General features: G+C 59.9%; 101 protein-coding genes and 1 pseudogene (2 of these 102 cut by a window edge). 47 read left to right on the top strand and 55 right to left on the bottom strand.

Annotated elements, in window-relative coordinates:
- On the top strand, positions 1–217 hold the end of the coding sequence (locus tag LVY75_30115; protein ID XAZ23018.1) for a DUF1345 domain-containing protein. Its footprint begins 452 nt before the window's first position; 217 of the gene's 669 nt are visible here — the last part of the coding sequence; its start codon lies beyond the left edge, outside the window; it ends in the stop codon at positions 215–217.
- On the opposite strand, the gene LVY75_30110 is transcribed toward LVY75_30115, so the two are convergent.
- Positions 214–1,014 carry an anti-sigma factor gene (locus tag LVY75_30110; GenBank protein ID XAZ23017.1) on the bottom strand — a complete coding sequence of 267 codons (801 nt, stop codon included), beginning with the start codon at positions 1,012–1,014 and terminating at the stop codon, positions 214–216. The two genes, LVY75_30115 and LVY75_30110, sit on opposite strands and share 4 nt — an antisense overlap.
- On the bottom strand, positions 1,011–1,766 hold the full coding sequence (locus tag LVY75_30105) for a sigma-70 family RNA polymerase sigma factor (GenBank protein XAZ23016.1): 756 nt from the start codon (positions 1,764–1,766) through the stop codon (positions 1,011–1,013). Before LVY75_30105 ends, LVY75_30110 begins: the two co-directional genes overlap by 4 nt.
- Before the next feature lie 298 nt (positions 1,767–2,064).
- Between LVY75_30105 and LVY75_30100 the strand changes: the two genes are divergently transcribed.
- From LVY75_30100 to LVY75_30090, 3 genes are all read left to right on the top strand, one after another.
- Positions 2,065–3,039, top strand: coding sequence for an MBL fold metallo-hydrolase (locus LVY75_30100; GenBank protein XAZ23015.1), 975 nt, complete (start codon positions 2,065–2,067; stop codon positions 3,037–3,039).
- Between the two features lie 20 nt (positions 3,040–3,059).
- Positions 3,060–3,533 carry a tetratricopeptide repeat protein gene (locus tag LVY75_30095; GenBank protein XAZ23014.1) on the top strand — a complete coding sequence of 158 codons (474 nt, stop codon included), beginning with the start codon at positions 3,060–3,062 and terminating at the stop codon, positions 3,531–3,533.
- Between the two features lie 62 nt (positions 3,534–3,595).
- On the top strand, positions 3,596–4,054 hold the full coding sequence (locus LVY75_30090; GenBank protein ID XAZ23013.1) for a DoxX family protein: 459 nt from the start codon (positions 3,596–3,598) through the stop codon (positions 4,052–4,054).
- A 25-nt stretch (positions 4,055–4,079) separates the two neighbouring features.
- On the opposite strand, the gene LVY75_30085 is transcribed toward LVY75_30090, so the two are convergent.
- On the bottom strand, positions 4,080–4,253 hold the full coding sequence (locus LVY75_30085; GenBank protein ID XAZ23012.1) for a DUF1328 domain-containing protein: 174 nt from the start codon (positions 4,251–4,253) through the stop codon (positions 4,080–4,082).
- A gap of 183 nt (positions 4,254–4,436) precedes the next feature.
- Here LVY75_30085 and LVY75_30080 point away from each other — a divergent pair, with 183 nt between their 5' ends.
- Complete coding sequence (locus LVY75_30080; protein XAZ23011.1) at positions 4,437–5,060, top strand: YjbE family putative metal transport protein; 624 nt, start codon at positions 4,437–4,439, stop codon at positions 5,058–5,060.
- Between the two features lie 6 nt (positions 5,061–5,066).
- Here the strand turns inward: LVY75_30080 and LVY75_30075 are convergent, their stop codons facing one another.
- The 7 genes from LVY75_30075 to LVY75_30045 all read right to left on the bottom strand — a co-directional run bounded on the left by LVY75_30075 (position 5,067) and on the right by LVY75_30045 (position 12,994).
- Complete coding sequence (locus LVY75_30075; protein ID XAZ23010.1) at positions 5,067–6,173, bottom strand: LuxR C-terminal-related transcriptional regulator; 1,107 nt, start codon at positions 6,171–6,173, stop codon at positions 5,067–5,069.
- A gap of 185 nt (positions 6,174–6,358) precedes the next feature.
- Complete coding sequence (locus LVY75_30070) at positions 6,359–7,786, bottom strand: gamma-aminobutyraldehyde dehydrogenase (protein ID XAZ23009.1); 1,428 nt, start codon at positions 7,784–7,786, stop codon at positions 6,359–6,361.
- A 59-nt stretch (positions 7,787–7,845) separates the two neighbouring features.
- Positions 7,846–8,661, bottom strand: coding sequence for an ABC transporter permease (locus LVY75_30065; GenBank protein ID XAZ23008.1), 816 nt, complete (start codon positions 8,659–8,661; stop codon positions 7,846–7,848).
- Positions 8,651–9,613, bottom strand: a complete 963-nt coding sequence (locus LVY75_30060) for an ABC transporter permease (protein XAZ23007.1) — start codon at positions 9,611–9,613, stop codon at positions 8,651–8,653. Before LVY75_30060 ends, LVY75_30065 begins: the two co-directional genes overlap by 11 nt.
- On the bottom strand, positions 9,610–10,596 hold the full coding sequence (locus LVY75_30055; GenBank protein XAZ23006.1) for an ABC transporter ATP-binding protein: 987 nt from the start codon (positions 10,594–10,596) through the stop codon (positions 9,610–9,612). Before LVY75_30055 ends, LVY75_30060 begins: the two co-directional genes overlap by 4 nt.
- A 208-nt stretch (positions 10,597–10,804) precedes the next feature.
- A complete protein-coding gene (locus tag LVY75_30050; GenBank protein XAZ23005.1) occupies positions 10,805–11,965 on the bottom strand; it encodes an ABC transporter substrate-binding protein in 1,161 nt (386 codons plus the stop codon).
- A 120-nt stretch (positions 11,966–12,085) separates the two neighbouring features.
- Positions 12,086–12,994, bottom strand: a complete 909-nt coding sequence (locus tag LVY75_30045; GenBank protein XAZ23004.1) for a LysR family transcriptional regulator — start codon at positions 12,992–12,994, stop codon at positions 12,086–12,088.
- 179 nt (positions 12,995–13,173) lie between these two features.
- On the opposite strand from LVY75_30045, the gene LVY75_30040 reads away from it, so the two are divergent.
- The gene (locus LVY75_30040; GenBank protein ID XAZ23003.1) at positions 13,174–13,896 is read left to right on the top strand and encodes a hypothetical protein; all 723 of its coding nucleotides are present in this window, start codon (positions 13,174–13,176) and stop codon (positions 13,894–13,896) included.
- A 12-nt stretch (positions 13,897–13,908) separates the two neighbouring features.
- Here LVY75_30040 and LVY75_30035 read toward each other — a convergent pair whose 3' ends face one another.
- Complete coding sequence (locus tag LVY75_30035) at positions 13,909–14,799, bottom strand: AraC family transcriptional regulator (protein ID XAZ23002.1); 891 nt, start codon at positions 14,797–14,799, stop codon at positions 13,909–13,911.
- A 132-nt stretch (positions 14,800–14,931) separates the two neighbouring features.
- Here LVY75_30035 and LVY75_30030 point away from each other — a divergent pair, with 132 nt between their 5' ends.
- Positions 14,932–15,684, top strand: a complete 753-nt coding sequence (locus LVY75_30030) for an SDR family oxidoreductase (protein XAZ23001.1) — start codon at positions 14,932–14,934, stop codon at positions 15,682–15,684.
- Positions 15,685–15,760: 76 nt separating this feature from the next.
- Here the strand turns inward: LVY75_30030 and lysS are convergent, their stop codons facing one another.
- On the bottom strand, positions 15,761–17,257 hold the full coding sequence (lysS, locus tag LVY75_30025; GenBank protein XAZ23000.1) for a lysine--tRNA ligase: 1,497 nt from the start codon (positions 17,255–17,257) through the stop codon (positions 15,761–15,763).
- A 22-nt stretch (positions 17,258–17,279) separates the two neighbouring features.
- Complete coding sequence (gltX, locus tag LVY75_30020) at positions 17,280–18,734, bottom strand: glutamate--tRNA ligase (protein XAZ22999.1); 1,455 nt, start codon at positions 18,732–18,734, stop codon at positions 17,280–17,282.
- Between the two features lie 288 nt (positions 18,735–19,022).
- Here gltX and LVY75_30015 point away from each other — a divergent pair, with 288 nt between their 5' ends.
- Positions 19,023–20,396: a pilus assembly protein TadG-related protein gene (locus tag LVY75_30015; GenBank protein ID XAZ22998.1), complete on the top strand. Its 1,374-nt coding sequence runs from the start codon at positions 19,023–19,025 to the stop codon at positions 20,394–20,396.
- Between the two features lie 39 nt (positions 20,397–20,435).
- Here the strand turns inward: LVY75_30015 and LVY75_30010 are convergent, their stop codons facing one another.
- The 3 genes from LVY75_30010 to LVY75_30000 form a co-directional block, all read right to left on the bottom strand.
- A complete protein-coding gene (locus LVY75_30010; GenBank protein XAZ22997.1) occupies positions 20,436–21,185 on the bottom strand; it encodes a TerC family protein in 750 nt (249 codons plus the stop codon).
- Positions 21,186–21,285: 100 nt separating this feature from the next.
- The gene (locus tag LVY75_30005) at positions 21,286–22,125 is read right to left on the bottom strand and encodes an AraC family transcriptional regulator (protein ID XAZ22996.1); all 840 of its coding nucleotides are present in this window, start codon (positions 22,123–22,125) and stop codon (positions 21,286–21,288) included.
- Between the two features lie 104 nt (positions 22,126–22,229).
- Complete coding sequence (locus LVY75_30000; GenBank protein ID XAZ22995.1) at positions 22,230–22,910, bottom strand: TetR/AcrR family transcriptional regulator; 681 nt, start codon at positions 22,908–22,910, stop codon at positions 22,230–22,232.
- A 152-nt stretch (positions 22,911–23,062) separates the two neighbouring features.
- On the opposite strand from LVY75_30000, the gene LVY75_29995 reads away from it, so the two are divergent.
- The 6 genes from LVY75_29995 (at position 23,063) to LVY75_29970 (ending at position 30,661) form a co-directional block, all read left to right on the top strand.
- Complete coding sequence (locus LVY75_29995; GenBank protein XAZ22994.1) at positions 23,063–24,265, top strand: HlyD family secretion protein; 1,203 nt, start codon at positions 23,063–23,065, stop codon at positions 24,263–24,265.
- Positions 24,266–24,287: 22 nt separating this feature from the next.
- Positions 24,288–25,889, top strand: a complete 1,602-nt coding sequence (locus LVY75_29990) for a DHA2 family efflux MFS transporter permease subunit (protein XAZ22993.1) — start codon at positions 24,288–24,290, stop codon at positions 25,887–25,889.
- A gap of 157 nt (positions 25,890–26,046) precedes the next feature.
- Positions 26,047–27,072 carry a LacI family DNA-binding transcriptional regulator gene (locus LVY75_29985; protein XAZ22992.1) on the top strand — a complete coding sequence of 342 codons (1,026 nt, stop codon included), beginning with the start codon at positions 26,047–26,049 and terminating at the stop codon, positions 27,070–27,072.
- Positions 27,073–27,093: 21 nt separating this feature from the next.
- The gene (xylB, locus tag LVY75_29980; protein ID XAZ22991.1) at positions 27,094–28,548 is read left to right on the top strand and encodes a xylulokinase; all 1,455 of its coding nucleotides are present in this window, start codon (positions 27,094–27,096) and stop codon (positions 28,546–28,548) included.
- A gap of 35 nt (positions 28,549–28,583) precedes the next feature.
- The gene (gene xylA, locus LVY75_29975) at positions 28,584–29,894 is read left to right on the top strand and encodes a xylose isomerase (protein ID XAZ22990.1); all 1,311 of its coding nucleotides are present in this window, start codon (positions 28,584–28,586) and stop codon (positions 29,892–29,894) included.
- A 146-nt stretch (positions 29,895–30,040) separates the two neighbouring features.
- The gene (locus LVY75_29970; protein ID XAZ22989.1) at positions 30,041–30,661 is read left to right on the top strand and encodes a class I SAM-dependent methyltransferase; all 621 of its coding nucleotides are present in this window, start codon (positions 30,041–30,043) and stop codon (positions 30,659–30,661) included.
- Between the two features lie 18 nt (positions 30,662–30,679).
- Here LVY75_29970 and LVY75_29965 read toward each other — a convergent pair whose 3' ends face one another.
- Together LVY75_29965 and LVY75_29960 are read right to left on the bottom strand one after the other, a co-directional pair.
- Positions 30,680–31,066 carry an ester cyclase gene (locus tag LVY75_29965; GenBank protein ID XAZ22988.1) on the bottom strand — a complete coding sequence of 129 codons (387 nt, stop codon included), beginning with the start codon at positions 31,064–31,066 and terminating at the stop codon, positions 30,680–30,682.
- A 95-nt stretch (positions 31,067–31,161) separates the two neighbouring features.
- Entirely contained in the window at positions 31,162–32,193 is a 1,032-nt protein-coding gene (locus tag LVY75_29960) for a LacI family transcriptional regulator (GenBank protein XAZ22987.1), read from the bottom strand.
- Positions 32,194–32,357: 164 nt separating this feature from the next.
- On the opposite strand from LVY75_29960, the gene LVY75_29955 reads away from it, so the two are divergent.
- From LVY75_29955 to LVY75_29935, 5 genes are all read left to right on the top strand, one after another.
- Positions 32,358–33,884, top strand: a complete 1,527-nt coding sequence (locus tag LVY75_29955; GenBank protein ID XAZ22986.1) for a sugar ABC transporter ATP-binding protein — start codon at positions 32,358–32,360, stop codon at positions 33,882–33,884.
- Between the two features lie 84 nt (positions 33,885–33,968).
- The gene (locus LVY75_29950; GenBank protein ID XAZ22985.1) at positions 33,969–34,973 is read left to right on the top strand and encodes an ABC transporter permease; all 1,005 of its coding nucleotides are present in this window, start codon (positions 33,969–33,971) and stop codon (positions 34,971–34,973) included.
- 87 nt (positions 34,974–35,060) lie between these two features.
- Positions 35,061–36,008: a substrate-binding domain-containing protein gene (locus LVY75_29945; GenBank protein ID XAZ22984.1), complete on the top strand. Its 948-nt coding sequence runs from the start codon at positions 35,061–35,063 to the stop codon at positions 36,006–36,008.
- Between the two features lie 249 nt (positions 36,009–36,257).
- Positions 36,258–37,313: a sugar phosphate isomerase/epimerase gene (locus LVY75_29940; GenBank protein ID XAZ22983.1), complete on the top strand. Its 1,056-nt coding sequence runs from the start codon at positions 36,258–36,260 to the stop codon at positions 37,311–37,313.
- 27 nt (positions 37,314–37,340) lie between these two features.
- A complete protein-coding gene (locus LVY75_29935) occupies positions 37,341–38,528 on the top strand; it encodes a Gfo/Idh/MocA family oxidoreductase (protein XAZ22982.1) in 1,188 nt (395 codons plus the stop codon).
- 80 nt (positions 38,529–38,608) lie between these two features.
- Here the strand turns inward: LVY75_29935 and LVY75_29930 are convergent, their stop codons facing one another.
- Positions 38,609–39,016 (bottom strand): DoxX family protein, encoded by a 408-nt coding sequence (locus tag LVY75_29930; protein ID XAZ22981.1) that lies wholly within the window; start codon positions 39,014–39,016, stop codon positions 38,609–38,611.
- Between the two features lie 243 nt (positions 39,017–39,259).
- Between LVY75_29930 and LVY75_29925 the strand changes: the two genes are divergently transcribed.
- On the top strand, positions 39,260–40,633 hold the full coding sequence (locus LVY75_29925; protein XAZ22980.1) for a GH1 family beta-glucosidase: 1,374 nt from the start codon (positions 39,260–39,262) through the stop codon (positions 40,631–40,633).
- A gap of 38 nt (positions 40,634–40,671) precedes the next feature.
- Here the strand turns inward: LVY75_29925 and LVY75_29920 are convergent, their stop codons facing one another.
- Complete coding sequence (locus tag LVY75_29920) at positions 40,672–41,136, bottom strand: hypothetical protein (protein ID XAZ22979.1); 465 nt, start codon at positions 41,134–41,136, stop codon at positions 40,672–40,674.
- On the bottom strand, positions 41,133–41,624 hold the full coding sequence (locus LVY75_29915; GenBank protein XAZ22978.1) for a MarR family transcriptional regulator: 492 nt from the start codon (positions 41,622–41,624) through the stop codon (positions 41,133–41,135). Before LVY75_29915 ends, LVY75_29920 begins: the two co-directional genes overlap by 4 nt.
- 172 nt (positions 41,625–41,796) lie before the next feature.
- Here LVY75_29915 and LVY75_29910 point away from each other — a divergent pair, with 172 nt between their 5' ends.
- Positions 41,797–43,986 (top strand): EAL domain-containing protein, encoded by a 2,190-nt coding sequence (locus LVY75_29910; protein XAZ22977.1) that lies wholly within the window; start codon positions 41,797–41,799, stop codon positions 43,984–43,986.
- An 8-nt stretch (positions 43,987–43,994) separates the two neighbouring features.
- On the opposite strand, the gene LVY75_29905 is transcribed toward LVY75_29910, so the two are convergent.
- The 4 genes from LVY75_29905 to LVY75_29890 all read right to left on the bottom strand — a co-directional run bounded on the left by LVY75_29905 (position 43,995) and on the right by LVY75_29890 (position 46,922).
- On the bottom strand, positions 43,995–44,924 hold the full coding sequence (locus LVY75_29905) for a rhodanese-related sulfurtransferase (GenBank protein ID XAZ22976.1): 930 nt from the start codon (positions 44,922–44,924) through the stop codon (positions 43,995–43,997).
- Between the two features lie 75 nt (positions 44,925–44,999).
- Positions 45,000–45,473: a VOC family protein gene (locus LVY75_29900; protein ID XAZ22975.1), complete on the bottom strand. Its 474-nt coding sequence runs from the start codon at positions 45,471–45,473 to the stop codon at positions 45,000–45,002.
- A 74-nt stretch (positions 45,474–45,547) separates the two neighbouring features.
- The gene (locus tag LVY75_29895; protein XAZ22974.1) at positions 45,548–46,456 is read right to left on the bottom strand and encodes a CHAD domain-containing protein; all 909 of its coding nucleotides are present in this window, start codon (positions 46,454–46,456) and stop codon (positions 45,548–45,550) included.
- Positions 46,434–46,922 (bottom strand): CYTH domain-containing protein, encoded by a 489-nt coding sequence (locus LVY75_29890; GenBank protein XAZ22973.1) that lies wholly within the window; start codon positions 46,920–46,922, stop codon positions 46,434–46,436. The genes LVY75_29895 and LVY75_29890 overlap by 23 nt, the downstream gene beginning before the upstream one ends.
- Before the next feature lie 151 nt (positions 46,923–47,073).
- Here LVY75_29890 and LVY75_29885 point away from each other — a divergent pair, with 151 nt between their 5' ends.
- The 3 genes from LVY75_29885 to LVY75_29875 all read left to right on the top strand — a co-directional run bounded on the left by LVY75_29885 (position 47,074) and on the right by LVY75_29875 (position 48,875).
- Positions 47,074–47,712, top strand: a complete 639-nt coding sequence (locus LVY75_29885; protein ID XAZ22972.1) for a 2-dehydro-3-deoxy-phosphogluconate aldolase — start codon at positions 47,074–47,076, stop codon at positions 47,710–47,712.
- A 131-nt stretch (positions 47,713–47,843) separates the two neighbouring features.
- A complete protein-coding gene (locus LVY75_29880; protein ID XAZ22971.1) occupies positions 47,844–48,563 on the top strand; it encodes a tellurite resistance TerB family protein in 720 nt (239 codons plus the stop codon).
- A 105-nt stretch (positions 48,564–48,668) separates the two neighbouring features.
- On the top strand, positions 48,669–48,875 hold the full coding sequence (locus tag LVY75_29875; GenBank protein XAZ25858.1) for a hypothetical protein: 207 nt from the start codon (positions 48,669–48,671) through the stop codon (positions 48,873–48,875).
- Between the two features lie 2 nt (positions 48,876–48,877).
- On the opposite strand, the gene LVY75_29870 is transcribed toward LVY75_29875, so the two are convergent.
- The 3 genes from LVY75_29870 to LVY75_29860 form a co-directional block, all read right to left on the bottom strand.
- The gene (locus tag LVY75_29870; GenBank protein ID XAZ22970.1) at positions 48,878–49,948 is read right to left on the bottom strand and encodes a nickel/cobalt transporter; all 1,071 of its coding nucleotides are present in this window, start codon (positions 49,946–49,948) and stop codon (positions 48,878–48,880) included.
- A complete protein-coding gene (locus LVY75_29865; protein ID XAZ22969.1) occupies positions 49,942–50,583 on the bottom strand; it encodes a DUF1007 family protein in 642 nt (213 codons plus the stop codon). The genes LVY75_29870 and LVY75_29865 overlap by 7 nt, the downstream gene beginning before the upstream one ends.
- 101 nt (positions 50,584–50,684) lie before the next feature.
- Positions 50,685–51,578, bottom strand: a complete 894-nt coding sequence (locus LVY75_29860) for a LysR family transcriptional regulator (protein ID XAZ22968.1) — start codon at positions 51,576–51,578, stop codon at positions 50,685–50,687.
- A 530-nt stretch (positions 51,579–52,108) separates the two neighbouring features.
- On the opposite strand from LVY75_29860, the gene odc2 reads away from it, so the two are divergent.
- Both odc2 and LVY75_29850 read left to right on the top strand, forming a co-directional pair.
- The gene (odc2, locus tag LVY75_29855; protein ID XAZ22967.1) at positions 52,109–53,242 is read left to right on the top strand and encodes an ornithine/lysine decarboxylase; all 1,134 of its coding nucleotides are present in this window, start codon (positions 52,109–52,111) and stop codon (positions 53,240–53,242) included.
- A 96-nt stretch (positions 53,243–53,338) separates the two neighbouring features.
- A complete protein-coding gene (locus LVY75_29850) occupies positions 53,339–53,929 on the top strand; it encodes an N-acetyltransferase (GenBank protein XAZ22966.1) in 591 nt (196 codons plus the stop codon).
- Between the two features lie 57 nt (positions 53,930–53,986).
- Here the strand turns inward: LVY75_29850 and LVY75_29845 are convergent, their stop codons facing one another.
- Positions 53,987–54,952 carry an NAD(P)-dependent oxidoreductase gene (locus LVY75_29845; GenBank protein ID XAZ22965.1) on the bottom strand — a complete coding sequence of 322 codons (966 nt, stop codon included), beginning with the start codon at positions 54,950–54,952 and terminating at the stop codon, positions 53,987–53,989.
- 288 nt (positions 54,953–55,240) lie between these two features.
- Between LVY75_29845 and LVY75_29840 the strand changes: the two genes are divergently transcribed.
- Positions 55,241–56,398: a GGDEF domain-containing protein gene (locus LVY75_29840; protein XAZ22964.1), complete on the top strand. Its 1,158-nt coding sequence runs from the start codon at positions 55,241–55,243 to the stop codon at positions 56,396–56,398.
- Positions 56,399–56,412: 14 nt separating this feature from the next.
- Here LVY75_29840 and cysE read toward each other — a convergent pair whose 3' ends face one another.
- The 5 genes from cysE to LVY75_29815 all read right to left on the bottom strand — a co-directional run bounded on the left by cysE (position 56,413) and on the right by LVY75_29815 (position 60,760).
- Positions 56,413–57,225: a serine O-acetyltransferase gene (gene cysE, locus LVY75_29835; GenBank protein ID XAZ22963.1), complete on the bottom strand. Its 813-nt coding sequence runs from the start codon at positions 57,223–57,225 to the stop codon at positions 56,413–56,415.
- 40 nt (positions 57,226–57,265) lie between these two features.
- Positions 57,266–57,697: a GNAT family N-acetyltransferase gene (locus LVY75_29830; GenBank protein XAZ25857.1), complete on the bottom strand. Its 432-nt coding sequence runs from the start codon at positions 57,695–57,697 to the stop codon at positions 57,266–57,268.
- Positions 57,698–57,753: 56 nt separating this feature from the next.
- Positions 57,754–58,746: a WD40 repeat domain-containing protein gene (locus LVY75_29825; GenBank protein ID XAZ22962.1), complete on the bottom strand. Its 993-nt coding sequence runs from the start codon at positions 58,744–58,746 to the stop codon at positions 57,754–57,756.
- The gene (locus LVY75_29820; protein ID XAZ22961.1) at positions 58,746–59,825 is read right to left on the bottom strand and encodes a GTP-binding protein; all 1,080 of its coding nucleotides are present in this window, start codon (positions 59,823–59,825) and stop codon (positions 58,746–58,748) included. The genes LVY75_29825 and LVY75_29820 overlap by 1 nt, the downstream gene beginning before the upstream one ends.
- Before the next feature lie 143 nt (positions 59,826–59,968).
- Entirely contained in the window at positions 59,969–60,760 is a 792-nt protein-coding gene (locus tag LVY75_29815; protein XAZ22960.1) for a creatininase family protein, read from the bottom strand.
- An 83-nt stretch (positions 60,761–60,843) separates the two neighbouring features.
- On the opposite strand from LVY75_29815, the gene LVY75_29810 reads away from it, so the two are divergent.
- The 4 genes from LVY75_29810 to LVY75_29795 all read left to right on the top strand — a co-directional run bounded on the left by LVY75_29810 (position 60,844) and on the right by LVY75_29795 (position 64,770).
- Positions 60,844–61,353: a MarR family transcriptional regulator gene (locus tag LVY75_29810; protein ID XAZ22959.1), complete on the top strand. Its 510-nt coding sequence runs from the start codon at positions 60,844–60,846 to the stop codon at positions 61,351–61,353.
- A 119-nt stretch (positions 61,354–61,472) separates the two neighbouring features.
- Positions 61,473–62,495 carry a LacI family transcriptional regulator gene (locus LVY75_29805; GenBank protein XAZ22958.1) on the top strand — a complete coding sequence of 341 codons (1,023 nt, stop codon included), beginning with the start codon at positions 61,473–61,475 and terminating at the stop codon, positions 62,493–62,495.
- 24 nt (positions 62,496–62,519) lie between these two features.
- Positions 62,520–63,476, top strand: a complete 957-nt coding sequence (locus LVY75_29800) for a 2-hydroxyacid dehydrogenase (GenBank protein ID XAZ22957.1) — start codon at positions 62,520–62,522, stop codon at positions 63,474–63,476.
- Positions 63,477–63,738: 262 nt separating this feature from the next.
- Positions 63,739–64,770, top strand: a complete 1,032-nt coding sequence (locus LVY75_29795) for an aldo/keto reductase (protein ID XAZ22956.1) — start codon at positions 63,739–63,741, stop codon at positions 64,768–64,770.
- Positions 64,771–64,824: 54 nt separating this feature from the next.
- On the opposite strand, the gene LVY75_29790 is transcribed toward LVY75_29795, so the two are convergent.
- On the bottom strand, positions 64,825–65,604 hold the full coding sequence (locus LVY75_29790; GenBank protein ID XAZ22955.1) for a gamma-glutamyl-gamma-aminobutyrate hydrolase family protein: 780 nt from the start codon (positions 65,602–65,604) through the stop codon (positions 64,825–64,827).
- Positions 65,605–65,937: 333 nt separating this feature from the next.
- Between LVY75_29790 and LVY75_29785 the strand changes: the two genes are divergently transcribed.
- From LVY75_29785 to LVY75_29765, 5 genes are all read left to right on the top strand, one after another.
- Positions 65,938–67,104: a toxic anion resistance protein gene (locus LVY75_29785; protein XAZ22954.1), complete on the top strand. Its 1,167-nt coding sequence runs from the start codon at positions 65,938–65,940 to the stop codon at positions 67,102–67,104.
- A 23-nt stretch (positions 67,105–67,127) separates the two neighbouring features.
- Positions 67,128–67,835 (top strand): TerD family protein, encoded by a 708-nt coding sequence (locus LVY75_29780; GenBank protein ID XAZ22953.1) that lies wholly within the window; start codon positions 67,128–67,130, stop codon positions 67,833–67,835.
- A gap of 13 nt (positions 67,836–67,848) precedes the next feature.
- Positions 67,849–68,886, top strand: a complete 1,038-nt coding sequence (locus LVY75_29775) for a hypothetical protein (protein ID XAZ22952.1) — start codon at positions 67,849–67,851, stop codon at positions 68,884–68,886.
- Positions 68,883–69,662 carry a VWA domain-containing protein gene (locus LVY75_29770; GenBank protein XAZ22951.1) on the top strand — a complete coding sequence of 260 codons (780 nt, stop codon included), beginning with the start codon at positions 68,883–68,885 and terminating at the stop codon, positions 69,660–69,662. The genes LVY75_29775 and LVY75_29770 overlap by 4 nt, the downstream gene beginning before the upstream one ends.
- Positions 69,663–69,890: 228 nt before the next feature.
- Positions 69,891–70,997: a TRAP transporter substrate-binding protein gene (locus tag LVY75_29765; protein ID XAZ22950.1), complete on the top strand. Its 1,107-nt coding sequence runs from the start codon at positions 69,891–69,893 to the stop codon at positions 70,995–70,997.
- A 67-nt stretch (positions 70,998–71,064) separates the two neighbouring features.
- Here LVY75_29765 and LVY75_29760 read toward each other — a convergent pair whose 3' ends face one another.
- Positions 71,065–72,555: a TRAP transporter large permease subunit gene (locus LVY75_29760; GenBank protein ID XAZ22949.1), complete on the bottom strand. Its 1,491-nt coding sequence runs from the start codon at positions 72,553–72,555 to the stop codon at positions 71,065–71,067.
- A gap of 21 nt (positions 72,556–72,576) precedes the next feature.
- Entirely contained in the window at positions 72,577–73,116 is a 540-nt protein-coding gene (locus LVY75_29755; GenBank protein XAZ22948.1) for a TRAP transporter small permease subunit, read from the bottom strand.
- Between the two features lie 317 nt (positions 73,117–73,433).
- On the opposite strand from LVY75_29755, the gene LVY75_29750 reads away from it, so the two are divergent.
- From LVY75_29750 to LVY75_29725, 6 genes are all read left to right on the top strand, one after another.
- Complete coding sequence (locus tag LVY75_29750; protein XAZ22947.1) at positions 73,434–75,737, top strand: EAL domain-containing protein; 2,304 nt, start codon at positions 73,434–73,436, stop codon at positions 75,735–75,737.
- 141 nt (positions 75,738–75,878) lie between these two features.
- Positions 75,879–76,631 carry a hypothetical protein gene (locus LVY75_29745; GenBank protein XAZ22946.1) on the top strand — a complete coding sequence of 251 codons (753 nt, stop codon included), beginning with the start codon at positions 75,879–75,881 and terminating at the stop codon, positions 76,629–76,631.
- 161 nt (positions 76,632–76,792) lie between these two features.
- Entirely contained in the window at positions 76,793–77,017 is a 225-nt protein-coding gene (locus LVY75_29740; GenBank protein XAZ22945.1) for an aa3-type cytochrome c oxidase subunit IV, read from the top strand.
- 106 nt (positions 77,018–77,123) lie between these two features.
- Positions 77,124–78,272 (top strand): Re/Si-specific NAD(P)(+) transhydrogenase subunit alpha, encoded by a 1,149-nt coding sequence (locus LVY75_29735; GenBank protein XAZ22944.1) that lies wholly within the window; start codon positions 77,124–77,126, stop codon positions 78,270–78,272.
- A complete protein-coding gene (locus LVY75_29730; protein ID XAZ22943.1) occupies positions 78,272–78,670 on the top strand; it encodes a proton-translocating transhydrogenase family protein in 399 nt (132 codons plus the stop codon). The genes LVY75_29735 and LVY75_29730 overlap by 1 nt, the downstream gene beginning before the upstream one ends.
- A gap of 10 nt (positions 78,671–78,680) precedes the next feature.
- Complete coding sequence (locus tag LVY75_29725) at positions 78,681–80,075, top strand: NAD(P)(+) transhydrogenase (Re/Si-specific) subunit beta (GenBank protein ID XAZ22942.1); 1,395 nt, start codon at positions 78,681–78,683, stop codon at positions 80,073–80,075.
- Between the two features lie 46 nt (positions 80,076–80,121).
- Here LVY75_29725 and LVY75_29720 read toward each other — a convergent pair whose 3' ends face one another.
- The 6 genes from LVY75_29720 to LVY75_29695 all read right to left on the bottom strand — a co-directional run bounded on the left by LVY75_29720 (position 80,122) and on the right by LVY75_29695 (position 86,647).
- Positions 80,122–80,604 (bottom strand): DUF992 domain-containing protein, encoded by a 483-nt coding sequence (locus tag LVY75_29720; protein ID XAZ22941.1) that lies wholly within the window; start codon positions 80,602–80,604, stop codon positions 80,122–80,124.
- Positions 80,605–80,666: 62 nt separating this feature from the next.
- Positions 80,667–82,310: a sensor histidine kinase gene (locus tag LVY75_29715; protein XAZ22940.1), complete on the bottom strand. Its 1,644-nt coding sequence runs from the start codon at positions 82,308–82,310 to the stop codon at positions 80,667–80,669.
- Between the two features lie 202 nt (positions 82,311–82,512).
- The gene (locus LVY75_29710; protein XAZ22939.1) at positions 82,513–83,595 is read right to left on the bottom strand and encodes an FAD-binding oxidoreductase; all 1,083 of its coding nucleotides are present in this window, start codon (positions 83,593–83,595) and stop codon (positions 82,513–82,515) included.
- Positions 83,596–83,619: 24 nt separating this feature from the next.
- On the bottom strand, positions 83,620–84,486 hold the full coding sequence (locus LVY75_29705; protein XAZ22938.1) for a tetratricopeptide repeat protein: 867 nt from the start codon (positions 84,484–84,486) through the stop codon (positions 83,620–83,622).
- 140 nt (positions 84,487–84,626) lie between these two features.
- A complete protein-coding gene (gene rpsU / locus LVY75_29700) occupies positions 84,627–84,839 on the bottom strand; it encodes a 30S ribosomal protein S21 (GenBank protein XAZ22937.1) in 213 nt (70 codons plus the stop codon).
- Between the two features lie 179 nt (positions 84,840–85,018).
- A complete protein-coding gene (locus LVY75_29695; GenBank protein ID XAZ22936.1) occupies positions 85,019–86,647 on the bottom strand; it encodes an adenylate/guanylate cyclase domain-containing protein in 1,629 nt (542 codons plus the stop codon).
- 255 nt (positions 86,648–86,902) lie between these two features.
- Here LVY75_29695 and LVY75_29690 point away from each other — a divergent pair, with 255 nt between their 5' ends.
- A complete protein-coding gene (locus LVY75_29690; GenBank protein ID XAZ22935.1) occupies positions 86,903–89,074 on the top strand; it encodes an adenylate/guanylate cyclase domain-containing protein in 2,172 nt (723 codons plus the stop codon).
- Between the two features lie 4 nt (positions 89,075–89,078).
- Here LVY75_29690 and LVY75_29685 read toward each other — a convergent pair whose 3' ends face one another.
- The gene (locus LVY75_29685; protein ID XAZ22934.1) at positions 89,079–90,275 is read right to left on the bottom strand and encodes a FecR domain-containing protein; all 1,197 of its coding nucleotides are present in this window, start codon (positions 90,273–90,275) and stop codon (positions 89,079–89,081) included.
- Between the two features lie 240 nt (positions 90,276–90,515).
- Between LVY75_29685 and LVY75_29680 the strand changes: the two genes are divergently transcribed.
- The 4 genes and pseudogenes from LVY75_29680 (at position 90,516) to LVY75_29665 (ending at position 95,656) form a co-directional block, all read left to right on the top strand.
- Positions 90,516–91,769: a sarcosine oxidase subunit beta family protein gene (locus tag LVY75_29680; GenBank protein XAZ22933.1), complete on the top strand. Its 1,254-nt coding sequence runs from the start codon at positions 90,516–90,518 to the stop codon at positions 91,767–91,769.
- Positions 91,770–91,782: 13 nt separating this feature from the next.
- The gene (locus LVY75_29675) at positions 91,783–92,124 is read left to right on the top strand and encodes a sarcosine oxidase subunit delta (protein XAZ22932.1); all 342 of its coding nucleotides are present in this window, start codon (positions 91,783–91,785) and stop codon (positions 92,122–92,124) included.
- Positions 92,121–95,115, top strand: a pseudogene (locus tag LVY75_29670) (sarcosine oxidase subunit alpha). The gene LVY75_29675 and the pseudogene LVY75_29670 overlap by 4 nt, the downstream one beginning before the upstream one ends.
- Positions 95,108–95,656, top strand: coding sequence for a sarcosine oxidase subunit gamma (locus tag LVY75_29665; protein ID XAZ22931.1), 549 nt, complete (start codon positions 95,108–95,110; stop codon positions 95,654–95,656). Before LVY75_29670 ends, LVY75_29665 begins: the two are co-directional and overlap by 8 nt.
- A gap of 14 nt (positions 95,657–95,670) precedes the next feature.
- Here the strand turns inward: LVY75_29665 and LVY75_29660 are convergent, their stop codons facing one another.
- The 11 genes from LVY75_29660 to LVY75_29610 form a co-directional block, all read right to left on the bottom strand.
- Entirely contained in the window at positions 95,671–96,159 is a 489-nt protein-coding gene (locus tag LVY75_29660; GenBank protein XAZ22930.1) for a MaoC family dehydratase, read from the bottom strand.
- Between the two features lie 88 nt (positions 96,160–96,247).
- The gene (gene glgX / locus LVY75_29655) at positions 96,248–98,218 is read right to left on the bottom strand and encodes a glycogen debranching protein GlgX (GenBank protein XAZ22929.1); all 1,971 of its coding nucleotides are present in this window, start codon (positions 98,216–98,218) and stop codon (positions 96,248–96,250) included.
- 13 nt (positions 98,219–98,231) lie between these two features.
- Positions 98,232–99,863 (bottom strand): alpha-D-glucose phosphate-specific phosphoglucomutase, encoded by a 1,632-nt coding sequence (locus LVY75_29650; protein ID XAZ22928.1) that lies wholly within the window; start codon positions 99,861–99,863, stop codon positions 98,232–98,234.
- 6 nt (positions 99,864–99,869) lie between these two features.
- Positions 99,870–101,312, bottom strand: coding sequence for a glycogen synthase GlgA (glgA, locus tag LVY75_29645; GenBank protein XAZ22927.1), 1,443 nt, complete (start codon positions 101,310–101,312; stop codon positions 99,870–99,872).
- 3 nt (positions 101,313–101,315) lie between these two features.
- Entirely contained in the window at positions 101,316–102,539 is a 1,224-nt protein-coding gene (gene glgC / locus LVY75_29640; GenBank protein XAZ22926.1) for a glucose-1-phosphate adenylyltransferase, read from the bottom strand.
- A gap of 59 nt (positions 102,540–102,598) precedes the next feature.
- Positions 102,599–104,806, bottom strand: a complete 2,208-nt coding sequence (glgB, locus tag LVY75_29635) for a 1,4-alpha-glucan branching protein GlgB (protein ID XAZ22925.1) — start codon at positions 104,804–104,806, stop codon at positions 102,599–102,601.
- On the bottom strand, positions 104,806–107,265 hold the full coding sequence (locus LVY75_29630) for a glycogen/starch/alpha-glucan phosphorylase (GenBank protein ID XAZ22924.1): 2,460 nt from the start codon (positions 107,263–107,265) through the stop codon (positions 104,806–104,808). Before LVY75_29630 ends, glgB begins: the two co-directional genes overlap by 1 nt.
- A gap of 275 nt (positions 107,266–107,540) precedes the next feature.
- A complete protein-coding gene (locus LVY75_29625) occupies positions 107,541–108,734 on the bottom strand; it encodes a pilus assembly protein (protein XAZ25856.1) in 1,194 nt (397 codons plus the stop codon).
- Positions 108,735–108,850: 116 nt separating this feature from the next.
- A complete protein-coding gene (locus LVY75_29620) occupies positions 108,851–109,738 on the bottom strand; it encodes a transglutaminase family protein (GenBank protein ID XAZ22923.1) in 888 nt (295 codons plus the stop codon).
- Positions 109,735–112,152, bottom strand: a complete 2,418-nt coding sequence (locus tag LVY75_29615; GenBank protein XAZ22922.1) for a circularly permuted type 2 ATP-grasp protein — start codon at positions 112,150–112,152, stop codon at positions 109,735–109,737. Before LVY75_29615 ends, LVY75_29620 begins: the two co-directional genes overlap by 4 nt.
- A gap of 14 nt (positions 112,153–112,166) precedes the next feature.
- Positions 112,167–115,343 carry the 3' portion of a transglutaminase family protein gene (locus LVY75_29610; protein ID XAZ22921.1) on the bottom strand. The gene runs 144 nt beyond the window's last position, so 3,177 of the gene's 3,321 nt are visible here — the last part of the coding sequence; the start codon falls outside the window, past its right edge — the gene reads right to left on this strand; its stop codon occupies positions 112,167–112,169.

The raw sequence follows: 115,343 nt of genomic DNA, 5'->3' as shown, positions 1-115,343 counted from the left end.
ATGCGAAGGGCTTAAATTCCCTGATGGAATCGAGGAGCCTGCCTATTGGGACTTCCTCTATTTCTCTTTCACGATCGGTGTCGCGGCACAGACGGCCGATGTGGCCGTAACCTCGACGACGATGCGCAAGTTCACCCTGCTGCATGCGCTGCTGTCATTCCTGTTCAACACCACCATTCTCGCACTTGCGATCAATGTCGGCGCAAGCCTGCTCTAGAGTCTCTCCGCGGATCGGAAAAATCTCTCAAATTCTGCAAGGTCAGCCGAAGCGACATCTGAAATCGCCCAGAACGTCAGCCCGCCATCCGACCATTGTACCATGTTGTAGCCGTCGCGCTCTGTCGTCGTCTGGGTGCCCGAAGCCGTGGGCCAGATGAACAGGTTGATGACGTGGCCGTGGCGCCTGTAAACAAGCGCGGCAACGGCACGGCCGCCGATATAGTCCACGCGGCCCCCGACCAACGGAAATCCATCCTTCGTGAGATCGCTGACTGGCGGCGAGAAATCGATCTTGCCATTGAACCAGGGCTTCACCGTATGCTGGTCCGAGGTCAGGACGTCGGTCAGATGGTCGGCCATCATCGACCTGACATGGCTTGCCATGATCTCATCCTGCAGGATGAGGGTCTGCGACGGAGTGTTGATGAACAGGAAACCGCTTGCCGCCAGGACCGCCAGCGAGGGAACGAAACTCCACTGCCGTACGAGGTCAAAGGCGCGGCGCCAGAAGGGCGGCCGGTATGCTTGAGGCAAGCTGGAGGCGGCCGCTGTCTGTTCGAAGGACAGCATGGACAGGACTTGTGAACGCAGGGCTTCGGGCGGCCTCCATCGGACGCCGTCCTGGTCGATGATCTTTCTCACCGCCGTAACCCTTTCCATCTCCGCCCGGCAGCTCTCGCAGGTCGCCAGATGACCCTCGAATTGCGCTGCATGGACGCCATCAAGTTCGCCGTCGACGAAGCCGTGGAGCATGATGCGCCATTCGGCGCAGGCATTTTGATGGGCTTCGCTCATCCTGCCGCCTCGCTCTTGTTGCATGCATCCCAGATGTCGGCGAACTCGCGCCGCGCCCTGGCAAGGCGCGACATGACGGTGCCGATCGGCGCATCGATGATTTCTGCGATCTGTCGGTAGGAGAGGTCTTCGAGTTCACGCAACACGATGATTTCCCGCATCGTTTCGGGAAGCTTGCTGATGACGTCGCGAACACGCTGCTGCTCCGTCTGCCGGATCATCGCTGTTTCCGGAGAATCCTCCTCCGATGCGACTTGATAGCCTTCGTCTTCATCGGGATCGGCACCGCCGGTCTCGTCCAGATGCCGTTCGAAACGGGCCTTGCGGCGATCCTGCTGGCGCCAGACGTGGCAGCAATTCCTGACGATCGCAAACAGCCAGGAGCGCGGATCGCCGCCGCGATATGTTTCGAAATTGCGGTAGGCGCGCAGAAAAGCTTCCTGGACGATATCCTGCGCGGCCTCGGCGTCGCGGCTAAGGAAGCGGGCGAAATTATAGGCCGCGTCGAGATGCGGGATAATCACGTCCTGAAAGCGATGCATGAATTCATGCTGGGTCGCCGCGTCGATCTTTGCGGCAATCCGTTCGCTGCCGGATTTCTCTGCGGCCATGAGATGGAAAAGTCGCGTCACGCCGGCGAACAGCACCTGTAACGGTGATGGTCGAACATGGGCGCGCGGCGTTTGGCCGCCGAGCAGGAAAGTCCAGTCGATCGATCCGACGGGATAGGTGATCTGAGCGTTTGTCATCATCCTCCCTGCCTCAACAGCAGCCGATTGGGACGTGAGAGCCGCAGGTATTGGATGCGGCCTCCTGCAGTCTAGACCGATCGGCGCGCAGTTTTATTCCAGAAAATCTCGATTTATTTGCGCTGGGATTGACGTCAGCTCTGGGTAGAAAAAATGGTGTCGTTTTTCCAATGGGTTGAAAGAAATTTCGGGGAAATCGGGAATAAGCATCCGGTGCCTTCGATCTAGTTCGTCAGCGGGGACGTCAGAGCATTCGCAGTCTTCGCCAGTCGAAATGCCATCAACAAGAGGAGGCATAATCATGTTGTCAATGTCACGTCGCGCCGTCCTGGGATCGGCTGCCGCTGCGGCCGCATTCGGTCTGTCTTCGAAGATCGAATTCGTCATGCCGGCATTTGCCGAGACGCCGTTGGAGCCGACAGTCGGCTACTACAAATACAAGGTCGGCGATATCGAGGTCACGGCGATCTATGACGGTATCTGGAAAAAGCCGCACGACCCAGCCTTCATCAAGAACGCCTCGATCGAAGACACCAAGGAGGCGCTTTCCAAGGCCGGTCTTACGACCGAATTCATGCCGATCCCGCTGACAGTGGTCGTGCTGAAGGTCGGTGGTCGCACGATCATGATGGATGCCGGTTCCGGCGTCGGTCAATGGCAGGAAAATGCCACGCATCTGCCGGCGAACATGGCGGCGGCCGGTATCGACTACAAGAAGATCGATACGATCATGATCTCGCATTTCCACCCCGATCATGTCTGGGGCCTGATGGAAAAGGGAACGAACAACCCGGTTTTCCCGAATGCCGAGCTCATCGTCAACGCGGTGGAATACAACTGGTGGACGGAGCCCGGTCGCGTCGAGAAGCTTGCCGAAGGCCGAAAGCCGGCCGGCAAGCGCATCGCCGCCGTCTTCCCGAAATGGAAGAACTGGAAGCTGGTGGATGACGGAGCCGAAGTCGCGCCCGGCGTCCGGCTGCTGTCGGCACCCGGCCATACGCCTGGTCATTCGACCTATCTGGTGAGCTCCGGAAACAAGCAGCTGCTCGTCTCCGCAGACATCATGTACGTGCCTGCGCTGCTCGCGCCGCATCCCGACTGGCAGGGCAGCTACGATCAGGACGGACCGACGGCGATAGCCACGCGCCGCCGTCTCATCGATCGCGTCATCGCAGACAATATCGCGATCTGCGGTTCGCACTTTCCGTTCCCCGGCTCAGGCACCTTCGTCAAGGACGGAAGCGCCTATGGCTTTACCCCGACAATCCAGGCCTGAAAGGCTCCAAGGAGACGATCATGATCAAGACCAGCAAATACGTGGTTCTAACCTTCATCGGCTTTTGCGCCGCTTCCGCCGGCTTTACGGCGATCAGTGCGCTACCGGCTTTTGCCGTCGACAACATGGAATCGACGGACGCACCGGACCTTACTTCGGTGCGTGCCAAGATCGACGCCAAGGACTATGCCGGCGCGCTCCAGGAACTCCGCGACCTCGCTGAAGATAACCAGCAGGCAGACGTGTATAATCTGATGGGCTTCACGCTGCGCAAGACCGGCGACTTCAAGACGTCGCTGACCTATTACACCAAGGCGCTGGAACTGCAGCCGGATCACAAAGCGGCACGCGAATATCTCGGCGAACTCTATATCGAGACCGGCGACATGGCGAAGGCCGAGGAGCAGGTGTCCGTGCTCAAGCAGCTCTGCCCTACGGGCTGCGAAGAGCTTGAGGACCTGCAAGATGCCATCGCAGCGAAAGGAGGCAACTAAACGGCATGTAGACTGCAAGGCAGGCGGGTCTACCGCCTGCTTTCTTCGAAGAGGAGGTTACAATGGAAAACGCTTTAGCGGAAAACGCTTCGGGCCGGGTTCGGCTGGCCGATCTCATTCTTCTACTTGGCAGGTTCCTGCTGGCCCTGATCTTCCTGCATGAAGGCGCGACGCTTGCGGCCGATATGACTGCTACGCTCGCTGCCTTTCAGAAGCTCGGATTGCCGGCGATCGTGACATTTGGTGTCGTCGCCCTGCAGCTCGGCGCCGGTCTCTCCGTTGCCGCCGGCCTGCTGAGCCGGCTCGGCTCGGCGGCGCTAGGGCTGTTCTGCCTCGCTACGGCCTTTCTGTTTCATACCAACTTTGCGAGCCAGAACGAGTTGCTGCATTTCGAGAAGGATCTTGCAATAGCAGGCGGCATGTTCGTCCTGGCGGTGAGGGGCGCTGGATCGATATCAATCGACAATCTCGTGAAGCGACAGGTGAAGGAGTTGCATCCCTGGCTCAAGGCGGTGCTCTAGCCAACGGAGGTCGCAAGCACCGCCGTCAGAAGATCGCCTGTCCTGCCATCAGGGCCAGGATAAGGAAGATCAGGAAGACAACGAGGAATATGCCGAAGAGCACGCGGGCGATCGTTGCGGTCGCCGCAGAGATGCCGGAGAAGCCGAAAAAGCCGGCGACGATCGAGATTGCCAGAAATATCAGAGCCCATTTTAACATGGATATCCTCCTTCCGTGATTGCCGGGAGAAGACGCGCCAAAGCCGATTTTGTTCCAAAATGCTAGAATGGAACGCCCTTCCCTGAAGGCGCATTACTTTGCCCCGCAAAGGCTTTTCAAAGAGGTCCCGATCTGTTTGAAGGGATCGTCATCGATTTGCCCCATCGACGAAAGCCATCGTCCATGAATGCCTTTCTGGACCCCCAGGTCATATCCGCCTATCTCGAAGTGATCATGATCAACATCATCCTGTCGGGGGATAATGTGATTGTCATCGGCATGGCCGCCGCCGGCCTCTCCGCCGATTTGCGCGGGAAAGCGATCGTCGCCGGCATTGCCGCAGCCGCCGTCGTCCGCATCGTTTTTGCCGTTATCGCCGCCCAGTTGCTCTTCATCAAGGGCATCACGCTCGTCGGCGGCCTGCTGCTTCTGTGGATCTGCTGGACGATGTTCGGCGAGTTGCGGGAGAGGGGCGAAGAGGGGGCTCAGGAGGAGGCCGGCCACCACGCTCACAGGCCGAAACTTTTCCGGAAGGCGATCGGCCAGATCATCTTTGCGGACCTTTCCATGTCGCTCGACAATGTCCTGGCCGTCGCCGGTGCCGCGAAGTCGAACATGCACGCCTTGATCTTCGGCCTTATCCTTTCCGTCATCCTGATGGGTGTCGCATCCAGCCTCGTGGCAAAACTGCTTAACCGCTTCCGTTGGATCGGCTGGATCGGCCTCGCCATCATCGTCTATGTGGCGCTCGACATGATATGGGAAGGCGGCATAGAGCTGTTCGCGCTTTATGGTCAGGCCCAATAGCCGGATCTAGATTTTCAGGCTTGAGAGCAGCGATATAAGCTGGGATTGGCGCTGTGTGCCCGTCTTGGCGAGAACCTTCTTCACATAGCCGCGAGTCGTCTCATAGGTCAGGCCGGATATTTCGGCGATCTGGCGTGGCGATGAACCATCCATCAGCAGGCGCGCTACCGTCGTTTCCTGAGGCGTGAGCGAAAAGAGCCGGCGCAGCAAGTCGCGGCTTGGGGCCACTCGCTCCGAGAGATCCGTGATGATGGCGACCGCGGCGGAATGCGAGAAGAGTTCGGCAGGTACACCGTTAAGCCGCTGGGCACGGATTATCAGCGGCGCCTTTCCGGGACGGGAAAACAGGACCGGCGTGGAAGCGGCCGGATTGGTGAGGGGCTCCTTCGAAAGCGTTGCCTGCAGGTGGCGTCGCAGGAGCCCCGTCTCTTCCTGGCGGAGAGTGACGAGTTCGCGATCGGCAATCCGGATGTTGTCGTCGAGCAGCATCTCTGCCCGCTGGTTCAGCCTGGTGATGCGCCCAAAACGGTCAAAGAAGACCACGGCGGTGCCGGCGAGCTCGAATGCCTCGCTCATGCTGTCGATCTTGGCGACATGCAGCGCGCGGATGATTTCGGCGGCGGCAGTCAGCCTCGACTGCATCTTTGCAAGCACGCGCTCATCATCGCGATCGAAGGGCTGGTCTTGAATCCGGCGCTGCAGGTTGAGGCTCAGCATCGTATCACCGGAGGTGAAGCCCACCATGGCGGAATAGCGGAAGCGGAAGCGGGCCAGGAACTCGGTGTAGAAGCTCTCGTGCTTGAATTCTTCCTCGCCGGCGATGTCGTGTTCGATGACGACGCTCTTGGCCATCGCAACCGCCAGGCCGCGTTCGCGGAAGTCACGCTGATACCATTCCTCGTCGAAATAAACCTTGAAGGCCTCCAGCAAGTTCGGGGTGGTCAGGAAGCCGGCGGGGAATTTCCCGCGCACCGGCATGATATGCGTGCCGATGGAACCGGTGGCGCGGCTGATCTGCTCCAGCGTGCGCTCCCAGCTTGCCGGCATAAGAGCGGATTCCAGCAACCCGTCTAAAGCCGTTTCAAGCTCGGAGATATCAATGCGCGTCGCCATGAGTAGGTAATGCCTGACCGATCTCTTTCATCCGACAAGGAAGCACACTTATCGCGAGCCGACAAATAGTGTGAAACGGCAATTCCACGTTTAGAAATAGTATTTGCAGTTGTATTACGACAAAGTGACAAAAGTCACTGATGGCGACAGTGACTTTTGAATCAGATCAAGATTTTGCCGTTCAACTATCCGTGATTGATCATGACGTGACGGACGGCGGTGTAGTCTTCCAGAGCGTAGACAGACATGTCCTTGCCGTAGCCTGATTGCTTGAGGCCACCGTGCGGCATCTCGTTGACCAGCATGAAATGCGTATTGATCCAGGTGCAGCCATATTGCAGGCGAGCAGCGGTCTTCATGCCGCGGCCGACATCCCTGGTCCAGACGGATGAGGCGAGGCCGTAATCGCTGTCGTTGGCCCAGTTCACCGCATCCTCTACCTCGGTGAAGCGGGTGACAGAGACGACGGGTCCGAAAACTTCACGGCGGACGATCTCGTCTTCCTGCGTTGCACCCGCGACGACCGTCGGCGCGAAGAAGAAGCCTTTGTCGCCAGAGACCCTGCCGCCGGTGGTGATTTCCATATGCCTATGTTCGGAGGCGCGGGTGACGAAGCTTTCAACACGGTCGCGCTGGCGCTTGGAAATCAACGGGCCAATTTCGTTCTCGGTGTCGTCAGCCTGGTTGAAGCGGATGCTGGAGACGGCCGATGTCAGGTCGGCGACGAAATTGTCGTAGACCTTCGCATCAGCGTAGATCCGGCAAGCGGCTGTACAGTCCTGGCCGGCATTATAGTAACCGAAGGTGCGGATGCCTGCGACGACGGCATCGATATCGGCATCGTCGAAGACGATGACCGGCGCTTTGCCGCCAAGTTCCAGATGGGTGCGCTTGACGGTCTTGGCAGCGGCCTGCAGCACTTTCTTACCGGTCGCAATGTCGCCGGTGATCGATACCATGTTGATCTTCGGATGGTTGATCAGGGCGTTGCCGACACTCTCGCCGCGGCCGAGAACGATGTTGACCACGCCTTCGGGGAGGATATCGGCAAGGAGCTTTGCCATCTTCAGCGCCGTCAGCGGCGTCTGTTCAGACGGTTTGAAGACCACGGTATTACCACCGGCGATGGCGGGTGCGAGCTTCCAGGCCATCATCATCAGCGGGTAGTTCCAGGGCGCAATCGATCCGACGATGCCGATCGGGTCACGTCGGATCATCGAAGTGTGCCCGGGAAGATATTCGCCGGAGACCGGTCCGTGCAGATTGCGCACGGCACCGGCGAAGAAGCGGTAGCAATCGACGATGGCCGGGATTTCATCATTCAGCACGGCATTGATCGGTTTGCCGCAGTTCAGCGCCTCGAGCGTGGCGAAGCCCTGCGCATCTTTTTCAATGGCGTCGGCAATTTTCAGGAGGTAGGCAGAACGTTCGGATGGTGTCGTCTGCGACCAGGCGACAAAGGCTTTCTCGGCCGCATCCACGGCGGCGTCGATCTGGCCGAGCGAGGCTTCCGCAAGGTTCAGCACCGTTTCGCCCGTCTTCGGGTTCAGAATGTGCTCTTCCGTTTCCGTGCCGCTTTCGAAGCGGGAACCGATCAGCATTTGCGTGTCCATGGGCGTTCTCCCTTGTGGTTGATCGAGTGGGGCGGAGGGGGTTCCGCATCCCGCTCCGGTTATTTGCCGGCGCCGGCGATCTGGTCGCCGTCGCGAGTGAGGTAATAGGCTGCCAGGATCGGCAGGAAGGTGACGAGCACGACGACCATGGCGACCACATTGGTGACCGGGCGCTGACGGGGGCGGATCAACTCTTCGAGCATCCAGATCGGCAGCGTGGATTGCTGGCCGCCGGTGAAGGTGGTGACGATCACCTCATCGAAGGACAGGGCGAAGGCGAGCATGCCGCCCGCGAGAAGCGCGGTGCCGATATTCGGCAGGATGACATGGCGGAAGGTCTGGAAGCCGTCGGCACCCAGATCCATCGAGGCTTCGATCAGCGAGGCCGATGTGCGGCGGAAGCGGGCAACGGCGTTGTTGTAGACGACGACGACGCAGAAGGTGGCGTGGCCGAGCACGATCGTCCAGACCGAGAAGGGGATGTCGAAGAGGCTGAAGGCGGAGCGAAGCGCAATGCCGGTGATGATGCCGGGAAGCGCGATCGGCAGAATGACGAGCAGCGAGATCGCTTCACGGCCAAAGAATTTCGTCTGGCTGACGGCGGCCGCACAGAGCGTGCCGAGGATCAGCGCAATCACGGTCGCGATGCAGGCAACCTGCAGCGAGAGGCCAAGAGCCGACCAGACATCCGGGCGATTCCAGGCGATGCCGAACCATTGCAGCGTCAGGCCTGGCGGCGGCCACTGGTAGCTCTTCTCTTCCGTCGTGAAGGCATAGACGAAGATCAGCAGGATCGGCAGATGCAGGAAGAGCAGGCCGCCGGCGGCTGCGATCTTCAGGACGAGGGGTGATTTCTGTCCGCGGTCAGAGCGCATCGAAGGCTCCCATGCGTTTGGCGAGCCACAGATAGATCGCCATGATGGCAATCGGCACGACGGAGAAGGCAGCGGCGAGCGGTACGTTGCCAGCCGTTCCCTGCTGCGTATAGACCGCCTGGCCGATGAACAGACGGGACGAGCCGATGATCTGCGGGATGATGTAATCGCCCAAAGTCAGCGAGAAGGTGAAAATCGAACCGGCGACGATGCCGGGCAGCGCCAGCGGGAAAAGCACGGTTCGGAACGTTTGGCGTGGCGTAGCGCCAAGATCGGCCGAGGCCTCGATCAGGTTGCCGGGTACGCGCTCGAGGGCTGCTTGCGTTGGCAGGATCATATAGGGCAGCCAGATGTAGACGAAGACGATGAAGGTGCCGAGATAGCTGACGGAGAGCGAATTGCCGCCTACGATGGGCAAAGCGAGTACGCCGTCGAGAAGCCAGGACAGATGGAACCTCTCGAAGAACCAGGTGAGGATACCTTCCTTCGCGAGGATCAATTTCCAGGCGTAGATCTTGACGAGATAGCTCGACCAGAGCGGCATCATGACGCCAAGATAGAAGAGGGCCTTCCATTTTCCTTGCGCATAGCGGGCCGCATAGTAGGCGATTGGAAAGGCAACGAGGGCCGAGGCGACCGTCACCAGCGCCGCCATCAGGATTGTTCTGATGATGATGTCGAAATTGCTGGGGTTTAGAAGCTGGGCATAGGTGTCGAGGGTGAACTCGTAATTCACCATCCCCGAGAAATCGTCGATCGAGAAGAAGCTCTGCAGCAGCAGCGCTATCAGCGAGCCGATATAGATGATGCCGAGCCAGAGCAGCGGTGGGGTCAGCATCAGGAAGAGCAGCAGTTTCGGGTGGCGCCACAAGCTGTCCGAAAGGCGGCCGAAGAAACCGCCACGTTGCGGCAGGATCGAAGTCTCGGGCTTGGTGATTGCCAGCGCCGTCATGCCGCATCATCCATATAGTGCACGTCGCCCTGCTGCCAGGAAAGGCGGATGGCGGTGCCGATATCGGGCACGTCGCTGCCGGCCGGCAGCATGACGTGAAGACGCGATCCCCTGGTCTCGACGGCAAGCCGGGTCGCCGCACCCAGGAAGCTGGCATTTTCGACCCTGGCTTCAATGCCGTCAGCTGCGATGTGGATTGCTTCCGGCCGCAGGCTCGCCCAGCGTTTCTCGCCGCCAAGGGCTGTCATGACATCGGGGGCGATGACATTCGACGAGCCGACGAAATCGGCAACGAAGCGTGTTTTCGGACGCCGATAAATGTCCTGGGGGGTGTCGTGCTGGACGATGCCGCCGTTGTTGAAGACCGCGACGCGGTCGGCCATGGAGAGCGCTTCGCCCTGGTCGTGGGTGACGAAGATGAAAGTGATGCCAAGCGCGCGCTGCAGGCTCTTCAACTCCTCCTGCATCTGCTCGCGCAGTTTCAGGTCCAGGGCGCCAAGCGGTTCGTCGAGCAGGAGTACCCGTGGCTTGTTGACGAGTGCACGGGCGAGCGCCACACGCTGGCGCTGGCCGCCGGAGAGTTGGCCGGGACGGCGGCTGCCATAGCCGGGCAGCTTCACCAGTTCCAGTGCCTTCTCGGCTTCCTTGATCCGCTCCGTCTTGCCGACGCCCTTGACCATCAGCCCGTAGGCGACGTTGTCGAGTATATCGAGATGCGGGAAGAGCGCGTAGTCCTGAAAGACGGTGTTGACGTTGCGGCGATAGGGCGGAACGCCTTCGGCGGTCTCGCCGAAGATTTCGATATGTCCCGATGTCGGCTGTTCGAAGCCTGCGATCAGGCGCAGGCAGGTTGTCTTGCCGGAACCGGACGGGCCGAGCATGGCGAAGAACTCGCCGGGCACGATTTCAAGTTCAACGCCATCGACGGCGCGCACCGCGCCGAAATGGCGAGACACCTTCTGGAAACGGACGGCTGACGTCATGGAAGCTCCGGACCTGTATCATTCGAGGGAGGCATTGGCCTTCGTTCTAAACGCGCTGCCCCAAACCCCTCCCCACAAGGGGGAGGGGCTTAACCTGCGGCGCCCACTCTCAAACCTTTCGGCGTTTCAGCAGGAATGCGGCGGTGCCACTCCGGCCCCTCGACTTTGCGAGGAGTTGGGAAAGGCACTTACGTTGATCGGCCTGGCGTCAACGCCCGCCGATCACGCCGATATAATCCGATACCCAGCGATGATAGGGCACGCATTCGCTCTCGGTCGTGCATTTGGCGACCGGGGTCTTCCAGAATTTGATCTTTTCGAAGTGATCGTAACCGTTGCCGTTGCAGCCGGTGTCGGTCAGCAGCTCGTTGCCCTTGCAGGCTGCCGGAACCGAGGGAACGGCGCCGAACCAGGCGGCGGCATCGCCCTGTACTTTCGCCTTCAGGGAGTGTTCCATCCACATATAGGCGCAGTTCGGATGCTCGCTGTCGGCGTGCAGCATGGTCGTGTCAGCCCAGCCAGTTACCCCTTCTTCAGGGAAGGTCGAAGCGATCTTCTGCTTGTCTGCCTGCATCAGATTGACCTGGAACGGCCAGGAGCCGGAGGCAACGACACCTTCGTTCTTGAAGTCGTCGACCTGGATCATCGCATCATGCCAGTAGCGCGAAACAAGCTTGCGCTGGCCACGCAGCAGGTCGAGGGCGGCCTTGTACTGATCCTCGTTGAGCTCGTAAGGATCCTTGATGCCGAGATCGGGCTTGTGCGCCATCAGATACATGGCCGCATCGGCGATATAGATCGGGCCGTCATAGGCCTGGACGCGGCCCTTGTTGGACTTACCATCAGGCAGGTTCTGCTCTTCGAAGACGACGTTCCAGCTCGTCGGCGCCTTATCCTTGAAAGTGTCCGTGTTGTACATCAGTACGTTCGGGCCCCAGAGATAAGGCACGCCGTAGTGGACGCCGTTCACCGTATGCCAGGGCGCATTCTGCAAGCGCTCGTCGATGGTCTTGAAGCTCGGAATCAGGTCGGTGTTGATCGGCTGGACGCGCTTGCCGGCCACAAGGCGCAGCGATGCGTCGCCCGAGGCTGTGACGAGGTCGAAGCCGCCTTCGTTCATCAGCGCCACCATTTCATCCGAGGTGGCGGCGGTCTTTACGGAAACCTTGCAGCCCGTTTCCTTCTCGAAGTCGGTGACCCAATCGTAATTCTTGTCGGTTTCACCGCGCTCGATATAGCCGGCCCAGGCGACGATGCTGACGGCGCCTTCTCCCTTGCCCAATTCCTTCAGCGGTTCGGCAGCGATAACCTGCGTCGCGAAACTCAGGCTCGCGAGGGCAGCAGTGCACGATTTCAGAAGATGCTTCATCGTCTGTCTCCCGGTTCGGTGCCGCTTTTGCGGCGTTTTGTTCCCGGAAGAAAAGGTGACGCGGAAAGGCCGGTTTCGCAAATTCATTTATCAGAAAGCCGATATCGGAAATTCCGATACCTAACGGGATCTTCCCGATCGCATGTTCTCGGCGATAGCCACAAAATCGCGCGCCGCCTGCGGCAGGCTGGAGCCCTTGCGCCAGACCATGCCGACCTGCACGACGGGCAGAGAACCGGAAACGTCGCGGCTCTCGATACGGTCGCCTTCCAGCGACCAGGGGCGATAGACAAGATCGGGCAGCAGCGCCACGCCCGCGCCCGTGGCAACCAGGCTGCGTACGGCTTCCACCGAGCGAGTGCGGAAGGCGACGTGTGGACGGGCGCCGAGTGCGGTCAATAGTTTGCCGGTATTCTCCTCGATTTCATCCACCGTCAACATGATCAGCGGTTCGCGGGCGATATCGGCAACCGAGATAATATCGGCCGAGACCAGCGGATGCCCCATTGGCAGCCAGAGGCGATAGGGGGAGGTTTCCAGAATTTCCGCTTGGAGAGCCATGCGATCACGCAGATTTGAAATCACCATGACAGCGACATCCAGCTCGCCGCCGACCAGCAGATGTTCGAGATAACTGCCATTGTCTTCGATGGCGCTGACTTCGACCCCGGGGCAGGCCCGGCGATAGCGGGCCAGCAGGTCCGAAAGTACATAGCCGGCAACGAGCGAAGTAACGCCGATATTGAGCGTGCCGGAAGGTGTGTTCTGCTGGGCGGAAAAGCTGGTGCGGGCATCGGACACCGTTGCCAGGATTTTCGTGGCGTGCCGCAGGAACTGGTGACCATTGTGGGTGATCGAGAGCCCCCGCGGGTGGCGTTCGAACAACACGACCCCGAGGTCGCTTTCGAGTTCTTTCAGCGCCTCCGTTATTGATGATTGGGAGATCGACAGGTTCTGCGCGGCGCGTGTGACCGAGCCCTGTTCTGCAACGGCGACGAAATATTGAATCTGGCGAAGCGTGAAAGCCATGGCGTTTTAGAGCATGTGCGTGAGCGCTCTGGCAAGCGCAGGAGCAGCTGGACCTTTTTTGGTATTTTGCCACTTCGAGACAAAGTCAGAAGGCCCACTTAAACATTCGGAAACGTCATTTCCCTAGCTTAACAGTCACTTGTATTGCGTTGGAGTTTTCAGATGGCGGAGCAGTTGGCGTGAAGGCCTTACTGCGCATATTCCGGCCTTCCCGGAAATTGGCTTTGATCATCGGTGGTAGCGCCCTGTTAGCGGGCGTTTCCGGCGGTGCTGCGGTCTATGTCGGCAAAGACAGGCTGCTGGGTGACGAGGAAGCCGCTGATGGCGTGGCCTGCACCGACGTTAATCTCGTGACGATCAAGAAGCAGGATCATGTCTGGGTCCGCAAATACATCAAGACCGAACCTGTCGACGGCATGACGCGCGTCAAGACGGCGTTGCGCGTCGCCCAGGCCGTCTATGAAGCGCAAAAGCCCGATCTGGTGCAGGTCGTCGTCCTCGACGAGAACGGTCCGACCCTGCGCTCGGACATTCGCGGACGGGCGATCGGCGCCGACGTGGTCTATATTGCGCATCCCGACAAGATGGTCGAAGGTCTCGACGACAAGCCCTATACGGCCCGTTATTACGACGGCAAGGCGAGTGAACAGGGCCTCTTCTACGGCGAACGCATCGAGTTGCCGGACGATCGGATCGCAACGCTGAATGCGAGCCTCAAGGACCCGGCCGATTGCATCGATCCAGTGGCCGTCGCCTCCACCAAGAAAGAGAGCAAGCCGGAAAAGGGCGCTGCGCCCAAGGAGGCTGAGGAACCGTCTGCCCAAGAGCAGGCTGCCAAGGATGCAGCCACTCCGGCGGGAGACGCTCCCGCAGAGGAGCCGCCCGTCAAGAGCGGCCACTAGTTCCGAAAACGATCAGGCAGCAGGCTTGATATTTTCCCTTATCAGTGAGGCATCGCGCGCCGGCGGCTGGCCGAAGAAGCGTGCGTATTCCCTGCTGAATTGCGAGGCGCTTTCATAGCCCACGGTGTAGGCGACCGAGGATGCATTTCCGGATTGGCCAATCAGAAGCTGGCGAGCCTGCAGCAATCGGATGCGTTTCTGGAACTGGATCGGGCTCATCGCCGTCACTGCCTTGAAATGGCGATGAAAGGCGGACACGCTCATCGAGGCGAGGCCGGCAAGCTTTTCGACCTCGACCGCCTCTGCGTAGTGATCGCGTACCCAGCGGATGGCGAGTCTTATCCGCGACAGTGCGCTGTCGGGTGCCGCAATATCACGTAATATCCAGCCTTGTGGCCCCTGCAGCACGCGATAGAGGATTTCGCGTTCATAGGCAGGCGCAAGGGCCGGGATATCCTGCGGCCGCTCCATGAGCTGCAGCATTCTCAGCCAGGCACTGAGAAGTTCCGGCGTCATGCGGCAGACGGAATAACCGCCGCCTTGCCCCTCCTGATAGGTCTGTGGCGGGAGGTCGATGAGAAGGGCGGCCACCCTTGCCGGATCAAGCGACAGACTGACACCGACATAGGGCCTGTCGAGACCGGCTTGCTGCACTTTGCCAGTTGCGGGCATATCCACCGAGATGACAAAATAGGTGGTGGGGTCGTAATAATAGTCCTGGCCGGCGATGGTGAGCGTCTTGCTGCCATCCACGATCAGGTTGACCATCGGCTCATAGATCGCCCCGAGCCTGTGCTCAGGGATCTCTCCCTTGACCATCAATATGCCAGGTATGCCGGTTTCCGTCGGGCGGTTTTCGGCGCGAGCCGTCAGGCGGCGCATCTCTTCGAGCATTGTCTGCATGGGGGAATCCTGACCTAGCTCGTCATTGCGCGCAAGACAAAAGCAGGAATAGGCAAGAACGAGGCAGTTTCCGGCGGAGTAACATCCTACTGTTTCACCTAGCTTCCGGCCATCGAAAGCAAGGAGACATAGATGAAAATCGCAATCATTACCGGTGGCAGCCGGGGCATCGGTCAATCGGCGGCTCAGGAATGCGCGCGGCGCGGCATGGGGGTCATCCTGACCTACAACAGCCACAAGCCCGGCGCCGATGAGGCTGTGGCCGAGATCAAGGCGGCGGGCGGCCAGGCAGTCGCGCTGGCTTTGGATGTCGGCGATGCCGCAAGCTTTCCGTCCTTCGTGGAGGAGGTCAAGCGACTGCTTTCCACCTATTGGGGGCGCAGTGATTTCGATTGCCTCGTCAACAATGCCGGGTTCGGCATGTTCAATCTGATAGAGACGGTGACGGCCGAGCAGTTCGACGCGCTGATGAACGTGCACCTGAAGGGCCCGTTTTTCCTGACGCAGGCGCTGTTGCCGCTGATGGTGGATGGTGGTGTGATCCTCAATGTGACGAGCGCCTCGGTGCGTGTCGCAACGGCCGGTGTGGCGCCGTATGCCGCTCTCAAATCTGGGCTTGAGACCTTGACGCGGTATCAGGCGAAGGAGTTCGGCAACCGCAGGATCCGCGCCAATGCGGTCTCGCCGGGCGCTATTCGCACCAATCTGGCTGATGCCGCGCTGGACAAAAACCCGGAATTTGCGGCGCTGCTTGCCTCGCAGACGGCACTCGGCCGTGTCGGAGAATCCGACGATGTCGGCCGGGTGATCGCCATGCTCGCATCCGAGGATGGCGCCTGGATCAATGCGCAGACGATCGAGGTCGCCGGCGGCTACATGATCTGAGGCGGAATGTTTCAGGAAAAAGCAAAACGGAGCGCCCGAAAGGACGCTCCGTTTTGACGTTCAGGCAATTCGTTTCTCAGTCAGCCTTGGCGCGGCGGGCCGGGAACAGGATGACGTCGCGGATAGACGGCGCGTTGGTGAGGAGCATGATCAGGCGATCGACGCCGATGCCGAGACCGCCGGCGGGCGGCATGCCCTGGTCAATCGCATCGAGGAATTCCTCGTCGAGCTGCTTTTCCTTCTCGCCACGGGCATGGGCCTGCTCGAGCTGTTCCACCATGCGGCGGCGCTGCTCTTCCGGATCGTTGAGCTCGGAGAAGGCGTTGCCGAGTTCCCAGGCGTTGCAATAGGTCTCGAAGCGCTCGACGAGGCGCGGCTCGCCCGGCACTTCCTTGGCGAAGGGCGAAATGTCCTTCGGGAAGTGGGTGACGTGCGAGGGCTGGATCAGCGTCTGCTCAACCTTTTCTTCGAAGATGAAGGCAAGGCATTCGCCCCAGGTCCAGTCCTTCTCGACCGCGAAGCCGGCTGCCTTGGCGGCGGCGCGGGCTTCTTCGTCGGTCTTCATCGCCAGGAAATCGATACCGGTCACTTCCTTGACGGCGTCGGGCATCGGAACGCGCTTGAACGGGCCCTTGAAGGACATGGTCTTGTCGCCGAAGGGGAATTCCGTCGTGCCGTGGATGGAGAGCGCCAGGCTCTCGAACAGCCGCTCGACGAGGTCCATGATGTCCTCGTAGTCGGCATAGGCCCAGTAGCACTCCATCATGGTGAATTCCGGATTGTGCCGGGTGGAGACGCCTTCGTTGCGGAAATTGCGGTTGATCTCGAAGACCTTGTCGGTGAGGCCGGAGACCAGCGTGCGCTTCAGGAACAGTTCCGGCGCGATGCGCAGGTACATGTCGAGCTTCAGCGTGTTGTGATGCGTCTTGAACGGCTCGGCGGTGGCGCCGCCGTAGACCGAATGCAGCATCGGCGTTTCGACTTCCATGAAACCGTCGTCTTCCATGAAACGACGAATTCCCGAAAGTATCTTCGAACGCTGCTGGAAACGCAGCTTCGATTCCTCGTTGGTCATGATGTCGAGATGGCGCTTGCGGTAGCGCAGCTCGATGTCGGAGAGGCCGTGCCACTTCTCGGGCATGGGCAGCAGCGACTTGGTGAGCATCTCGATCTTCTGCGCGTTGATCGTCAGCTCGCCGCGCTTGGTGCGACGCACGATGCCGGTGACGCCGATAATATCGCCGATGTCGATCATCGGCAGCAGCGCACGGGCTTCTTCCGGGGTCGTGTCCTTGTGACTGAAAATCTGGATCTTGCCGCCGGCATCGTGGATGTCCATGAACATGCCGGAGTTGCGCGACGAGTAGACGCGGCCGGCGACCGTCACGACATCCTGTGTCTCGACGTCGGGTTCCAGGTTCTCGTATTTCGCGGCCAGCTCGGCATTGGTCAGCGTGCGGTGGAAATGCGCCGGATAGACGTCGCCGATCTGCTCGCGCAGCAGCTTCAGCTTCTGGGCGCGCACTTCCGTTGCGTCGGAGGAAAGGGTGTTTTCGGTCTTGTTGTCAGCCATTGTCTGGATCCTCTGACTGTTCTTACTTCGAGCCGACGAGGGCGGCGACTGCCTGCGAGGCAAGCTTCAGGCGCTGACGCACGACGGAGCGACCGAGGATCGCCATGGAATCGAAAAGCGGCAGCGAGCGCGACGAGCCGGAAACGGCAACGAAGAGCGGAGCGACGACGACTTTCAGCTTCTTGCCCATGCGGTCGGCGATGGCGCGCAGTTCAGCTTCGATCGTCTCGACGTTCCATTCCAGGATCTTTTCGAGATCCGGCTGAACGGTGTTGAGGATTTCCAGGATCTCTTCCGGCGGCGACTTGATCCTGGCGAAATCCGACGGCTGCAGGCCGAGGTCGGACTTCAGCAGGAAGCCTGCGAGATCGGGCAGTTCGCCGAGCTTGGAAATGCGCGTCTGCGACAGGCGCAGGCCAGCCATCAGACGATCGTTTTCCATCGCCCAGGTGAGGACACGGGCGCGGAAGTCCTCTTCCGAGAGCTTTTCGCGGATCCAGCGGCCATTCAGCCAGTCGAGCTTCTGGATGTCGAAGATCGCGCCGGCCTTGGACAGGTTCTCCGGGTCGAACTTTTCGGAGAGCTCGTCCATGGTCAGCAATTCTTCGCCTTCGGAGATCTGGATGAAGAACAGGCCGAGGAAGTTCATCAGCGCTTCGGGGATATAGCCGAGCGCGGAATAATAGGAGATCGAGGTCGGGTTCTTGCGCTTGGATAGCTTCGACTTGTCGGCGTTGCGCATCAACGACAGATGCATGAACACCGGCTGGTCCCAGCCGAAGTAGCGATAGAGCAGGATGTGCTTCGGCACGGAGGCCAGCCACTCTTCGCCGCGCGCGACATGGGTGATCTTCATCAGATGATCGTCGATGACGTTTGCCATATGATAGGTCGGCATGCCGTCGGCCTTGATGAGGACCTGCATGTCGACGGAATCCCATGGGATCGACACGTCGCCATAGACGCCGTCGGTGAAGTCGCATGAGCCTTCGGTCGGGATCTTCATGCGGATGACGGTGGTTTCGCCGGCGGCCATGCGCGAAGTGACTTCCTCGGCCTTCAGCGTCAGGCAAAGACCATCATACTTTGGCGGCTTGCCGGCGGCACGCTGGCCTTCGCGCATCTGCTCCAGCCGCTCGGGCGTGCAGAAACAGCGGAAGGCATGGCCCTTGTCCAGCAGTTCCTGGGCGTAGGGCTGATACATGTCCTTGCGGTCGGACTGGCGATAAGGGCCGTATGGGCCGCCGATATCGGGACCTTCCTTCCATTCCAGCCCGCACCACTTCAGCGCATCCAGCACTTTCGTCTCGAATTCAGGTGTCGAGCGCGTCGCATCTGTATCCTCGATGCGCAGGATGAACTCGCCGCCATGCTTCTTGGCAAAGAGGTAGTTGAAGAGAGCGATGTAAGCGGTGCCGACATGCGGCTCGCCGGTCGGCGAGGGAGCGATGCGGACGCGGACGCCGGAAGCTGTCATTTTTTATGTGCCCGTCAATGAATGCCGAGCGGCTTTTCAAGGAAAGCGACGTCGGCCTGGAGAACGCAGATATCTTTCGGAAGCCGGCTGGAGAAGGGCATCTGCCCGCATATTCCGCCGATTATCCGTATGGCTGCGCTTAGGCCATATTCAAAGGGGAACGTCAAGAAAAACCGCTTTTGGCGGGCTTCTGCCGACCCGCCCGCGCGAGGCCGTTGGGCAATATATTAAGCTCTCCCGTGCATTACTTCAGGCATTGAACAATCCATTGTTTTTATGAGTCATATTATGCGTGTTTCCTTGATGCGTCTCCTCGCGGATCGCTATGGTAATTTCGGTGTCCTGACGGCCCTGGCGATCGTCCCGCTGCTTGGTGCTGCCGGCATTGCAGTCGATTATGGCAGTGCTCTCGAAATTCACTCGGATCTGATGGGTGCTGCGGATGCGGCAGCGCTCGGCGCGATAGCGGCAAAATCGCCGGCCCTGCTTGCGGCCCAGCAGATGAAGCAGGACGGCGAAGTCACTGTCGGCGATGCTGACGGCAAGACGCTCTTCCTATCGCAGCGCGACGTGCATCTCGGCGCGGCTTCGCTCGACGTTGACGTCAAGGTTATCAAGTCGGGTGGCGATATTAGCTCCAAGGTAACCTTCACGGCACAGGTTCCGACGACCTTCATGCGGGTTCTCGGTCAGGACACGATGACGGTTACCGGTGTGGCAACAGCGATCTATGGCACAGAGAGCCGCGTTTATACCGACTTCTACATGCTGCTCGACAATACGCCGTCGATGGGCATTGGTGCCACGCAAGGGGATATCGACAAGCTTGTCGCCGTCTCGGCCAATGCTCAGGATGCGGCCGGCCGCAATTGCGCTTTTGCCTGTCACATGTCCTGGACTGGCAGCGATGGTGTCGTGCATGATGACAAGGGAAGCAATTTCTATATTGCCCGCCAGAATGACGTGACACTGCGCATCGACGTCGTGGCGCAGGCTGCCAAGGCGCTCATGGATGACGTCACCAGTCTGCGCACCTCACCGGACCAGTTTCGCGTTGCCGCCTACAGCTTCGGCAAGGCGGCAAAGGAACCGGGATATGGCATCATGAAGGTTTCGGCACCGACCATCGACATGGCAAGTATCGCCAATGCGGTTGGGCAGGTGACGCTGATGACGACCGACCATCATGGTTATAACGAGGATGCGCTGACGAGCTTCGATACGGCGCTGACCAATATGGGCAACGAGATCAAGGGAAATGGCGGCACCGGCACCAGTACCAGCGATCGTCAGACTGTCATTTTCTTCGTGACCGACGGCCTGGGCGACAGCCGCAAACCATCAGGCTGCACTGGTTACCTCGGATGGGCCGATGCCGACCGCTGTCTCGAACCGATCGACCTGAAGTATTGTTCGCAGCTGAAAAGCCGGAACATCAAGCTCGCGATCCTCTACACAACCTATCTTCCGATCCCGACGGATCCGATCTGGAACCGGGCGATTAATCCGACTTTCGGCACGCAGATCGGCCCGAAGCTCAAGCAATGTGCTTCCGACGATCTGTTCTTCGAAGTGAAGCCCGGCGACGACATGAAGCAGGCGATGTCGGTCCTGTTCAGCAAAGCCGCCGGTGCTGAGAAAAATCTCCGCCTCACTCAGTGAGGCGGAGCCGCTCAGCGAAGATTGAACCGAGGGGCGACCTTAGTGGCCGCCTTCGCGCTTTCGTTTGCGGGCGTTTCTCGCGAACATGTTCAGCACCTCGACGAGGGCCGAGAAGGCCATGGCGGCGTAGACGTAGCCCTTCGGCACGTGGAAACCCATACCGTCTGCAATCAAGGTCGTACCGATCATCAAGAGGAATGCGAGCGCCAGCATGACGATCGTTGGGTTGCGCTCTATGAAATTGGCGAGTGGCGTTGCGGCGACGAGCATGACCGTGACGGCGGCGATGACAGCGACGATCATGATCGGCAGGTGCGGGGTCATGCCGACGGCCGTGATGATGCTGTCCACCGAGAAGACGAGGTCGAGCAGCAGGATCTGGCCGATCGCCGAAGCGAAGCTTGTGCCTGTCGCGCCTGCGATGAAATTCTCCTGTTGATCCTCAGGATCGACATTGTGGTGGATTTCCTTGGTGGCCTTCCAGACGAGGAAAAGACCGCCGGCGATCAGGATGAGATCCTTCCAGGAGAAACCATGGCCGAAGAGCTCGAAGAGCGGTTCGGTGAGCTGGACGATCCAGGCGACGGTGCCAAGCAGGGCAAGACGCATGATGAGGGCTAGGGCGATACCGGTCTTGCGAGCCCTTTCCCGATGCTCAGGCGGTAGCTTGTTGGTGAGGATGGAGATGAAGATCAGGTTGTCGATCCCGAGAACAACTTCCATCACAACCAGCGTGACGAGCGCCACCCAGGCAGCCGGGTCCTGAATGAGCGTCATGATATCCTGCATCGGCATATTTCCCCTTGCGTCGCATATGGACGCGGACAATGTATCGTTGCGGACCTGTCGCGCAAGCACCGCAAGGGGATATACGAAAACGGTCGGGCTTTTATTCCTTGATCGGCAACCAGATTTCCGTCAGCCCCATTCCCGTATAGGGATCGAAACGCTCATCGTAGCGTTCGAACATGTCGGGCATGCTGCCATGTTCGAGGCCTGACGTCGGCCACCAGTTACCGAAGATCAGGTCCATCGTGGCCGGTATGCCGGAAACATGACCGCGGTGGGAGAAGACAGCGTAGCGCTGGGCCGGCAGCTTCAGTGTTGCAAAGCCTTCAGGCAGATCGTCGGCATCGGAGACCTCGATCGCCGCCATATAGCGGAATTTCTCGGCCTCGCCGTCGATATGGATACAGATCCCGTAGGCGACATTGCCCTTCTGGTTGGGGATATGGCCGAAATGCTGGTTGAATTTCTGCCAGAGCGAGGGGATCGCGGCATTGCCGCCATAGGCATAGGTTTCCTGGAGGCCGGCGAAAAGCATCGGCTGAAGGGTTTCGAAACGCGGCGGTTCAAGATCGTTGAGAGTTGCGGTTTTCATCCTGATGGGCTCCATCAATGCGAGATTGCGAATGTGCCCCTGTCGGCGCACCGCCTCGGGCGTCATGCCGAACTGGTCGCGGAAGGCACGGGTGAAAGCCTCGTGCGAGCCGTAGCCCGCGCCGAGGGCAACCTCGAGAATGCTCGATGAGCCCGAGATGAGCGATAGCGCGGCAACGCTGAGACGCCGTGCGCGGATATAGGTGCTGATCGAATGGCCCGTCACCAATCCGAAGACGCGCGACAGATGGTAGCGCGATAATCCGGCTGCCTCTGCGATCTCGTCGAGGTTTATTTCGGTTTCGAAATGGCTCTCGATGAACCATATCGCTCGTCCGATAGCGGTCATCTCTTCTCCCCTGGTTGCCGCTTCATTCCTAAAGGAAATGGTGCGGCCGGATTTGATCGCTATTGCGCAAATCCGGCAGAAAACCAATCAGGGTCAGGATGGGATCAGATGTTCTCGTGCTTGCGAACGCCGTATGCGGCCATGAAGACATTGATTGCGCCGCGAATGACGCGTTCGATCTCGTTGCGCGGCGGCGGGCCTTCCATGTTGCCGAAGAGGCGCAACTTGAAGAAACTGCCGCTTGCGAGGTCGAGGAACTGACCGGCGGCGAGATCGATATCGTCGATCTTCAGGGTGCCGGCTTGCACATGCCGCTCCAGGAAGTCGTGCATGATGGTGCGCAGGTTCTGCGGCCCCTTGAAGAAACGCTGACAGAGAAGGGGCATACGCTCACGCACACCGAGCACGGTACGCATGGCGTCGATGACCTTGTCTTCGGTCATGTGGGTAACGAAAGTTATCCCGAATTCGTACAGTCCTGCCTCGACGTTGTCGTGCTCAGCAAGGACCGTGCGCACGGCCGCGACGAAGGCGGCTCGCTCGGTCTCGACCATGGCATGGAAGAGCTCTTCCTTGTTGGCAAAGTAGACATAGAGCGTTCCCTTGGAAACACCGGCCTCGCGGGTCACATCATTCATGCTGGCCGCATCGAAGCCCATTTTCAGGAACACGCGCCTTGCACCATCGAGGATCTGCTGGCGCTTGGCCGGATCCTCACCCGCAGCAAAGCGGCCTCCCTGATTGGGTGGGCTCAATACGGCGGTATCCTCGGGCTTCAGTGTCATGTCTCCTTAACCGTCTTCGCGAATTCGTGTTTTCTTTTAAAGAAATCGAACCGATTGGTTCTATGCATCTTGATATGAAGTCAAAAACCCTTTATGTCAACTGAACCGAACCGTTCAGTTCGATTATTTTACTCCAGATCGGTAGCCTGTATATGTCGACAAACCAGAAAAGCAATGTCGCGCGCATCGTCAGCGAAAATGCCGGCACCGAAGAGGTGAAAGCGGAAGCTGCAGCTCCTGCCGAAGCCCCGAAGGCCGAGGCACCGCAGACGGCTCCCGCGCAGTCTGCGCCTGCTGTCGCACCGGCTGCTCCAAAGAAGCGCCGCAGTTTCGTGCTGCCCGTCGTCGTGCTCGCTCTTCTGGGCGGCGCCGGCTGGTACGGCTACGACTGGTGGACCAACGGCCGCTTCCTCGTGTCGACCGACGACGCTTATATCGAGGGTGACATTGCGACGATCTCGCCGAAGGTCACGGGCTATGTCGCGAAGGTGAATGTTGTCGCCAACCAGGAAGTCAAGGCAGGCGAGGTTCTCGCTACCCTTGATAACGGTGACTACCAGAACGCCCTCGACCAGGCGAACGCGCAGATCGAAACCGAGCAACTGTCGCTCAGCCGCATCGATGCGCAGATCGAAGGCGCCAAGGCGAGCCTTGTGCAGGCCCAGGCCCAGAAGACTGCCCTCGAAGCCACAGTGCGCGGCGCGGAGATCAAGCAGAAGCGCCAGAGCGACCTGCAGGCGAAGTCGGTCGGCACCACCGCAGATCTCGATGATGCCAATACGGCTCTCGATCAGGCGAAGGCAAATCTTGCCGGCGGCGATGCCAACATCGTTTTCGCGCAGGCCAACATCACAATCCTCGAGGCTCAGCGCAAGGAAGCCGAAGGCTCCGTGCGCACGATGGAAATCCAGCGCGACAAGGCCGCACGCGATCTCTCCTTCACCATTTTGAAGGCACCTTATGACGGCGTGGTCGGCAACCGTTCGGTTCAGGAAGGCGATCTCGTTTCGCCCGGTCAGCGGCTGATGGCGCTGGTGCCGACGCACCAGCTCTATATTGACGCCAACTTCAAGGAAACGCAGATCCAGCATCTGGTTCCGGGTTCGAAGGTCAACGTCCATGTCGATGCCTACAGCGACTATCCTGTCGTCGGCACTGTCGAATCCATCGCGCCGGCCTCTGGATCGGTCTTCTCGATGCTGCCGCCGGAAAATGCGACAGGTAACTTCACCAAGATCATCCAGCGGGTGCCGGTTCGCATCGCCCTGCCGCAGGATGCGCTTGATAGCGGTCGCCTGCGCGCCGGTCTCAGCGTTGTCGTCGACGTCGACACCCGCACGGCACCGGTGAAGTAAGCCCTAGGGCGGAGGTAGTCCCATGGCAGGGAGCGCGACAGCAACGGCGGGTTCGATCCCGGCAGCACCTGCGCATGCCGCCGATCGCATGGATCCCAAAAGGCTCATCGCTTTCTTCGCGATGGTGCTCGGGATGTTCATGTCGATCCTCGACATTCAGATCGTGTCGGCTTCGCTTGCCGAAATCCAGGCAGGCCTATCTGCCGGTACGGACGAAATCGGCTGGGTGCAAACGGCCTATCTGATCGCCGAAGTCATCATGATCCCGCTGTCGGGCACGCTGGCGCGTATCATCTCGACACGGTATCTCTTCGCAATCTCGGCTGCCGGTTTCACCATGGCGAGCGCCCTGGCCGCAACAGCGACGAACATCGACCAGATGATCGTCTACCGTGTCATTCAGGGCTTCATCGGCGGCGGCATGATCCCCTCGGTCTTCGCGGCCGCCTTTACGATCTTCCCGCCGTCTAAGCGTGCGATCGTTTCGCCGATCATTGGCCTCATCGCCACGCTGGCGCCGACCATAGGTCCGACTGTCGGCGGTTACCTGAGCCATGCCTTCTCCTGGCACTGGCTGTTCCTGGTCAATATCGTGCCCGGTATCATCGTCACGATCGTCACCTGGAATTTCATCGATTTCGACAAACCGGAACTGTCGCTCTTCAAGAAGTTCGACTGGTACGGCCTGCTGTCTATGGGTGTTTTCCTTGGCGCACTGGAATATGTGCTGGAAGAAGGCAATTCGAACGACTGGTTCAACGATAGCTATATCGTCATGGGAGCCGTCGCATCGGTTGTTGCCGGCATCGTCTTCTTCTATCGGGCCTTCACGGTGGAGTTCCCGGTGGTCGATTTGACGGCCTTCTCGAACCGAAACTTCTCCTTTGGCTCGGTATTCTCCTTCGTCATGGGCATCGGCCTATACGGTCTTACCTATATCTATCCTGTGTATCTCGGCCGTATCCGTGGTTACGATTCGCAGATGATCGGCGAGACGATGTTCGTGTCGGGCCTCGCAATGTTCTTCACCGCGCCGATCGCCGGCCGGTTGTCGACCAAGCTCGACCTGCGTTTCATGATGGCGATCGGTTTCGTCAGCTTTGCGGCAGGTACCTATATCATGACGCATCTGACGCAGGACTGGGACTTCTACGAGCTGTTCATCCCGCAGATCCTACGCGGCTTCGGCCTGATGATGTGCATGGTGCCGATCAACAATATCGCGCTCGGCACCCTGTCGCCGCAGCGTATCCGAGGCGCCTCGGGTCTCTTCAACCTAACGCGTAACCTTGGCGGCGCCGTTGGCCTTGCTGTCATCAACACCGTGCTCACCACCCGGCAGGATGTGCATTACGAGCGGCTGCGCGAGAACGTTCATTGGGGCAATACGGCTGCCATCGACCAGATGAACAATATGACCGCCAATTTCAACAATTGGGGCCTGGATGGCGCTAATGTCGCGGTCAAGCAGATGGTCGGCCTTGCGACCAAGCAAGCAATGATCCTTTCCTTCAGCGATATCTTCTTGATGCTGACAGTGCTTTTCCTGGCGATGATCCTTGGCGTCGTCATGATCAAGAAACCCGCGCCGCAAGGCGGCGGGGGAGGCGGTGGCGGCCACTGACCTCCGGCCGTCATTGCAAGAAAGGCCCTCTTCGGAGGGCCTTTTTGTTTTTCTGCGCCCGAGTTTTCGCGATCCATGAGCAGGTGTTTCGCCACGCAATCATTTTTTGATTTACGTACATCAAATTTGGCGTTAATGGTCTCCTCCAGGAGGAGTGATGAGGCCAACCGTTCATGATATCGCCGCTGCGGCGGGCGTTAGTCTTGCGACTGTGGACCGGGTTCTGAACCAGAGGCCGGGTGTGCGCCATGTGACGCGGGAGAAGGTGGAAACCGCGATCCGCGATCTCGGCTATGTGCGCGACGTGGCAGCTGCAAATCTCGCCAAGGGCCGCGTCTATCCGCTGACCTTCATTTTGCCCGCCAGTGACAATTCCTTCATGCATGGCTTGAATGCCGAAATCCGCGCGGCGATTGCGCGCTCGGCCGCCGAGCGTACGGACATTCGGATCGTCGAGGTGCCCGCCTTCGACCCGCAGGCGCTCGTGCGCGAGCTTGAAACAGTCGCGGCCGAAAAGCCCTCGGGGATCGCGCTGGTGGCCACCGACGCGCCTGAGGTGAAGGCGATTGTGGATCGGTTGGTCCATGACGGAATTCCCGTCGTCACACTGGTTTCCGATTTGACGGGATCGCTGCGTCATCATTATGCCGGCGTCGACAATATCGCAGCAGGGCGCACCGCCGCCCGCCTGCTCGGCCGTTTCCTTGGCGGCGCTAAAGGCGAGATCGCCGTATTGGCGGGTTCCATGTTGGTGCGCGACCATCGTGAGCGCCTGGAGGGCTTTGCGTCCGTCATGGCGCAGGAGTTTCCGGCGCTGCATCTGTTGCCGGTGCTCGAAGGCCGGGATGACCCTGAAGCTGCCCATATGCTGATTGCGGATGCACTTGGGAAGAACGACGGCATCATCGGCATTTACAGCCTCGGTGCCGGTAATCGCGGCCTGATCCGCGCACTGAAGGAAAAGGCTGCCGACAGGGCATTGACGGTCATTGCCCATGAATTGACGGCACATACTCGCGCTGCCGTTCTCGATGGCACTATCGACGCAATCCTCAACCAGGATGCCGGCCATGAGGTGCGCAGCGCGATCCGTGTTCTCAAGGCAAAGGCGGACGGGCTTGCCGTCATCGATGCGCAGGAGCGTATTCGCCTCGACATATTCCTGAAAGACAATCTGCCGTAACGGCAAAGGGAGAAACACCACATGTATCTGGGTCTCGATCTCGGAACTTCGGGCGTCAAGGCGATGCTGATCGACGGCGATCAGAAGATCATCGGCTCGGCCAATGGTTCGCTCGACGTCTCGCGCCCGCATTCCGGCTGGTCCGAACAGGAACCTGCCCATTGGGTACGCGCCACGGAAGAGGCCGTCGCCGGCCTCAAGGCCAAGCATCCGAAGGAGCTTGCCGCGGTCAAGGGCATCGGCCTCTCCGGCCAGATGCACGGTGCAACGCTGCTCGACGCTTCCGACAAGGTGCTGCGCCCCTGCATTCTGTGGAACGATACGCGCTCCTATATCGAGGCTGCCGCGCTCGACGCCGATCCGCGCTTCCGCAAGCTGACCGGCAATATCGTATTTCCCGGATTTACCGCGCCGAAGCTTGCCTGGGTTGCCAAGAACGAACCCGAGATCTTCGCCAGGGTCGCAAAAGTCCTGCTGCCGAAGGATTATCTGCGCCTCTGGCTGACAGGCGAGCATATTTCGGAAATGTCTGACTCGGCCGGTACGTCCTGGCTCGATACCGGCAAGCGTGCCTGGTCGTCCGAGCTTCTGGCTGCCACCAATCTCGATGAAAAACAGATGCCGACACTTGTCGAAGGCACGGAGCAGGGCGGCAAGCTGCGCGCCGCGCTCGCTTCGGCCTGGGGCATATCAGGCGATGTCGTTGTTGCCGGCGGTGCCGGTGACAATGCGGCCTCGGCCTGCGGCATGGGCACGGTCAGCGATGGTGCTGCGTTTGTTTCGCTCGGCACGTCAGGCGTTCTCTTTGCGGCCAACGCTGCCTACCTGCCGAAGCCCGAAAGCGCCGTCCATGCCTTCTGCCACGCGCTGCCGAATACATGGCACCAGATGGGCGTCATCTTGTCCGCCACCGATGCGCTGAACTGGCATTCGTCGGTTACCGGAAAATCGGCCGCCGATCTCACCAGCGAACTTGGCGAAAGCCTGAAGGCGCCGACCGGCGTGACTTTCCTGCCCTATCTCTCGGGCGAGCGCACGCCGCACAATGATGCAGTCATCCGCGGCGCCTTTATCGGCCTCGGACATGAAAGCAGCCGTGTGGTGCTGACGCAGGCAGTGCTGGAAGGCGTGTCCTTCGCGATCCGCGACAATCTCGAAGCGCTGCGGTCTTCGGGCACGGATATTTCCCGCGTCACGGCGATCGGCGGCGGTTCTCGTTCGCGCTACTGGCTTGCCTCGATCGCCACTGCGCTCGGCGTTCCGGTCGACCTGCCGGCGGACGGCGATTTCGGTGCCGCCTTCGGTGCTGCCCGCCTTGGCCTCATTGCTGCAACAGGCGCCGATCCGGTTGCCGCCTGCACCCCGCCGGTTACGGCCGGCACGATCGAGCCGGTCGCCGCACTCAGCGGCGCCTATGAGGATGCCTACAAGCGCTATCGCGCGACCTACCCGGCGATCAAGTCGCTGGTCCATTGATCCGTCCATAAGAACTGAACCCAAGGAGAACCCAAATGAGCACCGGATTTTTCGGCGACATCCAGAAAGTGAAGTACGAAGGCCCAGACAGCACCAATCCGCTGGCCTTCCGCTACTACCAGCCGGACGAAATCGTTCTCGGCAAGCGCATGGAAGACCATCTGCGCTTCGCGGTTGCCTATTGGCACACCTTCACCTGGCCGGGCGGCGACCCCTTCGGCGGTCAGACCTTCCTGCGTCCCTGGTTCGAAGACACGATGAAGGCTGCCAAGCTCAAGGCTGACGTCGCTTTCGAATTCTTCTCGCTGCTCGGCGCGCCCTACTACTGCTTCCACGACGCCGACGTGCGCCCGGAAGGCAAGAACTTTGCCGAAAACACCAAGAACCTGAACGAGATCGTCGACTACTTCGCCGAAAAGCAGGCCGCCACTGGCACCAAGCTGCTCTGGGGCACGGCGAACCTCTTCTCGAACCGTCGCTACATGTCGGGTGCAGCAACCAATCCGGATCCGGATGTCTTTGCTTTCGCCGCTGCGACGGTGAAGACCTGCATCGACGCCACGCAGAAGCTCGGCGGCGAAAACTATGTTCTGTGGGGCGGCCGCGAAGGCTATGAAACCCTCCTCAACACCGATATTGGCCGCGAGCTCGACCAACTCGGTCGCTTCCTCAACCTCGTCGTCGAGTACAAGCACAAGATCGGCTACAAGGGCACGATCCTGATCGAGCCGAAGCCGCAAGAGCCGACCAAGCACCAGTACGACTATGACGTCGCGACGGTCTACGGCTTCCTCAAGAAGCACGGCCTCGAAAACGAAGTGAAGCTCAACATCGAGCAGGGCCATGCGATCCTCGCCGGCCATTCCTTCGAGCATGAGCTGGCGCTCGCAAATGCGCTCGGCATCTTCGGCTCGATCGACATGAACCGCAACGACTACCAGTCCGGTTGGGATACCGACCAGTTCCCGAACAACGTTCCGGAAATGGCTCTGGCCTATTACTACGTTCTGGCGGGCGGCGGCTTCAAGACGGGCGGTACCAACTTCGATTCGAAGCTGCGCCGTCAGTCGCTTGATCCGGCAGACCTGCTGATCGGCCATATCGGCGGCATGGATTGCTGCGCTCGCGGCCTGAAGGCTGCTGCCAAGATGCTCGAAGACAAGGCTCTGTCGCAGCCGCTCGCAGACCGCTATGCCGGATGGAATTCGGCTGAAGGCCAGAAGCTCTTCCGCGGCGAATATTCGCTGGAAGAGATCACACAGTGGGTCGAAGGCAAGGACGTCAACCCGCAGCCGAAGTCCGGCAAGCAGGAATTGCTCGAAAACATCGTCAACCGCTACGTCTGATTAGTGGTTGGACTTTTTGAGGAGCCGGGGAGCGAAAGCTTCCCGGCTCTTTCGTTTGCGGAGGTGAATACGGCTCATTGTGCTGGTCGGTCCCATAGAAATCTGGCATGCATCAGCGGCGATGACGACAATGCTTGGAGCGCTTCATGTCTGACGATCGTAGGCTGCATTGGGAAAACGTCTATTCGACCAAAGGCGAGGCCGATGTCAGCTGGTTTCAGGAGAGCCCAGCACCCTCTCTAGACCTGATCCATCTCGTTCAGGCAAAGCAATCAGATGCCATCGTTGATGTGGGCGGCGGAGCTTCAAGGCTCGTCGATAGCCTTCTTGCCGAAGGGTTGGACCATGTGACCGTACTCGATCTCTCGGCGGCTGCGCTCGACAAGGCGCGAAAGCGGCTTGGCGCCAAAGGCGATCGGGTGACCTGGATTGCAGGTGACGCTACCCATTGGGAGCCACCGGAGGCCTATGACATCTGGCACGACCGTGCGGCCTTTCATTTCCTAACCGACGCGGTCGAGCAAGTGGCCTATATCGAGCGGTTGAAACGCGCGCTGAAGATCGGCGGGCATCTGATCATGGGAACTTTCGCCCTTGATGGACCGGAAAAGTGCAGCGGCCTGCCGGTTGCGCGACACAGCGCCGAGAGCCTCGCAAGTTTGCTGGGTGCTGGATTGAAACTGATCGATAGCCGCCGCCATGATCATTCGACACCCTGGGGCAGTGTGCAGAGATTCCAGTTCAGCACGTTCCAGCGGGTCGCATAACCCGCGAACCCGATAGCTTCAAAGCTGCGCTTCGATGGCGGCCTTGTCTATGACGGACCAGACGGTTTGGATTTTTCCATCCAGAAACTCGTAGAAGACATTTTCGGCGAACTGCACCTTCCTGCCGTTGACCGGGAAGCCAAAAAGCTCTCCCTTCGGTGTACAGTCGAATTGCAAGCGGCTCGCCACGCGCGGCGGCTCGCAGATCAGCAGCTGGATATCGAAAAAGAGATCGGGGATGGCGCGAAAGTCGCCCTTGAGCATCTCACGATAGCCGCGCAAGCCGATGCGCGTGCTATTGTAACGAACGTCCTCGTGGACGAAATTTCCGAGATTGGCCCAATCCTGGCCATTCAGGCAGGCAATATAGCCTTGGTATCTGTCGGCCAGTTGATCTTGCGTCATCTCGTTTGCCTCGCCTAACGAAAGGGTCCGTTGTCAACTTAGAACGGCGTGGCGTTCGGGCAATGGCAGATATCAAGGGGCTTCAAGCTTCGAGGCTAGCGCTTCTGCCAGTTGCGTGGCGGTGCGGAGACGGAATTGCGCACCACGAGATCCGGCCGCAGCAAGATTTCTTTCTCGGCGGGACGGCCGTCACCCAGCAGTTCCAGGAGCAGTGCCATGGCCTGTTTGCCGATTGCCGTGCGCGGCTGGCGGATGGTGGTCAGCGACGGGCTCATGAAGACGGCTTGCGGCACGTCGTCGAAGCCGGTGACTGAAAAATCCTGCGGGATATTGTAGCCGCGGGCGTTCAAGCCGATCATGACGCCGATCGCTGTCTGGTCGTTGACGCACATGAAGGCGGTCGGCAGCGTGTCGCGCATGAAAAGCTGCTCCACAGCATGGCGGCCGCTTTCGATCGTGCCATCGCCTTCCAGCACGATACGCGTGTCTTTCGGCACGCCGGCAGCGTCTAGGCCCGCGTCATAGCCCTGTCGGCGGCGGCTGTAGGCAAGGCGGGTGCGGGAGTCGCCGATGAAGGCGATCTTGCGGTGACCTTCCGCCAGAAGCAGGTCGACGGCTTTCCTTGCGCCCTCAATGTCGTCGACGCCGACATAGGGGATGCCACCATTGAAGACGGGTTCGAAGACGCCGACGCTCGGCGGTAGCTGCGCCGTAACCATCTGATGGCCGAACGGCAATATGCCGGTAAAGAGGATGAGGCCGGCCGCCTGGTTCGAATTGAAAAATTTCAGATATTCCAGGCCACGCTGCGCATCATTTTGCGTATGGCCGATCAGGACACCGTAGCCATGGGCCCGCGCCTCGTTTTCCAGGCCGATCAGGATGTTGGAAAAGTTGGGGTCGCCGATATCGGGCGCCACGACCAGGATCATGTTGGAACGACCGAGCCGCAGGCTGCGCGCCATAGCATTGGTCGTGTAGCCGGTGATGGCAATCGCCTGATTGACTTTCAGGCGCGTGGAATTGGCCACCTTTTCGGGCATGTGGATCGCCCGCGATACCGTCGCGATGGAAACCTCGGCGATCCGGGCGACGTCTTCGATTGTAGCGGGCGTGGAATTCGACACGTGGTCTGCCTTGGGCTGTCTTCGCCGCACACTACACAGACTTGTCGAGAGGTCAAAGTCACCGCACAACAGATCTGTGTAAATCCACGATGTAAACCTTTACATGCCTGATGTAAAGGTTTACATATGCCAACATAAGCGGATGGGAGCCGCAGGAGGAAATCATGACCGTGGATACCGCAGAGGCTGCACCGGTGGTGTTGTCCGCCAGGCGCATTTGCAAGTCTTTCAGCGGCGTGCAGGTTCTCTTCAGTGTCAACTTCGATCTCCGCGCCGGTGAAATCCATGCGCTAATGGGCGAAAATGGCGCCGGAAAATCCACTCTCGTCAAGATTCTCTCCGGCTTCGAACAGCCAACCTCCGGCGAGATCCTGCTCGACGGCGAGCCAGTGGTGCTGCCTCCGAACGGCGCAGCCGAAGCGCTCGGCATTGTCATCATTCATCAGGAATTCAATCTGGCCGAACATCTGACGGTCACCGAGAGCCTGTTCCTCGGTCGCGAGGTCACGCATTTCGGGGTGCTCGACCGCAAATACATGCGCTCGGAGACGCGTCGCGTGCTGGATGTGCTCGGTTCGCATGTCGATGAGAACGCGATGATCAGTTCGCTGTCGATCGCCGACAAGCAGATGGTCGAGATTGCCAAGGCAATCAGCCGCGATGCCCGCGTTGTCTTCATGGATGAGCCGACCGCCGTTTTGTCGCGCGAGGAAATCAATATGCTCTTCAAGCAGGTGCGTAAGCTGCGCGATCAGGGCACCAGTTTCGTCTTCGTTTCCCACAAGCTTGACGAGGTCATGGAGCTTACCGACAGGGTCACGGTCCTTCGCGATGGCCAGTGGGTGAAGACGGCTCCGACCTCCATGCTGGATGGTGAATCCATTGCGCAGCTCATGGTCGGCCGCGAGCTTTCGAGCCTCTATCCGGCCAAGGTCGAGCCCAATGTCGACGAGGAAGTCGTGCTTCGCGTCAGTTCGGTTTCGACCGGCTACGTGCAGGATGCGAGCTTCGAAGTGCGTAAGGGCGAGGTGATCGGATTTTCCGGACTTATCGGTTCGGGTCGTACCGAGCTGATGGAGGCGATCGCCGGTCTGCGTTCGCGCCTTTCCGGCGAGGTCGTCATCCACGGCGAAAGCGTGTCTTCGGGTGACGCGCGTGCCGCCAATCGCGCCGGCCTTGCCTATATGACCAAGGACCGCAAGTCCAAAGGGCTGCTGCTTGGCTCGGGCATGATCGCCAACCTGACGCTGCAATCGCTCGAACGCCATGTCAGCCATGGCTATCTGAGCCCGAACAGCGAAGCGGCAGCGCTTGCCAAGGCCAAGCGGCGCTTCGACATCCGCGTACGCGACGGCAATATCATTGCCGGCCGCATGTCGGGCGGCAACCAGCAGAAGCTGCTTCTCGCCAAGGTCATGGAGACCGAGCCGCAGATCATCATCATCGACGAGCCGACGCGCGGCATCGATGTCGGCACCAAGCAGCAGATCTATCATTTCATTTCGGCGCTCGCCCGCGACGGGCGGTCGATCATCGTCGTGTCCTCGGAAATGCCTGAGGTCATCGGGCTTTGCACGCGGGTTGCCGTGATGCGCGAAGGCCGGATCGTCGGCATCCTCGAAGGCGATGAAATTTCCGAGCAGGAAATCATGCGTTACGCCGCGGGGCTGAAGCGTCAAGCGGCTGCCTGATGCCGGCGAGGCGCGACGCGAGCGGACCGCGCGCGAGACAAACAAGATGCCCAGCAATCATGGGACGGGAGGTTGGTTTTGGACATGAGTGTTAACGAGGAGACCAGGGAGATCCGGCGCAGATCCTGGCGTGACGTCGATCTGCGCGCGGTTGCCCCCTTCGCCGCACTGGCCTTGCTCCTCATCGTGGGCGCACTGGTCAATCCGAATTTCATCGGCATCACCAATCTTACGAACGTTGCAACGCGTTGTGCCTTCATCGCCATCATCGCCGTCGGTGCGACCTTCGTGATCTCGGCAGGCGACCTCGACCTTTCCGTGGGCTCCATGGTGGCCTTCGTCGCGAGCCTGATGATCCTGCTCATCAATTCCGGCGTCATTGCCGATCCGGTGCTGATGCTGACTGCTGCCGTCGTCTTCGCCGTGGTCGCCGGTGCGCTTTGCGGTCTCGCAAACGGCCTCATCACGACTGTCGGCAAGATCGAGCCCTTCATCGCCACGCTCGGTACGATGGGCATCTATCGCGGTCTGACGACGTGGCTGTCGCAGGGCGGAGCAATCACATTGCGTTCGGCTGATATTCAGACGCTTTATCGGCCAGCCTATTTCGGCAGTATCTTCGGTGTCCCGGTTCCGATTGTCGTTATCCTGGTCGTTACCGCCATTGCGGCTTTCATTCTCTACCGTACGCGCTATGGCCGTCACGTCGTGGCAGTCGGTTCGAACAGCGATGTTGCCCGCTATTCCGGCATTGCGGTCAACCGGGTGCGCACAATCGCCTTCGTCATTCAGGGACTCTGCGTGGCGATCGCCGTGTTGCTCTATGTGCCGCGTCTCGGCTCGACTTCGGCAACGACGGGCATTCTGTGGGAGCTGCAGGCAATCACGGCTGTCGTTGTCGGCGGCACGGCCCTGAAGGGCGGTGCGGGCCGCGTCTGGGGCACGATCTGCGGCGCCTTCATTCTTGAGCTCGTCGGCAACATCATGCTGCTTTCGAACTTCATCAGCGAATATCTCATCGGTGCGATCCAGGGCGCGATCATCATCATCGCCATGCTGGTGCAGCGGTCGCTGGTGCGCAAATCGTAAGACAGGCCTGCTTCTCGGATTGGCCGGGATATCCAGGGCACCCGGCCCGGATTGAATAAGTCCCTGATATTTTTGGGAGGAAATAGCATGCGCAAGCTCATGTTGGGTCTGGCTGTTGCGGGGGTGGCTTTTGCCGGCGCAGCCTACGCCCAGGACAAGAATTATACGATCGGCGTGTCCATTCCGGCCGCCGACCATGGCTGGACGTCGGGCGTCGTGTTTCACGCCGAGCGCATTGCCAAGAAGCTGATGGCAGAGCATCCGGGCCTGAACGTCATCGTCAAGACCTCGCCGGATGCCGCAACGCAGGCAAATGCCGTGCAGGACCTCGACACACAGGGCATCGATGCGCTCGTCATCCTGCCGTCGGATCCGGATCCGCTCGTCAACGCCATCAAGGAAGTCAAGGGCAAGGGCAAGTTCGTTGCACTCGTCGACCGTGCGCCGTCGAGCAACGACAATTCCGTGCGTGACCTCTACGTTGCCGGCAACAACCCGGCGCTCGGCGAAGTCGCCGGCAAGTACATTGCCGAAAAGACCCCGGAAGCCGAGGTCGTCATCATCCGTGGCCTGCCGATCCCGATCGACCAGCAGCGCCAGGACGGCTTCGACAAGGGCATTGCAGGCTCCAAGGTCAAGGTTCTCGACCGCCAGTACGGCAACTGGAACCGTGACGATGCCTTCAAGGTCATGCAGGACTATCTGACCAAGTATCCGAAGATCGACGTTGTATGGTGCCAGGATGACGACATGGCTGTCGGCGTTCTGCAGGCCATCGAGCAGGCCAAGCGCACCGACATTCAGTATGTCGTTGCCGGCGCTGGCTCCAAGGACATGATCAAGAAGGTCATGGACGGCGACAAGCTGATCCCGGTCGACGTTCTCTATCCGCCGGCAATGGTCGGTACGGCCATGGAACTGACGGCTGCTGCGCTCTACGATCAGGTTCCGGTTCACGGCAACTACATCCTCGACGCAACGCTCGTCACCAAGGACAATGCCAAGAACTTCTACTTCCCGGATTCTCCGTTCTGATATCGGCTTTCATGCATGCGCCCATTCGAGAGGATGGGCGCATTTTTCATGCCTTCGGACAAGTTGAAGCCAAAATGCGGCACGTACCTCTTGCCGATCCGCGGCGAGCGTGATTAGGTCCAGACCGCGTTGATTTCGGCCCACCCGCTTAAATCTCTCGCATTGGCGGGGAGGCGCCTTTTCTTTATCGAACGGCGCGCTAAGATTTCTCGAAAACGTTTACGATCGATATTCAGGGAGGAAACTGACATGAAGACGATCAAGGGACCAGGCCTGTTCCTCGGACAGTTCGCTGGCGATACCGCGCCTTTCAATTCATGGGACGCGATCACCAAATGGGCGGCCGATATCGGCTACAAGGGCGTGCAGGTTCCGACCTGGGCAAGCCAGCTCATCGACCTCAAGAAGGCGGCGACGTCAAAGGATTACTGCGACGAATTCGCAGGCAAGGCACGTGAAAACGGCGTCGAGGTTACCGAACTTTCCACCCATCTCCAGGGCCAGCTCGTTGCCGTGCACCCGGCCTATGACGAAGCCTTCGACGGTTTTGCAGCACCCGAAGTGCGTGGCAATCCGAAGGCGCGTCAGGAATGGGCGGTGCAGCAGGTCAAGTATGCGCTGACCGCTTCCAAGCATCTCGGCCTCAAGGCGCATGCGACTTTCTCGGGCGCGCTTGCCTGGCCTTTCATCTACCCCTGGCCGCAGCGCCCGGCCGGTCTCGTCGAGACCGCTTTCGACGAGCTTGCCCGCCGCTGGAAGCCGATTCTCGATCATGCCGATGAAAACGGCATCGACGTCTGCTACGAAATCCACCCAGGCGAAGACCTGCACGACGGCATCACCTACGAGATGTTCCTGGAACGCGTCGGCAACCATCCGCGCGCCAACATGCTCTATGATCCCTCGCACTACGTTCTGCAGTGCCTCGATTACCTCGACAACATCGACATCTACAAAGACCGGATCAAGATGTTCCACGTCAAGGATGCCGAGTTCAACCCGACCGGACGTCAGGGCGTTTACGGCGGCTATCAGGGCTGGGTCGAACGTGCCGGCCGCTTCCGTTCGCTGGGTGATGGCCAGGTCGATTTCGGCGCCGTCTTCTCGAAGATGACCGCCAATAATTTCGACGGCTGGGCCGTGGTCGAATGGGAATGTGCGCTGAAGCATCCGGAAGATGGTGCCCGCGAAGGCGCTGAGTTCGTTGCGGCCCACATCATCCGCGTCACCGAAAAGGCCTTCGACGATTTCGCTGCCGGCGGCACGGATCAGGCAGCCAACCGGCGCATGCTGGGTCTGTCGTAAGCGGACCAGGATTTCGAGGAGAAAATCATGGCAATCGAAGCATCATCCGAACAGGCCCGCGAGCCGCGCATCCGGCTCGGTATGGTCGGGGGCGGGGCAGGGGCCTTCATCGGCGCCGTTCACCGCATCGCGGCGCGTATCGACGATCAGTATGACCTGATCGCCGGCGCGCTCTCGTCGACGCCGGAAAAGGCTGCCCAGTCCGGTCGCGATCTCGGTCTCGATCCGTCGCGCACCTATTCCAGCTACCGGGAAATGGCGATCCGCGAAGCGAAGCTGAAGAACGGCATCGAAGCCGTTTCGATCGTGACGCCGAACCACGTCCATTATGACGCCGCCAAGGAATTCCTGCGCCGCGGCATCCATGTCATCTGCGACAAGCCGCTGACATCAAACCTTGCCGATGCCAAGAAGCTGAAGAAGGTTGCCGACGAGAGCGGTGCGCTCTTCATCCTGACACATAACTATACCGGCTATCCGATGGTTCGTCAGGCGCGCGAAATGGTTGCCAATGGCGAGCTCGGCGATATCCGTATCGTTCAGGCCGAGTATCCGCAGGACTGGTTGACCGAAGCGATCGAACAGTCCGGCCAGAAGCAGGCCGCATGGCGCACCGACCCGGCGCAGTCCGGCGTCGGCGGTTCGACCGGCGATATCGGCACGCATGCCTATAACCTGGCGTCCTTCATCACCGGTCTCGAACTCGACAGCCTTGCTGCCGATCTCGACAGCTTCGTGCCGGGCCGCCGTCTCGATGACAACGCCCATGTGATGCTGCGCTTCAAGGCCAAAGGTTCGGAAAAGCCGGCCAAGGGCATGCTCTGGTGCAGCCAGGTGGCACCGGGCCATGAGAATGGTCTCAAGGTGCGCGTTTACGGCACCAAGGGTGGTATCGAATGGGTTCAGGCCGATCCGAACTATCTCTGGTACACGCCGTTCGGCGAATCCAAGCGGCTGATTACCCGCAACGGCGCTGGCTCCGGCGCGGCCGCTGCCCGCGTTTCCCGCGTTCCATCGGGCCATCCGGAAGGTTATCTCGAAGCGTTCGCGACGATCTACACGGAAGCCGCACATGCCATCAACGCGCACAAGAGGGGCAAGGCGGTCGACAAGGCCGTGGTCTACCCGACAGTCGATGACGGTGTGAAGGGTGTCGCCTTCGTCGAAGCCTGCGTGGCTTCATCCAAGCGCAACGGCGCCTGGGTCAAGGTCTGAGTTTACGTGTCGATCAGGTCCTTATGATCAAAAACGCCGGGGCGGTTCGATATCGCCCCGGCGTTTACGTCTTGTGGCAATCAGGCCGCAACCTCAGTACGGCCGCGCTTCAGCAGGTTATCGACGCTGAACGGGCCCGCGCCGGCAGCGACGATATAAAGCAGAACGAAGCAGAACAGGATGGCGGCGACACCACCGTTCTGGGCCGGAAAGAAGCTCTTCGATGCGTGGCCGATGAAATAGGCAAAGGCCATCAGACCCGAAAGCACGAAAGCTGCGATGCGGGTCTGGAAGCCGATGAGTACCAGAAAGCCGAGCGTGAGTTCGAGGAGGCCGGCAATCCAGGGCAGCGATCCGACGGGCGGCACGCTTGCTGCAGCCGGGAAATGCAGAATCTTCTGCGTTCCGTAGCTGAAAAGCACGAGGGACGAGACGATGCGCAGCAGGCTCAGCAGATGCGGCTGCAGCAGATGGATCGAAGAAAGCATTCGGTTCCTTTCATATTGTGATGCCCTTTCCCGTGTAAGGATCGCCATCGCGACAGCAAATCACGACTGCTGACATTGGCGTTATGACCTTCCAGTACGGGGTTCTGTAGCAGGCTCGCCGCTGTCTGATTATTCTTCCTGCAACGTTGCAGTTTTTCCTTCTGCCGGCCTGTACTTTGCTGTCAGGCTTGGCTAAACCCCGCGTAAACGGTCAGTCCACAACCTGAGAGATGGGATTTACAGATGATCGATCCGAAAGCGCTCGCCGCCCGCTTCCCTGGCGATTTCACGTTTGGTGTTGCCACCGCTGCCTTCCAGATCGAAGGCGCCAGCAAGGCCGATGGCCGCAAGCCGTCCATCTGGGATGCCTTCTGCAACATGCCCGGCCGCGTCCATAACCGTGACAACGGCGATGTTGCCTGCGACCACTATAACCGGCTGGAGCAGGACCTCGATCTTATCGAGGATATGGGCGTCGATGCCTATCGTTTCTCGATCGCCTGGCCGCGCATCGTCCCCGACGGCACGGGTCCGGTGAATGAGAAAGGCCTCGATTTCTACGATCGGCTCGTCGATGGCTGCAAGGCGCGCGGTATCAAGACCTTTGCGACGCTCTACCATTGGGATCTGCCGCTGCTGCTTGCCGGCGACGGCGGCTGGACGGCACGTTCGACGGCCTATGCCTATCAGCGCTATGCCAAGACTGTCATGAGCCGCCTTGGCGACCGTCTCGACAGCGTCGCCACTTTCAACGAGCCGTGGTGCATCGTGTGGCTCAGCCACCTCTATGGCATTCATGCACCGGGCGAGCGCAACATGCAGGCCGCGCTTCACGCCATGCACTACATGAACCTGGCGCACGGCCTTGGCGTCGAAGCGATCCGTTCGGAAGCGCCCAATGTGCCTGTTGGTCTGGTGCTCAATGCTTCCTCGATCATTCCGGGCTCCGATAAGGCTGCCGATCTTGCTGCCGGCGAGCGCGCGCACCAGTTCCACAACGGCGCCTTCTTTGATCCGGTCTTTAAGGGCGAGTATCCGAAGGAATTCGTCGAAGCGCTCGGCGATCGTATGCCCGTGATCGAGGACGGCGATCTCAAGATTATCAGCCAGAAGCTCGATTGGTGGGGCCTCAACTATTACAAGCCGGAGCGCGTTGCCGATGATGCCACCCGCAAGGGCGATTTCCCCTGGACGGTGGAAGCACCTCCGGCCAGCGACGTGAAGACCGATATCGGCTGGGAAGTCTATTCGCCGGGCCTCAAGCTGCTCGTCGAGGATCTCTATCGCCGCTACGACCTTCCAGAATGCTACATCACCGAAAATGGCGCCTGCGACAATACCGATGTCGTCAATGGGGAGGTCGATGACGTGATGCGCCTGGACTATGTCAGTGACCATCTCAATGTCGTCGCCGACCTGATCAAGGACGGATATCCGATGCGCGGCTATTTTGCCTGGAGCCTGATGGACAATTTCGAATGGGCGGAAGGCTATCGCATGCGTTTCGGCCTCGTTCATGTCGATTATGGAACGCAGGTTCGTACGGTCAAGAAGAGTGGCAAGTGGTATCGCGAGCTCGCCAGCCAGTTCCCTAAGGGCAACCACAAGGCCGTTTGAGGCCAAGCATTTCGGCAGGGCATCGATGCCCTGCCGTTTCAGATCGCGTTCAACGTCTTTGCTGCAGCGAGACGTTTTCTTCTGCTCAATTTCCGCCCGTCGCGGAAATTGAGGGCAAGTAGCGTCAACTGCGTGGATCCGGCCAGCAGTTCAAGGGTCTGCATGGCGTAGAAAACACCGTCAAGCAGACCTTCATCCGCGCGACGGTAGAGCAGGATTGCCAGGGGCAAGAGGACCAGCAGCCCGTTTGCGGCGATGATCTTCATCCGCCAGCGCTTCCTGTCGATAGCCGGCGAATGGCGGCCACGGGCGAGCGAAAAGCCGCTGCCGCCAGTAATTGCGAGCGCCGGGATCAACAGACAGAGACCGGCAAGAATTGCTTTCTTGACGGCAAGAATTGCGGACGCATCCAGAAGAAGCTCGGAGGTCAGCGTTGCGGTGAGAAAACCCGCAATCAGGATCATGGCAATTGTGCCCGCGCCGGCATGAACGAAGGTTTTCATTTCCGTTCCTCGCTTTCCGTGGCGTCCAGCGCCAGCCTTTGGTCGAACCTGCTCAGAAGATCGAGTGCCGCCTGTAATTCCGGTGCGTCTAGTCCGCTGGCCAGCGCATTGGCCCAGCCGGTATGAAGCGCTGATATCTTCGCGTAGCTCTCAGCGCCCTGCGGCGTCAGCACATAGAAGGGCGAGCGCTGATGGCGCGGGTTGGGCCGCCTTTCGACGAAGCCGTCTTCCTCCAGCTTGTTTACCTGCTTTTGGGCTCCCTGACGGGTCATGCCCATCATCTCCGCGATGGCGGGAACCGCGACATGACCGGAAGACAGCGAGATCGCTCCGAGCACCTGCCAGCGGGCGCTCGTGAGGTTGAGCGCTGCGCCGAGCCGGTCGCCACCGTCCAATAGTCGTCCGTTGATGCGGAAGATCATCAGCATGATATCCGTCAGCAGGTCTGCTTCGATCGTCCGCTTCAATATGCCGTTCTCCATCTGCATTATGGAAACCAGTTACCATTATTGGAAACCGGTTGTCAATCTGCAAAAACATGCGGCATTCGAGTAAATCCTGAGCCGGATTCTCGATTGTTCTCATGATTTTAAGCGTTTCTTGACCCTTGACTGCGAAGATTTCTGGAACTGGGAGTTGTGTGAGTTGCCGGCAGTCTTGATGTCAAAAAACAATGGATCGGGTTTAGGCCGCCATACCACGGTCACTGGCGTGCTTTTTTCCTTCGCGGTCATTGTTGCTGTTGTCACCATCATGGTTTTGACGGCGCTGGAACGCGTCTCCGAAAATGCCAATGTGCTCGACGACGAGCGTTCGCGCGAAACCACCGTCGGCGCACTCAAGACCTTCGAAGACCAGCTTGCCGCGACGCTTGACGATTATGCCGCCTGGGATGATGCGGCTGCCAATGTCTACGCGCCGGAGGGCATGGCGTGGACGGTCAGCAATTACGGCGAGATGTCCCTTAACAGCCCTCTCTTCGACATGGCTATCGTCATTGATGACCAGAAGAAAACCGTCATGGCCTATCAGGACGGTTTGCCAATGCAGATGTCGGTAGACGATTTCTTCTCCCCCTCGCTTTGGCGGCTTCTGGACAAGGTTCGCGCACCTGATGCCGGCGAGAAGCCGCAGGCCACCGGTTTCATCAAGACTGCCAGGGGTATTGCCGCTGTCGGTATCGCGCTTGTGCGGCAGAAGTCGGGTGAGCTTGATATGCCCGACGGTCAGCATCGCTATCTGGTTTTCGCCCGGCATCTCGACGAGGACAAGATCTCCGCTCTCGGCACGACTTACGTGCTGAACGGGTTACGACTGGTGCCCGCAGATTTTGCCGCGGCCTATTCGGTGGAAATTGCAGACCCTGCTCGGGCGGTTCTCGGCAAGCTAGTCTGGGTGTCGCGTTCGCCCGGCGATATTGGTTACGCGCAGGTGAGGCCCATGGTCATCCAGGCGCTTGGTCTTGTCGGCCTGTTCTTCGTCGTCCTCCTCATAATCGGTTGGATGACCGGCCGGCGGCTGAAGGCGGAGGAAAACAGCGCGCGTGAAGAAGCACTTCGAGATCGCTTGAGCGGTCTTTCCAACCGCGACGGCCTGGGGCTTGCCGTCGACCGCTTCGTTGCGGAAGCCCGGCAGACGAAGCGGAACGTGCTGCTACTCTATCTCGATCTCGACGGCTTCAAGGAAGTCAACGACAGCTACGGGCACGGCACCGGCGACCAGTTGATCCGCGCTGTCGCGGCAGGACTGGACGTGCTGATCCCCGAGGACGCGGTGCTCGCCCGCATCGGCGGTGATGAGTTTGCAATCGCTTTCCTTTCGGATGCGGAGAATGCGGCCGCATTGCAGCTTGCGGAGCAGATCCTCGATTTCCTTGCTGAACCGCTCGAAGTCGGCCGCCGTATCGTCGTGGTCGGCGCCAGCATCGGCATTGCCATGTCATCGCTCGGTTCGATCGCCCGGGAGGAGCTGGTACGCCGCGCCGACCTCGCCATGTACAAGGCGAAGGAGGCCGGCCGCGCCCGCATGACACTTTACGATCCGGCCATGGATACCGATCGCGCGCAGCGCAACGCGCTGGAGCTCGATCTGCGCATGGCGATCGAAAGCGGCGATCTCACGCTTGCCTATCAGCCGCTCGTCGATGCCGCGACGCATGAGATGAATGGCGTGGAAGCGCTGGTGCGCTGGAACCGGCCAGGCCACGGTCCGGTTTCGCCCGAGGTTTTCATTCCGATCGCCGAGACCAGCGGGCTCATCGAATCCCTCGGCCTTTTCGTACTGCGCAAGGCCTGCGAAACGGCAAAGCAGTGGCCGGAACTGAAGATCTCGGTCAATGTTTCACCGGGCCAGTTCCGCAATCCGGCCTTCACCGACTATGTTCGCTATGTGCTGAAGCAGACGGACATCGAGGCCAGCCGCGTGACGCTTGAGATCACCGAAGGCTACATGATCCAGAATCCGCAGCGCACGCGCCAATCGATCGAACGATTGAAGTCGCTCGGCGTCAAGGTGGCGCTCGACGACTTCGGCTCCGGCTTTTCTTCGATCGGCTATTTGCGGCAGTTCGGCTTCGATCGCATCAAGATCGACCGCTCACTCGTCACCGATATTACCGGCGACAGCCGGCAGCGCGAGATGCTGCAGGCGACAGTAGCACTTGCCCGCGCGCTGGATATTCCGGTCACGGCCGAAGGCATCGAGACGGAAGAGCAGGCGGTTGCGCTGCGCCTCTTTGGCTGCGACAGTCTGCAGGGCTATTTCTTCGGCAAACCGATGACTGCCGACCACATCAATGACCGATTGCAGGAGCATCGCGAAGCACGGGTCCTGCGCCGGATCGCCGGCTAACCGTCGCGTTATGTACCTATGTGCTTCTGTCCGCGTTTCTTGGCGAGTGCGATCTGGTGCTGGCGCTGACGATAGCGCAGGCGGTCTTCTTCGCTGCGGCTGTGATAGCAATTGCTGCAGGAAACGCCTTCCTCGTAATAGGGCGAGGTGACTTCTTCTGCCGTGATCGGGTTGCGGCAGGCATGGCAAAGCTTGTGTTCGCCTTGCTTCAAGCCATGCTCGACTGAAACCCGCTCGTCGAAAACGAAGCAGGCTCCATCCCAGAGGCTTTCTTCCTGTGGCACTTCCTCCAGATATTTCAGGATGCCGCCCTTGAGGTGATAGACCTCTTCGAAGCCCTGTTCCTTCATGAAGGCCGTTGCCTTCTCGCAGCGGATGCCGCCGGTGCAATACATGGCGATCTTCGGCTTGTTATGGAGGCCGGGATTATTGCGCACCCAATCCGGAAACTCGCGGAAGGTTTTGGTCTTGGGGTCCACGGCGCCGCGGAAGACGCCGATTGCCGTCTCGTAGTCGTTGCGGGTGTCGATGACGATCGTATCGGGATCGGAGATCAGCGCGTTCCAATCAACGGGATTGATATAGGTTCCGACCACCTTATTGGGGTCGATATTCTCGACGCCCATGGTGACGATTTCCTTTTTCAGCTTCACCTTCATCCGCAGGAAAGGCATTTTGGAAGCATGGCTTTCCTTGTGCTCGAGCGCGGAAAATTCCGGCTGGGCACGCAAGAAAGCGAGCACGGTCCGGATGCCGGCATCCGGACCTGCAATCGTCCCGTTGATGCCTTCATGGGCGAGGAGCAGCGTGCCCTTGACGCCATTCTCTTCACAGAGCGCCTGTAGCGGCGGCTGCAGGCTTTCGTAACGCGGCAGCGAGACGAAATGGTAAAGTGCGGCCACGAGGAACGGGCTTGTCTGGATCGCATTGTCGGTCATGGGCGTGGAAATACAGAATATGCCGGGCCTGCGCAATGATATTACGCAAGTCCGCTGCCGTGTCGCCATAGTCTGTCAGCGCGCTTTCCATTCGGTATAGGAGCGCATGCCGAAAGCGGCATCCGGTTCGTCATCGAGCACGCTCAGGAATTCGATGGAGTGTCCGTCGGGATCGTTGAAATAGAGTGACAACGCCGGCACCCAACCGATGACGATCGGTTCGGTGACTGGCTCCCCGTGAAAGCCGTGTGGCGTCAGGCCCTTGCCGATAAGCAGCGCCGGCGCCTGCATCATTTCTTCCTGCGACAGGCGGAAGGCCAAGTGCAAGCGCATCTTCAAGGGGCCGGTGCCAGTTTCCCAGAGGCCGAGCATGGCGTTCCTCTTGCCGTTCACCCAGAAGAAGGCAATGCGGCGCTCGGGAAATTCGGCGGCGAACTCCAGGCCCAGAATATCGCGATAGAAAGCAATGGAAGTCTTCAGATCGGCGACGGTGAGATGGGTTTCGTAGATGCCCTGGATTTGCGGTTTCGTGGTTGTGTCAGCAGACATATCGTCCTCAGGAGGTTGATTGACCGACTGAGGCTAGGATCTCAACCAATGTTGAGGTCAACAGGTGAAATGCATCAATTGCGGATCGAGACCCAGAGGATCTCGAGACGTTGTGCTTCGTCATCGGGATCATCACCGTAGAGCGTTTCGGCGCTGAGCAGCGTTTCGCGCCGATCCTCCTGCTGACGAAAGATGACGGCATCCAGCAGATGGGCGAGATCGTCGTTGCGGGTGAAGAGCTGCGGCTCTGCCTCAACGAGACCCGAAAGTACGGAGAGATCGTTGATGTGTCCGAGCCGTTCGACGAGGTCCTTGGCGAAGTCGCGTTTGGCCTTCATCGCACTCGGCCAGAGATCGCGCAGAAGCGCGTGGTAGAGGCGATAGTCGTAGGTGCGCTTGCGCAGTTCGTGAAAGTCATCGGCTGTCGCATCTTCATGACAGGCATCCAGCGCTTTTCTGGCGCGCGACGCCGTCCGGCGCCAGCTCTTTGCCAGCATTCGGGCATTCTTGCGATGGCTCTTGTCGAAGACGATATCATCGAGTGCCGCGATCGCTTCCCGTAAAGCGTCGGCAGCGTCGTGCAGCCGTTGTTCGAGGCCGCTCTCAGCCTCCGCCATCCAATCGCGCCGGGCCTCCAGGATAGAAACGATGCGACCGAGCGCCTCGGCTTCTTCCAGGTTGCGGGCATTGTCGTGCAGGTAACGCGCGGTATCGACGATCGCTGCGGCATCGCGGATGGTGGAGAGCGACCTGGCAGTGTCCCTCAACCGCGCGTTCTCTCGCTTCTGGAAATCCGGCACGTCACAGGACACGAGGCGATAGAGCGAACGCAGTCGCTTGATGTTCTTGCGGAAAGCGTGAATCGCCTCATGGGCGCCTTCCGGCTGTTCTTGCAGAACGGTGATGGCACGCGTGAGTTGCTCCTCGGCCGCGCTTCGGAACTCGTCGGTAAAATCGGCCTCAGGCCGTATGCGATAGCCCATGCCTGTCGTGCTCGAATTCTGTAGCAAGCGCCTGATTGGAATAGCGGAAGTCGCCCGTCACTTCGCGGCCGAGCCAGGCGGGCAGGGGAGGATTGTCAGTTTCGGCCTGCATCTCGACTTCGGCGATGACGAGGCCGCGATGGGCGCCGCCAAAGACATCGACTTCCCAGACGAAACCTTCATAGGGGACGCGGTATCGCGTCTTTTCGATGACGATGCCGATGGCGTTTTCCAGCAGTTCCTCGGCGTCGGAGACGGGGATTTCATACTCGAATTCGTCGCGGGTGAGGGTGCTGCGGCCGATCTTCATCGTCAGCCGCGCAGTCTTCTCGTCAAGGATGCGAATTCGTACAGAGCGGTCGTCCATCGAAGCGACGTAGCCCTGCTTCAGGACCGATTTGGACTCGACAGCGGAGCGCCATGCTTCGCCGCGTACGAGGAACTTCCGTTCGATCTCTTTCGCCATACGAATGAACCTTTTGTGACGGTCGGGGTACGCTACCCCAATTTATAATGATTTAATACCCGTCTTGTCGCACGGGCTGGTTTTATCTCGACAAGCCCTTGTGAGGGCGTTATTCGAAAGCCGATTTCAATCGTTTAAGGGAACCGTGGCCATGGGCGAGAAGACAGAGAAACTCCTTTCTATCCTGAAACTCCAGCCCGTCGTTCCGGTTCTGATCGTCGATGATGCCAAGTCGGCCGTGTCGCTTGCCCGCGCACTCGTTGCAGGTGGTCTCAAGGCCATCGAGATCACCATGCGCACCCCGGCTGCTCTCGATGCCGTGCGCGCGGTCGCCGCTGAAGTGGAAGGTGCTGAAGTCGGCGCCGGCACGATCCTCAATGCTGCTCACTGGGAAGCCGCCGTGCAGGCTGGCTCCAAGTTCATCGTCAGCCCAGGCACGACCCAGGAGCTTCTGGATGCCGCAGCCGATTCACCGGTGCCGTTGCTGCCGGGCGCTGCGACAGCAAGCGAAGTCATGGCTTTGCGCGAAGAAGGCTATCAGGTGCTGAAGTTCTTCCCGGCCGAGCAGGCCGGCGGTGCTGCCTATCTGAAGGCGCTGTCGTCGCCGCTCGCCGGCACGTACTTTTGCCCGACCGGCGGTATCTCGCTCAAGAATGCCAATGACTATCTGTCGCTGCCGAACGTCATCTGCGTTGGCGGTTCATGGGTCGCGCCGAAGGAACTGGTTGCTGCAGGCGACTGGGCAGGCATTACGAAGCTCGCTTCCGAAGCTTTCGCGCTGAAGGGCTGAGTTCTCGAGGCCGTCCGGTTTTGAAAGCTTGCAGGTTTTGAACGAGGGTGGCCATGCCGCCCTCGTTTGTATTTCGGCAGTCGCAAACCTATGTTCTCCTCCAGCCTCTAGAACAGGGAGAAGCAGAGGACATGTTCGACGCGAAGAAACTACTCGACCAGTTTCTGGGATCGCAGATCCCGGGCGTGGGCGGCAGCGTACGCGACCGTGCCGGCGACGCGATCCAGATGGCGAAGGATAATCCATTAAAGACCGGTGCGCTTGCCGCTGTGCTTCTCGGTACCAAGACCGGCCGCAGTATCGCAGGCAATGCCGTTACCATCGGCGGTCTCGCAGCCATTGCGGGCCTCGGCTATCAAGCCTGGAAGAACTATCAGGCAGGGCAGGCGCCCGCAGCACCCTCCGATGCGCCGACGGCAAACAATCCCGTTCTCTTGCCTCCGCCTGCAGAATCGGGCTTCGGTACGGCCTCACCAGCGACCAGCAATGAGTTCGTGCTCGTCCTCATCCGCGCCATGATCGCTGCCGCCAAGGCCGACGGTCATATCGACGATGCGGAACGCGTCCTCATCATGGACAAGGTCAAGGCCGCCGACGTCAGCGGCGAGGCGGCGAGCTTCATCGAACGTGAGCTTTCGGAGCCGACCGATATCGATGCGCTTGTCGCTGCGGCGGTGACGGAGGAGCAGAAAGTCGAGCTCTACACCGCCTCGCGCCTGACGATCGAGCCGGATTCACGGGCCGAACGCGGCTATCTCGATCTGCTTGCTGGCAGGCTCGGCCTGCCCGATCAGCTGGTCGATCACATCGAAGCGACGGTTTCCTCTGCCAAGGTCACTCTCTCGCAGTGATCCCGGGAGCTTGCAGCAATCTGCGGGTCCGGTGACATCAGGGCCGGTTGCCTTTGAGAGGCGGCTGGCCTATCCACTCCCGGACAAGAGGAGTGACCCATGGCCATGAGCCCGGAAAGCCGTTCGCAGGCGATTGCAGCCGCTATCATTCTGGTTTGTGCCGGGCTGGTGATCTATTTCCTGCCGACCATCGTGCTGTGGATCGGCAGTTTTTCGCCGATATTGGCAGTCATCGTCGGCGTCTGCCTGCTGATGTGTTTCTTCGGCATATTCTGGCTGCGAGCACGCTACCAGCGCAGCAGAAAGCCGTGAGGCTATCCCTGCAGGGAGGCTCCGAGCAACAATATACCCATCAGGATCACAAGAAGCGCGCCTGCTATCTCGATCGTATTGCCGATCCAGATTGAGGCGGACGAACCACGGCCGGAGAGGCGTACGGCCGTGCTCTTGGCCGTCACGGCGAGCGTCGCAAGAATCGCAACGGTAATGGCGGTGCCAAGCGACATGGCGACGACCGAGAGCACGCCGCCAAGATAAAGCCCGTTCAACAGCGAGAAGGTCATGACCAGCAATGCGCCGGAGCAGGGGCGTAAGCCCACGGCGATAACGGCAGACCACGCCTCACGGGCGCTGAACTTGTCGCCGCTGACCAGCGAGGGATCGGGCAGGTGCGAATTGCCGCAGGTCTCGCAGACCATGCCCGGCACATAGGAATGGCCTTGGTCCACGGCCTGCGCCTTGCCGTTGAAGCTGAAACTGGCGCTCTGGCGTTCGCTCGCATTGTCCTTCCAGTCCAACATCATGCTGACGGGGCCTGCCGGCGTTGCCATGAGCCGGCGACGCGGCAGTTGGCCAGCCATCGAGCGTAGCTTGCGGAAAAGCAGCCAGCAGCCAAAAAGGATGACCATCACGAAGCTTGCGATTTCCATGGCCTGTGTTGCCATGGTCAGCGTGATGCCGGTGCCGCGCAGCACCAGCCACGCGGCGCCGACGAGTGCGACGGCCATGACGCCCTGGACGAAGGCTGAGATGAAGGAAATGACGACGCCACGTCGAAGCTCGACTTCGTTGGCGATCATGTAGGACGAGATGACGGCCTTGCCGTGGCCCGGGCCGGCGGCATGAAACACGCCATAGGCGAAAGAAAGACCGATCAGCGAGGATAGTTGCCAGGGGTCTTCGCGCATGGCTTTCAGCGCGCCGGTCAGCGCGCGATAGAAGGCTTGCTGCTCGTAGTTCACGTACAGGAAAAGAGGTGCCAGCGGCCCGCCTGTCGGCTGGAAGCTCGGCTCCGCCGTGCCGATGCCAAGCGGTGATTGCGCATGGGCGGCAGTGGCCACGACGGCGAGCGCAAGCAGGGCAAGGGGCAGGCGCTTTATCAGCATGTGACCTCCAGCCGTGTGGCGAAGAGCTTCGACATATTGGTGCCGGTTGGATCGTTGAAGAAAGCGTCGGTCAGCGACTGCTTGTTTTCCGAAATTACCTCGTCTGCGTCCGGGCGCACGACCGCGTGTTTGCAGGTCTTGAAGCCGTCGCCGACCACGGCGAGTTCGTTGTCGGTCGGGAAGTCGATCGAGGTATAGAGCGTCGGATCATAGACGCCGAAAGTCAGCTTGCCTTTCAGCGGCATCTTCTCCACCGGTTTGACGGCGAAGAACATCAGGAGCTGCCCTTCCTTGTAGTCGACATGGATGATTTCGGGCTTTTCGACTTTTATGTTTTTCCCATCCATCGTCAGGTTCATGTAATAGTCGTAATCCGCAAGCGAATCCCGAACGGTCTTGCCCACTTCGGCAAGCTCGTTCGGCTCCAGCTTCAGATCGGTATTCTTGTCGAAGTCCATGACGACGGAGGAGGAGAAGACCTCGTCGAAGCGCCAGACGTTGCGCAGTTCCTGAATGCTGCCGTCGGGGGCTGCGACAACCTCGAGCCTTGCTTCCACGAAAATATGCGGATGAGCGAAGGCGGTGGCGGGGGCCAGTGACAAAAGCCCAGCCGTCAATAGTGTCGATCGTTTCATGCTGCCCCGCTGCCCTGTTCGGTTGGGGTGATTTTCTCACCAGAAAATGGGACGGAATTGGGACCGGACCTGCGACGCTTGGGCACGTCCATCCACTGAGGTCAGGGATGTTTCTTGAACCAGTTAGAGAGGTAGTCGACGAAGATCCTGACCTTTGCCGGCAGATAGCGCCGGTGGGGATAGACGGCATAGATGCCACGGTCAGTCGGAATATAGTCATTGAACAAGGTCACCAGCCTGCCGTCCTCGATCGGTTTGCGAGCGATGAAGTCTGGAATCAGCGCAATACCGATACCCGAGAGCGCGGCGCGCAATGTCGCGTGCGGGCTATTGACTTCCATCGGGCCGGAAACTGCGACCGCAAAGGAGGTACTGTCGGGATTGTAGAAGCGGATGCTTGCCTGGTTGCGGGAATTGGTATCGACGATGAAGGGCACGTTGGAGATATCGCTCGGGTGCTCGATATTGGGGTAGCGTTCGAGGAATTCCGGGGTGGCGCAGATATGGACGCGGAAATCGGAGATCTTGCGGGCAATCATACCGGAATCTTCGAGCTTGGTGACGCGGACGGCGACGTCGAAGCCTTCCTCGATCAGGTCGACGAAACGGTCGTCGGCGGCGATCTCCAGTTGCAGGTTCGGATTTTCCTTGGCGAAATCGATCAGGGACTGTCCGACATCGGCATCGACGAAAGTGCGCGGCACGGAAACCTTGAGGCGCCCCTTCAGCTGCGCGTTGTTCTCGCGCACGAGATCGGCGAGGTTGTCGATCTCCTTCAGGATGTCGGAAGCGGTGCGATAATAGGTATGGCCGGCCTCGGTCATGGAGAATTGCCGGGTGGTGCGATTGAGCAGAAGCGCGCCGAGCTCATCCTCCAGTTCACGCACGTATTTCGAAAGCAGCGCCTTGGAGCGCCCGGTACGACGTGCCGCGGCGGAAAAGCCTTCTGCTTCAACAACATCGATGAAGGCACGTATACGGGTCAGGGTGTCCATGGGCGGTCCTCCAAATCTGTTGAATGAGGTTGAACAAATTGTCCATCATCGTTCAATTATTTTTTTGGGCCGCTGGGCAAAATTTCTCTTGATTGTGAAGGCGAATATTCTTATTTCCCACTCAGCCCAAAGTCGCACGTGCCCATGGGTGTCCGCCGAACCCTCGAATTGGTGAGGAAATCGGTAAGGTACCTGGAATTAACCCCTCCAGTCGCTATTCCGGCCAACCGGAAAATGCGAGGACGCCTGAAGCAACGACGGTGCGGGCCTTTTTGTTCTCTCCCTGCTTTCCATCAGCGGGGGTTACTGAAGAGGCACACCTTCATTGCCGGAAGTGCGGCAGGGATATTCCCTCCAATCCATGGCAGACAAAGCCGAACCCATACCGCATTCGCGGCGTTGGTTCACTATCCGCGCATCAAGCGCCGTCAAGGATCCGGGGTCTCCACCGGCTGGTTCCTGAGCGGTTCTTGCATGCCCTTTGTCCTCCGGTTGACGCCGGAGCTCTGGAATTGGAAGAGGGAATCGATATGACCACCCAGCGCATCCGCGACTTTCTCGCAACCCGACGTCCCGACGGTCCCTGCCTCGTGGTCGACCTCGACGTCGTCAAAGACAATTTCCACGCCTTCCGTCACGCCATGCCGGACAGCGCGATCTATTACGCCGTCAAGGCAAACCCGGCTCCGGAAGTCCTGAAGCTGCTCGCAGGCCTCGGCTCCAACTTCGATTGCGCGTCCGTCGCAGAAATCGAAATGGCACTCGACGCCGGTGCGACCGCGGCCCGTATCTCCTACGGCAACACGATCAAGAAGGAACGCGACGTTGCCCGTGCGCATGCACTCGGCGTCAGCCTCTTCGCAGTCGACAGCCATGAAGAAGTCGAGAAGATTTCCCGTGCTGCTCCGGGCGCGCGCGTTTTCTGCCGCGTTCTGACCGATGGCGAAGGTGCTGAATGGCCGCTGTCGCGCAAGTTCGGCTGCGTTCCGCAGATGGCCGTCGACGTTCTCGTCTACGCTCATCAGCTCGGCCTGCAGTCCTACGGCGTGTCGTTCCATGTCGGCTCGCAGATGACCAAGGTCGATGCCTGGGATTCAGCTCTGGCCGATGCCAAGCGCGTCTTCGTCCAGCTTGCCAAGCAGGGTATCCACCTGCAGATGGTCAACATGGGCGGCGGCTTCCCGACCAAGTACCTGCGCGACGTTCCGTCCGCAGAAGCTTACGGCAAGTCGATCTACCAGGCGCTGCGCACGCATTTCGGCAACCAGATCCCGCAGACGATCATCGAGCCGGGTCGCGGCATGGTCGGCAATGCAGGTGTGATCAAGGCTGAAGTCGTTCTGATTTCGAAGAAGTCTGATAATGACGACGCTCGCTGGGTCTTCCTCGACATCGGCAAGTTCGGCGGTCTCGCCGAAACCATGGACGAGGCCATCCGCTACCCGATCCGCACCGAGCGCGACGGCGACGAGATGGAGCCCTGCGTGATCGCGGGCCCGACCTGCGACTCGGCCGACGTGCTATACGAAAAGAACCTCTATCCGCTGCCAATGTCTCTGACGATCGGCGACGAGGTTCTGATCGAAGGCACCGGCGCTTACACGACGACCTATTCGGCGGTCGCTTTCAACGGCTTCGAGCCGCTGAAGGCCTACGTCATCTAAGGTCTTGTTTCCGCCAGCCCCGTGACCAGCCGGGGCGGCAAATTCACAATTCTCCGAAGTCACCGCTGATAACGGTATTGGGTACGGGAGGCCAAGATGGCCGCTGTTCTTGATTCTGTCCGCGCATTCTTTGCGCCTGTTACTTTCACCATCGACGCGGAAAATCCGTCCGACGTCGTCGCTCGCGAAACCCTGCTCGATCGCGTCATGGGTCCGGACCGCCGCAAGAAGTCGTCGGAAGCGATCCGCCGCAACCGCGTGCCGGCCGAAGGCCTGGCGCTCGTCGCCCGCGATCGCGACGGCCGTGTGATCGGCACGGTTCGTCTGTGGAATGTTGAGGCCGGTATCAACCAGGAAGGCTCGGCCCTCGACGCACTGCTGCTCGGCCCGCTCGCGGTCGACGGCAAGCATGGCGGCAAGGGCATCGGCTCGGCGCTGATGCGCGCAGCACTTCTCGAAGCAAAGAACCGTGGTCACGGCGCAGTCCTGCTCGTCGGCGATGCGGAATATTACGAGCGCTTCGGCTTTTCCGCCGAGAAGGCTCGTCACCTCGTCATGCCTGGCCCTTTCGAACGCTCGCGCTTTCTGGCGCTTGAGCTCGTCGAGGGCTGGCTTGGCGGCGCAGCCGGTATGATCGTCCCGTCGGGACGCATGCTGGCCAGTGCACCGGTCCGGAAGGCGGCCTGACCGGCAAGCCCCTCCCATCTCCGGGAGGGGCTTTTTTCTTTCAGGGGTTCTGATCGCTCAGGGAGCCTTTGCGTCGACCCTGCCATTATCGATCAGCCAGCGGACAGCTTCCTGCACCGCTTGCAGCGAGCTGTGCCGCGGCGTGAATCCGAGTAGCCGGCGGGCCTTTTCCATCGAGCAGTTGGGGCTGCGGGCAACATGTTCCCAGGTGGCTTTCGCCTCTTCCGGGTGCTGTCTTTCCGCCCAGGCTTCATAAGGGAGGAACTCCAGCTTGGCTTCCTTGCCGAACCAGGCGGCCATGGCTTCGGCATAACCGCGCAGCGTTACCGCTTTGTCCGAAACTGCATGGAATGCCTCGCCGAATGCGGCCTGCGGTTTTGCGATGGCCGCCATGAAGAGTTCGGCAATGTCGTCGGCATGGACGTGATGCACGGTTTCCATGCCGAAATTTGGCAGAGCCAGTATTTCGCCGCGCGCCAGCGTCGTGAAGACGTCGGGATTGAAATGACCTGCCGGGTTCAGCGGGTTCCAGCCAGGGCCGACAATATGGCCGGGATGGATAAGGGTTACAGGGAAACTTCTCTCCCGCGCCATCCCGAGCAGATAGGATTCGATCGCGGCTTTATTCACGCCATAGTCACCAAAAGGCTTCTTCGACGCCTCCTCCGGGGTCGGCACGACTGTGGAGAAACCGTGCGTCCATATCGTACCGGTATGAAGAAAATGGCTGACATGGCCTTCGAGGGCAGTCACGATCTGTTTGTTGCTGTCAGGCGTGAAGCAGATCATGTCGATGACGATCTCGCCTCCCAGCGCGCGAACCTCGTGGCCGAAGCCGCCCTCCGCCTCGAGTGCCGCGCGATCCATGCGCCTGATATCGACACGGTTCCACGCGTCGCTCGCCTTGTAGGGCGTGGCTGCGCCGCGGCTGATCGCCACTACCTCATGGCCGGCCTCGACAAGGCGGGGCACGAGATAGGTGCCAACATGTCCTGTTGCTCCAATGACGACGACGCGAGCCATGCTGTCTCCTCCAGATGCGCGTTTTGGCTTGTGCTGCACTATGTCGTGCCGCTTTGAGGGACTGCAAGTGGCCAGTGCATGGATCGTGAAGTTTCCCGTCCGTGTGAATCGCCGAGCGGGCCATCGGCGTGCAATGGCTGCTGCACAGCCTGACGGTGCAGATCACCGGCATGGTGTACACCGCCTGACGCAAAAAACTGCCGGTCGCTAAATTTTTAGCGAAGCGTCCAATCAAACTGCAAATCGCTTCTTGTAGGGTTCGCGGCGTGGGACTTCGGGACAGGCTCGATGCTGCTGGATCTGCGGACAATTTATTTCATCGTTGCGGTGAGCTGCGTTGTTCTGAGCGCGCTCCAGTTCGCCGCCTATGCGACCGGCCGTTTCGAACGCTGGCCGCTGTGGTGGGGCGCCAGCAACCTGCTCGTCGGCATCGGCTCCTTCCTCGTCGCGCTGCGCAATCTCGTTCCCTATTATGTCTCCATCGATGCGGGCAACGTGCTGACCATCGTTGGCTACATGCTGATGTTCTTTGCTGTCCGCGCCTTTGCGGGACATCCGATCGACCGGCGCTATTCCTGGATCGTGATCGTCTTCGGCAGCCTGCCGGTAGCCCTCTTTATCAGCGATCCGGCGGCGATATCCGAACGCCTGCTCTATGTTTCGGTAATCTGCTGTCTTTGTGACCTCACCATCGTGAGGGAGGCGGCAGGTATCGCCCGCCGTGAGAAACTCTATTCGGCTGCTATTCTTTGCGGACTTTATGTTGCGACCGCAGCCATCTTCGCGGTTCGCAGTTTTCTGGCCGCCACCGGTGATATCGGTGGGCCGGACCCATTCGGGGGCAGTGTCATCCATAGCTGGATGGCAGTATCGGCCGTGGCCTTCATCATGCTGCGCAGTATGGCCATGGTGCTGATGGCGGCCGAGCGGAGCCGTAATCAGCTCATCGAGCTTGCTCATCACGATCCGCTCACCGGGACGCTCAACCGCAGCGGCCTTGCCCAGCATGTGCCGTCGCTTGCCAGTGAGCCGGTCTCATTGCTCATCATCGATGTCGACAATTTCAAGCAGTTGAACGACCGGCACGGTCACGCCGCCGGTGACGAGGTCTTGCGGCTTTTCGCGAACGTGTCGAAGGCCATCCTGCGGTCAGCCGATCTGCTTGCGCGACAGGGTGGGGATGAGTTCCTGGCAGTGCTGCGGAATGTCGATCGGGACGAGGCAGTCGCAATTGCCAATCGCATCCGTCTTTCCTTCGCGGCAGCGGTGATGCAGCTGCCGGATCTTGCGATCTTTCCGACGCTCAGCATTGGTGTTGCGACGCGCTGCGAAAACACCGTGGATTTCGAGCGACTGACGCAAATGGCGGATGAGGCGCTCTATCGCTCGAAGCGCGAGGGTCGCAACCGGGTCGAAGTGTCAAGCGAAAGCCAGCAGGCTGCTTAAACTCGGTCGGCGTGTCAGATGTTCTGGTCCATGGTCTCAGCCGGGATCTCATCATTGCGATGGATGCGCACGACGACCGCCGGAACGCCTGCGACCGTGCAATGGGCCGGCACCGGCTTCAGCACGACACTGCCGGCCGCGATCTTGCTGAAGGCACCGATCTCGATATTGCCGAGGATTTTTGCACCAGCGCCGATCATGACGCCATGCCGGATCTTCGGATGGCGGTCTCCCGTTTCCTTGCCCGTGCCGCCGAGCGTGACATTCTGAAGGATCGAGACCTCGTCCTCGATGACAGCTGTTTCGCCAATCACAATGCCCGAGCCGTGGTCGAGCATGATCGAGGAACCGATCCTTGCCGCCGGATGGATATCGGGACCGAAGACCAGTGAAGCAAGGTTGGAAAGCCAGCTGGCGATCTCGAAGCGGCGATTGATCCAGAGCGCATGGGCGATGCGGTGCGTCTGCAGGGCGTGGAGGCCCTTGAGGTTCAGCAGCGCGTGCAGATAGGTGGTGCAGGCCGGGTCGCGTTCGCGCACAGCCAGAAGATCTGCTTCGATGGCGGCGCGGATATCGGTGTGCTCCAGCAAGATGCCGTGAAACAGGCCGAAGAGATCTTCGGCATCGACCTTCGCCACTGCAAGGCGTGCGGAGATCACGCTGGCGATGATGTCAACGTCGCCTTCTGCACCGATGATCTGCGTTTCAAGTAAAGTCCGCAGCGTAGGTTCGCGCGCGGCGAGATCGACTGCTTCGGCACGGATTGCCGACCAGACCGACGCGAATGCGCCCAACTCTTTGGCGGCGGCGTTGTTCGAAGCTTGCATTCTCGTATCCTTGTTCCTGCAATCGGTGCGCAGCCAAGTGTCAGTTGCGGAGGCTATCAGCACTATACACTGGTTCCGGCAGGCGATGCCAATGGTAGAGCATGTCAGGCTCTCCTTCCTCGTTGCCGCTGCCATCGGTTTCCTCGACGGATGAAAAACCACGTGCTTCGTAGAAGGCGCGAGCGCGGTGATTTTGCTGGAAGGTCCAGAGGCGGACGTCGTCCATATCCCTTACTGCCAGGGAAAGAAGCCTTGTGCCAATTCCGATGCCCTGAACATCGGGCAGAACATAGAGCTGCTCGATCCAACCATTTCCGTAGGCGATAACGCCAGCAAGCCGATCATCGATAAAGGCGCCGAGGACTGTGCATTTCATCAGCAAATTCGTTCGCCAGAAAGCTTCGTCTTCCACAGGCGTATGCAAATCCGGAAGGTGCGGCAATGCGTGCCATAGTGCGATGCGCCGCACCATGGCCGCCTGATAAGCATGTCCCGCATTCAGAGCCGCGATTTCGACCACCACGGCAATCAGTCCGCCGCGATATCCACCACGCCGCAATCACCGGCTTCGGAGGCGAAGGCAAGCAACTTGCCGTTCTTGCTCCAGCTCATGCCGGTGATGGCGCCCTTGCCGGGGCGACGCAGCAGTGCTTCCTTGCTGTCAGCGAGACGGACGGCGAGGATCATGCCGTCGATGAAACCGATGGCGAGGATATCCTCGGCCGGATGGAATTTTACCGAGGTCGCCATGATGTTGGCCCGGGTGCCGAGCTCCAGCGGCGCCTTGCCCATGGGGCCGTCCTTGCCCTGGAAAGGCCAGACGATGGCGGCCGGCGCTCCGGAGGAGGCGAGCCACTTGCCCTTGGCGGACCAGGACAGTGACTTCACCTTGGCCGGATAGCCTGTCATGCGCATATGACGGGCTTCGGTGCCGGACTTGACGTCGAGCTTCCAGCCGTGCAGCGCATTTTCCTGCATGGACGTGACGAGGAAGTTGCCGTCTGGCGAGAAGGTTACGCCGGTATGGGCGCCCTTCCATTCGAGATCGACAGGCTTGGCGTTTGTGCCCACCCAGTGCAGCGAGACGCCGTTATAGCGGGCGGCTGCAATGCGCATGCCCTTCGGCGCGAAGGCGATGCCTTCGACTGTGCGCTCTTCGGGGAATTCCTTTGTCATGCCGTCGGCGAGACGTACGAGCGTACTCTTGCCGTAGGAATATGCCACCGCACCCTGCGGGCCAGCCGCGAGCTGCGAAATCCATTTGCGCGGCGCCGAGGCGATCTCGCTGACATTGCCGCCGGCATCGATGCGCAGCACCTTGCCGTCCTCGCCGCCCGAAATCAGGCTTTCGCTGTAGGGATCGCGGATCGCCGTCAGCATGCCCTGATGGGCTTCGATGACCTTGTCGCTGCCTTCGAGCCGGTGAAAGGTACCGCTGGCATTCGCAAAGAAAGGGACATCACCTAAAAATTCGACGGCCAGAACGTGGCCGTCGAGATCAAGCGGTGCAACTGTTGGCATCAGGCGGCAGCCTCGCAGGCCTTGAAGGATTCTTCAAGCTTCGCGCGATCGAGATCGCGGCCAATGAAGACGAGACGGGTCTCGTGCTTTTCACCATCCTTCCAGGGACGCTGATGGTCGCCTTCGATGATCATGTGTACGCCCTGGACGACATAACGCTCGGCGTCGTCCTTGAAAGCGATGATGCCCTTGAGACGAAGGATGTTCGGACCCTGCGTCTGGGTGATCTTCTGGATCCAGGGGAAGAAACGCTCGGGGTTCATCTCGCCGCCACGCAGCGAAACGGACTGCACCGTCACGTCGTGGATCGCCGACATCTGGCCATGGTGATGGTGGTCGTGGTCATGATCGTGATGATCATGATCATGGTGATGGTGATCGCAATCCGGGCCGCAGACATGATCGTCATGACCGTGCTCGAGGAAGTGCGGATCGTTTTCCAGTGCGCGCTCGAGGTTGAAGGCGCCCTGGTCCAGGACGCGGGCGAGATCGACGCCGGAGCGGCTCGTCTTGTAGACGCGGGCGGCGGGGTTGATGGCGCGCACGATATCCTCGATCAGCGCCAGTTCCTCCGGCGTCACGAGATCGGTCTTGTTGATGATGACGACGTCGGCGAAGGCGATCTGGTCTTCGGCTTCACGGCTGTCCTTCAGGCGCAGCGGCAGATGCTTGGCATCGACGAGGGCAACAACAGCGTCGAGCTCGGTTTTGGCGCGGACATCGTCATCCATGAAGAAGGTCTGGGCAACCGGCACCGGGTCGGCAAGGCCAGTGGTTTCGACGATGATGCCGTCAAAGCGGCCGGGACGGCGCATCAGGCCTTCGACGACACGGATCAGGTCGCCGCGGACCGTGCAGCACACACAGCCATTGTTCATTTCGTAGATTTCTTCGTCGGATTCGACGATCAGGTCGTTGTCGATGCCGATCTCGCCGAACTCGTTGACGATGACTGCATATTTCTTCCCGTGATTTTCGGAAAGGATGCGGTTGAGCAGCGTCGTCTTGCCCGCGCCAAGATAACCGGTGAGCACGGTAACGGGGATGGGCTTCTGCTGTGTCTGGATCGCGTCGGTCATGAGAACCTCTAGGAATAGGGCCTTGACCCCGTGGGCAACGTCCGGGGTCGGAATTGGTCGGTTTCATATAGGCGCTTGGAAGCGGCAGTTCAAAGGGTTTTGTATGTTATAAGATCACATTGCCCGATGGGAAAGTAGGACGGTCAGCGCAGCGTCTGCGCGTCGAAGGCATCGACATCCTGCAGCAGTTCCACGAGCCCGCCGACGGCATGGGCAATCAGAGCCTCGCCCTTGGCTGCGGTCGCCTTTGCGGCATTGCCGGCCACGCCCTGCGGATTGAGATCGGACATTTTCCAGCCGAAGGCATGCGGGCCGTAGGCACGCAGATGTTTGAAGCGTTCGGTAAACTCCGTCTGACGGGATGGGAAGACCGCCACTTTGCCCATGTCCACTTTATCGGGATAGAGAGCCAGCATGACCGATGTTTCAATATCGCCGCCGTGGATGTCGATTGCCTTTTCGCCGGGAGAAATCACATTGTCAGGGACGCCGAAGCGGGTCCAGCTGGTCGCGACCGCCAGCATATTGAAGCGCACCCGCGCTTCCGTAGCCACGATGGTCATGAGTGGCGAGTTGCCGCCATGGGCGTTCAGCATCACGAACTTCTGGATTCCGATCGTCGAAAGCTCATCCGCGATCTTTAGCCAGCGTTTGACGGCTGTATCGAAAGCGAGCGTCTTCGTTCCTTCAACATCCATGTGCTCTAAGGAGTAGCCGACCGATTCGACAGGGAGTACGGTAACAGGCAGGCCGGCCGGCAGGGCGGTTTTCAGCCGGTTGACGATACCCTGCGCGATCAGTGTGTCGGTTTCGAAGGGCAGATGCGGGCCGTGCTGTTCATGGGCGCCGAGCGGCAGGACCGCGATCCAGTGGTGGCGGGCCTCAGGAGCGAGCGCCGGATCATTGTCCTCGAAACGGAACGACGGAACCAACACGGGCGTTGCCTCTTGTTTATGACGAGATGATGGGCAATGTCATAGCGCAGCCTGGGCAGTGCTTAAAGATCAAAGGGATGGCAATGGGCAAGAAGCATAAGGACGGCAAGAAGCACAAGAAAAAGAAGGATCAGACCGAATACACGATCGTCGATCTTTCGCCGGCCTTGACACAGGCTGCCCGCTCCATGCGCACGGTTCTGTCGCGCAACCTGCTCGAAAGCGGTCTCTATGCCGGCCAAGACGGCGTGATCCTTTCCCTTGCGGAAAGCGACGGGATGACCGCCGGCGGGCTTGCCCAGAAGCTTGGCGTGAAGGCACCGACCATGACGCGCACCATCGGCCGCATGGAGGCCCAAGGCTTCCTCGAGCGCAAGCCCGATGCCGAGGATGCCCGGCTCACGAAGGTCTATCTCACCGAACTCGGCCGCGGCAGCGTGCAGGCGATCGAGCTTGCCGCCTCCTCCTGCGACAAGCTTGCGACGCTCGATTTCTCCGAAAAGGAGATCCGCAATCTGGTGCGACTGCTGAAGGCGATCGATGCCAATCTGCAGGCGGAAGCCATACATGTCGACGAAGATGAGGAAGATTGAAAATTTCCTCAAAAGGCGAATTGCCTGCGCCGCTTAAATCTTTTAATTAAACTTTTTAAGGCTGTCGCTGCACTGCGGCAGTCTCTTATCGGCTTCACGCGTTGCCTGGAGGAGGAGACGTGGCGCAGAAGATCAAGCTTTCGACGATCGCCGAAACGCTCGGCATTTCAACAGCGACCGTTTCCCTGGCCTTACGTGACAGTCCCCTTGTAGCCGGCAATACGCGGGAGAAGATCAAGGAACAGGCGCGTGCGCTCGGTTACATTTACAATCGCCGTGCCGCGAGCCTGCGTACGTCGCGCTCCGGCATTATCGGCGTCGTCGTCCACGACATCATGAACCCGTTCTATGGCGAAATCCTGAAGGCGATCGAAAGCGAACTCGACCGCAGCCGCCACACTTTCATTCTCTCCAATCACTACGATTCCGTCGAGAAGCAGCGCACCTTCATCGAAACCCTGCTGCAGCTCGGTGGTGACGGGGTCATCATGTCGCCGGCTATCGGCACGCCGCCTGAGGATATCCAACTCGCAGAAGAGAACGGCATGCCGGCGATCCTGGTTGCGCGCTCGATGGACAGCCAGGATGTGCCGACCTACCGCGGCGACGACAGCTACGGTATCTCGCTTGCCACCAACCACCTGATCGGTCTTGGCCACAGAACGATCGCCATGATCGGCGGCACGGACCAGACCTCGACCGGGCGTGACCGCTACCAAGGTTACGTCAATGCGCTGCGCAAGGCCGGTATCGAGGTAGACCCGAACCTGCGCATTCCCGGCCCGCGCTCGAAGCAGGGCGGTTTCGAGGCCGCGGTGCATTTCCTGTCCCTGCCGCAAAAGCCGACAGCCGCAGTCTGCTGGAACGATCTGGTCGCGATCGGACTGATGAACGGTATCGCCCGTGCCGGTCTCGTGCCCGGCAGCGATATTTCGGTCACCGGGTATGACGATCTGGAGGAGGCCTCGATCGCGACACCTGCACTGACCACTGTCTGGAATGGCCAGACAGAGGTTGGACGTCTTGCGGCTCGCGCCCTACTTGATCGACTTGCCGGCAGCCATGAACCTGACGGCATCCATCTCATCAAGCCGGAAATGCGTATCCGCCAGTCCACCAGCCCTTATCGGCCGCGTTCCTGACCGCCGAAGCCAAGAGGAAAAGCCATGTCCCGTATTGCCGTTCTCGTTCCCGGGAAGATACATGATCGCGTTCTCGCCCAGCTGAAGGATCGCTTCGAGGTGATCAGCGTCGAGCGTGACGAGACGCTGAAACTTGATTCCGGGACGGCGCAACGCATCCGCGGCGTGGCACTCAGCGGCGCCTTCCCGGCTGTATGGTTCGATCAACTGCCGAACATTGAGATCGTCGCCAGCTTCGGCGTGGGGTATGACGGTATCGATGCGAAGCTCGCAGGTTCGAAGGGCATCATCGTCACCAATACGCCTGACGTGCTCAATGATGAGGTGGCAGACACGGCAATTGCGCTTCTGCTTAACACCATACGCGAGCTGCCGAAGGCTGAAGCCTGGTTGCGGGACGGCAACTGGAAGCCGGGCTCTGCCTATCCGCTGACGCGCTATTCGTTGAAAGGCCGGCATGTCGGGCTCTATGGCCTGGGTCGCATCGGCCTTGAGATCGCAAAGCGGCTGGAACCCTTCAAGGTAAAGATCAGCTACCACACGCGCTCGCGTCATGCCGATGCGCCCTATGATTATCACCCGACGCTGAAGGGGCTTGCGGAAGCTGTCGATACGCTGATCGCGATCGTGCCGAAGACACCGCAGACGCATAAGACGGTCAATGCCGACATCCTTTCCGCGCTTGGACCTGACGGCATCGTCGTCAATGTCGGCCGCGGCTGGACGGTGAATGAGGATGATCTGATCGCGGCGCTGAATGCAGGCAGGATCGGTGGCGCCGGTCTTGACGTCTTCTATGACGAGCCGAATGTGCCGGCCGGTCTGCTTTCTGCACCGAACACTGTGCTGGTGCCGCATATCGGCTCGGCATCCATCCCAACGCGCAATGCCATGGCGGATCTGGTGGCGGAAAACCTTATTTCCTGGTTCGAGCAGGGCAAGCCGGTGACGCCGGTCGCTGAAACGCCGGTCAAGCAATAGGCCTCTACGCACTCCTTTCGTGAAGGCGAAGGGAGTGTTTTCGCTTATTCCTATTTTGCCCTTGGTCTTTTTCCAGTTTCCTACTTGGTCAGCGGGGAAGGATTGGCTATGGTTAGCCCCGGCCGCGTCATTCCCAGCGACCGCGATTATCATCGGCGGCATCTCGCCGTCTCAAGCACACACATAGCGATTTGATCGGGGAGCGTCTGCTCCGCCCGGCGCATTTTGCCGCCGGCAGCCGGCACTTCTGAAGGAGGCAGAAATGGATTATCGCAAGCTCGGTCCCAGCGGGGCCATCGTCACCGCATATTGCCTGGGTACCATGACGTTCGGGAAGGAGTCCGATGAGGCAGCTTCCTTCAAGATACTCGACGATTACTTCGCCTGGGGCGGCAATTTCATCGACACGGCAGACGTCTACAGCGCGGGTGCATCGGAGGAGATCATCGGCCGCTGGCTCAAGGCCCGCCCCACACAGGCACGGCAGGCTGTCATCGCCACCAAGGGCCGTTTCCCGATGGGCGACGGGCCGAACGATATCGGCCTTTCACGTCGCCACCTCAATCAGGCGCTGAACGACTCGCTGCGCCGTCTCGGTGTCGAGCACATCGATCTCTATCAGATGCATGCGTGGGATGCGCTGACACCGATCGAGGAAACCCTTCGCTTCCTCGACGATGCCGTCCGTGCCGGCAAGATCGGCTATTACGGTTTCTCCAACTACGTTGGCTGGCACATTGCCAAGGCCTCTGAAGTCGCCAAGGCACAGGGTTACACGCGCCCGGTGACCCTGCAGCCGCAATATAACCTGCTGATGCGCGACATCGAACTCGAGATCGTCGATGCTTGCCAGGATGCCGGCATGGGCCTTTTGCCCTGGTCGCCGCTTGGTGGCGGCTGGCTGACCGGCAAGTACCGGCGCGACGAGATGCCAACGGGTGCGACGCGCCTCGGCGAAAATCCCAATCGCGGCGGCGAGGCCTATGCGGCCCGCAATGCCCAGGAACGGACCTGGGATATTATCGTGACGGTCGAGGAGATCGCCAAGACGCGGGGCGTCAGCATGGCACAGGTTGCGCTTTCGTGGGTCGCGGCGCGTCCGGCCGTGACCTCGGTCATTCTCGGTGCCCGCACATCAGAACAGCTCGCCGATAATCTCGGCGCTGCGGAATTGGTGCTTTCGGCTGAAGAGACGACCAGGCTCAATGAGGTCAGTGCGCCGACGCCGGGGCAATATCCCTATGGCGTCAATGGTACCAACCAGCGTCACCGCAAGATCGAAGGCGGTCGCTGAGCCTATAGACTGGAAGAAGAAAGGCCGTCGGAAAGATCCGGCGGCCTTTTCGTTTCAGGCGATTGCCTGCGCCGGCCGTGACGGCAGCTTGCCGGCCCCATAATCTCTGACAGCGTCGCCGAATGCCGTGAAGATCCTGTTGGACGGTTTGTCGGTTTCGGCCCAGTATTCCGGGTGCCATTGCACACCGACGGCGAAAGCCTTGGCGTCGATGACGGAGACTGCTTCTATGGTCCCGTCCTCTGCCGTGGCTTCGACCTGCAGTCGGGGCGCGGTCTTGGCAATAGCCTGGCGATGCAATGAGTTCACGCGGATTTCGCCGGCGCCAATGATGCCAGCGATGCAGGAACCCTCCTTGACGAAGACACTCTGGCGGATCGCATACATGCCGTCGCGGTCGGTCACATCGGGCTTGCGATGATCCCATATGCCGGGCTGTTCCTGAATTTCGCTGGCGAGCGAGCCACCCAGCGCAACATTAAGTTCCTGAATGCCGCGGCAGATCGCCAGAAGCGGGATGGCGCGGTCGATTGCGCAGCGGATCAGCGGCAGGCTCGTTGCGTCACGGGCCGGGTCAAAGGGGCCATCGGCCTCGGTGGCTTCGATGCCGTAGAGCGAGGGATGCACATTGCTGGCCGAGCCGGAAACCAGTACGCCGTCGACACGATCCAGAATTGCGTCCGTATCATAACCTTCCTCGAAGGCCGGGATGATGAAGGCCATCACACCGGCAGCATTCAGCGCTGCGCGCAGATACTGATGCTGGGCGGCATGCCACGTCGCGCCATCTAGACTGCGGATATCGGCAGGAATCGCAACGATCGGTTTCGTCATTTTCGCCCCGGAGAAATTATAATGGACGTTTCTGCGGCCAGAATGGCCAGCAAGTCAACGTTTGGATGCAGGCGGTGGCCAAATTGCGGCGGCTGGAATGTCCAGCGCTTGTTCGGATCTGGCTAAGTAATTGAATATAAAGTTTTCTGGTTTCTTCAAGTTTCAGGTGCGACGATTGTTGGAATGTCTGCAAACGCATCCGATATTCTGAGAGATCGTGTTGCCGAGTGTCATCCCTTGAATTACATTTCAGCCGATTTATGCAACCTGTGTTCGTAACTTTCGCGCGACCTCTTGGGTCGTATCGGCAAAGGGACTAAGAGGACTGACGCCATGTCGGAACCGAAGACGACGGCACTCGAGACGAAAACTGACCTGATGCCCTCGGTCGCGGCGGGTGGCCCGCCCGCTATCGTCACGGTCGTTCTTCCGCCCGAAAAGGCAGGCGATGTCAGTGATCTGGCAGAACGTTATCGGTTGGCAACTGCAGAGCCGCATACGCTGATCACTTTCGGCCAGGAGGCGATCGGCAGCTTCGGCGCCAAGCTTGATACGATCCTCTCGCAGATTACCAACGCCCAGTCGCCTGTGCTTTTCGAACTCTTCCGAACGATCAGGGAAGGTGTGAAAGATGCGGATCTGAAGGAGCTCGAAGCAAGCATCCGGGAGAAGTTGAAGGGCGGCTTCTTCGAACGCCTGCTGATGGCAATCGGCCTCGGTGATCCTGCCAAACGGCTGAAGACGGTGACGGACGAAGTGCGCGGCATGCTGCAGAGCAAGGCCAAGTCGCTCGGCGATCTCATCAAGCCGATGGAAGCACAGATCGACGAGGAGAGCGGCAAGCTTATCCTCGAAGTGTCGCGCATGAGCACGCTGGCAGAAGGATATCGCGATACCATCGTGTCACTCGGCGTTTTTGTCGAGGCGGGCCGACATATCCTCGCAGACGCAATGCGGGAGCTCGAACGGCTGAAGCAGGAGGCCGTCTCCGGGGATCCGCTGAAGGTTCAGGAAGCCCGCGACTTCTCGCAGAAGCTCGACATCTTCCAGAACCGTGTGCTCGTTCTCGAAACGGCTTATGCCAAGGCGCCGACGGATCTCGACTCGATCGGCATTGCGCGGGGTGCGGCCTTGGCGACCCTTGCGGATACCGTCGCTTCCGCCAATGCCGAGTTCAACGATATCAAGTCGATCCTCATCAGGCTGCACGCGCTTTTCCAGATGCAGTCGATTCAGCAGATCAATGCCATGCGGCGCGAATTGCGCGCTTCGTTGCAGCAATACGGCTCGCAAGTGCTCGAAGATGTTTCGGTCAATGCCGTCAAGGCGGCCGGTGAAACCCGGCTTGCCGATGCCGATCTCGTGCTCGGGACCGCGCAGCGACTGCGAGCAATCGCCGACAAGGTCGTCGCCGAAGGCGAACGCAACAAGGAGCGCTATGCCGCTGCCCGCACCAAGCTTGAACAAGCACGCCAGATCGTGACTGCCCGCCCGATCTGAGATCTCAGGAGAAAGACAAGCGCATGGCAACCTTCAATCTCAACAAGGGTCAGTCGTTCCAGATCCAGAAGGAGATCCAGCTCGTTCATTCCGGACTGGTCTGGGATCCGCCGGAAGGTTCCGGCCCGGCCTTCGATCTCGACGTGCATTGTTTCGCGCTGGTTCATCCCGGCGGCGATTCCAACCGGGCACGGCTCTATAATGATGGGTCGCATGCGCTATGCTACGCCTTCGTGCGCAGCTCCAGCAATCCCGAGGGTTCGCTTTCCAAGAATGCCGACGGGTCCTTCCAGACGGATGACGGCTCGATGTGGCACGAGCGCGACGACCGCACCGGACGCGGCGCTCTCACGAAGCCGGAGCCTGATGACGATGATGGTGACGAAGACCATCATGGCGGGGGCCATCACGACGAGGGTTTTCGCGAGGAGTTCAAGATCGTGCTGGCGAAGTTGCCGCGCGAAATCTCCGAACTCGCCGTCTGGGCAACGATCCATGACGCCGCGCGCAAGAAGCAGGATTTCGGCAAGGTCAAGAACGCCTATATCGAAGTCTGTGATGCGATGGACGACGAACTCTGCCGCTATCAGCTGACGGCGGAATTTGCCGGCAAGACGACGATCCAGGTCGCATCCTTCCTGAAGCAGGCGGATGGATCCTGGAAATTCTATGCCGTCGGCGCGGGATCGAACGCGGGTCTCGGCGACGTCATCCAGGCCTATCTCGGCTGAGCGGAGGCTCTGCTTGACCAGCGGCAAGGCAGATGAACCGCCGGAGAAAAAGCCGGGCGGATCACCCAGGGTGCTTTTTCCGGAAAGCGCCGCGCCCGAGCCTGTTGCCGATCAGAAGGGCGGGAGCCGGCAGCCGAAAGTGCTGTTCGGTGCGCCCCGAGCCCCGACACCCAAGGGCGACCGCCCTCGGGTTCTTGCCGCGGGAGAAATCAGGCGCCGCATCTCCTGCAGCGTGGCTGAGCTTCAGGACATGGATGCGAGCGTAACGGAGGCGGCTGCGAAAGCGGCGTTGCGGATCGTCGACAGCATCAATCTCGACGATCATTATTTCGATGACGTTGTTCGTTTCGGTGCTTTTCTGCAGGCCGAGCATGGGAGGCTGGCGGATGGTGAACTCAAGATCGTCAGCAGTGACGTCTTGGCGCGGGGACGGCTGCTCTCAGCCGAGCTGCTGCAGCGCCTGACGGAACTCGATCCCGACAGGGTATTTGCAATCCGTGGCGGTTTTCTCGACACTGTCAAAGCTCTCGCCGCGCCCCGTGACCCGGCAGGCCTCTTTTCGCGCCTCTATCCGGAGGTGCGAAAATCGGTGGCGGAGCTCGATGCGCTTGCGCCCGACATCGTTGCCGTTGCCAATCAGGTGCGCGCTGTGGGCAAGGCCTATAAGACGCTCGCGAACAATCTTGCTGCGCATATACTTGCCGGTCGATTCCTCGTCCATCACATCGGCAGCCTTCAACTGCCCGAGCGCGAGCGGCAGGCTCATTATGCCTCGCAGTCTGAAGCCCTGGAAACGCGGACATCAAGCCTTTCAGCGACGAAAGCGACCGTCGAGATGAGCATCTGGACCGTTGCAGCGGTCTCGCAGGAAATCGACGCGCTCGCCCGCGCAGCGGAGGGATTGCTGCAGGAAGACCTGCCGGCCTGGCATGCTGCCTACTCCGCGGCGCTGACGGCTCAATCGGCGGAGCTGGCAAGCACAGGCACGCCGCTTCGCAATCTTCACACCCGGATACTTGGCAAATTCAAACTGGAGAGGAACAGGCCGTGACGACATTCAAATTGCAGAAACCGGAGGAAGAGGTTCGCCGTGTCGGTTTCGTTTTGCAGAAGCAGGGCATTCACGAGCGCATACCGGCGCAGGTCGGCATCAACATCGACGTCTCTGGCTCCATGAGCGAACTTTTCAAATCCGGCGCTGTGCAGGCAGCGCTGGAGCGCATCCTTCCCGTTGCTCTGTATTTCGACGATGACGGGCGTATCGATACCTGGGTGTTTTCCAACCGACAGAACATGGCGTCTCTGACGCCGGCCACGGCCAAGAATTACGACGGTTACGTTCAGCGTGAAATCGTCGCCAACAAAGAACTGGAGTCGATCCTGTGGGGCGGCACGGACTACGGTCCAGTCATCCGGTCGAATCTGATGACCTATGGTCTGATGGAAGAAGAATGGGCAGGCGGCCTGCTGGGCATGATCTTCGGCATGCGGCGTGATGCCTTCGGTGAAGAAACGCGATCAGGCACGCCGGCAATCAACTATTTCCTGACGGACGGGGAAAATGCCGACCGGGACGCTGCCTGGGAATTGCTGCAGAAGGCCGAACGGGCTGAATCGCAGATCTACTACGTGATGGTCGGTATCGGCGATGAGAAGTTCGAATTCCTGCGCAACGCCGCCGAGCATTTCCCGAATGTCGGCTTCGTCAGCGTCCGGGACCTCGGAAAATTTGTCGGCAGCGACGATGCCTACGAAAAACTGCTTCCGGCCGAACTCTGCACATGGCTGAAACATGAGCATGACGATGAGGATGACGATCATCATTGACCGTTTGCCCTGAAGGCAAGCCCGGTCGCTTCATCGCGTAAGCGGCCGGCAGGATGCAGCTAAGCCGCTGATTTCGATGGATGTGTGGCTTGCGCCACAGAAGCGTCGTGATCCCAAAGACTAATAGACTAAAGCTTGAAACGCTTCTTCCGCCATGCTTAGCTTTGCCATTACTGCGGGTAGGGGTGAGGATTGACCACGCAGTGCCATCTATACGGGAGGTTTTTGATGGATCGTCGTTCATTTATGAAAAAGGCCGGAACAGCGAGCGCCGGTGCCGTTGCCGCAACAGCTTTGGCAGCCCCTGCAATTGCGCAGGAAAACCCGAAGATAGCCTGGCGCATGACCTCGTCGTTTCCGAAGAGCCTGGACACGATCTACGGTGGCGCCGACGATATCGCCAAGCATGTTGCCGCTGCCACCGACGGTAACTTTACGATCCAGCCCTTCGCAGCCGGTGAAATCGTGCCCGGCCTTCAGGCCGTTGATGCGGTGGCGGCTGGTACCGTCGAGGCAGCTCACACCACCTCCTATTATTTTGTCGGCAAGGACCCGACCTACGCTATCGGAACGGCTATCCCGTTCGGGCTGAACAGCCGCCTGACCAATGCCTGGTTCTACGAGGGCAACGGCACCACCCTGATGAACGAGTTTTATGCCACGCAGGGAATGTATGCCCTGCCGGCCGGCAATACCGGCGCGCAGATGGGTGGCTGGTTCCGCAAGGAAATCAATACGCTCGACGACCTCAAGGGCGTAAAGATGCGTATTGCCGGTCTCGCCGGTCGCGTCATGGAGAAGGTTGGCGTTATCCCGCAGCAGATCGCCGGCGGCGACATCTATCCGGCGCTGGAAAAGGGAACGATCGATGCAGCGGAATTCGTCGGCCCCTATGACGACCTGAAGCTCGGCTTCCACAAGGTGGCGAAGTACTACTACTATCCGGGCTGGTGGGAAGGCGGCCCGACGGTGCATGCCTTCTTCAATCTCGATAAATGGAGCAACCTGCCAAAGCACTATCAGGCAGCGCTCACAGACGCTTGCGCCTTCGCCAACACCAATATGCTGGCAAAATACGACACGAAGAACCCGGGCGCGCTGAAGCAGCTTGTTGCCGAAGGCGCGACCTTGCGTCCGTTCAGCCAGGAGATCATGGAAGCCTGCTTCCAGGCCGCGACCGGCATCTACAGTGAAATCTCAGGCACGAACCAGTATTTCAAGAAGATCTACGATGATCAGACCGCCTTCAAGCGGGATGCCTATCTCTGGATGCAGCTCTCGGAATACACGTTCGATACGTTCATGATGATCCAGCAACGGGCCGGTAAAATCTAAGAGACTTTCTTTTTTCAGCGATATCAAAAAGATAGCCCCGGATGAAGATCCGGGGCTTTTGTTTTCCTTATTGTGCGGGGGGAGACGGGGGCGCGCTCGGCAAGGCCGGCAAGGTCAGACCCGGAATCTGCGGGGAACCGCCGCCGCCTGGTGCTCCCAATGGCGGCAGGCCGAGCTGGCCGCCGAAGCCCGGGACTTCAATCTTGATCGAGTTCGGGTCGACCTTCGGGCCGTGGTCCAGCCAGTAGGTCACCGATTGCGGCCAGAAGATCACGATCGCCACCAGGATCAGCTGCATGCCGACCCAAGGGAGCGCGCCCATGTAGATATCCGAGGTCTTGACCTCGCGACCGGCGATCGAACGCAGATAGAAGAGCGCGAAGCCGAAAGGCGGGTGCATGAAGCTCGTCTGCATGTTGACGCAGATCAGCACGCCGAACCAGATCAGGTCGATGCCGAGATTGGAGGCGACGGGGGCGAGCATCGGGATGACGATGAAGGCGATCTCGAAGAAATCGAGGAAGAAGGCGAGCACGAAGATGAAGATGTTGACAAAGATCAGGAAGCCGACCGGGCCGCCTGGGATGCCCGATAGCATGTGCTCGATCCAGCGCGAACCATCCATGCCTTGGAAGACCAGGCTGAAACAGGTGGAGCCGATCAGGATCATCACCACCATGGAGGTGATGTGCGTGGTCGATGTCATCGCCTCGCGGATCAGCGGCCAGGTGAGGCGCCGGTTCATGGCCGCGAGCGCCATGGCGCCGACGACGCCGAGCGCGCCGGCCTCCGTTGGCGTCGCAAGGCCCATGAAGATCGTGCCGAGAACCAGGAAGATCAGGACGATCGAGGGCACCATGCCCATCAGCACCTTCATGAGCAGCGCCCAGTTGAAATCGCCACGTACCTCCTTTGGCAGCGGCGGCATCGATTTCGGCCGAACGATCGACAGCACGAGAATGAAGAGGACGAAGATCGCCACCTGCAGGATCGAGGGGCCGATCGCGCCGCGATACATGTCGCCAACCGATTTGCCGAGCTGGTCGGCGAGAACGACAAGGACCAGCGAGGGCGGGATCACCTGGGTGATCGTGCCGGAGGCGGCGATGACGCCGGTGGCAAGGCGCGGGTTGTAGCCGTAGCGCAGCATGATCGGCAGCGAAATCACGCCCATGGTGATGACCGAGGCGGCGACCGTGCCGGTGATAGCGCCAAGCACGGCGCCGACAAGGATGACAGCATAGGCCAGGCCACCGGGGACACCACCGAAGAGCTTGCCGGTACCTTCGAGCAGATCTTCGGCCAGCCCACAACGCTCCAGCACCGCGCCCATGAAGGTGAAAAAGGGAATGGCAAGCAAGAGATCGTTGGAGACGATGCCGAAGAAGCGCAGCGGCAGGGCCTGCAGCAGGGCCTCGTCGAAATGGCCGGTAACGATGCCGATGATGCCGAAAAACAGGCCGACGGCGGCGAGAGAAAAGGCGACCGGAAAGCCGTAGAGCATGAAAATGACCATGCCCAGGAACATGGCCGGCGGAATGATGCCGAAATCAAACAAATCTGTTCCTCCAGGCGCGCGTTACTGCAGCGGCTTTTCGTACTTCGTATCGATGCTGATATGGCCGGTAACGGCTGCGATCCGCTTGATCAGCTCCGAAACGCCCTGAAGGGAGAGCAGCGCGAAACCGGCGACAAGAACGAGCTTGACGGGCCAGCGGATCAGTCCGCCAGCGTTGCCCGATATTTCCCCCTGCCGGTAGGAAAGCGCAAAGAAGGGCCACGAGACCCAGGTGAGGAAGATGCAGACGGGAATGAGGAAGAGGATGAGACCAACGATGTCGATCCAGATCTTCCCTCTTTCGGAAACCGACCCATAGATCAAATCGACGCGGACATGCTCGTTATTGCGCAGCGCATGCGAGGCACCGAGTACCACGACGAAGGCGAAGAGATACCACTGGATCTCGAGCCAACCGTTCGAGCTATAGTTGAATGCATAGCGTACAATCGCATTGCCGGCGCTGATCAGGCAGCAGAGAAGCACCATGTATTCTGATAGTTTTCCAATGAATTCACTGATCGAGTCGATCAGTCGGCTGACGGCCAGGAATACCGACATTCGCCTCCCCTTATTGTCTTGCCGTTTTCGGCAGTTCTCCCCTTCAATCGGTGTAAACCAGGGTTTTTGAAATTGGAAGGATAAATGGCCCGCCTTGGAGTATAGTCTTATGCGGCCAGCGCCGGTGATGCCGATGAAAATTCCGGCAACTCAGGCTTGGATATATTTTTTAAAATCCTCGCCGTAAAGCTGCAATATCGCGCCATGGATGAGTAGTTCATCCTATGGTTTTAGAAAAATTGACCAAATGTTTGAACCGTTTGAAATCAATTTTTAAAGGGTTCGGTTTACATTTCCCGCGCACAGGGAAAGTATGGATGAAGCCACATAACCCGAATAGGGTCCCTAAGGATGTGTATCTGTCGTTTGTGAATTCCCTGTCCGGGAATCGCATGACGCTTCTGGCTGGCGTCATCGTACACTCCGCCACTTTCCTGGCTGTCGCCGCCAAGACCGAGTCTCCCGTCTATATATTCCTGGCTGTTGCCGTCATTGTGGTGTTCTGCGCCCGCATGGCGATTTTCCGCCTCTTCGACAAGGTAGACAAGGAGAAGCTCTCTTTTGCCGAGATCGAGCGCTGGGAGAAGATTCTCGTGGTCGGCGCAGCCGGCATCACCACGCTTCTCGGCATCGGCAGCGGGTATGCCATCTTTTTCACGCGTGATTCCTTTGCCGAGCTCGCCTGCATTGCAGTGACCATGGCGACGATGGTTTCGGTCGTCGGCCGCAACTATGGCTCACGCATGGCGGTCGACCTGCAGACCTTCTCCTGCTGCCTGCCGATGATCATCTGCAGCGTGATGACGCTCGATTTCTACCGCGGCATCCTTTCGGTCTTCCTCATTCCGTTCTGGTTGACGACGCGGGCCATGGCCACCGGCGTGCGCGAGTTCCTCTATGAGAACGTGATCGCACGCCGCGAGATCGCCTCGATCGCCGAGCGCTTTGATACGGCGCTGAATAATATGCCGCACGGCCTCGTCATGGTCGATGAAGAGAACCGGATCCAGGTCATCAATCGCAAGGCCTGCGAACTGTTGAAAATTGGCGCACCCGATCGATTGAAGGATCGCGATCTCGGCGCTGTGTTGCGCTATGGCGCGCGGTACAGCTTCATGGACGCTTCGCAGCCGGAGCTGATCCTGCGGCAACTGACACAGGTGGCCGAAGGCAGCCTTTCGCGTACGCTCATCCATTTCCCCGAGGGACTGTCGCTCGAATTCTCGGCAAGCCGACGCGCGGATGGTGGCGCGGTATTGATCTTCGAAGACGTTTCGAGCCGTGTGAAGGCCGAGCAGAAGATCCTGCACATGGTGCGCTTCGACGCCCTGACCGGCCTGCCGAACCGCGAGCATTTCGGTCACCTTGTACAGGACTATCTGGCGAGACATTCGAAGAAACGCGGTCCTGTCGGCTTCATGATCCTCGATATCGACGAGTTCAAGCATGTCAACGACATGCGGGGGCACGTAACCGGCGACCATCTGCTTTGCGCCATCGCCATGCGCGTCAAGGAGATGGCCGGCAGCGCCATCGTCGGCCGCCTGATGGGCGACCAATTCATCCTCTTCTTCCCGCATGCGCGTGACCGACAGATACTGGATGCCGACATCCGCAAGCTGCATGCGACGATCCAGGGGCAATATGAAGTTGACGAGGTAACCTTCCTCGTCTCGCTCAGTGCCGGGTACGCCGTCCTCGAGAGCGACGCCTTCGCCATGGACGAATGGAGCGTCAAAGCCGACCTTGCGCTGTTCGAAAGCAAGTCGCGCTTCAAGGGCGGGATTGCCGGTTTCGAGCGCGAAATGGATGGCCGCTATATCGAGCAGCAGAAGCTCAAGGCGGACCTGCGCGAGGCGGTGGCCGCAAATTCGCTACACCTCGTCTTCCAGCCGATGTTCAGGGCTGATGGCCTGCGCATCGAATGCGCTGAAGCACTCGCTCGCTGGGTACATCCGGAAAAGGGCTCCATTCCGCCCGACGTCTTCATCCGCCTCGCCGAAGAGATGGGCATCATCTCGCAGATTACACGGTTCGTGCTCTTCAAGGCCTGCGAAGAATGCATGAGCTGGCCGGATCATATTTCCGTTTCGGTCAACCTTTCAGCACGCGACCTGCGCGATGCGGACATCCTGTCGGTTGTTTCGGACGCGTTGGCGCATTCCGGTCTGGAAGCATCACGCCTGCATCTGGAAATTACCGAAAGCAGTCTGATTGACGAGCCGGCGGTGGTGCGCGCAATCCTCGCTGAGCTGCGCAGCCGCGACATCACCATCGCCATCGACGATTTCGGTACCGGCTTCTCCAGTCTCAGCTATCTCGACACGCTGCCGCTCGACATCGTCAAGATCGATCGCTCCTTCGTGCGCAACATCGTCGAAGATACACGTCGCCTGAAACTGTTGCGCGGCACGGTCCACCTTGCCCGCGAGCTCGGTCTCAAGATCGTTGTCGAGGGTGTCGAAACCCCGGAGCAGCTGGCACTTCTCAACAAGCACCGCAGCACGGATCTCATTCAGGGTTACGTCTTCTCCCCGCCAGTCCCCTCGAAGGAAATCGGCATCCTCTCCCAGGCTCTCAACCGCCGCACGGCACCGCGTCGCCGCACCAAAGTCGCCTGATCCGGCGCTACCTGTCGGTGTGACCGAGGGCATATTCACGGCCGTTAACCTTAATAATTCAAATACGTCCAAAATTTTCTTCAAATCTTGCGCTTTATCGAGCGAGGTATGATTAATGACCCGTTAACAACGGGGTCCACCATGGCGTCTGTCCCTTTGAGTACGAGTGACTTTTCGAAGAAGGTTCTCGAAATTCTTGATAATGTCGAATATCGCCGCGTCGAAAGCACCGAGGACATGGAGGATGTCGAGAGGCTGCGTTACAAGGCCTACAAGGCGCATGACACGCTTGCCCTGGCACCGAAGGGGCTGCTCGACGATACGGATTTCGACAGCCATGCCTATGTTTTCGGGCTCTATTATTACGGCGAGCTGGTCAGCACGATCCGGATCCACCATGTGACGCCTGATCATCGCGTCAGCCAGTCGGCCGGCGCCTTTCCGGAAGCGATAGACGCGTTGCTGGATGCCGGTCTCAGCCTGATCGACCCGGCGCGTTTTGCTGCCGATCCGGAGCTGACGGCCGATCTGACCTGGATCCCATACCTGACGTTGCGACCGAGCATTGTGGCCGCGGCGCATTTCCGTGCGCACCGGGTGCTTCAGTTCGTTCGTCCCCCGCATGCGGCCTTCTACAAGCGTGTCTTTTACGCCGACACCGTTGTGCCGGGCCAGAGGGCCAAGAATTACGGGATCGATATGACGCTGATGGCGACCAATGTCATCGAGGTCGGCCGCAAGCTTCTCACGCGTTATCCGTTCTTCATTTCCAGCGCCAGCGAGCAGCGGATGATGTTCGCGCGCGGCCCGGAAAACACGCTGCCTTCTCTCACTATCGTCCCGACCGCGCGCTTCGTACCGGAAGGCCAGCTTGGAACTGACCTGCCGCTTTGATTCCCCGAGGGAGCGCCTTTCCGCCTCCGGCGAAGGCGTTCCTGCGGCATTCTCATGCATTGCGCTTTCGCCCGTCATTGTGTAATCCCTGCGGAGAGGGATTTGCCTCGCTGACGCGGGGGAATCAGGCAGCGCTAAGGCATTTCAGGGAGACGATATTCATGGCCGAACATCATACCGGACCGGTCGAGACCGGCGCGCCGATGGACTACAAGGAACATGAAAAGACGTACGACATGTTCATTGCCGGCACGAAATACGGCACGATGTTTCTGATCGCCCTGATGCTTGCCATGACTGCCGGTTTCTTCGGCGGTGCCGGTTTCCTCGGCGGCATCCTCGTCTTCCTCATCATCCTCGTCGCCGGCATCTTCCTGCTCCGCTAAACGCGGCCCGCGGGAAGGCCCGGTCTTCCGAATTTTGTGATGTAGATGCTTGGCCCGTGCAGGCAAGCAGCCTGCCACGGCCCAGCTGACCCGGAGGAGGGGGCAGTTGGCCAATATCGTTTTCGTAGCCAAGGAAATCACGGGCGATGAGACGCGCGTTGCGGCGTCCGTCGAAACCGTGAAAAGGATAAAGGCGCTCGGCTTCGATGTCATCGTCGAAGCGGGCGCCGGGGCGCTTTCGCGCATTCCGGACAGTGAATTCGAGGCCGTCGGTGCCGCAATCGGCACGTTTGCGGATGCAGCGTCCGCCGATGTAATCCTTAAGGTTCGCCGGCCGAGCGAAAGCGAGATCGCCGGCTATAAGACCGGCGCGGTCGTCATTGCCATCATGGATCCCTATGGCAATGACGAGGCGGTCGCCGCGATGGCGCGGGCAGGTCTTTCCACCTTCGCCATGGAGCTGATGCCGCGCATCACGCGTGCGCAGTCGATGGACGTGCTGTCATCGCAGGCAAATCTTGCAGGTTATCAAGCGGTTATCGAGGCAGCCGCCGTTTACGACCGGGCGATGCCGATGATGATGACGGCAGCGGGCACTATTCCTGCCGCCAAGGTTTTCGTCATGGGTGCAGGCGTTGCAGGCCTCCAGGCGATTGCGACGGCGCGCCGTCTCGGTGCCGCCGTTTCGGCAACCGACGTTCGCCCCGCGGCAAAGGAACAGGTTGCATCTCTTGGCGCGAAGTTCATCGCCGTCGAGGATGACGAGTTCAAGGCGGCGGAAACGGCTGGCGGCTATGCCAAGGAAATGTCGGCCGACTATCAGGCCAGGCAGGCCGCACTTGTGGCCGAACACATCGCCAAGCAGGACATTGTCATTACCACGGCTCTCATTCCCGGCCGTCCGGCGCCGCGGCTCGTTTCGCGCGCGATGCTCGCTTCGATGAAGCCCGGTGCAGTTGCCGTCGATCTCGCGGTCGAGCGTGGCGGCAATATTGAAGGGGTGGTTACAGGCCAGATCGCCGATGTCGAAGGTGTGAAAGTGATCGGCTTTCCGAACATGGCGGGCCGTGTGGCGGCCAGCGCCTCAGCGCTCTACGCCAAGAACCTCGTCACTTTCCTGGAGACGATGGTGAACAAGGAAACGAAATCGGTTGTGCTCAACCTCGAGGACGAGCTCATCAAGGCGACGATGCTGACCTATGCGGGGGATGTCGTGCATCCGGCATTCGGCGGCGCCAAGAAGGGGGATAACTGATGGCCAGTGAAGCAATGGACAAGGCTCTGGAGCAGCTCGACCAGGCCGTTACCGCGGTCATCACCGCTGCTGCCCAGGCGCCGGAAGCGGCAAGTGCTGCCACTGGCGGGGCGATCGATCCTTTCGTCTTCCAGTTCGCGATCTTCGTATTGTCGATCTTCGTCGGCTACTATGTCGTCTGGTCGGTCACGCCTGCACTGCATACGCCGCTGATGGCCGTTACCAACGCGATTTCCTCGGTCATCGTCGTCGGGGCTCTGCTTGCCGTCGGCATCTCGAGCAGCGGGCTTGCCACCGGCTTCGGTTTCGTGGCGCTCGTGCTTGTCTCGGTGAATATCTTCGGCGGCTTCCTCGTCACGCAGCGCATGCTGGCGATGTACCGCAAGAAGGACAAGTGAGGCCGCACGAATGACCAATATTGCAGCCTTCCTCTACCTTGTCTCCGGCGTCCTGTTCATTCTGGCGCTACGCGGGCTCTCGCATCCTGCCACCAGCCGCAAGGGCAATCTCTACGGCATGATCGGCATGGGGATCGCCATCCTCACGACGCTGGCGCTGGCGACGCCGAATTTTGGCGGCTTCGTGCTCATCATTCTCGGCCTTGCCATCGGCGGCAGCGCTGGTGCCTATATCGCCCGCACCATTGCGATGACCTCGATGCCGCAGCTTGTTGCCGGTTTCCACTCGCTGGTAGGCCTCGCGGCGGTTCTTGTCGCCGCATCAGCCCTCTATACGCCGGGCTCTTTCGGCATTGGCGAGATTGGCCAGATCCACACTGAAGCCCGTATCGAAATGGCGATCGGCGTGGCGATTGGTGCGCTGACCTTCACCGGCTCGATCATCGCCTTCCTGAAACTCGACGGGCGCATGTCCGGCAAGCCGATCCTGCTACCCTTCCGTCATGTGATCAACATCGCTCTGCTTGCCCTGATCGTGCTCTTCATCGTCGGGCTGGCGGTAACGGAAAGCCATTTCGATTTCTGGGCCGTCGTCGCCTTGTCGCTGGCTCTCGGCGTGCTGCTCATCGTGCCGATCGGTGGCGCCGACATGCCGGTTGTCGTTTCCATGCTCAACTCTTACTCGGGCTGGGCTGCTGCCGGCATCGGCTTCACGCTCGGCAATCTGGCGCTCATCATCACCGGCGCACTGGTCGGTTCTTCGGGCGCGATCCTGTCCTATATCATGTGCAAGGGCATGAATCGCTCTTTCATCTCCGTGATACTGGGCGGTTTTGGTGGGGAGACGGGCGGCAATGCGGCGGATAATTCGGACAAGACCGTCAAGCTCGGCTCGGCGGAGGACGCTGCCTACCTGATGGCGAACGCTTCCAAGGTCATCATCGTGCCGGGATATGGCATGGCGGTGGCGCAGGCGCAGCATGCATTGCGCGAGCTGGTCGACAATCTCAAGAAAAACGGCGTGGAAGTGAAATATGCGATCCATCCGGTCGCAGGCCGTATGCCTGGCCATATGAACGTGCTGCTCGCGGAAGCCAATGTGCCTTATGACGAGGTGTTCGAGCTTGAGGATATCAACTCGGAATTCGCCCAGGCTGACGTTGCCTATGTCATCGGCGCCAATGACGTCACCAATCCGGCCGCGCGTGACGACAAGACCTCGCCGATCTACGGGATGCCGATCCTTGACGTCGACAAGGCCAAGACCTGCCTCTTCGTCAAACGCTCGCTCGGCTCGGGTTACGCCGGCATCGACAACACGTTGTTCTACAAGGACGGCACCATGATGCTGCTTGGGGACGCCAAGAAGGTGACCGAAGAGATCAACAAGGCAATCGCGCACTGACCGAGGAGCCCGCTTTCGCGGGCTTTTCTCCTGTTGTTGCAAACCGTCAGATTTCGCCCGGTACAAGCGTCATCTTCTCGACGCCGACGGCGAGATTGAGACCTTCCTGGGCCTGCACATTGAGCGGCTGCAGCATGAAGGCCTTGTTCGTGCCGCCGGCAATGACCTTGGCACCTCCGCCGGCACCGAGGCTGGCGTCTGCGCCGATACCGTAATATTCGCCGGCGAGCGCGAAATCCGGGATATTGGTACCGGTCTTTGCGAGCACCTGCCAGATCATTACACTCTTGCCGGTCTGGCCAATATCGATGCCGAATTTCTCGATTTTGCCGGCATAGACTGCCTTAGGGCCGCCCGAAGCAGGCGTATAGGTGCAGATCAGATTCTTCTCGGATGTGACGATCAGTCCCTGGCCGCCATCCGATCCGCAGACGAGCCGACCAAGCGAAATATAGTCGGCTGCTGCGGCCGAACTGGCCCAGGCTGCGGCCGAAACGATTGCCGCAGCAATCACGGTTTGCTTGAACATGGTCCTTCTCCTTTTGAATGACCTGTTCGAAACGGGTGGTTGCAGTGATTGTTCCGGCTGCGCTAGTCGCGCTCCATCGTCCCACGCTGGGCTGTGAGGGTCCAGACGAGACCCTCGGGACGGAAGTCGACATCGACCTTGCCCCGGAAAGCGGAAGCAGCATGTGCCTTGATGACGGTCGTGCCGAAACCGGTGCGCGCTGGCGGTTTGACCGGCGGCCCGCCACTTTCAGTCCAGGTGAAGCGCAACATATTGTCCGCTGCCGGCTGCCATTCGAAGCGTACGCGACCCTGTGGCACGGAGAGCGCTCCGTATTTTACCGAATTGGTGGCGAGTTCATGCAGCGCGAGGCCGAGGTTCTGCACGGCATCGGGTTTGAGGATAAAATCTTTGCCCTCGATCTCCACCTGCTCGCGGGCCTGGGGAAAAGCCTGGAGATGAATATCGATGACGCGATGCAGCAAGACGCCGGACCACTGTTCGCCTGTCAGAAGCTCAATCGAGCGGACGAGCCCTTCGAGGCGATGGGCGACGGCCAGGCGAAATGTCTCGACGCTGTCTGCCTGCTTGGAGAGCTGTCGCATCATGGCGAGAACGAGCGTCAGCAGGTTCTTTGTGCGATGGACCAGCTCATGCATGACGAAGCGCAGCCGGTCCTCGCTCTGACTGCGGTCGAAAGAGGCATTAGACAGTGCAATGGCCACCTGGTTGGCCTCGATGACACTGGTTTCGACCGGCGAAACGATGTGACCTTCGCCAAGCCGGTTCGCCATGTCGGCAATTTCACGGATCGTGGAGCGGACCTGCCGGGCAACGGCATAGGTAGCAAGCACGGCGACGAGCAGCAGCACAAGGCCACCGATCAGAAGGAAGCGCCAGGTGCTGAGGATCGGTGCCTGTGCGGTGGCAATCGGCCCCCATACCACCGTCTTCCAGGACCAGCCGGGAATTTGCGCATAGCCCAACAGGGCATGCGGAAGAATATCGCTGTCTTCAAATACGCCGCTGGATGCGACGAGCGAGGGCAGAATGCGCGGGTCGAAGGGTTCGCCAGGCTGCAGATTGGCAGGGCCTCGGCTCGCTACCACATGGCCTCCCTGATCGATGACGGCCGCCGACCAGCCGGAGGCAAGGCCCTCTGTCGTGACGAGTCTTGCAAGGTCGTTGGCATTCTGGGTGATGATCAATGCGGAGACGGGATCGTCATCGCGCGGCAGGGTGACGTTATAGACCCACATGCCGCTCGTTGCGCCCATGAAGACATCGGAGGCTTCGATCCGCCCGGACTTCATCGCGGCCTCCAAAGCCGCGATGTTCGTCGTCTTGCCGAGCGGCGTGCCAAAGGCGCGACGGGTATTCAGAAATTGCTGCCCGGTCCTGTCGACGGCAATCACATAAAGCGTATCGCCGCGCAGCGCGGTTTCCGTGCGATTGTAGAAAGATTCATAGTCGCCGCTTTCCAGCTCCGGCGAGGAGGACAGCAGCCGCAATGTCGTTGCCATATCCTGAAGCTGGCGGTCGATGGTGCGTGAGAGGGCGAGCGCATCCTGTGCGGTTTCACGCTTGAGCGTAGATCGCTGGTTGTCCTCCAGCTGCATGAGAAGAAGGGCAACGAAAGCGAAGATCGGCAAGGCGATCGCCACTGCCATGGCGATGAGATATGTCCCGATCGAAGCTTTCGGAAAAAGACGTGTGGCGAACCTCATCGATGTCGCCCCCGAACTGCCGGGGTGGGATGCTGGGGAAGCTCGGTTTCGCAGAGTCCAACGAAAGCAAGAATCCGCATCGCTCGCAAACGCCCCTTACATCCGTACCGCCCAATAGCCTGCCATCAAAGCACGGTCATGTTATGGGGCGGGGCATTTGGTTGCAACCTACTAAAATAGTCAGGTGCAAAATCGTCAATATTTAATGGACTGCTACCGGTCGGCGGAAGCGTTGCAATCGGAAGGGCAGAAGGCTTTCGTCATTCTTGCCTGACAGAAGCTCGTCGGCGGCAAGCAGGCCGACAAGCGGAGCAAGCGTGACGCCGGAATGCATCACCGTTACATAGAGACCCGGCAAGCCAGTATTGCCGATGATGGGAAAACCATCGGCAGGAGTCGGGCGAAAACCGACCGTGAAGAAATCGAGCTTCAGATCGGCATTGTCCAAGATCGTCGCTTTCACGCGTGCAAAGAGTTCCGCTGCACTTGCCCGATGATCTTCACCCGGATCGCCGCCACCGAAATCCGAGCCAGCGATGATGCGGCCTTCCGCCGTCTGGCGCATATGCAGACGGGGTGTCATGACGAGACCGTTCAAGCGTTTGGAGACAGGACGGGAGTGTACGATCAGACCGGCGGGTGCTGACAGCGGCAACGTTATTCCTGCCGAGGCGGCGATCGGAACTGCGCCTGCCCCTGCGGCCAGTACGACATGATCGGCTTCGAGCATGCCTTCCGAGGTGACAAGTCCGACGATGCGTCCAGCACTTTGGAGCAGGCCGTTGACCGTGGCATGAACGAACGTCGCGCCATGCGCTTTGGCATCCGCGAGCAGCAAACGTGCTGCGGCAACAGGCTCCACCGCGCCTTCTTCTGCAACATGGAGGGCGAAATCAGGATATTCGCCAAGGCCGGGTTCGATCAGCGTGCTTTCTTGCCGGTTCAGCCGGCTGATACCGTAGCCCCAACGGCCGTGTTCGTCGGCATAGGCTTCGAGATCGGCTGCGGGCATATCCCAGCAGAGACCGCCGCACCATTGAAGCGGCAGGCCGGGCAGTTCCCGCGCCAGCCGCTTCCACTCGGCCATCGCGCGGCGGCGAAAGTGGAAATAGAATTCGGGATTACCCCAGCTTGCATTGATCCATGCAAAGGAACAGGGCGTTGCCACTCCGCCAAGCTCCTCGCCGACGACGGTGACCGTTGCACCCTTGCGTGTGAGATGCCAGGCAATGGAGGCGCCAATTATGCCTGCGCCGACGACGATCACATGCGGTTTCGCCGTCATCGTCGCCCTCCCTTTTCGAGTCCGTTAGCCGGTCGTGCCGCCGACGCGGGCAAGTCCGTCCCTTGCCGGCTGATATTTCGGATCGAGGCCGACAGCGTGGCGATAGGAGCGGATTGCCTTGTCCTTTTCGCCACGGCGCTCATAGACGAGAGCCTGGTTTGCCCAGGATTCGGCAAGATTGCCGTTGAGCTCGATCGCGTGATTGAAGTCGGCGAATGCGTTGTCGTTGTCGTTCAGCGCGATATAGGAAATGCCGCGGCCATTATAGGGCTCGGGCGAGTTCGGCGACAGCGAGATCGCCTTCGAGAAGTCGTCGATCGCCTTATCCTGCTGATTGCGCTTCTGGTAGATCAGGCCGCGATTGTGATAGGCGCGACCATCGGTGGTGCCGAGCTGAATCGCTTTTGAGAAATCATTGAAGGCCTGATCGTCCTGGCCGGCCATGCGATAGACGTTGCCGCGACCGATATAGGCGACGTCATAGCTCGGATTGATCTGCAGGGCGGCATTGTAGTCGGCGATCGCCTGCGGCTGCTGACCCATGTTGCGGTACACCAGCGCGCGGTTGGCATAGGCCTGGAAGAAGCGCGGGTTGATCTGCAGCGCGGTGTTGAAGTCGTCGAGCGCCTTGCGGAATTCGCCGGCGCGACCATAGGCGGAACCGCGAACATTGTAGCCTTCCGGATCGCGCGGATTGGCGTTGATGACGGCCGTGAGCGACGCAATGTTTTCCTGTGAGCCCTGCGCCTTGTCGATGCGGATCACAGCATCCGACGTGTTGGTCGTTTCGCAACCGGCAAGGCCGAGCGCCGCGGCAAGTGCCAGCGAGGCGAATACGGCCGATTTCTGCGAACGCGACGAGCGGGACGGATAGAAGTTTATGACAGCCATTCGGGCTCGCTTTCCCCCATGCACCATATCCGGCAAAGCGGATATGCAATCTTCAGCAGAAAATTAAAAAAGGCGGCGGCGAAACCTATCGCCCCCGCCACACATGCATCTGAAAACGTCGAAAAAACGACGGCACCGCCTTAGCGTGCAACCAGACCTTCGCGCTGAGCGCGCTTGCGGGCCAGCTTGCGAACACGACGAACAGCCTCGGCCTTTTCGCGAGCACGCTTCTGCGACGGCTTTTCGTAGTAGTCGCGCATCTTCATTTCGCGAAAAATGCCTTCGCGCTGCATCTTCTTCTTGAGAGCGCGGAGAGCCTGGTCAACATTGTTATCGCGGACAAGTACCTGCACGAGAATCACGTTCCTTTGGTTTGGTTGATGCCGAAAGGCGGCGCAGCGCCTGGGGCAAAAAAATAACGTTCGCGCGGCCGCGGCCTTGCGATTGGTGTTGCGGGATATCAGATCGACGGAATGAAGTCCAGACGGGATATGCGCCCGCGCGGAAAAATCCCGCCCGTGCCTAAAAGGAGCTAGGGGCGGGCCTTCTCAGGCTTCGTTTCGTCCAGAGCGGCGATCGCTTCCTTCAGCGTGGCGACAACACGGGCGCGGTCCGCCGGCTCAAGCCGAGCCGTGTCCAGATGCAGGTCCAGTCCTGCGAGATGTTCGCTGAGAACGCGGCTCTTGTGATCGGCGCCGAGCATCAGTCCGTCCACGGCGTAGGGTACGATCTCCCGCTGGATGCCCTTCATGGTGATCGGCGGCAAAGGATGGGCATCGACGATATCCTTCACCAGCGCATAGGTTTCGTAGCTGACGACGATTTCTCCACCCTGGGCGATCGATTGCAGACGTGCGGCAAGGTTCGCTTCGGCACCGATGATCGTATAGTCCATGCGGTCGCTGCTGCCGAAATTGCCGACGTTGCAATAGCCGCTGTTAATTCCCATGCGAACGACGAAGGGCTCTTCCGTCCCGTTGCGACGCCATCTTTCCTTCAGTTCGCCGAGCCGGCGCTGCATGTCGACTGCCATGCGCAGGCAAGCCTTTGCGTCTTCCTCTGCCCCCTTGGTTTCCGGATCACCGAAGAAGACCAGCATGGCATCGCCAATGAACTTGTCCACCGTGCCGCCATGCTTGAGTGCAATCGTCGACATTTCGGTCAGATATTCGTTCAGCATTTCCGTCAGTGCCTCCGGCTGCAGGCGCTCGGTCGTGGCGGTGAAATCCTTGATGTCCGAGAAGAAGATCGTCAGGCGTTTTCGCTCGGTATGAACGACCACATCCTTCTGGCCGCTGAAGATGCTCTTGTAGATCTGCGGCGACAGATAGCGGGAAATCTTCAGGGAGACGCTGGCGAGGAACTCGTTCGCCGCTTCGAGGTCGCGGTTGGCACTGTGGATGACACGCGTCTGCTGGCGTTGCAGAAAAATGAAGCTGATGCCGATGATGGCGACGAAGAAGAAATAGCAGAGCAGATATTTGAAGGCGAGAACATTGCTTGCATAGGGCTGGCGGATGATGACCTCCTGAATGCCGCGCACATCTCCTACCTTCCAATCCCTTTTCGGGCTTTCAGGATGCGTGTTATGGCAGGCGACGCAAGCCTGGCCCATGATCACAGGCGTGATGAGCCGCAACGTATCGGTGAATCCGACGCGGGTGAGGTCAGTCAGTGTTTGGCTGGAATTGGCGCGCAGGGATGCGAGTGATGCCGCTTCGAAATTGTCGAGATCGTGAGGCGCGCGATTCTTGAAGGGCAGGTCAGAAAGGAAGCGATAGGTGATGTTGGCCTGCTGCTCCTTGATGACATCGCCCAGTTCCAGCGAAAGCGTGGCGGGAAGTGGAATGGCGCCTGGAATGTTGGCATAGTTATGCGAGACGACCGTGCCGCTGACATCGCCAGCCTGATGGGCGGCGAGGACCCTGCCGACGACATTCGCCGAATAATAGGAGCGTATGCTGGTGACGAGAGAACTCATATCCCGCGCCTGCCGGCGCAGCGCGCTTTCAGAGAGGTCGCTAATATCCAGCCAGACAGCGAGCGGCAGCCCGGCCAGCATCGCCAGCACGACGGCGATCAGCCAATAGCCGCTTCTGCGGGCGGCAGAGGCCGAATTTTCCGCAGTTCTTGCCGTGGTCGCTCCTTGCGGATCTGCCATGGCTCATCCCCTCGACAATGATTGAATTATCAAATCCCTGAGACACAGAAACATTTCGCCGCAGGCGCGGCAAGGCCGGCGCTCGACGGTCGGGCCAAAAGCGATGACCAAATCTGGAAGTAATTTCGTGCTGGGTTGCCTTTCGGCTTGTTTTTCAGCTTGTGCGCATGAACGAATGGTCATTGGCGTCAAACAAGCGTAGCTTGCCTGCGGCGGGACGGCCCCGGGGCCGGCTCGAGGGGAGGTCGGAAACGCATGACGCGATTGCAGCAGATCGGTGTGCTGATCGGCCTCATCATCGTGGCTGCGCTTACGATGTTCCGGGCAAGCGATCCGCCCGTACTGAAGCAGATCCGCGAGGTTACCTTCGATGAGTATCAGCGCATCGTGCCGCGCAGTTTCGAAGCAATGCCGGTCCGGGTGGTCGATATCGACGAGGCTTCCCTGCGGGAGTTCGGTCAGTGGCCGTGGCCGCGCGACAGGCTGGCCATGCTGGTCAACCGTCTCTCCGACATGGGAGCGGCGGCCATCGCCTTCGACGTCATCTTTGCCGAACCTGACCGGATGTCCCCACGCAATGTCATCCGGGAGGTCGAAGGGATCGATCCGTCTCTGGCGGCACAGTTGCCCGACAATGACGAGATATTCGCGCAATCGATCGAAGGAAAGCCCGTCGTTCTCGGCTTCGGGCTTTCAAACGAGGGCAATTACAAGCCGCCAGTGAAGGCCGGCTTTGCCTTTACCGGTGAAAGCCCGCTCGCCGCACCTCCGCATCTCGGCGCTTCGACGCCGCTCCGGCCGGGGCTGGAGGCGAAAGCCGCAGGGCTCGGTCATGTCAGTCTCAATCCCGGCAGTCCTTCATCCGTCGTTCGCGCGGTGCCGCTGTTCCTCAGCGATGGCGAGCAGTTTTATCCCAATCTTGCGATCGAAGCGCTGCGGGTCGCGCAGGGTGCCTCCACCTATGTGTTGGCCGGCGCGCCCGACCAAGCAGGGATCATTACATCGGTGAAGATCGGCGACTTCATCGTTCCGCTGACGGCTGCCGGAGAGATCTGGCTTTATGTGACGCCGAACCGGGCAGAGCGTTATGTCTCGGCCGGAAAGATCCTTGCGGCCGGTGGAGTGGCCCCTGACGTCGCTGCACAGATTGACGGCAGCATCATTTTCATCGGCACATCGGCGGTCGGGCTGCAGGACATCCGCACCACTGCACTCGGCGAGAACGTGCCGGGTGTCTCGCTGCAGGCACAGACAGTCGAGCAGATCCTTTCAGGCCGTTACCTGTCGCGGCCGGACTGGGCCGACGGGCTGGAGATCCTGTCCATCGCCGTGCTAGGTTTCATGCTCGTCATCATCACGACCTTCGTCAGTCCGGCGGTGGCACTTGTCTGCGGCCTGGCAATCACCGCGATGGCACTTGTCGCATCGTGGTTCTCTTTTCTTTATGCGGGTCTGCTCTTCGATCCGCTGGCGCCCATTCTCAGCGGCTCCATCACGCATTTTGCGGCAACATCGTTCCGTATCCTTGTCATCGACAGGGAGCGACGGGAGGTGCGGCGCGCCTTCGGCCATTACCTTTCGCCTTCGCTGCTGCATCGCATCGAGCATACGCCCGATGCGTTGAAACTCGGCGGGGACGAGCGCGAGCTCACCATGATGTTCGTCGATGTCCGGAATTTCACCGAGATCAGTGAAAAGCTCACGCCGATTGCCGTCGTCCAGTTTTTGAACACGCTGCTTGATGCACTCAGCCGCCATGTCGTCGGGAATGAGGGGACGCTCGATAAATTCATCGGCGATTCCATCATGGCCTTCTGGAATGCGCCGGTCGATGTTTCCGATCATGCGGCAAAGGCGCTTCGGGCGGCACTTGCCATGCGCGAGACGCTTGATGAACTCAATGCTCAGGACGCTTTCGGTTTCGGCAGCGCCCGGCAGGTGAGGATAGGCATCGGTATCCATACCGGTCTCGCCTGTGTCGGCAATATGGGCGCGAAGACACGCTTCAACTATTCTGCGGTGGGCGATGCGGTGAATGTTGCAGCGCGTATCGAATCCTGCTGCAAGGACGTCGGCTTCGATATCCTGATCTCCGACACCACGGCGCGGGCGCAAAGCGGCGCGGCGCTCCTGGAGGCGGGCGCCCTTCCGCTCAAGGGAAAGAGCAACCGGACGCAGATCTTTGCCGTGGTCGGCGACGAGAAGGTTGCTGCCTCGCCGCAATTCGGTGCCCTTCATCTCGCCCATGAGGAGGTGATGGGTGCCTTGCGCGAGCGTTCGCGGAACAGTCGCAAGCTGATTGGCGCCGCGAAACTCGCCGGCCTACAGGTCATGGCCGGCCTTACCGAATTCTATGAGCGGATATCGGCCAGAAACGATCATTTTCGAGAGGATATCGGCCTGCCGGAAAAGCAGGCCGTCGAGTAGCCAGTCAGCGATTGTGGTTCCGACCACCGTTTCGGTCCCGGTTTCCTTTTCCGCCCCAGCCGTGATCCCGATCGTGGTTACGGTCGCGATCTCTTCGCCCGCTCTGGTCGCTGCCGGCAGTCTGGTTTTGACCGCTGCTTGTCTCCTGCCTGCTCGGTCTGTCCTGATGGTTGCGGTCCTGGCGGTTGTCAGCTCTTTCCGTGCGGCTCGGCCTATCAGGTCCATCATGCCTGTCCGATCGACCGAGCCCTTCGTGCCGGTCCGGTCTTCCATGATCGTGATGGTGGTCGTGTCTGTCGTCCCTGTCCTTCCAGCCGTGCCTGTCGTGTTTGTCGTGCCAGCCACCCTTCGGCCTATCGTGGTGGGGCTTATCATGGTGCGGCTTATCATGGTGAGGCTTATCATGATGCGGTTTTTCTGGCAGTTGCTTTGGTGGGTCATCCCGCCGCGGGGATTGTTGAGGCGGCTGCGGATCCGGATCACGCAGCCGGAGTTCCCGGCGAGGCCGGTCTTTGCGGTCGGGATCAGCCGAGGCCATCCGGCAGCCGCCGAGCAGGCCGAGGCCGCCCGTCAAACTCTGATTGCCGGAGAGGAATGGGAGGGCGCGCTGGTTGCCCAGTCTCTGCAGAACGCTGGTATTGACGGGTTGCGCATCCGTCATATTGCCGTTCGGCCTCGCAATGACGCAATCGCAACGTTGCTGTAACTGCCGGCAGCCGCCCGGGCCGCAGAAGGTGGCCGCGCCGTTCAGCAACACGACTGCGGTGGTACCGTCGGGGCCGACATAAAAATCGAAAGCGGTGCCGCGTACGCCAATGGTGCCCGCAGGCGTCTGGATCTGGTAGGCGGAGGATTTCGAGTTGCCGCTGACCCAGCGGAACGTGCCCTTGGCCGCCTTGATGGAAAGGCGTTTGACGGAATCGGAATCGTCGAAGACATATTTATCGATGACGACTGACGAGCCCCAGCCGACGGCAAGCTTGGTGCCGTCGCGGAAAATGAACTGGCCGAGTCCAGATGGAGATGTGCGGATACGCTCGTCACGATGGACCTCATCATTGACGATGATCGGGCCGCCCTGTCCCGTCACTTCGGTTCTGATGAGGGTCGCCTGGCCGACAGGTTCAGCGGCAGCCGCAGGCCATGCGCCTAACAGCGCGAAGCAGAAGCCCGCGATCCATATGCTACGCCAACCCAACATCTAACACCCCACATAAGGGGATACTAACATTTACGGCAGGCTCGTTCTGCCTGCCCTGTTGGGTGAGAAAAGGATTATGCCGCAGCCGCGAAGGCAGATCGCGCCAATAGAGGCGATATGCTGCGCGTCGTGTCAAAACAAAAGCTCTTTCACGTCGCAAAAGAACCGTTGTGCCGCAATTCGATTTGCGATTTGTATGGCCACGACGAAAATGCCTTTGCCTGAAGGAGATGATGGCGGATGCGGAAATATTCGGTTTTTGCCGTAGCGCGGGAGGCTCTGCGCGGGCACAGGGGCTGGGAAAAGCAGTGGACTTCGCCGGAGCCGCGACCCGAATATGACGTCATCATCATTGGTGGCGGCGGCCACGGGCTCGGCGCTGCCTATTACCTCGCCAAGGAACACGGCATCACCAATGTTGCGGTCCTGGAAAAGGGTTGGCTCGGAGGCGGCAATACCGGCCGCAACACCACCATCATCCGCTCCAACTATCTCTATGAAGAGAGCATGCACATTTACGAGCACTCGATGAAGCTCTGGGAAGGGCTGTCGCAGGAGCTCAATTACAATGTGATGTATTCGCCGCGCGGCGTGATGATGCTGTCGCACAATGTGCACGACCAGCAGAGCTTCAAGCGGCATATCCATGCCAACCGGCTCTATGGCATCGACAATGAATGGCTGACGCCGGAGCAGGCCAAGGCCTATTGTCCGCCGCTCGATATTTCGGCGACGGCACGATACCCGATCAACGGGGCTGCCTTGCAGCGCCGCGGTGGTACGGCGCGTCACGATGCGGTTGCCTGGGGCTATGCGCGTGCGGCGTCCGACCGTGGCGTTCACATCATCCAGAATTGCGAAGTCACCGGCATCCGCCGCGGTCCGGACGGTCGCGTGACCGGCGTCGAGACCAGCAGGGGTTTCATCGGCGCAAAGAAGGTCGCGGTCTCTGCAGCCGGCCACACGACGACAATCATGAAGATGGCGGATGTACGCGTGCCGCTGCAATCGAGCCCGCTGCAGGCTCTGGTTTCCGAGCCGCTGAAACCGATCTTCCCCTGCGTCGTCATGTCGAACACGGTGCATGCCTATATCTCGCAGTCCGACAAGGGCGAACTCGTCATCGGTGCGGGCACGGACCAGTATAATTCCTACTCGCAGACCGGCGGCCTGCAGATCATCACGCATACGCTCGACGCCATCTGCGAGCTCTTCCCGATGTTCCGCCGCGTGAAGATGATGCGCCAGTGGGGCGGTATCGTCGACAACACGCCGGACCGGTCAGCCATCCAGTCGAAGACGCCGGTTCCCGGGCTCTACGTCAATTGCGGCTGGGGTACCGGCGGCTTCAAGGCGACACCCGGTTCGGCCAATCTCTTTGCCCACCTGATTGCCCGCGACGAGCCGCACAAGTTCAATGCCGGACTGACGCTGGAGCGTTTCCGCAGCGGGCGGCTGATCGACGAGGCGGCAGCTGCCGCCGTTGCGCACTGACACGAGGACAATCATGCTGCTGATCTACTGCCCTTACTGTCAGGAAGAGCGCTCGGAGCTCGAATTCCGGGGTGCCGGCGACGCCCATATCGCCCGGCCGACCAATATCGCTTCGATCTCGGATGAAGAGTTCGAGGAATATTTCTTCCTGCGCGATAACCCGAAAGGCCTGATTTTCGAACGTTGGCGCCACATGCATGGTTGCGGGCGCTTCTTCAATGCGGCACGCGATACCGTGAGCGACAAGTTCATCATGACCTACAAGGCCGGCGAACCGAAGCCTGAGATCGGCACAGCGGCCGAGCCGCATGCACCGGTCGAGACCTATGAAGCTGTTGAAGGAGAGGCGCAATGAGCGGCGCGAACCGTATCGTCGGCAAGGGCCGGCTGACGCCCGCGAGGACTGCGCGTTTTTACCTTCGATGGCAAGAGCTATACGGCGCTCGAAGGCGATACCGTCGCCTCGGCCTTGATTGCCCACGGTGTGCACCTTGTCGGACGTTCGTTCAAATATCATCGCGCGCGCGGCATTCTTTCGGCGGGCGCCGAGGAGCCGAATGCGCTGATCGATGTCGCGCGCGACAGCGCCCGCAAGCAGCCCAATGTGCGGGCAACCGTGCAGGAAGTCTTCGACGGCATGATCGTGAAGTCGCAAAACCGTTGGCCGTCGCTTTCCTTCGACGTCGGCGCGGTCAATAACCTGTTTTCGCCCTTCTTCGCTGCGGGTTTCTACTACAAGACCTTCATGTGGCCGCGGGCCGCCTGGAAGCGGGTCTACGAGCCGATGATCCGCCGTGCTGCAGGTCTTGGTGTCGCGCCGACTGAGGATGATCCGGATCACTACGCCGGCCGCTACGCCCATTGCGACGTGCTGGTCGTCGGTGCCGGCATTGCCGGCCTTTCGGCGGCATTGGCCGCTGCGGAAGCCGGCGCGAAAGTCGTGCTTTGCGACGAGCAGGCGGAAGCCGGCGGCGCGTTGCGCTTCGATGCCGGCGTGAAAGTGGATGGGCTTGATGGTTACGCCTGGGTGCAGAAGACCCTTGCCCGGCTGAAGGCCATAGAGAATGTCGAGGTCCTGACGCGCACCACGGCTTTCGGTTACTACAACCACAACTTCGTCGGCCTTGTCGAACGCGTCACGGATCATATCGCCCGCCCCGGCCGCGATCTGCCGCGCGAACGGCTCTGGCAGGTCCGCGCCAAGCGCGTGATACTGGCGACGGGTGCCATCGAGCGGCACATGGTGTTCCCGAACAACGATCGCCCCGGCATCATGCTCGCTTCGGCCGGGCGGATGTATCTCAATCACTATGGTGTTGCCGTCGGCCAGACGGTCGGCGTCTATACGGCCCATGACTCTGCCTACGAGGCTGCTTTCGACCTGAAACGAGCGGGCATTTCGATTGCCGCGATCGTTGATGTCAGGCAGGCGCCGGGTGCTGCAGTGCTCGCTGAAGCCCGTGCGCTCGGCATCGATGTTCTGACCGGCCAGTCGGTCGTCAATACGTCGGGTGCGCTGCGCATTTCCTCTATGACGGTCGCGCGCAATGGCGGCGGGTCACCGCGCAAGATCAGCGTTGACGCGCTGCTCGTCTGCGCCGGATGGACACCCTCCGTGCATCTTTTTTCACAGTCGCGGGGCAAGGTTGCCTTCGATGCCGAGACGCAGCGTTTCCTGCCCGGCACCTATGCGCAGGACTGCCTTTCCGTGGGCGCCTGCAACGGCACGGACGGACTGCAGCAGACCGTCGAGGAATCGCTTGCCGCCGGTGAACTGATGGCGCAGGCCGTCGGCAAAAAGACAGGCAGCAAGATCGGTGTTTCCGTCGAGCAGGCATTCGACTGGACGGGCGGCATGATTGGTGCTGCCGAAGGGGCCGGACCGGAGACGAACGCCAAGGCCTTCATCGACTTCCAGCATGATGTCTGCGCCAAGGATATCCGCCTTGCGGTGCGCGAAGGCATGCATTCGATCGAGCACATCAAGCGCTTTACGACGAATGGCATGGCCTCCGACCAGGGCAAGCTGTCCAACATGCATGGTCTGGCCATTGCCGCAGAAACGCTCGGCAAGGATATTCCGCAGGTCGGCCTCACCACCTTCCGCGCGCCCTATACGCCGGTGACTTATGGTGCACTGATCGCGCATTCGCGTGGGCCGCTGTTTGACCCTACGCGCAAGACTCCGCTGCATGGCTGGGAAGAAGCCAAGGGCGCAGTCTTCGAGGATGTCGGCAACTGGAAGCGCGCTTGGTTTTATCCGCGCGCCGGTGAAACGATGCATCAGGCGGTTGCCCGTGAGTGCCGCACAGCGCGTGAGGTCGCCGGTATCTTCGACGCTTCGACGCTCGGCAAGATCGAGGTCGTCGGGCCGGATGCCGCCGAATTCATGAACCTCATGTACACCAATGCCTGGGACACATTGAAACCTGGCAAATGCCGCTATGGCATCATGCTGCGCGAGGATGGTTTCGTTTATGACGACGGCGTCGTCGGTCGTCTCGCTGATGACCGTTTCCATGTCACGACCACGACCGGTGGGGCGCCGCGTGTTCTCAACCACATGGAAGACTATCTGCAGACGGAATTCCCGCATCTGAAGGTTTGGCTGACCTCTGTCACCGAGCAATGGGCTGTTATCGCAGTGCAAGGACCGAAAGCACGTGAGATCGTCGCGCCTCTGGTCGAAGGGCTTGATATTTCCAACGAGGCCTTCCCGCACATGAGCGTGGCCGAGTGCAAGGTGGCGGGCGTTCCGGCGCGTCTCTTCCGCGTCTCCTTCACCGGTGAAACAGGCTTCGAAATCAATGTGCCAGCCGACTACGGACAGTCGGTGCTGGAAGCGGTCTGGGCCAATGCGGAGCCGCTCGGCGCCTGCGTCTACGGCACGGAGACCATGCATGTGCTTCGCGCGGAAAAGGGCTATATCATCGTCGGCCAGGATACGGATGGGACGGTGACGCCCGATGACGCTGGCCTCTCCTGGGCGGTCTCCAAGAAGAAAGCGGATTTTGTCGGCATTCGCGGGCTGAAGCGACCTGATCTCGTGAAGGAAGGGCGCAAGCAGCTCGTCGGTCTCGCGACGAAGGATGCGAAGCTGGTGCTGGAGGAGGGGGCGCAGATCGTCGCAAACCCGAACCAGCCGAAACCGATGAAGATGCTCGGCCACGTAACATCGGCCTACTGGTCTGAAAATTGTGATCGTTCGATTGCTTTTGCGTTGGTCGAAGGTGGCCGCAACCTGGTGGGCGAAACGCTCTATGTGCCGATGCCGGATCGGACCATTCCGGTCGAGGTGACTGATCTGGTGTTCTTTGACAAGGAAGGAGGCCGTATCCATGGCTGAAGTCGCAATTCGCAAGCCGGCTCTCTCCGGTCTCCTTGCCGGTTCGGCGACGGTGCGCCTAACGGTAGCACCAGTCGCGACCCGCATTGCGCTGCGTGCGCCGGCCGGATCCGTATCCACGCTGTCTTCTGCGCTGGGGGTGACTTTGCCGGCAGCACCCAAGACCTCCGGCAGTGCCGGAGGACGTTCGGCCCTCTGGCTGGGACCGGACGAGTGGCTCGTTATCGACGAGGCCGGCTCGGATCTTCTGTCGCTTCTTTCCGGCGCGGATGCTCTTCATTCCGCGGTCGATGTTTCGCACCGCAATGTGGGTATCATTGTTTCCGGACCGGGTGCCGAGGTGACGCTGTCGGCCGGCTGCCCGCAGGATCTCTCTCTGGAGATTTTCCCGGTGGGCGCTTGCTCGCGGACAATCTTCGGCAAGGCCGAGATCGTTCTCTTCCGCACCGAGGACGATACGTTCCGGGTGGAATGCTGGCGGTCGTTTTCGGAGTATGTTTTTGGACTGCTCGCCGAAGGCGCCGAGGACGCGAGCCACTAAGGCCCGCAAGGAACCTAGGCGTCTTCCGGCCGGTCCTTCGGGTCGAACTGGATGATGGTTATCCAGCGGGCGGTTAGTGCCGGCTTCTTTTCGTTTTCGATTTCGATCGAGACATCATAGGTCGTCATCAGCATGCCGGCGCCGCGAAAGCGGGCGTCCGCGAGCACGAAGTGGCCGCGAATGCGGGTGCCACTCCTGACCGGCGACATGAAGCGGATCTTATCGAAACCGTAGTTGATGCCCATCGTCTGCTCGCGCACTTTGGGCAAGCAATTGTAATTCATCGTCGACAACAGCGAGAGTGTCAGGAAGCCGTGGGCGATGGTTCCGCCGAAAGGACTTTCGGCTGCAGCGCGAACAGGATCGACGTGAATGAACTGATGGTCGCTGGTTGCTCCGGCAAAGGCATCGATCATCTCCTGATCGACAAGGATCCAGTCAGACAATCCTGTTTCCGTGCCGACCAGCCCCCGGACCTCCGAGAGCGAAATATCCATGACCATGCATTCCTCGTAAAAAGCCGCAGCCGCAAAGCCTTATCGCGCATTCATGACGATTGCGATAATGATTCGCACTGGCATGTTTCGTGGATCAATTTTCCACGAAAAAGGCGACAGAACGTGGTTCAACGGTAGCGCGGCCGCCGACTTTTCGCGCACCGTCCGGTACAAGCTGCCGCCAGTTTGCTTCGCCGGCTGAGGGAAGCGTAAAGACTTGGTGTTGTTCTGAGCGATTGAACAGGACGGCGAGGCGGGTCTGTTTGCGGCTGGAGCGATCCTCGGTCGCAAGGATCATGCCGAGGGTGGAGAAAGACGGCGTTTCCCATTCGCCTGTTGTCATCGGCTCGCCGGAGAGCGAAATCCATTCCACATCGCCGTTACCGGAGAAGAAGGCCAGGTCGGAGAAGACCGAGAAGCGGTGGCGAAGCGCTGCGACGAAGGCTGTGTGGGCGATCAGGCCCTCGTCCAGCTGCTTCCAGTCGACCCAAGTGATCTCGTTGTCCTGACAATAGGCATTGTTGTTGCCATGCTGCGTGCGACCACCTTCGTCTCCGGCCGTCAGCATGATGCTGCCGCGGCTGGCAAAGAGGGTGGAGATCAGCGCCCTGACATCAGCCTTGCGGCGTTCACGGATGACAGGATAGGCGGTTTCGCCTTCGACGCCGTTGTTCCAGGAATGGTTCTCGTTGTGGCCGTCGCGATTGTTCTCACCGTTCGCCTCGTTGTGCTTGCCGTTGTACGACACGAGGTCCATGAGCGTGAAACCGTCATGGGCGGCGAGGAAATTGACACTGCGGGTTTCTGTTCCGCCGTTGGCCGAGAAGATGTTCGACGAGCCGGCGAGCACCGTCGCGAGTGAGCCAGTCTTCCAATCATCACCGCGCCAATAGCACCTGACGTCATCGCGGGCACGGTCGTTCCATTCCTGGAACGGTGCCGGAAAGTTGCCGAGCTGATAGCCGCTTGGACCGATATCCCAGGGCTCGGCAATCATGATACGATCGCCGAGCAGATCGTCGGCGAGAATTGCAGCCAGTGTTCCGTTCCGGTCGAAACCGTTTGCCGTGCGGCCGAGAACCGGAGCCAGATCGAAGCGGAAGCCGTCGATGCCTGCATTGCGGACGAAATGGCGCAGGCTGTCGATGATGAGCCGCTGGACATGGGGATGGTCGCAGGCAACCGTATTGCCGGTGCCGGTATCGTTGACGAGCACGGATGGCCGATCCGCCACGTGGCGATAGTAGCTAAGATTGTCGATGCCGCGGAGTGACAGCGTCGTGCCGTATCGGTCGCTTTCGCCCGTATGGTTGAAGACGAGGTCGAGGATGACGGCGATACCTTCCTCATGCAGCTTCGCCACGGTGTCGCTCAGTTCCGCGACACCTCCTGGCACGATACGCGGGTCCAGCGCCATGAAGGCGACAGGATTGTAGCCCCAGCCATTCGTCAGTCCAAGCGGCGGCAGATGGCGTTCGTCGATCCAGGCGGTGATGGGCATAAGCTCGATGGCATCGACGCCGATGCGTTTCAGATGAGCGACGACGGAGGGATGGGCAAGGGCGGCTACCGTGCCGCGCTGAGCTTCCGGCACTTCCGGATGCAGTATGGTGAAGGGCTTGACGGCCACCTCGTAAATAAAGCCGCCCTGTTTGAAGAGCGGCTTTTGAATCTTGACAGGCGCGTCCTTGGTGACGACCGACTTCGGTATCAGATGCTGCGTATCTTCACCGAAGATGCCAAGACGCGGATCGTAGTGGAATGGCCCGTCGACTGCCTTGGCATAGGGATCGATCAGCAGTTTTGAAGGGTCGAACCAGAGGCCGTTGTCCGGAGCATAGATACCATCCGCCCGGTAGCCGTAGCGGGCGCCTTCCTTCAATCCATCGACGAAAAGGCGGAAAACATGGTCGCTGTCGCGGGCCATGGGGAGCCTTGCATATTCCTTGTCGGCATCGTCGAAGAGGCAGAGATCAATCTGCGCTGCATGATGCGACCAGACAGAAAATTCAACGCCTGTTTCGAAAACGATGGCGCCGCCCTGCGCGGAACTGTTGCCCCCCATATGCCCCCCGGGATCAGGTGATCACGGTCGGCTCGTTGCGTCCCGTGCGCTCACGAATGTTTGCGATGCTTTCGGCGGCCGCGATCAGATCCGCGAGCGCTTCCTGCGTTTCGATATTATGGCGAGTCGAATCCGGCTCATAGCGCTCGATATAGACGCGAAGGGTTGCGCCAGACGTGCCGGTGCCGGAAAGGCGGAAGACCACGCGGGAGCCGCCCGCAAACAGGACGCGGATACCCTGATGTTCGCTGACCGATTTGTCGACCGGATCGTGATAGGCGAAATCATCTGCTTTTTCGACGGTCAGATCGCCGAAGGTCTTCCCGGGCAGCGTAGAAAGCTGGGCGCGCAGATTATCCACCAGGCCGTTTGCGGCATCGCTGTCGACACCTTCATAGTCATGACGGGAATAATAATTGCGGCCGTAAGTCTGCCAATGCTGGGTCACGATGTCCTGCACGCTTTCACCGCGTACGGCCAGAACGTTCAGCCATAGCAGGACGGCCCAGAGACCGTCCTTCTCGCGGACATGGTTCGAACCGGTGCCGGCGCTTTCTTCGCCGCAGATCGTCGCCATGCCGGCGTCGAGCAGGTTGCCGAAGAATTTCCAGCCGGTTGGGGTCTCGTAAATGCCGATGCCGCGCTTTTCAGCCACGCGGTCGGCCGCGCCCGATGTCGGCATGGAGCGTGCGATACCGGCGAGGCCGCCGGAATAGCCGGGCGCGAGATTGGCGTTGGCGGCAAGGATCGCAAGACTGTCGGACGGGGTTACGAAAATGCCGCGGCCGATAATGAGGTTGCGGTCGCCGTCGCCGTCGGATGCGGCGCCGAAATCGGGCGCATCCTCACCCATCATCTCGTCGTAGAGCTCCTTGGCATGAACGAGGTTCGGATCCGGATGATGGCCGCCAAAATCCGGGAGTGGCATGAAATTGCGAACGGAGCCCGAGGGAGAGCCGAGACGGTTCTCGAAGATCTCCTTGGCATAGGGGCCAGTCACGGCGCTCATGGCATCGAAGGCGATGCGGAAGCCAAGGCTGATGAGATTACGGATCGCGCCGAAATCGAAGAGTTCTTCCATCAGCGCGGCATAGTCTTCGACCGGGTCGATAACCGAGAGGATCGTGCCGCCCGGCAGCTCTTCCTTGCCGATGCGATCGATGTTGACGTCGGCGAAATCGGCAATCTTGTAGCTGTCGATCACCTTGGAGCGGGCAAAGATCGCGTCGGTGATCTTTTCCGGCGCCGGGCCGCCATTGTTGACGTTGTATTTGATGCCGAAGTCTTCGGTCGGGCCACCAGGGTTATGACTGGCCGAGAGAATGATGCCGCCGAAAGCCTTGTACTTGCGGATGATGTGAGAGGCTGCCGGTGTCGAAAGAATGCCGCCCTTGCCCACCATGACCTTGCCGAAGCCATTGGCGGCGGCCATCTTGATCGCCTTCTGGATGACTTCGCGATTGTAGTAGCGTCCGTCGCCGCCGATGACCAGGCACTTGCCCTGATAGCCTTCCAGTGAATCGAAGATCGACTGGATGAAGTTCTCCGCATAGTTCGGCTGCTGGAAGACGGGAACCTTCTTGCGCAGACCCGAGGTGCCGGGTTTCTGGTCCTGATAGGGCGTGGAGGGAACGGACTTGATCATTTTAGCTCACATGCCTTTCGAGACGAGGCTTGAATACAGGGCAACATAACGTTCGGCGCTCTTCTCCCAAGAGACATCCGACTTCATGCCTTGCTTTTGCAATTGGGTCCAGACTTTTTGATCCGCGTAAAGGTGCATGGCGCGGCGCAGTGCCTGTAGCATGCTTTCTTCGTTTACGGGTGCGAATTGTATGCCTGTCGCCACCTTTGCCGCAAGTGCGGCATGGTTGGCGTCGATGACGGTGTCGTTGAGACCGCCGGTGCGCGCCACGATCGGCACGCAGCCGTAACGCAGTCCATAGAGCTGGGTGAGACCGCAAGGCTCGAAGCGCGAGGGTATGATGATCGCGTCGCAGCCAGCCTGCATGAGGTGCGACATCGGCTCGTTGTAGCCGATGGAAACGCCGATACGGCCGGGATTACGGTGGGCGGCGGCCAGCAGCGCGCCTTCGAGGGCTGCCTCGCCGGATCCCAGCACCACGAGCTTGCCGCCGAGGGCGACGATCCTGTCGGCAGTGCTTGCGACAAGATCCATGCCCTTTTGCCAGGTCAGGCGGCTGATGACGCAGAAGATCGGCGCATCGTCATGGTCGAGATGGAAGAATTCCTCGATCGACCTGCGGTTTTCGAGCCGATTTTTCAGCGTCGTCGGGCCGTAATGCGTGTGGACGACCGGATCGGTCGCCGGATTCCAGATGTCGGCGTCGATGCCGTTGACAATGCCATGCAACACGTCGCGGCGGCTGGCGATGACACCTTCCAGTCCCATGCCGAATTCAGAGGTCAGGATTTCATCGGCATAGGAGGGGCTGACCGTGGTGAGGGCCGTGGCGGTCTGCAGGCCACCCTTCAGGAAGCCGACGGTGCCATAGTATTCTATACTTTCGGTGGCAAAGGCATGGAGCGGCAGACGCAAGCCGGGGAAGATGTCGGCGCCAAATTGACCCTGGAAGGCAATGTTGTGGATCGTCAGGACGCTCGGCAGCTCGGGCGTCGGGTAATAGCGCATATAGACTGGCACCAGCGCAGCCTGCCAGTCATGGGCATGCACCAGATCAGGCCGCCAGCCCGGCAGCAGGCCTGCGGCGATCTCGGAGCCTGCCAGCGACAGGGCGGCAAAACGGCGCCAATTGTCCGGATGATCCTTGCCTGTCGTATCGAGATAGGGACCGCCGGGGCGGTCGTAATAGGCCGGAGCGTCAAGCACGAGGATATCGAGACCCTGATGCTCCACCTCCAATATTCTTGCCGGCTGGCCGAGCAGATCCGGAAGCTCCAGGCGGACGACCGGGTTCTGCAGCATCTTCATGACGCTGGGATAGCCGGGCATGAGGGTCTTGGTTTCAACGCCGAAGGATTTGAGGGCTATGGGCAGGGCGCCTGCCACATCGGCAAGGCCCCCTGTCTTGATCAAAGGGAAGACTTCGGACGAGACCGAAAGAACTTTCATAAGTCAGATATCCAGCTTGTCGATCATCGGTTGCGTGATCAGGCAAATGCCGCTTTCCGTCAGTCTGAAGCGCCGCGCGTCGAGTTCTGGGTCCTCGCCAACGACAAGACCTTCCGGGATGACGACACCGTGGTCGATCACAACGTTCTTGAGCTGCGCGCGCCGGCCGATCTTCACATTGGGCAGAATGACCGCTCCGTCCAGCTTGGAGAAGGAATTGGCCCTGACACCAGTGAAGAGAAGGCTCCGGTTAAGGCTTGCGCCTGAGATGATGCAGTCGCCGGCGACGACGGACGAGGTTGCCGAGCCGCGGCGGTCTTCGTCGTCATGGACGAATTTCGCCGGTGGAGTGATCTCGGCATAGGTCCAGATCGGCCAGGACTTGTCATAGATATCGAGAGCGGGGACGATGGCCGTCAGGTCGATATTGGCCTGCCAATAGGCGTCGATCGTCCCTACGTCGCGCCAGTAGGGCTCGTGCTCGAAATCCGAACGCACGCAGGACTTGGCGAAACGATGGGCAACGGCCTTACCGTTCTTGACGATGTAAGGGATAATGTCCTTGCCAAAGTCTCGGCTCGAGGTCGGGTCGGCCGCATCGCGGCGCAACAGATCGAGCAGGAACTTCGTGCGGAAGACGTAGATGCCCATCGAGGCCAGCGCGAAATCCGGTTTGTCAGGAATGCCCGGCGGGTCGGCCGGCTTTTCGATGAAGGCGAAGATCTCGTCCTTCTCGTTGACATGCATGACGCCGAATCCGACCGCTTCCATGCGCGGTACTTCCAGGCAGCCGATCGTTACATCAGCGCCGGAATCGACATGCTGCTGGAGCATGTATTCGTAGTCCATCTTGTAGACATGGTCGCCGGCGAGGATGACCATGTATTCGACGCCGTAATCCTCGATAATATCGATGTTCTGATAGACGGCGTCGGCAGTGCCTTCATACCATTGCGTCTCGGAGACGCGCTGGGAGGCTGGCAGGATATCGAAGCTTTCATTTCGTTCCGGACGGAAGAAGTTCCAGCCGCGCTGCATATGGCGGATCAGCGAATGCGCCTTGTACTGCGTGGCGACGCCGATACGGCGGATGCCGGAATTCAAGGCATTGGACAATGCGAAGTCGATGATGCGCGCCTTGCCGCCGAAATAGACGGCTGGCTTGGCGCGCCGGTCCGTCAGTTCCTTGAGGCGACTTCCCCTACCGCCGGCCAGAACATAGGCCATTGCATCGCGGGCAAGTGGCTGAATGCGTTTTTTCTACCATTTTCTCCTCCCACCAGTCACTAATTCTCAGGTTCAAGCATGATCGTCGCCAGCGGCGGCAGGGTTATCGAGCAGCTTATCTCGCCGCCGGCATCGACGGCCTGCACGCGCCCGCCATTGCCTTTTCCGCTGCCCCCATAGATGTCGGCATCGGTATTGAGGATTTCCCGCCAGCGTCCCGGCGAAGGCAGCCGGATCGAATAGTTCTCGCGATAGACAGGTGTAAGGTTGCTGATGACGACGACAGGCTTCTGGCCGGGCGCCTTGCGCAGCCAGGCAAAGACAGAGTTCTCGTAATCGTCCGCAATCAGCCATTCGAAGCCGTCGCCCTCACAGTCGCGGGCGTGGAGTGCTGCCTTGCTGCGGTAGGTGAAGTTGAGGTCGCGCACCAGGCGACGCATGCCTTCGTGCATGCGATATTGCAGCAGGTTCCAGTCGAGCGATTTGTTTTCGCTCCATTCGGCCCATTGAGCGAATTCCTGCCCCATGAAGAGCAGCTTCTTGCCGGGATAACCCCACATGAAGGCATAGTAGGCGCGCAGATTTGCGAATTTCTGCCAGTCGTCGCCGGGCATCTTGGCGATCAGCGAACCCTTGCCGTGCACGACTTCGTCATGTGACAGCGGCAGGACGAAATTCTCCGAATAGGCATAGAGCAGGCCGAAGGTCAGCTCATTATGGTGATGCCTGCGATGGATGGGATCGCGGCTCATGTAGCTCAGCGTATCGTGCATGAAGCCCATGTTCCATTTGAAGCCGAAGCCGAGGCCGCCTTCGTGGACCGGCTGGGACACCTTCGGCCAGGACGTCGATTCCTCCGCGATGGTCATGACACCGGGATGCTCGCCGTAGATGCGGGTATTGAGATTCTGCAGGAAGCGGACGGCTTCCAGGTTTTCGTTGCCGCCATACTCGTTCGGAATCCATTCGCCGTGCTTGCGCGAATAGTCGAGGTAGAGCATCGAAGCGACCGCATCGACGCGCAGGCCGTCGAGATGGAATTTCTCGGCCCAGTAGAGCGCATTGTTGACGAGGTAGGAGACGACTTCGGTGCGCCCGAAATTGTAGATCGCCGTGTTCCAGTCCGGATGAAAGCCCTTTCGCGGGTCGGCGTGTTCGTAAAGCGCGGTACCGTCGAACCAGCCCAGACCATGTTCGTCGGTCGGGAAATGTGCGGGCACCCAATCAAGTATGACGCCGATGCCAACCTTGTGACAGCCGTTGACGAAACGGGCAAAACCTTCCGGCTCGCCGAAGCGGGCGGTCGGCGCGTAAAGGCCAGTCGTCTGGTAGCCCCAGGAGGGGTCATAGGGGTGTTCGGTGATCGGCAGGAATTCGATATGGGTGAAGCCCATGTCGACACAATAGGGGATGAGGCTCGAGGCAAGTTCGTCCCAGGACAGCATGGAGCCGTCCTGCCGGCGCTGCCAGGAGCCCGCGTGCACCTCGTAGATACTGATCGGTTGCCGGCGCTTGTCGGTTTCGCGCCAGTGCTTCAGATGCTCCTCGTCCTGCCAATCCTGCATCAGTTCGGCAGCCGTCACCGAGGCCGTCTTCGGACGAAGTTCGCTGCGGCGGGCGAAGGGGTCCGCCTTCAACGGCAGAAGGACGCCATCCTGACCGCGGATTTCGAATTTGTAGGTAACGCCAAGTGGAACATCCGGAGCAAAGATTTCCCAGATGCCGCTGTCGGAACGGAAGCGCATGACATGACGTCGTCCATCCCAATTGTTGAAATCGCCGACGACGGAAACGCGCTGGGCGTTCGGTGCCCAGACGGCAAAATGGATGCCGGTCCCGCCTTCATGCTTGATGCGATGGGCGCCCATCTTGTCGAAGAGCCGGAGATGCGAACCCTGCCTGGCGTAGTAATCGTCCATCGGCCCGAGTACAGGGCCGAAGCTGTATGGGTCCGTCACTGCCCATTCGGCGTCGGCGCGCCGGGCACGATAACGAACGGGCTGGAGTTTTGTCACTGAAATCTGCCCGCCGAAAACACCGTCAGGATGGAGCTGGTGGAGCTCGCCGATCGGTGTTCCATCCAGCGTCATTGCCGTGACAGCTTCAGCGCCTGGAAGGAAGCACCTGGTGATAAAGGTGTCGCCGGCCTGGTGCACGCCCAGGACGGCAAAGGGATTGGCATGCGATCCACTGAAGATTGCCGCGATTTCGTCTGCCGAAATTTCCCAGGGAAGCTTCACTTCAGGGGCAGCTTTCGGCGGCTTCATCAAGCTCTCCAGATCTCGTCTGCATATTGCCGGATCGTGCGGTCGGACGAGAACCAGCCCATCCGCGCCGTATTGTTGATCGTCTTCTGGTACCAGGAGGACTGGTTGGTCCAGATCTGGTCGACCTCGCGCTGGGCGGCAGCATAGGCATCGAAATCGCCGGCGACCATGAACCAGTCGTGGGAATATATGCCATCGATGAGACCGGTGTAGCGGTTGCGGTCATCGGGAGAGAAAACGCCGGAGCTGATGGCGGCCAGCGCCTGCGACAGCTCACGCGAACCTTCGATGATCGCACGGGGATTGTGGCCCTCGCTGCGGATCTTGGCGACTTCATCGGCCTGCAGGCCGAAGATGACGATATTGTCCTCGCCGACATTGTCGCGCATTTCGACATTGGCGCCGTCGAGCGTGCCGATCGTCAGCGCGCCGTTCAGGCCGAACTTCATGTTGCCGGTGCCTGATGCTTCCATGCCGGCCGTCGAGATCTGCTCGGAAAGGTCGGCGGCCGGGACCATGACTTCCGCAAGCGAGACATTGTAGTTCGGCACGAAAACGACTTTCAGCAGGCCGCGGACCGACGGGTCGCTGTTGATGGTACGGGCGACGTCGTTGATGAGCTTGATGATGAGCTTGGCGTTGTAATAGCTCGGTGCCGCCTTGCCGGCGAAGAGTTTTACACGCGGCACCCAGTCCAGCTCCGGATGCGAGCGGATCTGATCGTAGAGCGCAACGGCTTCGACGATATTGAGGAGCTGGCGCTTGTATTCGTGGATGCGCTTGATCTGGATGTCGAACATGGCAGACGGATCGAGCTTCACGCCCATGCGGCTGGCGACGAGATTGGATAGCGCCACCTTGTTGGCGCGCTTCACGGCGGCGAATTTTTGTTGGAAGCTCGGGTCCGTGGCAAATTTGTCGAGTGCACGCAGCTTTTCGGCGTCATCGAGGAATTCATCGCCGATCGCTTCGCGCACCAGATTGGTGAGACCCGGATTGCACTGTTGCAGCCAGCGGCGAGGTGTAATGCCGTTGGTCTTGTTGTTGATGCGGTCAGGGTAGAGTTTGTGCAGGTCTGCAAAGACCGTGACCTTCATCAGGTCGGTGTGCAGCGCCGAGACGCCGTTGATCGAGTGTGAGCCGACGAAAGCGAGGTTGCCCATGCGTACGCGACGATCACCGTTCTCGTCGATCAGCGAGATCGAGCGGATTTCCGTATCGGAGAAATTGCGCGCCTTGCGCGCTTCGATCAGGATCTTGGCGTTGATCGCGTAGATGATCTGCATGTGGCGCGGCAGCAAGCGCTCGAAGAGCGGAACCGGCCAGCTTTCCAGGGCTTCAGGAAGAAGCGTGTGATTGGTGTAGGAGAATGTACGGCGAGTGATATCCCAGGCCGTATCGAAGTCCATGCCGTGCACGTCGCAGAGCAGGCGGGTCAGTTCAGCGACGGAGACTGCCGGATGGGTATCGTTGAGCTGGATCGCGACCTTGTCCGGCAGCGAGGTGAAGTCGTCATACTGTTGCAGGTGACGGCGAAGGATGTCCTGCAGCGAGGCCGACGAGAAGAAATATTCCTGGCGCAGGCGCAGTTCCTGACCGGCAGGCGTTGCGTCTGCAGGATAAAGCACACGGGTCAGGCTTTCGGCCTTGTTGCTCTCGCGCAGCGCGCCGATGTGGTCGCCGGCGTTGAAAGCGTCGAGCAGGATCGGGTCGATCGGCTGTGCCGACCAGAGGCGAAGCGTATTGACGCGCTTGCCGCGCCAGCCGACGACAGGCGTGTCGAAGGCGGCTGCGATGACACGCTCGGCCGGCTTCCAGACATAGCGCGGCTGTTCATCATGACCGGCAATGACTTCGATCGATCCGCCGAATCCGACTTCATAGGCGCTTTCGCGGCGCTCGAATTCCCAGGGATTGCCGTGCGCAAGCCAGTTTTCGGGGAGCTCTACCTGCCAGCCGTCCGCCATCTGCTGGCGGAAAAGGCCGTGAACGTAGCGGATGCCGTAGCCATAGGCCGGCACGTCAACAGTGGCCATCGATTCCATGAAACAGGCGGCGAGACGGCCGAGACCGCCATTGCCGAGGGCTGCATCGGGCTCGAGGCCTGCAATGACGGTGACATCGACGCCGAGCGACGCCAGCGCATCGCGAACCTCTTCCATAAGGTTGAGGTTGGACACGGCATCGCGCATCAGGCGGCCGATCAGGAATTCGAGCGACATGTAATAGACGCGCTTGGCGCCAGTCTCGTAGACCTTGCGGGTGGATTCCATCCACTTGTCGATGATGCGGTCACGCACCACGAGAATGGTTGCGGTCAGCCAGTCATGCGGCTTGGCAACCTTGGCATCCTTGCCGATGCGGTAGGTCAGACGCTCGATAATTTCCTCAGCGAGGATTTCTGGCCGGGAACTGCGCGGAGCTGGGGAGAGGATGGTCGGCTTCGAAACAGTATTCATGTCAGGTCTCGCCAATTTTGATTTGGTTACAGTATCTTACGCCTGATTCAATCGATTTGTCGCTTGCACCGACTGGGCAGTTTATGCACCGTTATCACGCACTTGCAACAAGGGAATTGGGCAAACGAAAAATTTGCGGAACCTTCATATTCGACAGGCCCAAGGGACTTGATTTCAATCGGTTTTCCCGATTTGATGGACCGAATAAAGTTTAAACGAAAAGCCGCCCCGGTTTGTTCCGGAGCGGCTTTTTGCTGCGGTAAAACATACCGGTTTTAATTCGTCAGGCGCGTCATCTGGTTTGCAGCCTTGGCGCCGATCGATTTGAAGGCATCAAGGAGAGCTGTCATGTTCTCCGCCGCGAAATAGTGGGCGGGAGTGGTTGCGCAATAACTCAGCAAAGCTTTTCCGCCGGCAGGTGCCATGAAGGCTATCGTGTAGACCTGAATCTTCGCTTGGCGAGCGTCGTCGCAGGATTTCTTGGTTAGCGTGTCAGCCGAAGATATGTTGTTGTCGCCATCGGTCATGAAGACAATATACTTGGTCGGCGTCTGGCCGGTCTTGCCTTGGTGCGCCTGATCTTCCTTCGCATCCATCAGGCTGTCATAGGCCTTCTTGAAAGCCGCGCTGGAATCCGTGCGACCCGTTGCCGTCAGATCATTCACGTAGTTCACGACCTTGGTCGTACCCCAATCAAGCGCCTGTGCGGTCTGCATCTTGTCGTTATAAGAAACGGAGCCTGTGCGAACGTAGGAGTTATCGGGATCAGCAGTATTGAGCTGACCGGCCAGGCTGGAAACGGCGAGCTTCAGCGCCTCGATCTTGGCGTAGTAATTCGTAACTGTGCAGGTCTGTTTCACCTTTTTGTTGGTTTTGGGGTCGGTATAGCTGCAATCCTCGTCCTTAGTCGGCTGCGAGGCGTTGACCGTCGTGGTGTATTCAGCCATCGAACCGGAACGATCGAGGACAAGATACATGGAGACCGAGCCCTGGGTTTCCGAATGGCCGCTGACCGTGGTGCCCGATGCCGTGATGTTCTGTGTCTTGAAGCCGATCACCCGCATCATCGGGTTTAGGTTGATCGTATAGTTCGGGTTTACTGTGACTTGGTATGAGACAGATTTGCCTGAGGTCGTTGTCGAGACATTCACTGCAGTACTGTTCTTGATATTGGTCGTCGAAGGATCTGTATCCTGAAGATAGTTTGCCATCTGGCCGGCAACGAAATCACGGGCAAAGCCTTCTGCTTGGGCGGGCTGGATGGTCTTGTTTGCAAGGGCTGTCGCGGTGGCGAGCGCGGCAGCGTCTGCCGCTTCCTGCAATTGCTGTTTTGAAAGCAGCATGTCCGTTACCTGAATGGAGACACCTGCAGCGCCTACAAGCACAGGCAGCAGGATGGCCGTCATGATACCGAAATTGCCGCCACGGTCGCGCCGCAGGCGATCAAAAAGCGAATGCAGGGTGTTCATCATGTCCACCGGTTCAAGGAGCCCTATCAGGCTCTTCATGGACCAGATGACTTTAATGGCCGCTAAAGCCAGTGTGTAAAATTGTCGGCAACTGGCTGTTTTTTCCAGTTTCGGGATTATTTGAGCGGAATTACGTCCACTGCCTGCACGGAACGCTGGCTGCCATAGCTCTTGAGTACACCGATAACGGGAGCGACATCGGCATAGTCGCGACCATATGCGACGACGATATGGTCGGTTCCAGCGGGGATATTATTGGTGGGATCGAGCTCGATCCAGCCGGCCATCTCACCGCACCAGACGCGGACCCAGGCATGCATGGCATCAGCGCCCTCCAACCGCTCCTTGCCCGGCGGCGGGATGGTGCGCAGGAAACCGGAGACATAACCGGCGGGAATACTGAGGCTGCGTAGCGCAAGGATCATGACATGCGTGAAGTCCTGGCAGACGCCGCGTTTCAGCTTGAAAGACTCCAGCGGTGTCGTGTCGACAGTCGTCGCTTCCGGATCGTAAGTGAAATCCTTGTTGATGCGGGCGCAGAGCGCATAGGCGATCTGCATGACGGTCAGCGATGGCTGGACACAGCTCTTTGCGTATTCGCTGATCGCCTTGGTTTCCGTCAGGCGCGGACTGTCGCCAAGAAAATGGTGGGGCGATTCAGGATCGAGCGACCAGATCCCCGAGACCTCGTCCGGCAGATCCGCCAGCAACGGCGAGAAATCCGCCGATATGACCTGGCTTTCGACCTGGACGCGGGCCTGCATGCGGATATCGAGCGTTTCATGCGGCGAGCGCAGCAGGAAGGACGTTGCCGGATGCTGAAAGAAATCGACGAAATGCGACTGTTCGTCCGGCTGCGGCGAAATGCTGATCGAGCCTGCGACAAGCCGCTGCCGGTTCGTCAGCGAGAGTGGCATGAGACGCATGATATGGCGCGCGCCGGATGCCGGCGTGTCATAGCTGTAGCCCATGTGCAGGGTGAGATCGTAGAGCACGGCCGTCATCCGAGATAGGTCTGCGCCAAGAGATCGGAGAGATGTTCCAACTCGCGTTCGAGCCTGTGGTAGACATCACCGTTCATTGTCTCCGGGGTCATGACAGCCAGACCGGAATGCAGCCGCATCGCCTCGCGGTAGAAGGGCGACATCTGGCCGTTGATGAAGGCGTTCGGAAGCTGTTCGACTTCGCGATGGATCTCGTTCATCTGGAAGAGGATCGAGCGCGGATTAAGAGGATCGAGCGCCAGAAGATCGGTGACTGTCAGCCGGGCAGTATTAACGTTGTAGCGCCGGCGATGGGTCATGACGCTGTCGCCGATTTCGAGCAGCATGTCGAGCGCGCCATCGGGTGCTTCCGGGCCGGACATGTGGCCGAGAAGCCGTGTCATATGCAGGCCGCGTTCAATATATCGGCCAAGCGAGAGAAAGCGCCAGCCGGTGAAGCGGTACATGTTTTCATGCACGAGACCGGCAAAGCCCGCGAGCTTGCGCAGCAGGATGGTCATCGCATGGCTGGCATCGTCGCCGGCCAGGATGGTCGAGTGGAAGCGGCGGGCAGTCTTGGCGAGATCGTTCAGTGCCAGCCATCCGTCCGGCGAGAAGCGGTCACGGATATTGCTCGCCGAATAGACGGCGCTGTCGATATTGCGCAGCAGCGATTCCGGCACCGGCTCGGTCGTGTCGATATCGACGGCGGCAAGATATTGCGTGACGTCGGCAAGCAGCGGTTGGCTCGGGTCGGCAGCTTCGGCGTAGCGTCCGTGCCAAGCGCGCAGGATGCGTAGTGCTCCCTCGGCACGCTCGATATAGCGGCCGAGCCAGAAGAGGTTGTCGGCCGCACGGCTCGGCAGGCTGCCCGGCATATTGCGGGTGAAGCTGCCTTCGGCGGGCAGGAGCGTGTGACGCTCGACCGGTTTGTCGCTGACGATCCAGACGTCGGCTGCAGCACCGCCGGATTGCATTGCGATCGCGGCGGCATCGTCTCCCGCGCCGATACGGGCAAAGCCGCCGGGCATGATCTGCCAGCCGTTGGCGGTGCGGGCGGCGAATACGCGCAACGACATCGGCCGGGGCGTCAGTTTGCCGTTGACCCAGGCTGGCGTCGTCGAGAGGGTGACGACTTCCTGACCGACGAGTTTTGCACCGTCGCTCGTCAGCCAATCCGCAATCGAAGTCTTCGCAGTGGCGCGCAGCGACGAGCCGAGAACGGATTCGCCACTATCATCGAAGAAGGGGGCGCGGGAATAGGCTGGGCCGATCACCATCTTTTCGATGTTGGTCGCCACGTGGTCGCGTTCGTCCTTCTGGCCGCACCACCATGTCGCGATGGAGGGCAGGCGAAGATCCTCGCCCAGCAACTGGCGACAGACGGCGGGCATGAAGGCGAGCAGGGCGCGCGTTTCCAGAACACCGGTGCCGAGCGCATTGACGATCGTAACGGTTTCGGCGCGCAACGCTTCGACAAGGCCAGGCGTGCCGATATGCGAGTTCTGGTTCAGCTCCAGCGGATCGGCATAGGCGGAATCAAGACGCCGCCAAAGCACGCCAATCGGCTTCAGGCCGGCAACGGTGCGAACCATGACACGGCCGTTGACGACAGTCAGGTCCTCCCCCTCCAGCAGCATGAAGCCGAGGTAGCGGGCGATATAGGCGTGTTCGTAATAAGTCTCGTTGGCCGGGCCGGGCGTCAGAACCGCGATGCGGTCGTCGCCCGAATGTTTCATCGTCTGCAGAGCGTCGCGGAAGGCGCCGAAGAAGGAAGCGAGGCGGTGAACCGGTGTTTCGGCATAAACGTCGGAGAAGGATCGCGTGGTCGCCACGCGGTTTTCAAGCGCGAAGCCCGCGCCGGATGGCGCTTGCGTGCGATCAGCGAGCACCCACCAGTTGCCGTCGGGCCCGCGGCCGATTTCGAAGGCGCAGAAATGCAGATAGTGCCCGGTCGCCGGCTTTACGCCAACCAGAGACCGCTGAAATTCCGGATTGGCGGCGATGAGCGCGGGCGGCAAAATGCCTTCCTCGACGAGCTTGTTGTCGCCATAGATATCGGCAACCATCGCTTCGAGGAGATTGGCGCGCTGCACGAGGCCTGCCGAAAGAGCCTGCCATTCGCGCTCGTCTATCAAAACCGGAATGTGTGAGAGCGGCCAGGCGCGCTCGCCGCTGCCTTTGGCGCCGTAGGCGCGATAGAAGACGCCTGCATCACGCAGGTAGCGGTCGGCGCGGGCGAAACGCTCGGCCAGATCCTTTTCCGGCATAAGGTTCAGATGGGCGAGGAAACGCTGCCAGACCGGGCGGATTGCGCCGCTGTTGTCCACCATCTCGTCGGCGATGCCGGGCAAGGGAGCATAGTCGAAGGCCGCATCCGCGCCGGCGCGTTCCTCGATTTCGTCCCTCAATTCCAATGCAGGCTTCTTGCCCATCAGACCCAGTTTCTTCAAATTCCAGCGGGTCGCCTCAGATCCAGCGTGAGCGGGAGTTCAGGCGAGACCGTCTCGGCGCGCGGAATATAACCGCCCGCCGTGTGTCCCCACGGTTCGAAGCGGGCGAGTCGGCGCGCTTCCGCCTCGTTGCCGTTGACCGGGAAGGTGTCATAGTTCCGCCCGCCCGGATGGGCAACGTGATAGATGCAGCCGCCAATCGAACGTTTCGACCATGTATCATAAATATCAAAAGTCAAAGGCGTATTCACGGGCAGCACGGGATGTAAACCGGAAGCCGGCTGCCAGGCCTTGAAACGCACGCCTGCGATCGACACGCCAGATGCGCCCGTCGGCGTCAGCGGTACGATGCGACCGTTGCAGGTGACGGCGTAGCGAGAGGCATTGCTGGATTCGAGGCGAACCTGCAGGCGTTCGACGGAGGAATCGACATAACGTACGGTGCCGCCGACCGCGCCCTGTTCGCCCATGACGTGCCAGGGCTCCAGCGCCTGGCGCAACTCCAGCTTCGAGCCCTCGTATTCGACTTCGCCGCAGAAGGGGAAGCGGAATTCGAGTTGAGCCTTGAACCAGTCGGAGCTGAGATCGAACCCGTTTTCACGAAGGTCGGAGAGCACATCGAGGAAGTCCTGCCAGACATAGTGCGGCAACATGAAACGGTCATGCAGTGACGTGCCCCAGCGCACGAACCTGCCTTCGGCCGGATTCGTCCAGAAGCGGGCGATGAGTGCCCGCACCAGCAATTGCTGGGCGAGCGACATGCGGGCATTCGGCGGCATTTCGAAGCCACGAAATTCGACGAGGCCGAGGCGGCCGGTCGGGCCGTCGGGTGAGAAGAGCTTGTCGATGCAGATTTCGGCGCGATGGGTATTTCCGGTCACGTCGATCAGCAGGTTGCGGAACAGGCGATCGACGAGCCAGGGCAGGGGCTGCAGGCCGCGTCCGGGAGCGGGGATCTGCGCCAGCGCGATTTCCAGTTCGTAGAGACTGTCGTGACGGGCTTCGTCGATGCGTGGCGCCTGGCTGGTCGGGCCGATGAAGAGGCCGGAGAAGAGATAGGAGAGCGACGGATGGCGCTGCCAGTGCAGCACCAGGCTTTTCAGCAGGTCCGGACGGCGCAGGAACGGACTGTTGTTCGGATTGCTGCCGCCGACGACGACGTGATTGCCGCCGCCGGTGCCGGTGTGGCGGCCGTCGATCATGAACTTGTCGGCGCCGAGGCGGCTCTCTCGCGCTTCCTCGTAAATGGCGGTGGTGATTTCCACCGTCTCCTTCCAGGTCGAGGAAGGGTGAATGTTGACCTCGATGACGCCAGGATCGGGCGCCACGCGGATGACGTTGATGCGCTCATCCTGTGGCGGCGCATAACCTTCGATATGGACGGCAAGGCCAAGAGCGGCGGCGGCGCGTTCGGTCGAGGCGATGAGATCGAGATAATCTTCGAGCGTCTCGGTTGGTGGCATGAATACGCAGAGGCGGCCATCGCGCGGCTCGACGGAAAGGGCGGTACGAATGTGTCCGCCAATTTCGCTGGCCGACTGCGGCATGGTCGGTTGTTGGCCGGTGAAAGGCTGGAAGTGTGCGGCCTGCAACGCTCTCCCGCTATCTCGTACGAAATCCGGTAGTTCGGGCCGCTGCACGAAGGGATCGAGCGGATTGATGTAGGGATATTGCGACGGCGGGATATAGGCGAGGGAGTTGAGCGGAAGGCGATAGCCGACCGGACTGTCGCCCGGCATGAGGAAGATCCGGCCGCGCCGTGTCGACCATTTCTCGCTCGTCCAGCTGCGACCGGTGGCGCGCGCATTCCATGCCTGAACGGGCAGAACGTAGCCTGTCGGGCGGGTCAGCCCGCGATCGAAGACGCGGGCGATACGGCTGCGCTCCTCTGCATTCTCCAGCTTGGAGTTCGAAGGATCAACGTTTTCGGGCAGGCTCGCTTCTTTGACCAGCCATTCGGCGGGGTCCTCGAAGGCCGGTGCGACATAGTCGGGCGAAAGATCGAGTTCGCCGGCAATCGCAGTCAGCAGCCGGCCGGCATCATCCTCAGTGACCTGATAGTTGCGGCCCTCGGTGGCAACGAGATTGTCATTCGACCAGATCGGCAGGCCATCCTTGCGCCAGTACAGCGAGAAGGTCCAGCGCGGCAGGCTTTCGCCCGGATACCACTTGCCCTGGCCGTAGTGCAGGAAGCCATTTGGAGCAAAACGGGTGCGCAGACGGCGGATCAAGGCATCCGCCTTTTCGCGCTTCGTCGGGCCGACGGCTTCGGTGTTCCATTCATCAGACTGGAAATCGTCGATGGAGACAAAGGTCGGTTCGCCACCCATGGTGAGGCGCACATCTTCGGCTTCGAGGATGTGGTCGACCTTTTCGCCAAGCTCGTTGAGTTGGTCCCAGGCGTCGTCGGAAAAGGGTTTGGTGATGCGCGGATGCTCGGCGACGCGGGCAACCTTCATGTCGAAGGCGAATTCGGTCTCGGCTTCGCCGAAATAGCCACCCGAGATCGGCGCGGCGTTGCGGAAATGCGGGGTGGCGGCAAGCGGGATATGGCTCTCGCCGGTCAAGAGGCCCGAGGTCGGGTCAAGCCCTATCCAGCCGGCGCCGGGAAGATAGACTTCGGCCCAGGCATGAAGGTCGGTAAAATCATATTCCGTGCCGGATGGCCCATCGAGCGCCTTGAGGTCTGGGGTCAGCTGGATGAGATAACCGGAGACGAAGCGGGTGGCGAGGCCGAGGTGGCGCAATATCTGGACAAGCAGCCAGCTCGTGTCGCGGCAAGAGCCCTTGGCAGTCTCGAGCGTCTCTTCCGGTGTCTGGACGCCGGCTTCCATGCGGATCACATAGCCGATCTGCTGCTGCAGACGCATGTTCAGGCCGACGACCATGTCGACGGTCTTCTGCTCCGAGCGGTCGAGCGTTTCCAGGAACGCCCTCAGGCGCGGGCCGGGCTCTTCCGGCTTCATGTATATCGACAGGTCTTCGCGGATTGTTTCCGGATAGTCGAAGGGCCACATCGTCGCCTCCTCTTCGACGAAGAAGTCGAAGGGATTGTAAACCGTCATGTCGGCGACGAGATCGACCTCGATCTTGAATTCGGTCACCGGGTCGGGGAAGACGAAGCGGGCGAGGTAATTGCCGTATGGATCCTGCTGCAAGTTCACGAAATGGTT

This window comes from Sinorhizobium sp. B11 (genome assembly GCA_039725955.1).
Classification (GTDB): Bacteria; Pseudomonadota; Alphaproteobacteria; order Rhizobiales; family Rhizobiaceae; genus Rhizobium.
Note: the sequence above shows the minus strand (reverse complement) of the source record. Positions and strands in the feature narration are given on the sequence as shown.

Coding starts and splice junctions, on each gene's coding strand:
- LVY75_29695 (XAZ22936.1), bottom strand. CDS start 86,647: ATGGCAGATCCGCAAGGAGCGACCACGGCAAGAACTGCGGAAAATTCG.
- cysE (XAZ22963.1), bottom strand. CDS start 57,225: ATGCAAGCTTCGAACAACGCCGCCGCCAAAGAGTTGGGCGCATTCGCG.
- LVY75_29665 (XAZ22931.1), top strand. CDS start 95,108: ATGGCTGAAGTCGCAATTCGCAAGCCGGCTCTCTCCGGTCTCCTTGCC.
- LVY75_29935 (XAZ22982.1), top strand. CDS start 37,341: ATGGCAATCGAAGCATCATCCGAACAGGCCCGCGAGCCGCGCATCCGG.
- LVY75_30010 (XAZ22997.1), bottom strand. CDS start 21,185: ATGCAGGATATCATGACGCTCATTCAGGACCCGGCTGCCTGGGTGGCG.
- LVY75_29875 (XAZ25858.1), top strand. CDS start 48,669: ATGAGCCCGGAAAGCCGTTCGCAGGCGATTGCAGCCGCTATCATTCTG.
- LVY75_30005 (XAZ22996.1), bottom strand. CDS start 22,125: ATGACCGCTATCGGACGAGCGATATGGTTCATCGAGAGCCATTTCGAA.
- LVY75_29675 (XAZ22932.1), top strand. CDS start 91,783: ATGCTGCTGATCTACTGCCCTTACTGTCAGGAAGAGCGCTCGGAGCTC.
- LVY75_29880 (XAZ22971.1), top strand. CDS start 47,844: ATGTTCGACGCGAAGAAACTACTCGACCAGTTTCTGGGATCGCAGATC.
- LVY75_29955 (XAZ22986.1), top strand. CDS start 32,358: ATGACCGTGGATACCGCAGAGGCTGCACCGGTGGTGTTGTCCGCCAGG.
- LVY75_30080 (XAZ23011.1), top strand. CDS start 4,437: ATGAATGCCTTTCTGGACCCCCAGGTCATATCCGCCTATCTCGAAGTG.
- LVY75_30095 (XAZ23014.1), top strand. CDS start 3,060: ATGATCAAGACCAGCAAATACGTGGTTCTAACCTTCATCGGCTTTTGC.
- LVY75_29840 (XAZ22964.1), top strand. CDS start 55,241: ATGCTGCTGGATCTGCGGACAATTTATTTCATCGTTGCGGTGAGCTGC.
- LVY75_29710 (XAZ22939.1), bottom strand. CDS start 83,595: ATGACGGCGAAACCGCATGTGATCGTCGTCGGCGCAGGCATAATTGGC.
- LVY75_29825 (XAZ22962.1), bottom strand. CDS start 58,746: ATGCCAACAGTTGCACCGCTTGATCTCGACGGCCACGTTCTGGCCGTC.
- xylA (XAZ22990.1), top strand. CDS start 28,584: ATGAGCACCGGATTTTTCGGCGACATCCAGAAAGTGAAGTACGAAGGC.
- LVY75_30085 (XAZ23012.1), bottom strand. CDS start 4,253: ATGTTAAAATGGGCTCTGATATTTCTGGCAATCTCGATCGTCGCCGGC.
- LVY75_29790 (XAZ22955.1), bottom strand. CDS start 65,604: ATGACGAAACCGATCGTTGCGATTCCTGCCGATATCCGCAGTCTAGAT.
- odc2 (XAZ22967.1), top strand. CDS start 52,109: ATGACCACCCAGCGCATCCGCGACTTTCTCGCAACCCGACGTCCCGAC.
- LVY75_29630 (XAZ22924.1), bottom strand. CDS start 107,265: ATGAATACTGTTTCGAAGCCGACCATCCTCTCCCCAGCTCCGCGCAGT.
- LVY75_29620 (XAZ22923.1), bottom strand. CDS start 109,738: ATGACGGCCGTGCTCTACGATCTCACCCTGCACATGGGCTACAGCTAT.
- LVY75_30060 (XAZ23007.1), bottom strand. CDS start 9,613: ATGACGGCGCTGGCAATCACCAAGCCCGAGACTTCGATCCTGCCGCAA.
- LVY75_30105 (XAZ23016.1), bottom strand. CDS start 1,766: ATGATGACAAACGCTCAGATCACCTATCCCGTCGGATCGATCGACTGG.
- LVY75_29990 (XAZ22993.1), top strand. CDS start 24,288: ATGGCAGGGAGCGCGACAGCAACGGCGGGTTCGATCCCGGCAGCACCT.
- LVY75_29650 (XAZ22928.1), bottom strand. CDS start 99,863: ATGATCAAGTCCGTTCCCTCCACGCCCTATCAGGACCAGAAACCCGGC.
- LVY75_30090 (XAZ23013.1), top strand. CDS start 3,596: ATGGAAAACGCTTTAGCGGAAAACGCTTCGGGCCGGGTTCGGCTGGCC.
- LVY75_29895 (XAZ22974.1), bottom strand. CDS start 46,456: ATGGGCTATCGCATACGGCCTGAGGCCGATTTTACCGACGAGTTCCGA.
- LVY75_30035 (XAZ23002.1), bottom strand. CDS start 14,799: ATGCAGACAATGCTCGAAGAGATGCGCCGCCTGACGGCTCGCGCCGAA.
- LVY75_29870 (XAZ22970.1), bottom strand. CDS start 49,948: ATGCTGATAAAGCGCCTGCCCCTTGCCCTGCTTGCGCTCGCCGTCGTG.
- LVY75_29615 (XAZ22922.1), bottom strand. CDS start 112,152: ATGGGCAAGAAGCCTGCATTGGAATTGAGGGACGAAATCGAGGAACGC.
- lysS (XAZ23000.1), bottom strand. CDS start 17,257: ATGGCTGACAACAAGACCGAAAACACCCTTTCCTCCGACGCAACGGAA.
- LVY75_29950 (XAZ22985.1), top strand. CDS start 33,969: ATGAGTGTTAACGAGGAGACCAGGGAGATCCGGCGCAGATCCTGGCGT.
- LVY75_29940 (XAZ22983.1), top strand. CDS start 36,258: ATGAAGACGATCAAGGGACCAGGCCTGTTCCTCGGACAGTTCGCTGGC.
- LVY75_30065 (XAZ23008.1), bottom strand. CDS start 8,661: ATGCGCTCTGACCGCGGACAGAAATCACCCCTCGTCCTGAAGATCGCA.
- LVY75_30030 (XAZ23001.1), top strand. CDS start 14,932: ATGAAAATCGCAATCATTACCGGTGGCAGCCGGGGCATCGGTCAATCG.
- LVY75_29810 (XAZ22959.1), top strand. CDS start 60,844: ATGGGCAAGAAGCATAAGGACGGCAAGAAGCACAAGAAAAAGAAGGAT.
- glgA (XAZ22927.1), bottom strand. CDS start 101,312: ATGAAAGTTCTTTCGGTCTCGTCCGAAGTCTTCCCTTTGATCAAGACA.
- LVY75_29660 (XAZ22930.1), bottom strand. CDS start 96,159: ATGGTCATGGATATTTCGCTCTCGGAGGTCCGGGGGCTGGTCGGCACG.
- gltX (XAZ22999.1), bottom strand. CDS start 18,734: ATGACAGCTTCCGGCGTCCGCGTCCGCATCGCTCCCTCGCCGACCGGC.
- LVY75_29785 (XAZ22954.1), top strand. CDS start 65,938: ATGTCGGAACCGAAGACGACGGCACTCGAGACGAAAACTGACCTGATG.
- LVY75_29800 (XAZ22957.1), top strand. CDS start 62,520: ATGTCCCGTATTGCCGTTCTCGTTCCCGGGAAGATACATGATCGCGTT.
- LVY75_29945 (XAZ22984.1), top strand. CDS start 35,061: ATGCGCAAGCTCATGTTGGGTCTGGCTGTTGCGGGGGTGGCTTTTGCC.
- LVY75_29925 (XAZ22980.1), top strand. CDS start 39,260: ATGATCGATCCGAAAGCGCTCGCCGCCCGCTTCCCTGGCGATTTCACG.
- LVY75_29690 (XAZ22935.1), top strand. CDS start 86,903: ATGACGCGATTGCAGCAGATCGGTGTGCTGATCGGCCTCATCATCGTG.
- LVY75_29780 (XAZ22953.1), top strand. CDS start 67,128: ATGGCAACCTTCAATCTCAACAAGGGTCAGTCGTTCCAGATCCAGAAG.
- LVY75_29900 (XAZ22975.1), bottom strand. CDS start 45,473: ATGTCTGCTGACACAACCACGAAACCGCAAATCCAGGGCATCTACGAA.
- LVY75_29920 (XAZ22979.1), bottom strand. CDS start 41,136: ATGAAAACCTTCGTTCATGCCGGCGCGGGCACAATTGCCATGATCCTG.
- LVY75_29970 (XAZ22989.1), top strand. CDS start 30,041: ATGTCTGACGATCGTAGGCTGCATTGGGAAAACGTCTATTCGACCAAA.
- LVY75_30045 (XAZ23004.1), bottom strand. CDS start 12,994: ATGGCTTTCACGCTTCGCCAGATTCAATATTTCGTCGCCGTTGCAGAA.
- LVY75_29820 (XAZ22961.1), bottom strand. CDS start 59,825: ATGACCGACGCGATCCAGACACAGCAGAAGCCCATCCCCGTTACCGTG.
- LVY75_30055 (XAZ23006.1), bottom strand. CDS start 10,596: ATGACGTCAGCCGTCCGTTTCCAGAAGGTGTCTCGCCATTTCGGCGCG.
- LVY75_30100 (XAZ23015.1), top strand. CDS start 2,065: ATGTTGTCAATGTCACGTCGCGCCGTCCTGGGATCGGCTGCCGCTGCG.
- LVY75_29860 (XAZ22968.1), bottom strand. CDS start 51,578: ATGGACACCCTGACCCGTATACGTGCCTTCATCGATGTTGTTGAAGCA.
- LVY75_29985 (XAZ22992.1), top strand. CDS start 26,047: ATGAGGCCAACCGTTCATGATATCGCCGCTGCGGCGGGCGTTAGTCTT.
- LVY75_29725 (XAZ22942.1), top strand. CDS start 78,681: ATGACCAATATTGCAGCCTTCCTCTACCTTGTCTCCGGCGTCCTGTTC.
- LVY75_30070 (XAZ23009.1), bottom strand. CDS start 7,786: ATGGACACGCAAATGCTGATCGGTTCCCGCTTCGAAAGCGGCACGGAA.
- LVY75_29680 (XAZ22933.1), top strand. CDS start 90,516: ATGCGGAAATATTCGGTTTTTGCCGTAGCGCGGGAGGCTCTGCGCGGG.
- LVY75_29865 (XAZ22969.1), bottom strand. CDS start 50,583: ATGAAACGATCGACACTATTGACGGCTGGGCTTTTGTCACTGGCCCCC.
- LVY75_29755 (XAZ22948.1), bottom strand. CDS start 73,116: ATGTCGGTATTCCTGGCCGTCAGCCGACTGATCGACTCGATCAGTGAA.
- glgC (XAZ22926.1), bottom strand. CDS start 102,539: ATGGCCTATGTTCTGGCCGGCGGTAGGGGAAGTCGCCTCAAGGAACTG.
- LVY75_30110 (XAZ23017.1), bottom strand. CDS start 1,014: ATGAGCGAAGCCCATCAAAATGCCTGCGCCGAATGGCGCATCATGCTC.
- LVY75_30075 (XAZ23010.1), bottom strand. CDS start 6,173: ATGGCGACGCGCATTGATATCTCCGAGCTTGAAACGGCTTTAGACGGG.
- LVY75_29830 (XAZ25857.1), bottom strand. CDS start 57,697: ATGGTGCGGCGCATCGCACTATGGCACGCATTGCCGCACCTTCCGGAT.
- glgB (XAZ22925.1), bottom strand. CDS start 104,806: ATGAAGCCGCCGAAAGCTGCCCCTGAAGTGAAGCTTCCCTGGGAAATT.
- LVY75_29740 (XAZ22945.1), top strand. CDS start 76,793: ATGGCCGAACATCATACCGGACCGGTCGAGACCGGCGCGCCGATGGAC.
- LVY75_30050 (XAZ23005.1), bottom strand. CDS start 11,965: ATGAAGCATCTTCTGAAATCGTGCACTGCTGCCCTCGCGAGCCTGAGT.
- LVY75_29795 (XAZ22956.1), top strand. CDS start 63,739: ATGGATTATCGCAAGCTCGGTCCCAGCGGGGCCATCGTCACCGCATAT.
- LVY75_29845 (XAZ22965.1), bottom strand. CDS start 54,952: ATGGCTCGCGTCGTCGTCATTGGAGCAACAGGACATGTTGGCACCTAT.
- LVY75_29625 (XAZ25856.1), bottom strand. CDS start 108,734: ATGAACACCCTGCATTCGCTTTTTGATCGCCTGCGGCGCGACCGTGGC.
- LVY75_29965 (XAZ22988.1), bottom strand. CDS start 31,066: ATGACGCAAGATCAACTGGCCGACAGATACCAAGGCTATATTGCCTGC.
- LVY75_29715 (XAZ22940.1), bottom strand. CDS start 82,310: ATGAGGTTCGCCACACGTCTTTTTCCGAAAGCTTCGATCGGGACATAT.
- LVY75_29910 (XAZ22977.1), top strand. CDS start 41,797: ATGTCAAAAAACAATGGATCGGGTTTAGGCCGCCATACCACGGTCACT.
- LVY75_29720 (XAZ22941.1), bottom strand. CDS start 80,604: ATGTTCAAGCAAACCGTGATTGCTGCGGCAATCGTTTCGGCCGCAGCC.
- LVY75_29890 (XAZ22973.1), bottom strand. CDS start 46,922: ATGGCGAAAGAGATCGAACGGAAGTTCCTCGTACGCGGCGAAGCATGG.
- glgX (XAZ22929.1), bottom strand. CDS start 98,218: ATGGGGGGCAACAGTTCCGCGCAGGGCGGCGCCATCGTTTTCGAAACA.
- LVY75_29750 (XAZ22947.1), top strand. CDS start 73,434: ATGAAGCCACATAACCCGAATAGGGTCCCTAAGGATGTGTATCTGTCG.
- LVY75_29685 (XAZ22934.1), bottom strand. CDS start 90,275: ATGTTGGGTTGGCGTAGCATATGGATCGCGGGCTTCTGCTTCGCGCTG.
- LVY75_29995 (XAZ22994.1), top strand. CDS start 23,063: ATGTCGACAAACCAGAAAAGCAATGTCGCGCGCATCGTCAGCGAAAAT.
- LVY75_29850 (XAZ22966.1), top strand. CDS start 53,339: ATGGCCGCTGTTCTTGATTCTGTCCGCGCATTCTTTGCGCCTGTTACT.
- LVY75_29905 (XAZ22976.1), bottom strand. CDS start 44,924: ATGACCGACAATGCGATCCAGACAAGCCCGTTCCTCGTGGCCGCACTT.
- LVY75_29930 (XAZ22981.1), bottom strand. CDS start 39,016: ATGCTTTCTTCGATCCATCTGCTGCAGCCGCATCTGCTGAGCCTGCTG.
- LVY75_29885 (XAZ22972.1), top strand. CDS start 47,074: ATGGGCGAGAAGACAGAGAAACTCCTTTCTATCCTGAAACTCCAGCCC.
- LVY75_29765 (XAZ22950.1), top strand. CDS start 69,891: ATGGATCGTCGTTCATTTATGAAAAAGGCCGGAACAGCGAGCGCCGGT.
- LVY75_29730 (XAZ22943.1), top strand. CDS start 78,272: ATGGCCAGTGAAGCAATGGACAAGGCTCTGGAGCAGCTCGACCAGGCC.
- xylB (XAZ22991.1), top strand. CDS start 27,094: ATGTATCTGGGTCTCGATCTCGGAACTTCGGGCGTCAAGGCGATGCTG.
- LVY75_29915 (XAZ22978.1), bottom strand. CDS start 41,624: ATGCAGATGGAGAACGGCATATTGAAGCGGACGATCGAAGCAGACCTG.
- LVY75_29705 (XAZ22938.1), bottom strand. CDS start 84,486: ATGGCTGTCATAAACTTCTATCCGTCCCGCTCGTCGCGTTCGCAGAAA.
- LVY75_30015 (XAZ22998.1), top strand. CDS start 19,023: ATGCGTGTTTCCTTGATGCGTCTCCTCGCGGATCGCTATGGTAATTTC.
- LVY75_29745 (XAZ22946.1), top strand. CDS start 75,879: ATGGCGTCTGTCCCTTTGAGTACGAGTGACTTTTCGAAGAAGGTTCTC.
- LVY75_30000 (XAZ22995.1), bottom strand. CDS start 22,910: ATGACACTGAAGCCCGAGGATACCGCCGTATTGAGCCCACCCAATCAG.